Source organism: Edwardsiella tarda ATCC 15947 = NBRC 105688 (assembly GCF_003113495.2).
In the GTDB taxonomy this organism is placed as follows: domain Bacteria; phylum Pseudomonadota; class Gammaproteobacteria; order Enterobacterales; family Enterobacteriaceae; genus Edwardsiella; species Edwardsiella tarda.
Genome location: NZ_CP084506.1, coordinates 169,206 through 284,548, shown reverse-complemented (window position 1 = coordinate 284,548; position 115,343 = coordinate 169,206). Strand labels below are relative to the sequence as shown.

General features: G+C 57.9%; 96 protein-coding genes (1 of these 96 only partly in view). 44 read left to right on the top strand and 52 right to left on the bottom strand.

Annotated elements, in window-relative coordinates:
- Window positions 1-382, bottom strand: partial view of an aspartate aminotransferase family protein gene (locus DCL27_RS01340; protein ID WP_035600013.1) — the start only. It extends 842 nt beyond the left edge of the window; 382 of the gene's 1,224 nt are visible here — the first part of the coding sequence; it begins with the start codon at window positions 380-382; its stop codon lies beyond the left edge, outside the window.
- 177 nt (window positions 383-559) lie between these two features.
- On the opposite strand from DCL27_RS01340, the gene DCL27_RS01335 reads away from it, so the two are divergent.
- Window positions 560-1,135, top strand: coding sequence for an aminodeoxychorismate synthase component II (locus DCL27_RS01335; RefSeq protein WP_005297489.1), 576 nt, complete (start codon window positions 560-562; stop codon window positions 1,133-1,135).
- Window positions 1,136-1,196: 61 nt separating this feature from the next.
- Here the strand turns inward: DCL27_RS01335 and ppiA are convergent, their stop codons facing one another.
- Window positions 1,197-1,763, bottom strand: coding sequence for a peptidylprolyl isomerase A (ppiA, locus tag DCL27_RS01330; RefSeq protein ID WP_005290440.1), 567 nt, complete (start codon window positions 1,761-1,763; stop codon window positions 1,197-1,199).
- A 419-nt stretch (window positions 1,764-2,182) separates the two neighbouring features.
- Between ppiA and tsgA the strand changes: the two genes are divergently transcribed.
- On the top strand, window positions 2,183-3,367 hold the full coding sequence (tsgA, locus tag DCL27_RS01325) for an MFS transporter TsgA (protein WP_035600015.1): 1,185 nt from the start codon (window positions 2,183-2,185) through the stop codon (window positions 3,365-3,367).
- 72 nt (window positions 3,368-3,439) lie between these two features.
- On the opposite strand, the gene DCL27_RS01320 is transcribed toward tsgA, so the two are convergent.
- The gene (locus tag DCL27_RS01320; protein WP_035600018.1) at window positions 3,440-4,723 is read right to left on the bottom strand and encodes a cytosine deaminase; all 1,284 of its coding nucleotides are present in this window, start codon (window positions 4,721-4,723) and stop codon (window positions 3,440-3,442) included.
- Window positions 4,713-5,963: a cytosine permease gene (gene codB / locus DCL27_RS01315; protein ID WP_005297483.1), complete on the bottom strand. Its 1,251-nt coding sequence runs from the start codon at window positions 5,961-5,963 to the stop codon at window positions 4,713-4,715. Before codB ends, DCL27_RS01320 begins: the two co-directional genes overlap by 11 nt.
- A 274-nt stretch (window positions 5,964-6,237) precedes the next feature.
- Between codB and cysG the strand changes: the two genes are divergently transcribed.
- Window positions 6,238-7,635 carry a siroheme synthase CysG gene (cysG, locus tag DCL27_RS01310; protein WP_047059020.1) on the top strand — a complete coding sequence of 466 codons (1,398 nt, stop codon included), beginning with the start codon at window positions 6,238-6,240 and terminating at the stop codon, window positions 7,633-7,635.
- A gap of 52 nt (window positions 7,636-7,687) precedes the next feature.
- Here cysG and trpS read toward each other — a convergent pair whose 3' ends face one another.
- The 11 genes from trpS to DCL27_RS01255 all read right to left on the bottom strand — a co-directional run bounded on the left by trpS (window position 7,688) and on the right by DCL27_RS01255 (window position 17,393).
- The gene (gene trpS / locus DCL27_RS01305) at window positions 7,688-8,692 is read right to left on the bottom strand and encodes a tryptophan--tRNA ligase (RefSeq protein WP_005290454.1); all 1,005 of its coding nucleotides are present in this window, start codon (window positions 8,690-8,692) and stop codon (window positions 7,688-7,690) included.
- A gap of 24 nt (window positions 8,693-8,716) precedes the next feature.
- Entirely contained in the window at window positions 8,717-9,403 is a 687-nt protein-coding gene (locus DCL27_RS01300; RefSeq protein WP_005290457.1) for a phosphoglycolate phosphatase, read from the bottom strand.
- Entirely contained in the window at window positions 9,396-10,073 is a 678-nt protein-coding gene (gene rpe, locus DCL27_RS01295; RefSeq protein ID WP_005290459.1) for a ribulose-phosphate 3-epimerase, read from the bottom strand. Before rpe ends, DCL27_RS01300 begins: the two co-directional genes overlap by 8 nt.
- 39 nt (window positions 10,074-10,112) lie before the next feature.
- The gene (gene dam, locus DCL27_RS01290; protein WP_035596382.1) at window positions 10,113-10,931 is read right to left on the bottom strand and encodes an adenine-specific DNA-methyltransferase; all 819 of its coding nucleotides are present in this window, start codon (window positions 10,929-10,931) and stop codon (window positions 10,113-10,115) included.
- 91 nt (window positions 10,932-11,022) lie between these two features.
- Window positions 11,023-12,060 carry an SPOR domain-containing protein gene (locus DCL27_RS01285; RefSeq protein ID WP_035596379.1) on the bottom strand — a complete coding sequence of 346 codons (1,038 nt, stop codon included), beginning with the start codon at window positions 12,058-12,060 and terminating at the stop codon, window positions 11,023-11,025.
- Between the two features lie 60 nt (window positions 12,061-12,120).
- Window positions 12,121-13,206 (bottom strand): 3-dehydroquinate synthase, encoded by a 1,086-nt coding sequence (gene aroB, locus DCL27_RS01280; protein WP_005290465.1) that lies wholly within the window; start codon window positions 13,204-13,206, stop codon window positions 12,121-12,123.
- Between the two features lie 40 nt (window positions 13,207-13,246).
- Entirely contained in the window at window positions 13,247-13,765 is a 519-nt protein-coding gene (gene aroK / locus DCL27_RS01275; protein ID WP_005290467.1) for a shikimate kinase AroK, read from the bottom strand.
- Between the two features lie 324 nt (window positions 13,766-14,089).
- The gene (locus DCL27_RS01270) at window positions 14,090-15,292 is read right to left on the bottom strand and encodes a secretin N-terminal domain-containing protein (protein ID WP_005290471.1); all 1,203 of its coding nucleotides are present in this window, start codon (window positions 15,290-15,292) and stop codon (window positions 14,090-14,092) included.
- A gap of 307 nt (window positions 15,293-15,599) precedes the next feature.
- Window positions 15,600-16,070: a hypothetical protein gene (locus DCL27_RS01265; protein WP_035596376.1), complete on the bottom strand. Its 471-nt coding sequence runs from the start codon at window positions 16,068-16,070 to the stop codon at window positions 15,600-15,602.
- The gene (locus tag DCL27_RS01260; RefSeq protein WP_035596372.1) at window positions 16,063-16,578 is read right to left on the bottom strand and encodes a PilN domain-containing protein; all 516 of its coding nucleotides are present in this window, start codon (window positions 16,576-16,578) and stop codon (window positions 16,063-16,065) included. Before DCL27_RS01260 ends, DCL27_RS01265 begins: the two co-directional genes overlap by 8 nt.
- Window positions 16,566-17,393, bottom strand: a complete 828-nt coding sequence (locus DCL27_RS01255) for a type IV pilus biogenesis protein PilM (RefSeq protein ID WP_035596371.1) — start codon at window positions 17,391-17,393, stop codon at window positions 16,566-16,568. Before DCL27_RS01255 ends, DCL27_RS01260 begins: the two co-directional genes overlap by 13 nt.
- Window positions 17,394-17,511: 118 nt before the next feature.
- Between DCL27_RS01255 and mrcA the strand changes: the two genes are divergently transcribed.
- Window positions 17,512-20,076: a peptidoglycan glycosyltransferase/peptidoglycan DD-transpeptidase MrcA gene (gene mrcA, locus DCL27_RS01250; RefSeq protein WP_035596370.1), complete on the top strand. Its 2,565-nt coding sequence runs from the start codon at window positions 17,512-17,514 to the stop codon at window positions 20,074-20,076.
- 111 nt (window positions 20,077-20,187) lie between these two features.
- Here mrcA and nudE read toward each other — a convergent pair whose 3' ends face one another.
- Window positions 20,188-20,745: an ADP compounds hydrolase NudE gene (gene nudE / locus DCL27_RS01245; RefSeq protein ID WP_005297471.1), complete on the bottom strand. Its 558-nt coding sequence runs from the start codon at window positions 20,743-20,745 to the stop codon at window positions 20,188-20,190.
- A gap of 455 nt (window positions 20,746-21,200) precedes the next feature.
- On the opposite strand from nudE, the gene DCL27_RS01240 reads away from it, so the two are divergent.
- From DCL27_RS01240 to pckA, 9 genes are all read left to right on the top strand, one after another.
- Window positions 21,201-23,312 carry an IgaA/UmoB family intracellular growth attenuator gene (locus DCL27_RS01240; protein WP_005297469.1) on the top strand — a complete coding sequence of 704 codons (2,112 nt, stop codon included), beginning with the start codon at window positions 21,201-21,203 and terminating at the stop codon, window positions 23,310-23,312.
- Between the two features lie 76 nt (window positions 23,313-23,388).
- Window positions 23,389-24,090, top strand: a complete 702-nt coding sequence (gene yrfG, locus DCL27_RS01235; RefSeq protein WP_005290487.1) for a GMP/IMP nucleotidase — start codon at window positions 23,389-23,391, stop codon at window positions 24,088-24,090.
- A complete protein-coding gene (gene hslR / locus DCL27_RS01230; protein ID WP_035596366.1) occupies window positions 24,087-24,503 on the top strand; it encodes a ribosome-associated heat shock protein Hsp15 in 417 nt (138 codons plus the stop codon). The genes yrfG and hslR overlap by 4 nt, the downstream gene beginning before the upstream one ends.
- A 23-nt stretch (window positions 24,504-24,526) precedes the next feature.
- Window positions 24,527-25,408 carry an Hsp33 family molecular chaperone HslO gene (hslO, locus tag DCL27_RS01225; protein ID WP_035596364.1) on the top strand — a complete coding sequence of 294 codons (882 nt, stop codon included), beginning with the start codon at window positions 24,527-24,529 and terminating at the stop codon, window positions 25,406-25,408.
- A 231-nt stretch (window positions 25,409-25,639) separates the two neighbouring features.
- A complete protein-coding gene (locus DCL27_RS01220) occupies window positions 25,640-26,278 on the top strand; it encodes a 4Fe-4S dicluster domain-containing protein (RefSeq protein WP_005290494.1) in 639 nt (212 codons plus the stop codon).
- Between the two features lie 9 nt (window positions 26,279-26,287).
- The gene (gene phsC / locus DCL27_RS01215) at window positions 26,288-27,076 is read left to right on the top strand and encodes a thiosulfate reductase cytochrome B subunit (protein ID WP_005290496.1); all 789 of its coding nucleotides are present in this window, start codon (window positions 26,288-26,290) and stop codon (window positions 27,074-27,076) included.
- Window positions 27,077-27,164: 88 nt separating this feature from the next.
- Window positions 27,165-29,186: a multiheme c-type cytochrome gene (locus DCL27_RS01210; RefSeq protein ID WP_005290499.1), complete on the top strand. Its 2,022-nt coding sequence runs from the start codon at window positions 27,165-27,167 to the stop codon at window positions 29,184-29,186.
- Between the two features lie 89 nt (window positions 29,187-29,275).
- A complete protein-coding gene (locus DCL27_RS01205; RefSeq protein ID WP_005290501.1) occupies window positions 29,276-29,716 on the top strand; it encodes a rhodanese-like domain-containing protein in 441 nt (146 codons plus the stop codon).
- A 190-nt stretch (window positions 29,717-29,906) separates the two neighbouring features.
- The gene (pckA, locus tag DCL27_RS01200; RefSeq protein WP_005290504.1) at window positions 29,907-31,526 is read left to right on the top strand and encodes a phosphoenolpyruvate carboxykinase (ATP); all 1,620 of its coding nucleotides are present in this window, start codon (window positions 29,907-29,909) and stop codon (window positions 31,524-31,526) included.
- A 100-nt stretch (window positions 31,527-31,626) separates the two neighbouring features.
- Here the strand turns inward: pckA and envZ are convergent, their stop codons facing one another.
- The gene (gene envZ, locus DCL27_RS01195; RefSeq protein WP_005290507.1) at window positions 31,627-33,012 is read right to left on the bottom strand and encodes a two-component system sensor histidine kinase EnvZ; all 1,386 of its coding nucleotides are present in this window, start codon (window positions 33,010-33,012) and stop codon (window positions 31,627-31,629) included.
- Entirely contained in the window at window positions 33,009-33,728 is a 720-nt protein-coding gene (ompR, locus tag DCL27_RS01190; protein WP_005290509.1) for an osmolarity response regulator transcription factor OmpR, read from the bottom strand. The genes envZ and ompR overlap by 4 nt, the downstream gene beginning before the upstream one ends.
- Before the next feature lie 348 nt (window positions 33,729-34,076).
- On the opposite strand from ompR, the gene greB reads away from it, so the two are divergent.
- On the top strand, window positions 34,077-34,553 hold the full coding sequence (gene greB / locus DCL27_RS01185) for a transcription elongation factor GreB (RefSeq protein WP_005290512.1): 477 nt from the start codon (window positions 34,077-34,079) through the stop codon (window positions 34,551-34,553).
- A gap of 111 nt (window positions 34,554-34,664) precedes the next feature.
- Entirely contained in the window at window positions 34,665-36,992 is a 2,328-nt protein-coding gene (locus DCL27_RS01180) for a Tex family protein (protein ID WP_035600027.1), read from the top strand.
- A gap of 138 nt (window positions 36,993-37,130) precedes the next feature.
- Here DCL27_RS01180 and DCL27_RS01175 read toward each other — a convergent pair whose 3' ends face one another.
- On the bottom strand, window positions 37,131-37,319 hold the full coding sequence (locus DCL27_RS01175; RefSeq protein WP_035600029.1) for a hypothetical protein: 189 nt from the start codon (window positions 37,317-37,319) through the stop codon (window positions 37,131-37,133).
- A 291-nt stretch (window positions 37,320-37,610) separates the two neighbouring features.
- Here DCL27_RS01175 and feoA point away from each other — a divergent pair, with 291 nt between their 5' ends.
- The 3 genes from feoA to DCL27_RS01160 all read left to right on the top strand — a co-directional run bounded on the left by feoA (window position 37,611) and on the right by DCL27_RS01160 (window position 40,579).
- A complete protein-coding gene (gene feoA, locus DCL27_RS01170) occupies window positions 37,611-37,892 on the top strand; it encodes a ferrous iron transporter A (RefSeq protein ID WP_005295431.1) in 282 nt (93 codons plus the stop codon).
- Between the two features lie 104 nt (window positions 37,893-37,996).
- The gene (gene feoB / locus DCL27_RS01165; protein ID WP_005290519.1) at window positions 37,997-40,312 is read left to right on the top strand and encodes a Fe(2+) transporter permease subunit FeoB; all 2,316 of its coding nucleotides are present in this window, start codon (window positions 37,997-37,999) and stop codon (window positions 40,310-40,312) included.
- A gap of 21 nt (window positions 40,313-40,333) precedes the next feature.
- Entirely contained in the window at window positions 40,334-40,579 is a 246-nt protein-coding gene (locus DCL27_RS01160; RefSeq protein WP_005290522.1) for a FeoC-like transcriptional regulator, read from the top strand.
- 46 nt (window positions 40,580-40,625) lie between these two features.
- On the opposite strand, the gene bioH is transcribed toward DCL27_RS01160, so the two are convergent.
- On the bottom strand, window positions 40,626-41,405 hold the full coding sequence (gene bioH / locus DCL27_RS01155) for a pimeloyl-ACP methyl ester esterase BioH (RefSeq protein ID WP_035600031.1): 780 nt from the start codon (window positions 41,403-41,405) through the stop codon (window positions 40,626-40,628).
- Between the two features lie 43 nt (window positions 41,406-41,448).
- Between bioH and DCL27_RS01150 the strand changes: the two genes are divergently transcribed.
- Both DCL27_RS01150 and nfuA read left to right on the top strand, forming a co-directional pair.
- Window positions 41,449-42,129: a phosphoribosyltransferase family protein gene (locus DCL27_RS01150; RefSeq protein WP_005290530.1), complete on the top strand. Its 681-nt coding sequence runs from the start codon at window positions 41,449-41,451 to the stop codon at window positions 42,127-42,129.
- Between the two features lie 58 nt (window positions 42,130-42,187).
- On the top strand, window positions 42,188-42,763 hold the full coding sequence (nfuA, locus tag DCL27_RS01145) for a Fe-S biogenesis protein NfuA (protein ID WP_005290532.1): 576 nt from the start codon (window positions 42,188-42,190) through the stop codon (window positions 42,761-42,763).
- A 152-nt stretch (window positions 42,764-42,915) separates the two neighbouring features.
- Here the strand turns inward: nfuA and DCL27_RS01140 are convergent, their stop codons facing one another.
- The 4 genes from DCL27_RS01140 to DCL27_RS01125 all read right to left on the bottom strand — a co-directional run bounded on the left by DCL27_RS01140 (window position 42,916) and on the right by DCL27_RS01125 (window position 47,234).
- On the bottom strand, window positions 42,916-44,988 hold the full coding sequence (locus DCL27_RS01140) for a YccS/YhfK family putative transporter (RefSeq protein ID WP_005295440.1): 2,073 nt from the start codon (window positions 44,986-44,988) through the stop codon (window positions 42,916-42,918).
- Window positions 44,989-45,046: 58 nt separating this feature from the next.
- Window positions 45,047-45,679, bottom strand: a complete 633-nt coding sequence (gene crp, locus DCL27_RS01135) for a cAMP-activated global transcriptional regulator CRP (RefSeq protein WP_000242755.1) — start codon at window positions 45,677-45,679, stop codon at window positions 45,047-45,049.
- A 350-nt stretch (window positions 45,680-46,029) separates the two neighbouring features.
- Window positions 46,030-46,254, bottom strand: coding sequence for a YheU family protein (locus tag DCL27_RS01130; protein WP_005290539.1), 225 nt, complete (start codon window positions 46,252-46,254; stop codon window positions 46,030-46,032).
- Entirely contained in the window at window positions 46,251-47,234 is a 984-nt protein-coding gene (locus DCL27_RS01125) for a hydrolase (RefSeq protein ID WP_035600034.1), read from the bottom strand. The genes DCL27_RS01130 and DCL27_RS01125 overlap by 4 nt, the downstream gene beginning before the upstream one ends.
- A gap of 99 nt (window positions 47,235-47,333) precedes the next feature.
- On the opposite strand from DCL27_RS01125, the gene DCL27_RS01120 reads away from it, so the two are divergent.
- Window positions 47,334-47,948, top strand: coding sequence for a LysE family translocator (locus DCL27_RS01120; protein WP_035600035.1), 615 nt, complete (start codon window positions 47,334-47,336; stop codon window positions 47,946-47,948).
- A gap of 7 nt (window positions 47,949-47,955) precedes the next feature.
- Here DCL27_RS01120 and malT read toward each other — a convergent pair whose 3' ends face one another.
- Complete coding sequence (gene malT / locus DCL27_RS01115) at window positions 47,956-50,670, bottom strand: HTH-type transcriptional regulator MalT (RefSeq protein WP_005295455.1); 2,715 nt, start codon at window positions 50,668-50,670, stop codon at window positions 47,956-47,958.
- A gap of 465 nt (window positions 50,671-51,135) precedes the next feature.
- On the opposite strand from malT, the gene malP reads away from it, so the two are divergent.
- The 8 genes from malP (at window position 51,136) to glgP (ending at window position 67,247) form a co-directional block, all read left to right on the top strand.
- Complete coding sequence (gene malP / locus DCL27_RS01110; protein WP_005290549.1) at window positions 51,136-53,541, top strand: maltodextrin phosphorylase; 2,406 nt, start codon at window positions 51,136-51,138, stop codon at window positions 53,539-53,541.
- A gap of 9 nt (window positions 53,542-53,550) precedes the next feature.
- The gene (malQ, locus tag DCL27_RS01105) at window positions 53,551-55,644 is read left to right on the top strand and encodes a 4-alpha-glucanotransferase (protein WP_035600038.1); all 2,094 of its coding nucleotides are present in this window, start codon (window positions 53,551-53,553) and stop codon (window positions 55,642-55,644) included.
- Between the two features lie 474 nt (window positions 55,645-56,118).
- On the top strand, window positions 56,119-57,435 hold the full coding sequence (gene glgC / locus DCL27_RS01100) for a glucose-1-phosphate adenylyltransferase (RefSeq protein WP_005290554.1): 1,317 nt from the start codon (window positions 56,119-56,121) through the stop codon (window positions 57,433-57,435).
- 228 nt (window positions 57,436-57,663) lie between these two features.
- Window positions 57,664-59,874, top strand: coding sequence for a 1,4-alpha-glucan branching protein GlgB (gene glgB, locus DCL27_RS01095; RefSeq protein ID WP_035600041.1), 2,211 nt, complete (start codon window positions 57,664-57,666; stop codon window positions 59,872-59,874).
- Window positions 59,858-61,837 carry a glycogen debranching protein GlgX gene (glgX, locus tag DCL27_RS01090; RefSeq protein WP_035600044.1) on the top strand — a complete coding sequence of 660 codons (1,980 nt, stop codon included), beginning with the start codon at window positions 59,858-59,860 and terminating at the stop codon, window positions 61,835-61,837. The genes glgB and glgX overlap by 17 nt, the downstream gene beginning before the upstream one ends.
- 54 nt (window positions 61,838-61,891) lie before the next feature.
- Window positions 61,892-63,172, top strand: a complete 1,281-nt coding sequence (gene glgC / locus DCL27_RS01085) for a glucose-1-phosphate adenylyltransferase (protein WP_005290561.1) — start codon at window positions 61,892-61,894, stop codon at window positions 63,170-63,172.
- Window positions 63,173-63,212: 40 nt separating this feature from the next.
- Window positions 63,213-64,643: a glycogen synthase GlgA gene (glgA, locus tag DCL27_RS01080; RefSeq protein ID WP_035600046.1), complete on the top strand. Its 1,431-nt coding sequence runs from the start codon at window positions 63,213-63,215 to the stop codon at window positions 64,641-64,643.
- 156 nt (window positions 64,644-64,799) lie between these two features.
- Complete coding sequence (gene glgP, locus DCL27_RS01075) at window positions 64,800-67,247, top strand: glycogen phosphorylase (RefSeq protein WP_035600052.1); 2,448 nt, start codon at window positions 64,800-64,802, stop codon at window positions 67,245-67,247.
- A 53-nt stretch (window positions 67,248-67,300) separates the two neighbouring features.
- Here the strand turns inward: glgP and glpD are convergent, their stop codons facing one another.
- The 4 genes from glpD to glpE form a co-directional block, all read right to left on the bottom strand.
- Window positions 67,301-68,788 (bottom strand): glycerol-3-phosphate dehydrogenase, encoded by a 1,488-nt coding sequence (gene glpD, locus DCL27_RS01070; RefSeq protein ID WP_035600048.1) that lies wholly within the window; start codon window positions 68,786-68,788, stop codon window positions 67,301-67,303.
- Window positions 68,789-69,172: 384 nt separating this feature from the next.
- The gene (locus DCL27_RS01065) at window positions 69,173-69,931 is read right to left on the bottom strand and encodes a DeoR/GlpR family transcriptional regulator (RefSeq protein ID WP_005295472.1); all 759 of its coding nucleotides are present in this window, start codon (window positions 69,929-69,931) and stop codon (window positions 69,173-69,175) included.
- A gap of 62 nt (window positions 69,932-69,993) precedes the next feature.
- Window positions 69,994-70,824, bottom strand: a complete 831-nt coding sequence (glpG, locus tag DCL27_RS01060; RefSeq protein ID WP_005290577.1) for a rhomboid family intramembrane serine protease GlpG — start codon at window positions 70,822-70,824, stop codon at window positions 69,994-69,996.
- Window positions 70,825-70,863: 39 nt separating this feature from the next.
- A complete protein-coding gene (gene glpE, locus DCL27_RS01055; protein ID WP_005290579.1) occupies window positions 70,864-71,193 on the bottom strand; it encodes a thiosulfate sulfurtransferase GlpE in 330 nt (109 codons plus the stop codon).
- A gap of 272 nt (window positions 71,194-71,465) precedes the next feature.
- Here glpE and DCL27_RS01050 point away from each other — a divergent pair, with 272 nt between their 5' ends.
- Window positions 71,466-71,762 carry a hypothetical protein gene (locus DCL27_RS01050; protein WP_005290582.1) on the top strand — a complete coding sequence of 99 codons (297 nt, stop codon included), beginning with the start codon at window positions 71,466-71,468 and terminating at the stop codon, window positions 71,760-71,762.
- A 50-nt stretch (window positions 71,763-71,812) separates the two neighbouring features.
- Here the strand turns inward: DCL27_RS01050 and ugpQ are convergent, their stop codons facing one another.
- From ugpQ to ugpB, 5 genes are all read right to left on the bottom strand, one after another.
- Window positions 71,813-72,562, bottom strand: a complete 750-nt coding sequence (gene ugpQ, locus DCL27_RS01045) for a glycerophosphodiester phosphodiesterase (protein ID WP_005290584.1) — start codon at window positions 72,560-72,562, stop codon at window positions 71,813-71,815.
- Entirely contained in the window at window positions 72,559-73,653 is a 1,095-nt protein-coding gene (locus DCL27_RS01040; RefSeq protein WP_005295480.1) for a sn-glycerol-3-phosphate import ATP-binding protein UgpC, read from the bottom strand. Before DCL27_RS01040 ends, ugpQ begins: the two co-directional genes overlap by 4 nt.
- 24 nt (window positions 73,654-73,677) lie before the next feature.
- On the bottom strand, window positions 73,678-74,523 hold the full coding sequence (gene ugpE / locus DCL27_RS01035) for a sn-glycerol-3-phosphate ABC transporter permease UgpE (RefSeq protein ID WP_005290590.1): 846 nt from the start codon (window positions 74,521-74,523) through the stop codon (window positions 73,678-73,680).
- Window positions 74,523-75,407: a sn-glycerol-3-phosphate ABC transporter permease UgpA gene (gene ugpA / locus DCL27_RS01030; protein WP_035596531.1), complete on the bottom strand. Its 885-nt coding sequence runs from the start codon at window positions 75,405-75,407 to the stop codon at window positions 74,523-74,525. The genes ugpE and ugpA overlap by 1 nt, the downstream gene beginning before the upstream one ends.
- Before the next feature lie 67 nt (window positions 75,408-75,474).
- Complete coding sequence (gene ugpB / locus DCL27_RS01025) at window positions 75,475-76,794, bottom strand: sn-glycerol-3-phosphate ABC transporter substrate-binding protein UgpB (RefSeq protein ID WP_005290597.1); 1,320 nt, start codon at window positions 76,792-76,794, stop codon at window positions 75,475-75,477.
- A 273-nt stretch (window positions 76,795-77,067) separates the two neighbouring features.
- Here ugpB and panM point away from each other — a divergent pair, with 273 nt between their 5' ends.
- A complete protein-coding gene (gene panM / locus DCL27_RS01020) occupies window positions 77,068-77,460 on the top strand; it encodes an aspartate 1-decarboxylase autocleavage activator PanM (protein WP_005290603.1) in 393 nt (130 codons plus the stop codon).
- Here panM and DCL27_RS01015 read toward each other — a convergent pair.
- From DCL27_RS01015 to ftsY, 7 genes are all read right to left on the bottom strand, one after another.
- A complete protein-coding gene (locus DCL27_RS01015; protein ID WP_035596528.1) occupies window positions 77,457-78,593 on the bottom strand; it encodes a glycerate kinase in 1,137 nt (378 codons plus the stop codon). The two genes, panM and DCL27_RS01015, sit on opposite strands and share 4 nt — an antisense overlap.
- A gap of 15 nt (window positions 78,594-78,608) precedes the next feature.
- On the bottom strand, window positions 78,609-79,874 hold the full coding sequence (locus tag DCL27_RS01010; protein WP_035596525.1) for a GntP family permease: 1,266 nt from the start codon (window positions 79,872-79,874) through the stop codon (window positions 78,609-78,611).
- A gap of 150 nt (window positions 79,875-80,024) precedes the next feature.
- Window positions 80,025-81,149, bottom strand: coding sequence for a sugar diacid recognition domain-containing protein (locus DCL27_RS01005; protein ID WP_005290612.1), 1,125 nt, complete (start codon window positions 81,147-81,149; stop codon window positions 80,025-80,027).
- Between the two features lie 93 nt (window positions 81,150-81,242).
- Window positions 81,243-82,097, bottom strand: a complete 855-nt coding sequence (rpoH, locus tag DCL27_RS01000) for an RNA polymerase sigma factor RpoH (protein WP_005290615.1) — start codon at window positions 82,095-82,097, stop codon at window positions 81,243-81,245.
- A gap of 305 nt (window positions 82,098-82,402) precedes the next feature.
- On the bottom strand, window positions 82,403-83,365 hold the full coding sequence (ftsX, locus tag DCL27_RS00995) for a permease-like cell division protein FtsX (protein ID WP_005290617.1): 963 nt from the start codon (window positions 83,363-83,365) through the stop codon (window positions 82,403-82,405).
- Window positions 83,355-84,026 carry a cell division ATP-binding protein FtsE gene (gene ftsE, locus DCL27_RS00990; RefSeq protein ID WP_005290620.1) on the bottom strand — a complete coding sequence of 224 codons (672 nt, stop codon included), beginning with the start codon at window positions 84,024-84,026 and terminating at the stop codon, window positions 83,355-83,357. The genes ftsX and ftsE overlap by 11 nt, the downstream gene beginning before the upstream one ends.
- A gap of 5 nt (window positions 84,027-84,031) precedes the next feature.
- Window positions 84,032-85,678, bottom strand: coding sequence for a signal recognition particle-docking protein FtsY (gene ftsY, locus DCL27_RS00985; RefSeq protein WP_228594463.1), 1,647 nt, complete (start codon window positions 85,676-85,678; stop codon window positions 84,032-84,034).
- 345 nt (window positions 85,679-86,023) lie between these two features.
- Here ftsY and rsmD point away from each other — a divergent pair, with 345 nt between their 5' ends.
- Window positions 86,024-86,638, top strand: coding sequence for a 16S rRNA (guanine(966)-N(2))-methyltransferase (gene rsmD, locus DCL27_RS00980; protein ID WP_005290625.1), 615 nt, complete (start codon window positions 86,024-86,026; stop codon window positions 86,636-86,638).
- Window positions 86,628-86,900, top strand: coding sequence for a DUF1145 family protein (locus DCL27_RS00975; protein WP_024522676.1), 273 nt, complete (start codon window positions 86,628-86,630; stop codon window positions 86,898-86,900). The genes rsmD and DCL27_RS00975 overlap by 11 nt, the downstream gene beginning before the upstream one ends.
- 13 nt (window positions 86,901-86,913) lie before the next feature.
- On the opposite strand, the gene DCL27_RS00970 is transcribed toward DCL27_RS00975, so the two are convergent.
- Window positions 86,914-87,267 carry a DUF2500 family protein gene (locus DCL27_RS00970; protein ID WP_035596632.1) on the bottom strand — a complete coding sequence of 118 codons (354 nt, stop codon included), beginning with the start codon at window positions 87,265-87,267 and terminating at the stop codon, window positions 86,914-86,916.
- A complete protein-coding gene (locus tag DCL27_RS00965; protein ID WP_005290633.1) occupies window positions 87,264-87,584 on the bottom strand; it encodes a DUF1820 family protein in 321 nt (106 codons plus the stop codon). Before DCL27_RS00965 ends, DCL27_RS00970 begins: the two co-directional genes overlap by 4 nt.
- 265 nt (window positions 87,585-87,849) lie before the next feature.
- On the opposite strand from DCL27_RS00965, the gene DCL27_RS00960 reads away from it, so the two are divergent.
- Window positions 87,850-88,476 carry a lysoplasmalogenase gene (locus DCL27_RS00960; RefSeq protein WP_035596634.1) on the top strand — a complete coding sequence of 209 codons (627 nt, stop codon included), beginning with the start codon at window positions 87,850-87,852 and terminating at the stop codon, window positions 88,474-88,476.
- A gap of 37 nt (window positions 88,477-88,513) precedes the next feature.
- Here DCL27_RS00960 and yiiM read toward each other — a convergent pair whose 3' ends face one another.
- Both yiiM and fdhD read right to left on the bottom strand, forming a co-directional pair.
- Window positions 88,514-89,188 carry a 6-hydroxyaminopurine reductase gene (gene yiiM / locus DCL27_RS00955; protein WP_005290639.1) on the bottom strand — a complete coding sequence of 225 codons (675 nt, stop codon included), beginning with the start codon at window positions 89,186-89,188 and terminating at the stop codon, window positions 88,514-88,516.
- A 66-nt stretch (window positions 89,189-89,254) separates the two neighbouring features.
- Entirely contained in the window at window positions 89,255-90,079 is an 825-nt protein-coding gene (gene fdhD, locus DCL27_RS00950; protein ID WP_035596638.1) for a formate dehydrogenase accessory sulfurtransferase FdhD, read from the bottom strand.
- Between the two features lie 372 nt (window positions 90,080-90,451).
- On the opposite strand from fdhD, the gene fdnG reads away from it, so the two are divergent.
- From fdnG to fdhE, 4 genes are all read left to right on the top strand, one after another.
- The gene (fdnG, locus tag DCL27_RS00945) at window positions 90,452-93,502 is read left to right on the top strand and encodes a formate dehydrogenase-N subunit alpha (RefSeq protein WP_005295502.1); all 3,051 of its coding nucleotides are present in this window, start codon (window positions 90,452-90,454) and stop codon (window positions 93,500-93,502) included.
- 12 nt (window positions 93,503-93,514) lie between these two features.
- Window positions 93,515-94,471 carry a formate dehydrogenase subunit beta gene (gene fdxH / locus DCL27_RS00940; RefSeq protein WP_035596641.1) on the top strand — a complete coding sequence of 319 codons (957 nt, stop codon included), beginning with the start codon at window positions 93,515-93,517 and terminating at the stop codon, window positions 94,469-94,471.
- Window positions 94,458-95,108 (top strand): formate dehydrogenase-N subunit gamma, encoded by a 651-nt coding sequence (gene fdnI / locus DCL27_RS00935; protein ID WP_005290658.1) that lies wholly within the window; start codon window positions 94,458-94,460, stop codon window positions 95,106-95,108. The genes fdxH and fdnI overlap by 14 nt, the downstream gene beginning before the upstream one ends.
- Window positions 95,109-95,197: 89 nt before the next feature.
- Window positions 95,198-96,124, top strand: coding sequence for a formate dehydrogenase accessory protein FdhE (fdhE, locus tag DCL27_RS00930; protein ID WP_005290662.1), 927 nt, complete (start codon window positions 95,198-95,200; stop codon window positions 96,122-96,124).
- Window positions 96,125-96,202: 78 nt separating this feature from the next.
- Here the strand turns inward: fdhE and yigL are convergent, their stop codons facing one another.
- Together yigL and pldB are read right to left on the bottom strand one after the other, a co-directional pair.
- Window positions 96,203-97,009, bottom strand: a complete 807-nt coding sequence (gene yigL, locus DCL27_RS00925; protein ID WP_005290667.1) for a sugar/pyridoxal phosphate phosphatase YigL — start codon at window positions 97,007-97,009, stop codon at window positions 96,203-96,205.
- 16 nt (window positions 97,010-97,025) lie between these two features.
- Window positions 97,026-98,060: a lysophospholipase L2 gene (pldB, locus tag DCL27_RS00920; protein WP_035596644.1), complete on the bottom strand. Its 1,035-nt coding sequence runs from the start codon at window positions 98,058-98,060 to the stop codon at window positions 97,026-97,028.
- A 273-nt stretch (window positions 98,061-98,333) separates the two neighbouring features.
- On the opposite strand from pldB, the gene asd reads away from it, so the two are divergent.
- Window positions 98,334-99,437 carry an aspartate-semialdehyde dehydrogenase gene (gene asd / locus DCL27_RS00915; protein WP_005290677.1) on the top strand — a complete coding sequence of 368 codons (1,104 nt, stop codon included), beginning with the start codon at window positions 98,334-98,336 and terminating at the stop codon, window positions 99,435-99,437.
- Here the strand turns inward: asd and DCL27_RS00910 are convergent.
- Window positions 99,434-101,173 carry a sensor histidine kinase gene (locus tag DCL27_RS00910; RefSeq protein WP_228594462.1) on the bottom strand — a complete coding sequence of 580 codons (1,740 nt, stop codon included), beginning with the start codon at window positions 101,171-101,173 and terminating at the stop codon, window positions 99,434-99,436. The two genes, asd and DCL27_RS00910, sit on opposite strands and share 4 nt — an antisense overlap.
- 796 nt (window positions 101,174-101,969) lie before the next feature.
- Between DCL27_RS00910 and mgtA the strand changes: the two genes are divergently transcribed.
- Both mgtA and pitA read left to right on the top strand, forming a co-directional pair.
- The gene (mgtA, locus tag DCL27_RS00905; protein WP_035596650.1) at window positions 101,970-104,681 is read left to right on the top strand and encodes a magnesium-translocating P-type ATPase; all 2,712 of its coding nucleotides are present in this window, start codon (window positions 101,970-101,972) and stop codon (window positions 104,679-104,681) included.
- A 279-nt stretch (window positions 104,682-104,960) separates the two neighbouring features.
- Complete coding sequence (gene pitA / locus DCL27_RS00900) at window positions 104,961-106,457, top strand: inorganic phosphate transporter PitA (RefSeq protein ID WP_005290690.1); 1,497 nt, start codon at window positions 104,961-104,963, stop codon at window positions 106,455-106,457.
- A gap of 119 nt (window positions 106,458-106,576) precedes the next feature.
- Here pitA and DCL27_RS00895 read toward each other — a convergent pair whose 3' ends face one another.
- Window positions 106,577-107,926: a sodium-dependent transporter gene (locus DCL27_RS00895; protein ID WP_005290694.1), complete on the bottom strand. Its 1,350-nt coding sequence runs from the start codon at window positions 107,924-107,926 to the stop codon at window positions 106,577-106,579.
- A 235-nt stretch (window positions 107,927-108,161) separates the two neighbouring features.
- Entirely contained in the window at window positions 108,162-108,497 is a 336-nt protein-coding gene (uspB, locus tag DCL27_RS00890) for a universal stress protein UspB (RefSeq protein WP_005290697.1), read from the bottom strand.
- Between the two features lie 613 nt (window positions 108,498-109,110).
- On the opposite strand from uspB, the gene uspA reads away from it, so the two are divergent.
- From uspA to gdhA, 3 genes are all read left to right on the top strand, one after another.
- On the top strand, window positions 109,111-109,548 hold the full coding sequence (uspA, locus tag DCL27_RS00885; protein WP_005290708.1) for a universal stress protein UspA: 438 nt from the start codon (window positions 109,111-109,113) through the stop codon (window positions 109,546-109,548).
- 261 nt (window positions 109,549-109,809) lie between these two features.
- The gene (gene dtpB / locus DCL27_RS00880) at window positions 109,810-111,285 is read left to right on the top strand and encodes a dipeptide/tripeptide permease DtpB (protein WP_005290712.1); all 1,476 of its coding nucleotides are present in this window, start codon (window positions 109,810-109,812) and stop codon (window positions 111,283-111,285) included.
- A gap of 177 nt (window positions 111,286-111,462) precedes the next feature.
- Complete coding sequence (gene gdhA, locus DCL27_RS00875; RefSeq protein ID WP_005290714.1) at window positions 111,463-112,809, top strand: NADP-specific glutamate dehydrogenase; 1,347 nt, start codon at window positions 111,463-111,465, stop codon at window positions 112,807-112,809.
- Window positions 112,810-112,837: 28 nt separating this feature from the next.
- On the opposite strand, the gene DCL27_RS00870 is transcribed toward gdhA, so the two are convergent.
- Window positions 112,838-114,301 carry a sensor histidine kinase gene (locus DCL27_RS00870; RefSeq protein ID WP_035599748.1) on the bottom strand — a complete coding sequence of 488 codons (1,464 nt, stop codon included), beginning with the start codon at window positions 114,299-114,301 and terminating at the stop codon, window positions 112,838-112,840.
- Window positions 114,298-115,011 (bottom strand): response regulator transcription factor, encoded by a 714-nt coding sequence (locus DCL27_RS00865; protein ID WP_005290722.1) that lies wholly within the window; start codon window positions 115,009-115,011, stop codon window positions 114,298-114,300. The genes DCL27_RS00870 and DCL27_RS00865 overlap by 4 nt, the downstream gene beginning before the upstream one ends.
- Window positions 115,012-115,343: the final 332 nt, after the last annotated feature.

Genomic DNA, 115,343 nt, shown 5'->3' with positions numbered 1-115,343 from the left:
GACTGATGCGCGTCGCCGCGTGATGACGAGCCAGCTTCAGCGCCGCCTCATTGGCCTCTGCGCCGGAATTCGCGAAGAATACTCGCTCGGCAAAGGTCGCCGCGATCAGCTTCTGCGCCAGACGCAACGCAGGTTCGTTAGTGAATACATTGCTGGTATGCCATAAACGGCTGCCCTGCTCCTGGAGTGCGGCCATCAACGCCGGATGACAATGCCCCAAGGCCGTCACCGCGATCCCGCCAGCAAAGTCGATGTAATCGCGCCCCTGCTGATCCCAGACTCGGCTTCCCTCTCCACGCACCGGAATAAAGTCTGCCGGTGCATAAACCGGTAACATCGTCCGCTCAAAATCCGCCCTAACCACTCCGCTCTGCTGCGCCATTCTCCCGTCCCCCACCAATCCCATCCCAACAATTTGATTTTATATGCAAGATATACGCATAATAAATCATGCGGCGTCAATCAAATTCTCGGCGTATCACGCCGAACGGTATGCTGGGCTGAATTTCCCCTGCGTATGCTTTATCATCTCCCTTTCTCGTTAATCCCGTGCCACGCCATGCTACTGTTGATCGACAACTACGACTCGTTTACCTACAACCTGTATCAATACTTTTGCCAGCTCGATGCCGAGGTCTTGGTCAAACGTAACGATGAATTAACGCTGGCGCAGATTGACGCCTTGGCGCCATCGCATGTGGTGATCTCGCCCGGACCGGGTACCCCCGATGAGGCGGGGATCTCCTTGGCCGCCATTGGTCATCTCGCGGGACGGGTACCGGTATTGGGCGTCTGCCTGGGGCACCAGGCGCTGGGGCAGGTATTCGGGGCACGGGTGATACGCGCACGTCAGGTGATGCATGGTAAGACCAGCGTCATCCGCCATGACAATCAAGGCGTCTTCCAGGGCTTAAATAACCCGCTGACGGTAACGCGCTATCATTCGCTGATCATAGACTGGGAGAGCCTTCCCCCCTGCTTGGCGGTAACGGCCTGGAGCGAGCGCGATGGGCGGCGGGATGAGATCATGGGAATCCGCCATACCTCGCTGGCCCTGGAGGGCGTGCAATTCCATCCAGAAAGCATCCTCAGCGAGCAGGGGCACGCTTTGCTACAAAACTTCCTACGCCAGTAACGCCACGGGCGCCATTAGGCGCCCGTGCATCATGTGACTCACGACAGGTGTCGTGCATGGCTCACTTTATCACCGCCGCCGAGGTGATAACGATCGGTTTCACCGGAACATTCTGGTAAGGGCCGACGTTTTCGGTACGGACTTGGGAAATCTTGTCGACGATATCCATCCCTTTGATCACTTTACCGAATACGGCATAACCAAAGTCGCGCTGGCCGTGATCGAGGAAGGCATTATCGGCCACATTGATAAAGAACTGGCTGGTCGCGCTGTCCTTCTCGGCAGTGCGCGCCATCGCGATGGTACCGCGCAAGTTACGCAAGCCGTTATCCGCTTCATTCTTGATCGGTGCCTGAGTCGGCTTCTGCTGCATCGCCGCAGTAAATCCGCCCCCCTGGATCATAAAGCCAGGGATCACTCGGTGAAAGAGAGTACCGTTATAGAAACCGCTGTTGACGTAACCGAGGAAGTTGTCGACCGTCACCGGCGCCTTCTGATTATACAGCTCCAATTCGATGTTACCGGCGCTGGTTGTCAGCATGACGCGTGTATTCGCTGCCAGTGCGGCCGGGGCCATCACGGCCAGCGAGAATAGGGTAACCAGGGTAATGACGATTCTTTTGAACATGAAAACTTCCTTTATCTGACCGGCTTTGTCAAAAGCATAAAAACAACAGGATAGCGTAATGATTCTAAATAGCCCATGGGGCGATAGCCACCCATTTACTCACATTTACCTGGCGACTATCCTGGGCGACGCTACGCCGTCGCCCACCTCACCCTACCCGAATTCTCACCTAGGGCAAGTTGTACCTGTCTGAAATTCCGCCCATGCAGCACACACGCCGTGCTCTTTACCCTCGACACCCAATTACATCTCAATTTTTTAAGTAACAAACTTTTTCTTTGCATTGAAAAATCGATTCATATCACAAAAAACAGCTGTGGCTATGTTAGGATTCGCCCGCTTCGTGAAATCGACCCTTCTTGTCCGATCAACACACGAATAATTCACATTTCTCTTTTTATACTGAGATAGGCCTTGCTATGACCGACAGTAACCGCATTCGCCTAACATGGATCAGTTTCTTCTCCTATGCGCTTACCGGCGCATTGGTGATTGTCACCGGGATGGTGATGGGAAATATCGCAGAGTATTTCAATCTGCCGATCTCCAGCATGAGTAATACTTTTACATTCCTCAATACCGGGATTTTGGTTTCTATTTTCCTTAACGCTTGGCTGATGGAGATCATCCCCCTCAAGCGTCAGTTGATCTTCGGCTTCATTCTAATGATCCTCGCCATCGCAGGTCTGATGGTTGGCCATAACCTGGCAGTCTTCTCCGCCTGCATGTTTGTGCTCGGGGTCGTCAGCGGGATCACCATGTCCATCGGGACCTTCCTGATCACCCATATTTACACGGGCCGTCAGCGTGGTTCTCGTCTACTGTTTACCGACTCCTTCTTTAGTATGGCCGGGATGGTCTTCCCGATCATTGCCGCCACTCTCTTGGCGCAACACGTCGCCTGGTATTGGGTCTATGCCTGCATCGGTGTACTGTATCTGGCCATCTTTATCCTGACGCTATGCTCCGACTTCCCGCAGCTGGGCAAGCAGGCGGCCAATACCGAGACGCCGGTCAGTAAAGAGAAGTGGGGAATTGGCGTTCTGTTCCTCTCCATCGCCGCCCTGTGCTACATCCTCGGCCAGCTTGGTTTCATTCAGTGGGTGCCCGAATATGCCGCTAAACATTTCGGCATGAGCATCGAAGAGACCGGTAGCCTGGTCAGTAACTTCTGGACCGCCTATATGGTCGGCATGTGGTTCTTCAGCGTCGTGCTGCGTTTCTTCGATTTGCAACGCATCGTCACGGTACTAGCAGCACTCTCGACCTTCATGATGTACATGTTCGTCAGCAGCCAACAAGGCGCCCTATTGAGCATGTATATCCTGGGATTAGGCTTCGTCAGCAGCGCCATCTACACCACGCTGATCACCCTCGGCTCACAGCAGACTAAGGTCTCCTCTCCGAAGCTGGTGAACTTTATCCTGACTTGCGGCACCATCGGCACCATGCTGACCTTCGTGGTCACCGGCCCGATCGTTGCCCACAGCGGGGCACATGCCGCGCTGGCCACCGCGAATGGCCTCTACTTCGTGGTCTTTGTCATGTGTGTCCTGCTGGGTTTCGTCACCAAGCATCGCCAACACGGCCACGCGACCAAGTAACGCGATCCCTTTCGCAAGATAGCAACGGGGCCTGCATATGCAGGCCCCGTTTTTGTCTGATTACACCTTGGATTAACGGCGGAAGTCGACGCACTCGGCCTGCGCCAGGTAGATCTGGCTCTGCGCCGGACGCGTCTCGGCGATCAGCCGTCCATCACGCAGGGAGTAACGTACCGGAACCTGACGACGCACGGCGTCAAAGCCGCTCTCCGCCGGTAGCACCAATAAACTGGCACGGCAGCCCGGCTCCACACCATACCCTGCTAAATTGAGGGTACGCGCACTGTGCGAGCCGATCAGCGCCAGCCCCTCATCGATCTGGCCATAGCCCATTAACTGGCAGACATGCAACCCCATGTGCAACACCTGCAGCATGTTAGCGGTTCCCAGCGGATACCACGGATCGAAGACATCATCGTGACCGAAGCAGACATTGATCTTCGCCTGGAGCATCTCCTTCACCCGCGTGATCCCCCGCCGCTTGGGATAATCGTCGAAACGCCCCTGGAGATGAATATTGACCAGCGGATTAGCGACAAAGTTAATCTGCGACAGTTTAAACAGCCGAAACAGGCGCGAAGTATAGGCGCCATTATAGGAGTGCATCGCCGTGGTATGACTCGCGGTCACGCGCGCACCCATGCCGTCACGATGCGCCAACGCCGCCACGGTTTCGACGAAGCGAGACTGCTCATCGTCGATCTCGTCGCAGTGTACATCCACCAGACGATCGTAACGCTGTGCCAGGGCGAACGCCTTATGCAGCGACTCCACGCCATACTCACGCGTAAACTCGAAGTGTGGGATCGCACCGACCACATCGGCTCCGAGACGCAGCGCCTCCTCGAGCAACGCCTCACCATTCGGATAGGAGAGGATCCCCTCCTGTGGGAAGGCAACCAATTGCAGATCGACCCAGGGCGCCACCTCTTGCCGCACCTCCAGCATCGCCTTCAACGCCGTCAGCGTTGGGTCAGAGACATCGACATGGCTGCGCACATGCTGAATACCGTTAGCAATCTGCCACTTTAGCGTCTGCCAGGCGCGCTGTTTGACATCATCGTGCGTCAGCTGCGCCTTGCGCTCGGCCCAACGTTCGATACCTTCAAATAGCGTACCCGACTGATTCCAGGCCGGTTGACCCGCCGTCTGCGTGGTATCGAGGTGAATATGGGGCTCGACAAAGGGCGGTACCACCAACCCCTGCTCCGCATCCAGCTCTCCTGCCTGCGCCGGGCGTAATGCCGGCTGCGGCGTGACGGCGGCAATGCGCTCATCCTGTAACCGAATCTGCCACCACCCTTCACGCGCGGGGAGACGGGCGTTGATGACGGCCTGATACTGATCATTCTGCATGACTCACCTCCAATACACGCTGCTGACGACGTCCGAACAGGCGACTCAGCAGGCAATAACCCAACGCACCGCCTAAGACGGCATTCAATGGCACGATCCCGGGTAGCCCGTGACCGGCGGCGACGCCCAAGGCCACCGCAGCGATCGCGTTCCAGTTTACCGCCACCATCTCGGCTCGGGCAAAATCACGGTAGCGATGGCGATGCATCAGGTAGTCGGCGATGATCACCCCCCCGATCGGTGGGATGGCGGCCGACAGGAAGGTCAGCCAACCGACGAAATTGTTATACAACCACAGCGCACACAAGGTACCGATGAGGCCATTGGCCACCGAGAGCAGCTTGCTCGACAGTCCGGTAATGTTGGCGAACCCCAGACCAGAGGCATACAACGCGTTATCGTTGGTCGTCCAGATATTCAACCCCAGCACCACGATGGCCGGTAGCAACAGACCTTGCGCGATCATCACGTCGGAGATGTCCGCCATCCCCAAGGCTGCCGCGCCAGTAGCGCCGAAGACAAACATCAGCGAGTTCCCCAGGAAGAAGGCGACCATCGTCACCCACACCGCCACCTTGGCATTACGCCCAAAGCGTACGAAGTCCGCAGTCAGGGTACCGGCGCTGATAAAGGAGCCCACCACCAATGCCAACGCCAGGTTAAAGTCTAACGGTTGCGTCGGGGTCACCGCACGCAGCACATCCAGACCACCCATACCATTAATCGCCAGCCAGACCGAGTACCCCCCCAGCAGAGCGATGGCCGGCACCGCGATCACCGACAAGATGGTCAGTGCCGAGATGCCAAAGAATACGGTCACCGTCATCAACACCCCAGAGAGCGCGATCAACCATTCGGTATTCAGTCCGGTCGCCTTACTGACCGGAATGGCGAACATCGCCACCCCGACACCGAACCAACCGACCTGTGTACCGCCCAGCAGCAGCGAAGGCAACCAAGACCCCTTCACGCCGAAGGAGAAGCGCGCCAAGAGATGTGTGGTGAGGCCCGTTTTTGCGCCGATATAACCGAGAGTGGAAGTGTAGATACCGAGGAGGAGATTACCGAGGAGTACTGCGAGAAGAAAATCGTGATAGCCAAGTCCGGTGCCGAGAGTGCCGCCGGTCCACATGCTGGCGGAAAAGAAGGTCAGCCCCAGCATGACACAACTTAATGCCAGTGCGCCCTTACGCGCCGATGAGGGGACCGGCCCCTGACTGTAATTGTTATCCTGCGACACGCAATCCTCCTTAATCCCTGTGCAGTGGATAAAAAAATCTGGCGCATTCTAAAGAGTTGCCAGAAAAAAGCAAACGTTTTCTTTGCCGCCTTTTTATCCTGTCGTGCTTTCACCTCTCACCGATCGCGCAATGAGTGGCCGTTTCTTTAAACGACACCACTGCATATCCCCCACTTCTCTGGCAAGCTACTCGCATAGGCTGGCCGGCGGCGACGCGCACTCGTGCACGATCATGGCGCCAGCGCATTCTCCGCTCACCGCCCGAGGAGTTCCGATGGATTACTTTCCGATATTTTGCCAACTCGCGGCTAAGCCCTGCCTATTAGTCGGCGGTGGCGAGGTCGCCGAGCGTAAGGCCCGCCTCTTACTGGAGGCGGGTGCTGTCCTGACCGTCAATGCCGAACGCTTTACACCGCAATTCGAGGCCTGGCAGCAAGCGGGGCGCCTGACGCTGGTACCCGGCGACTTCGATCCCTCGCTGTTAACGGCACAATGGCTGGCGATCGCCGCCACCGACGACCCGCACGTCAATCAACAGGTACTCGCCCAGTGTGAGGCACGCCACCTCTTCTGTAACGTGGTGGATGCCCCCGCCCAGTCCGGTTTTATCATGCCATCGATCATCGATCGCTCCCCGCTGATGGTGGCGGTCTCCTCCGGCGGCAGCGCTCCGGTATTGGCCCGGCTGCTACGCGAAAAGCTTGAGGCACTATTGCCGCAGCACCTCGGTCAGCTGGCACGCCTGGCGGGTAGCCTCCGTCAACGCGTCAAATCACACTTCGCCACCCTCCCCCAGCGGCGCCGTTTCTGGGAAAAACTGTTCGCTCACGATCGTCTGGCGCAATCCCTGGCGAACGGTGACACGCCGCAGGTTACCCAGCAACTGGATGCCCTATTCAGTAGCAATCCGGCCGTTCAGGGTGAGGTCGTGTTGGTCGGTGCCGGGCCGGGTGATGCGGGTTTGTTGACCCTGAAGGGGTTACAGCAGATCCAGCAGGCCGATGTGGTGATCTACGATCGTTTAGTCTCGCCTGAGATCATGGCGTTGGTCCGGCGCGATGCCACACGTCTCTTCGTCGGCAAGCAAGCTGGCCACCACTGCGTCCCTCAAGAGGCGATCAATAGCCTACTGCTGGAACAGGCGCAACAAGGCAAACGCGTGGTTCGTCTGAAAGGGGGTGATCCCTTTATCTTCGGCCGCGGCGGCGAGGAGCTGGAGGCTTTAGCCGGTGCCGGTATCGCCTTCTCGGTGGTGCCTGGCATCACTGCCGCCTCGGGTTGCTCCGCCTACAGCGGCATACCGTTGACCCATCGCGACCATGCCCAGAGCGTCCGTCTGGTTACCGGCCATACCCGTCAAGAGGGAGCGCTGGACTGGTCTTGCCTGGCTGCCGCCGGACAAACGTTGGTGTTTTACATGGGATTAAGTCAAGCGGCGACCATCCAGCAACAGCTGCAACAGCATGGCATGCCGGCCGATACCCCGGTCGCCTTGGTCGAGAATGGCACCACGGTGCAACAACGCGTGATCAGCGGTACCTTGGCCCAGTTAGCGGCGCTGGCGACCCAAGCCGTCAGCCCCACGCTGATCATCGTCGGTGATGTCGTCTCACTGCGTCCACAGTTAAACTGGTTCCACAGCAGCGACGATGCCACGCCCGCCTCGCACTAGGGATAAAAAAAGGGGAGCCGCTGGCTCCCCTTCTGTGATTAACCTTGCCTGCTTATGGCTGAGCAACGAACCCGATAGCCTGATAGACCTGACTCAGGGTCTGCGCGGCGCGCGCGCGCGCCTTCGCGGCACCCTCACGCATCACTTCCTGTAAGTAGGCTTCATCGTTACGGAAGCGATGGTAACGCTCCTGCAACTCGGCGAGCATGCCAGAGACGGCCTCGGCTACCGCCCCCTTCAGATGGCCATACATTTTACCGTCAAACTCGGCCTCCAGCTCGGCAATACTCTTACCGGTCACTCCAGAGAGAATATCCAGCAGATTCGACACCCCAGCCTTATTGACCACGTCGTAACGTACGACTGGCGGCTCATCGGAGTCGGTCACCGCGCGCTTGATCTTCTTGGTTACCGCCTTGGGATCTTCCAGCAAGCCGATGACGTTGTTACGGTTGTCATCCGACTTAGACATCTTTTTGGTCGGCTCCAACAGCGACATGACACGAGCGCCGGACTTGGGAATAAACGGCTCAGGGATCTTGAAGATGTCGCCATACAGCGCATTAAAACGCGCCGCCACATCACGGCTCAGCTCCAGATGCTGCTTCTGATCTTCCCCAACCGGTACCTGGTTGGTCTGATACAGCAGGATATCCGCCGCCATCAGCACCGGATAATCGAACAGGCCAGCATTAATATTCTCTGCATAGCGCGCCGACTTATCCTTAAACTGCGTCATACGGCTCAACTCGCCGAAATAGGTATAGCAGTTGAGTACCCAGCCCAGTTGGGCGTGCTCCGGCACATGGGACTGCACGAAGATGGTGCTCTTCTGCGGATCGATACCACAGGCCAGGTAGAGCGCCAGCGTATCCAGCGTCGCGCTGCGCAACTTATCCGCATCCTGACGCACGGTAATGGCATGCTGATCGACGATGCAATAAATGCAGTCATACTCATCCTGCATCTGCACCCATTGACGCAGTGCGCCCATATAGTTACCGATGGTGAGTTCACCAGACGGCTGTGCGCCGCTGAAGACGATGGGCTTACTCATGGTCACATTCCTGTCCTTATCAATTCAGTTCAGCGGTGCTAGCCCCACCAGAGGCAGCAGTCCAGAAAAATCATCCAGTACGCGGCAAGGCTCACTGGTGGCGATAGATTCACCATAGTTATAACCGTAGGTCAAACCAACGGTAGGACAACCGGCCGCCTGACCGGCCTGGATATCGTTGCGTGAGTCGCCGACGAACAGCATCTCGCTCGCTTTAACCCCCCACTGAGCCAAGACCAAATAGAGCGGGGCGGGGTGAGGCTTACGCTTAATGACGTCGTCGCCACCGATCACCTGACTGAAGAAACGATCGATCCCCAGACGCTCCAACATCGGACGCACGAAGGGCGAAGGCTTATTGGTGATCACCGCCAGAGGGAATCCCTTGGCCGCCAACACGCCCAACGTTTCACGGACACCGGGAAATAACTGGCATCCCTGATGCGCACTCTCGGCGTAATGCGCGTCGAATGCGGCTCGCGCGCGCTGGCATAACGCGGCGTCTTGCGGCGCACCGGCCCAGCTCAGGGCGCGCTGCATCAACACATCGGCCCCGTTACCCAACCACAACTTCACACGCTCGACGCCCGGAGCGGGATAACCCAACTCCACCAGCGCCGCATCGGTGGCCGCCGCTAACCCCGGGGCGCTATCCACCAACGTACCATCTAAATCAAAGGCCAATGCCTGAATCGCAACACCCTTATTCATGACAGGCCTGCGCGATTTCTTGACGCATGGCTGCGATCACCTGGGCATAATCCGGCTGACTGAAGATCGCCGAACCGGCGACAAACATGTCGGCCCCCGCCGCCGCGATGGCGCCGATGTTATCGACCTTCACACCACCGTCGACCTCGAGGCGGATATCCAGGCCACTGGCATCGATACGCTCACGAACCTGACGCAGCTTATCCAGCGTCGCGGGAATGAAAGACTGACCGCCGAAACCCGGGTTGACCGACATCAGCAGGATGGTATCCAGGCGATCCATCACATAATCCAGGCAGCTCAACGGTGTCGCCGGATTGAGCACCAGGCCAGCCTTACAGCCGCAGCTACGGATCAATTGCAAGGTCCGGTCGATATGTTCGGAGGCTTCCGGATGGAAGGTAATAATGCTAGCTCCCGCCTCGGCAAAATCGGGAATGATGCGATCAACCGGCTTCACCATCAGATGGACATCGATCGGGGCGCTGATGCCGTAATCACGCAGCGCCTTACAAACCATCGGGCCGATGGTCAGATTCGGGACATAGTGATTATCCATGACATCGAAGTGCACCACATCGGCACCGGCAGCCAACACCTTCGCAGTGTCTTCACCCAGCCGGGCAAAGTCTGCGGACAAAATCGACGGGGCGATTAAATATGGGTTCATCCGTTTCTCCTGGGCTCAGGGACAGGCGGACGACAACGCTTAACGCTTGCCGTACAGCGCCAACAATTCATTCACTTTGCTGCGACCGTCACTCTTACGGCTGATCGTGCGCCGGACCGTTACCACATGCAACTCAGCAGCCTGCGCATACCACTCACGCGTCAACGGTGTCTCATGGTTGGAGATCAAGACCGGTATCTGGCGCGCGGCCAACTCAGTAGCCAACTCGGCCAGACGCATCTGTTCAGCGATGCCGAAACTATTGGCATGGTAGGCGGTAAAATTAGCGGTGGCCGACAGGGGAGCATACGGCGGATCGCAATACACTACCGCTCCCGTCTGTGCCCGCAGCATCGTCTGCTGGTAATGTTCGCAGATGAAGATGGCGCGCTCGGCCTTACGGGCAAAGAACTCCAGCTCCTCCTGCGGGAAATAGGGTTTCTTATAGCGACCGAAGGGGACGTTAAACTCCCCTTTGGCGTTATAACGACACAGGCCGTTGTAGCAGTGCCGATTCAAATACAGAAAGTACAATGCCCGCTGATAGCGGTCATCACTCGCGTTAAAGGCCGTACGAATGCGATAATACTCTTCCGCCACATTCAGCTCGGGGCAGAACAACTGACGGGCATCACCGATGAAACGATCCGTCTCATCCTTCACAATGTTGTACAGACCGACCAGATCGGCGTTGATATCCGCCAATAGGTACTCATCATAATCCGTGTTTAAGAACACGGAACCGGCGCCAACGAAAGGCTCTACCAACCTTTCGCCCGCCGGCAGATGCCGACGGATCTCTTCAATCAAAGGATATTTTCCGCCGGCCCATTTCAAAAATGCGCGCTTCTTCTTCATGCCGTCGCCAGTCTGTTATATCTACTCGTTCAATTCGCCGGGGCGTACCTTTTCTCGGACAGCACATCGCGCGCGTTTCATTGATGGCCGCTTACTTTGCGTCCTTTTGCACCTGGCTCAACGGGCGAGCCCAAGGTTTCATCGCCTGTACCTCGGCCGGCAGGGAGGCAACCGCCCGCCGTGCCTCTGCTGGCGTCGCATAGCTACCGCTGACCAACACATACCAAGGCTTACCATTACGGGAGGTCTCATAGACCCAGTAGTGGCTCAGATTTTGGCGACGAGCGAACGCATTCAGTGTATTCGGCTGAGAGGCGCCGCTCAGTTGCAGGGTGTAATGGCTAGCTGGCGCGCTCTTCAGCGAACTACCGGCGCTACTGCCCGCAGCCGTCGGTAAATGGGCGGCTTGCTTACCGTTACTGCCGACCACCGGCAGATGTGCCGTCTGCTTCGGCGCGCTCGCCTCTGGCGTCCGTAGCGGTCGTTTTTCATTATGGCGGGACGGTGCCTTCTCCTCGCGGCGCGGAGTCGTCTTGCTCGGCAACGGACGCAAGCCATTCTCTACCGCCTTGGGTTGACGCGCTGCGCCGCTGGCCAGGGTTGCCGGCCCCGTCGGCAAGGTATCGACCTGCGCTAACGAATCCAATGCCCCCTGCTGCTGCGTTAGGGCATCAGAGATGGAGTTACCGGCCAAATCGATGCGCTGCTGCCCATTCGCGGGCATCGCCGGCGCGGACTGTGTCGGTGTCGAGGAGACGGGTGGCATGGAGATCGGCTGTGGCTGACCCAGCTGTGCCGAGTTGCTCACGCCACTGCCATCCTGCATGTCGGTCAGATTACTACCGGAGGCCGCGGCATTGGTCGGGGAAGAGGTGTTGGCAAGGTTAATCTCCCTGGCACCGCTCGTCGCACCCGCTGGTGCAACGCTTCCTTTGGAAGGAGACTTCAACGCTGAACCGATAGCGACGATCACCACCAATAAGACTAAGACCCCAGCACCAATCATCAAATGTTGGCGCGATACCGCCAGACGCGGCGACGCCGGACGGCGATTACGCGCGCGCGGCGGACGACGATCGCTGGCGTCCGGTTTTAACTCATCGTCTGCTTTAAACTCTTCTTGATCCATCTCACCCTCCACTTAGGGGCAAAGCCGGCGAACAAACGCCGGAGACTCGCAAATCGCTATTCAGGCCTGGCAGTCCGCTATCGCAGCCAATACCGCGTCATGACTGACCCCAGCATACACCCCAGCCTGGCCAATCGCCGTCGGCAGTACCAAGCGTAAGTGCCCGCCCAATACCTTTTTATCGCGTAACATATGCGGTAGATAGGCCTCCGGCGCCATATCGGCGGGGCCTTGAGTCGGTAAGCCAGCACGCCGTAGTAACGCCGCGATGCGCTCAACCTGTGCGGCAGGCAGGTAACCCAGACGGCAAGCAAGATGTGCCGCCATCATCGTCCCGGCCGCAACCGCTTCACCATGTAGCCAGTTACCATAGCCCATACCGGCTTCGATGGCATGACCAAAGGTATGACCCAAATTCAATAGCGCCCGATTACCCTGCTCGTGCTCATCCTCTGCCACGACCTGGGCTTTCAGCTCACAGCAACGACGGATGCAGTAGGTGATCGCGGCGGGCTCTAAACGCCGCAACGCCTCCATCTGACTCTCAAGCCAGATAAAGAAGTCACCATCCATAATCACGCCGTACTTAATCACCTCTGCCAGACCGGCAGAAAGCTCGCGGGGTGGCAAGGTTTGCAGACAGTCGATATCAATCACCACGCTGGCCGGCTGATAAAACGCACCGATCATGTTCTTACCCAGCGGGTGGTTGACGGCCGTCTTACCGCCGACGGAGGAGTCAACCTGCGCCAACAACGTCGTCGGCACCTGGATGAAACGCACTCCGCGTTGGTAACAGGCGGCAGCAAACCCCGTGAGGTCACCGATCACACCGCCCCCCAACGCCACCAGCGTCGTGTCACGCCCGTGATTACTGGTCAGTAAGGCGCTGAATACCTGATCCAACACCGCCAGCGATTTATACTGCTCGCCATCCGGCAGGATCACGCATTCGACGCGGACGCCTGCTCGTGCCAACGTCCGCTGAACCGACTCCAGATACAACTCTGCGAGGGTCTCATTGGTAACCAACATGGCCTGCTCACCGGAACAGAGCGGCCAGAAGGCGGCTTCCTGAGCAAACAACCCGCTGGCGATGCTGATCGGGTAGCTACGCTCCCCGAGCGTGACGGTGATCCTTTCCACAACCTGTCCCCCGTTACCGCACTAACCTTTAGCCAACCGTTTAGTTATTTTCCAACAGGTGGATAATCTGGTTGGCGACCACTTTAGCGCTCTGTTCATCCGTACGGATGGTGACATCGGCAATCTCTTCATACAGCGGATTGCGTTCTTGCGCCAGTTGTTCCAGCACTTCGCGCGGCGTATCGACCTGCAACAGCGGGCGTTTCTTATCGCGCTGCGTACGCGCCAACTGCTTTTCGATGGTGGTTTCTAAGTAAACGACCACGCCTCGGGCAGACAAGCGGTTACGGGTCTCGCGAGATTTGACCGAGCCACCTCCGGTCGCCAGCACGATGCCTTGTTTTTCCGTCAGTTCATTGATGACTTTCTCTTCACGATCGCGAAAGCCCTCTTCGCCTTCAACATCAAAGACCCAGCTTACATCGGCGCCGGTACGACGTTCGATCTCCTGATCGGAGTCGAAAAATTCCATGTTCAGCTGCTGCGCTAACTGACGGCCAATAGTACTTTTGCCGGCACCCATAGGCCCAACCAGAAAGATATTGCGTTTCTCTGCCATGTTTTCGGTACTACTAAGACAATACGTTAATGATAACCCGCCCCGCCAATCAAATTAGCGACGGGACCTAAACTGAAACCTCATGAAGATAGTGCGAGATCAGATGAAAAATTATCTCAACACTCAAGGCCGTTTGGCAACCGAATAAATTTCCGTGCGCTCCGGCATGCGCACCCGGTTGGAGGCGATGAGAGACGTGGGACGGAACAAGGCGCAAACCGCTAACCTTGTATGCCAAATCCCAGCCAGCGTCAAACGCGGAAACCATTCATGTGATAAAAATTTTTTTCCAAGTGCTTAAAAATGGCGTCGGATCGCCCCTTATCAGGGCGCTGGCAGCAGTGTCGGTGTGATAAAAATGACCAGTTCGCGCCGCTCGCTACGTTGGCTATCGCGGCGCAATAGATGACCCAAGAGAGGAATGCTGGCGAGCCAGGGAAAGCCCTCGTACCCATCCTGGCGCTGATATTGAAAGATACCGCCCAATACGGCCGTATCGCCGTTAGGCAGCGTAACCTGAGTCGAAATCTCCTGTTTGTCGATAGCCAATGCTTCGCTATCGCCTTGCCGCACCAGGCGCCCTGGCATGTTCTGCGTAATCTGCAAAGCCAACTCGATGCGCTCATCGGCGAGCACGCGTGGCGTCACCGACATACCCAACACGGCTTCCTTAAACTCCATGGTGCTGACGCCGCGCTCGCCGTTGGAGACGGCGTAGGGGAGTTCGCTGCCCTGCTTGATGCTCGCCATCTGGCCGTGGGCGGCCATCAACTGCGGACTGGCGATGATCGCCACCTTATCTTGCCGCTCCAAGGCCGCCAACGTCATCGCCAATGCCTGACCACCGATATGCGCCACCTGGATACCGGCACTAAAATAGGCCTCATCCTCCCGACGTCTAACCTCGTGTTCACCCTCGCTGGCCGTACCGTTACGCCAACGAATGCCTAATTCGCGCAGCCCCTCCTGACTCATCGAGACGATATGTGCCGCCAGCTGTATCTGGGGTAGCGGGACGTCTAACTGGGTAACCCACTCCGCCACGCTAGCCAGACGCGTCGTCTCCGTACGTAATAACAACGCGTTAGTGCGCACATCCGCCACCACACTGCCTCCGACACCCAACAGATCGCGCCGCTGGCGCAGGCTCTTCTCCACCGTTAACGCATCGGCGTGATGCAACACCAGCCGTTGGCTACGCAGGTGCGCCGCTGGACGGGCGGCGGGCGGTGCCCGACGCTGCGCTCGCTCCCGGCTCTGTACCAACAGAATGCCATCGCGCGTCACTACGCTGAGATCGTACATTTCGGCCAGGGCATCCAGTAGCTGCGGCCAAGGTGTCTGCACAATATGCACCGTCGCCGCGATGTTCAGTTCATCGCTCAGGATCAAATTCAGACCGGCAAACTCCGCCACCGCTTGAAGCACCGTGCGCAGCGGGGCGTGATCGAACCAAACCGTCAAGGGGGTCTCTCGCGCTCGAGCCGAACAGGCCAGCAGCAATAGGACGAGGAGTCGCCATCTCATCGTACGCCGCCGAAAGAGGACGCCGCGTGCGATGGGCAAGGGAAGAGAGGGCGTGCTAACCGAGGAAAATCGAACCGCTGTCCCGTGCTGGCGGCAGCATCGGTACGCGGAGAGGAACCAGTGGCGGACGGGTGCCAATGCCCCTGCGCATCGCGCTGCCACAACGTGAAACAACGCGCATCGGCGACCAAGCCAGCCGCGCTCGCCGTCACTCTCGCGCTCGGCATGCGGCGAGGTGCCGCAAACGGATCGCGCGCGGCAATGGCCAGGCAGGGCAACAGCCCGATAATCAAGCCCCACGCCCACCTCATTCCCGTGCCTCAACCCACTGAACCCGCACGCCTTGAGGCTGTGGCGTTACCGTCAGCGTAGTAACAGCCAGGCCGCAAGCCGCGAGGCGATCCAATAACGAAAGCAAGTCGGTAAACCCCATCTCCCCGGTGATCTGGCGGCGGCCATCCGCTTGTGTTTGCCACGATAAGGCGACCTGCGCGAGCGAAGCACACTGCGTCTGGCGTCCCTGGGATGAAGCAGCAAGTGCCTCAGCTAGCCCGTATTGCGCCTCGACAGCCAGAGCGTGAACTCGCAACACGGCCAGCCGCTCTGCCCCCTGTACCAGGTGACGACGCAAGGTATACCGTTCCCATGCCAGCCCTACGCCCGCCACCAGCAGCCATATCGATGACAGCAGCCCGATACATAGCAACACCCGCCCCCACAACTGCCGCGCCGGTAAGGTATAGAATGCGCGGCATAATGCGAGCCAGAGATCACTCATGGCACTCCTCCGCCGCGCAAAGACGTAGCGTAAAACGCCAGTCCCCTTCGTCGTTATGGCTTAATGCTAGCCATTGCCACTGTGCCATCTGCCGGACAAACGCCGCCACGGCCTCCCGTCCCACCCCCTTCCCCATTAATAACCAATAGGGCGCGTCATAGTTCAAGCCGGTCAACCAAACATTCGCCGGGATCACGGCGGCAACCTTGCGCAGCTGTGGCACCAGCAGCGCTAAAGGCGAGACGGATTGTGTGGCCGACGTCGACCACTTGGGGAGTGCCGCCAACGCTAGCGTATGCTGCCGGACCCGCTCCTCAAGCCATGCGGCTTGCCGCGCCTGCTGTGCCAGATGCGCGAGTAACGGCGCGCGTAATCCCCCCCGCAGTTGTCCGTAGCCCCAGCCTAACCCTACCTGACACAGCAACCACACGGACAACATCGCGACTAAGGTACGCTGACGATGTCGCCGTAAACACTCACGCCAGGGCAAGAGATTTATATCGTCCATTGCGGTGTCTCCGCCATCAACGCGAGCCCCAGCGCGACACAACACTGCGCCGGTTCACGCGGTAACGGCGCCGAGCGATGGCGTAATAACGAAAAGGGATCCCAGCCGGTCTGGCCACATCCGTGACCACACAGTAAGGGCGGGGGAGATTCCTCGCCCGACGGCGCCGCCGCCTCCCAAGCGGCGCTAGCTGCCGCCAGCCCCGCCTCACACGGAATGCAGCCATACTGCAACGGCTGACCCCAGGGTGCGATCCAGCAAAAGCGCTGGCCATCGCCGTGGATCAACGGCACCGTTGGCGCCTCACCGACCAGACGCGCCAAGGTACGCAAGGCACAAGGCAACAAGGTTAAACGCCGTAACACGAGTCCCGCCTGAGCAAAGAGCGCACTCCAGGCGTCGCGCTGCGTGCGACGGATAGCACAGACCTGCCATGACCCCGTCGAATCGGCTACGCGCGTAAAATCACACGCCAATTCGCTCGCTGGCAACATCAACCGACGCTCACTCTGAGCCCGCAACCACGTTTGTTGCTGTAGGGGGGTTAACGCCGGGGGAGTCCCCGGCAGCGTATGGCAGATAGCCTGCTCGACGGGAAACGCCGTTCGCACCGACAGACGGCGCGGCAGGCGCGCACGCAATGCCGATAAGGCCTGCGGGAGATCGGCGGGGAATCGCGTAGGCGTAGCCTCCCCCCGCAGCGGAAAGTGCCACCAACCGCGTAATTGGTCGCCATCGCGCCGCCGAACCAGCGCGACGGCAATGAGCTGATGCGGTTGAATGTCGATGCCCAGTAACCAACGGCCACATTCCATGTTGCCTCCCGCTTATCATCAACTTACTAAAAGAACGTATCCAGCATCTCTGCTAGCCTTTATACTACTGCCCGTTTGTTTATAAACTGCCCAACTGACATGTAATGGGAAATTTCAGGTGAAGTTCGTAAAGTATTTAATCATTTTCGTGCTCTGTTGCATCCTGTTGGGGGTCGCTACGGTATTTGGCCTGTACAAATACGTCGAACCCCAGCTCCCGGATGTGGCGACGTTAAAAGACGTACGCCTACAGACACCGATGCAGGTCTATAGCGCCGACGGCTACCTCATCGCTCAATATGGCGAAAAACGCCGTATTCCGCTGCCGCTCACCCAGATCCCACCGTTGATGGTCAAGGGTTTTATCGCCACCGAAGATAGTCGTTTCTTCGAGCACCATGGCGTCGATCCCATCGGTATCTTTCGTGCAGCCTCCGTCGCCTTATTCACTGGGCACGCCTCACAAGGGGCGAGTACCATCACTCAGCAGCTGGCCAGAAACTTCTTCCTCAGCCCTGAGCGGACGCTGATGCGTAAGATCAAGGAGGCCTTCCTCGCCATCCGCATCGAGCAATTGCTGACTAAGGACGAGATCCTAGAGCTGTATCTCAACAAGATTTACTTGGGGTATCGCGCCTATGGCGTCGGTGCGGCGGCACAAGTCTACTTCGGCAAGTCGGTCGACCAACTCACCCTGAGCGAAATGGCGATGATCGCCGGCCTGCCCAAGGCGCCGTCGACCTTTAACCCGCTCTACTCCCATGAGCGCGCGGTCGCCCGGCGTAATGTAGTACTCGGTCGCATGCTGGACGAACACTACATCACACAGGCCCAGTACGATCAGGCGCGCAGTGAGCCCTTAGTCTCCCGTTATCATGGGCCAGAGATCGACTTCTCCGCCCCTTACCTCGCCGAGATGGTTCGCCAGCAGATGGTGGATAAGTATGGCGAGAATGCCTATACCGACGGGTTTAAGGTCTACACCACCATTACCAAACACCTACAGGTCGCCGCTCAGACGGCATTGCGCGATAACGTGCTCAACTACGATATGCGCCATGGTTACCGTGGTCCGTCCAATGTGCTGTGGAAAGTCGGCCAACCCGCCTGGAGTACACAACGCATCAGCGATACGCTACGTAGCCTGCCGACCTATGGCCCACTTCAGCCCGCCGTCGTGATGTCGGCTAACGCCGACAGCGCGAACGTCATGTTGGCCAACGGCAATACCGTCGTATTACCGCTAGCAACCGTGCGCTGGGCTCGCCCCTACCGCACCGATCGCCTCCAGGGTGCCACGCCGCGCAAGGTGAGCGATGTCCTCCAGGGTGGGCAACAGATCTGGGTACGCCAAGACAGTGACCAGCAGTGGTGGCTGTCGCAAGTACCGGATGTCAACTCCGCCCTGGTCTCCATCAATCCACAAGATGGCGCCATCAAGGCCTTGGTTGGCGGCTTTGACTTCGATCAGAGCAAGTTCAACCGCGTGACGCAATCCGTCCGCCAGGTCGGCTCGAACATCAAGCCATTCCTGTATACGGCGGCGATGGATAAGGGGCTGACGCTGGCGACCATCCTCAACGATCTACCGATCTCTCGCTGGGATGCCGGTGCCGGTACCGATTGGCGGCCGAAAAACTCTCCGCCCACTTACGCGGGCCCGATTCGCTTGCGCCAAGGTTTAGGTGAGTCGAAAAACGTCGTGATGGTGCGCGCCATGCGAGCGATGGGCGTGGATTACGCCGCCGACTACCTGCTACGCTTCGGCTTCCCGGCCCAGAACATCGTCAAGACGGAGTCACTGGCATTAGGTTCCGCCAACTTTACGCCGTTGCAACTGGTACGTGGCTACGCCGTCTTCGCCAATGGCGGCTATCTGGTCGATCCTTACTTCATCACCCGCATCGTCGATGGTAACGATCAGATCATCTACGAGGCGCATCCTAAGGTGGTGTGCGACAGCTGCAACCTGCCGGTAATCTATGGCTCGACCCCCAAATCAGCTGTGCTGAGCGATGACAACGTGGAAAATGTCGCCGTCTCCACGACGCCAAACGTCAACGGCGATGTGCCGATGCCGGAACTCGAGCAGGTTACCCCCGGTCAGGTCAGCCAAGATAGCGATCAGCGCTATGCACCGCATGTCATCAGCACCCCGCTGGCCTTCCTGATGCACGATGCCCTGAGCAGCAATATCTGGGGCGAACCTGGCTGGATGGGGACTGGCTGGCGTGCAATGCGCGATCTGAAACGTCACGACATCGGCGGCAAGACCGGAACCACCAACAGCTCGAAGGATGCGTGGTTCTCCGGCTATGGACCGGGCATCGTCACCAGCGTCTGGATCGGCTTCGACGATCACCGGCGTGATCTGGGTCGTACCACCCTCTCCGGTGCTATCAAGGATCAGATCTCCGGCGGTGAAGGTGGGGCAAAGAGTGCCCAGCCAGCCTGGGATGCCTTCATGAAGTCGGCGCTGACCGGGATCCCTGAGCAACCATTGATCCCGCCGCCGGGTATCGTCAGCGTGGTGATCGACCGCGCGACCGGGAAGTTAGCAACCGGCAGCGGCAACAGCCGTAGCGAGTACTTTATCGAGGGAACTCAGCCGACCGACTACGCGACGCCGGATGCAGGCACGGTCATCATCAATAACGAAGGGCAGAGTCAGGAGCTATTCTGACTCCGCCCAGAAAACACAAAGGAGCCTCACGGCTCCTTTTTTATGTTATGTGCCAGATGGGCTCACACCGGGGGACATTCTCACCGCGCTCCCCATCATGCTCAGTGCCGGCTAGGCCGCACCACGCTGCAAATACTCGCGCAACAGGAACAGTGCGCTGACATTACGCGCCTCATGGAAGTCAGGCTGCTGTAACAGCTCCATCATCCGCGCCAAAGGCCAGCGAATCACCGGCATCTCTTCTGGCTCATCCCCTTGTAACCGTTTCGCGAATAACTCCTCGGCCACCACCACATTCATCTGGCTAGAAAAGTAGGAAGGAGCCATGGTGAGTTTATGCAACAAGGTAAACTGCTGCGCCCCGAAGCCCGCTTCCTCCATCAGCTCGCGGTTTGCCGCCTGGAAGACTCGCTCACCCGGATCGATCAACCCCTTAGGGAAGCCCAACTCGTACTCTTCAATGCCCACCGCATATTCGCGGATCAGCAACAGATCCTCGCCTAATATCGGCAGGATCATCACCGCCTCACGCCCCGAGGGACGCATACGCTCATAGACACGACGTTCGCCATTACTAAACTCTAGATCGACGGACTCCACATTAAACAAGCGTGAGTGCGCCACCGTCTCAACACCCAGGATCCTGGGTTTCTTTGTGGAACTATCCATACTTAACCCGCTGTCCTCAAGGTCCGCGATGGCTACGGCCAACGGCATGCCATGCGCGATAAATCGCTGATAATCACCAAAGGTACCTAACGGCATTGTGCGCAGATGCTCATATTTCCGCAACATTTGTCGCCATTATTTTACTTCCTCTTCCCACCTCATATTATTGGCGCCGAGAACGCGACTTATGGCGATAATCCCGTGACAGGATAGGAAAAATCGGACAATACCGATATGATCGATGAGCGGGTATGCTAGGCTGAGTCACCGGGAAGGAAACGGCTTAAGATCAGTCAAACTCATTCCACGACATAGCGTTATATTGGTAATCATCACCGTCACAACCGGTGTTCCAGCGCGGGAGAGGTAGGTGGGCGCTGCGAACAATCGTCGTCACAGGATTCGACGAAACGTGTGCAGGTTGGCTGTACGGTGATCATCGTGAGGGCGTCGGTATGAACGCATCCATCACAACACTCCTGTATCTTCTCCCTACAGCGGTTATTATCGGCTATATCTATTGGTACACAATCAAGAGAGCGTCGCGGTTGTCTGCATCCTTTCCCTTTGTCAAAACCAAGCAGCGTAAACTGCAGCCGGCAGAGCAGCAAGCAATCTCGGCCTACCTACATGGGCTGGATGCCGCCGCCCAGCACGCCGACCCGGGCCTCGCACGGCTACATCAACGCCTGATGCCGCAGGGGGATCGGGTGTACGCCGTCACTCACGCCATCACGCGTTACGCTTTGGCCGGCGACACACCTAGCCAGCATCGTTACTTTCTGGATAACCAGGAAGTCCACCTGCCAGCCTTCTGGGAACAGTACATCGCCGAAGAGAACAGTCTCGAACTGATCAAAACCGCCAGCTTGCCATTGGTCGTCGCCATCAACGGCCATACCCTGGCGGAAAGCCTAGATAACCCACGTCTACCGCAACCGGCGCAAGCGGCCGCCTCAATCCGCCGCAGTGAGGGCGAACAGGTCGATCTATATGGTGTCCGCCAGGAGACCCTGGCGGAACATCGCTTGCAGCAACGCGGCGGCGGCTATATCGCGTTGCCAGTGGCCATAGGCCTGCTCTTGGCGGCCGTCGCGCTCGTCGTTCCATCGACGCTCATGCCGTGGCTACTCGCGCTGGCCGCGCTCTTGCTCGTCTGGGGGATCGGCTGCCTATACCGCAAGCCCAGCAACAAGCAACTTAAAGAGATACACTTATTACGCGGCATTCCCAAACGTTGGGGGCTATTCGGCGAATCTTGCACTGAGCAATTGAACAACGTCTCCATCGGTACGCTAGACCTCATCTACCCGGCACATTGGCAACCTTACATCCACAAGGATCTTGGCCAGCTGACCGAGATTGAAATCTATTTGAATCGTCATGTCGTCCGCCAAGGCCGTTTTCTTTCGCTCAACGATGAAGCCACCCAATTCCCGTTACAACCCTGGGGGCGCAACGCGCTGTTCAGCGTTGCCGCGCTGCTCGGCCTGCTGTTACTGTTGACGAGTCAATCGTTGAGCGTCCCGCTAAAGATCAGCAGCGCTTGGCTACACGGCCCACAAACGCTCTCCGCCGACAGCGTGCAACAGTTGGCGGCCATGCCCTTACAAGTCGGCGATGTGCTGGACCTCAAAGGCTCGGGCATGTGCCATGTGCCAGCGCTCTATCAAGAGGGAGAACGTTATCCTTTCCTCCCCTTCGATTGCAGCACCATCTATTGGGGAACCGCAACCCCGATGGCGGAGCCTAACTCCGATATCATCGATAATGCGGCGTCGCTACAAGCCACCGTTAACCGCCAGCTCGCCGCGCAAGAGGGTGACAACGCGGTCAGCCCGGCGCTGGCCAGTGCGATCCAAAAGTCTGGGATGATCCTACTGAATGACTTCGCCGCAATCGTACTCAAAACCGATGCATTATGCGGCCAAAAGAACGAATGCGTTCGACTGAAGAACTCGCTGGTGAACCTCAGTAACAGTAAGTCGTGGAGTGCGCTGCTCAAGAAGGCACGCAGCGGCGGCCTAGAGGGCATCAACGTCCTGATGCGTCCGGCGAGCGCTCACCAGCTTGCGACAATCGTCAACAACGCCGTCTCCTCTTTCTACAACCGTGAGACCCGTAAGGCGGCGCAGTTACTCGCCGTAACACCGCCTGGCGGCTTCCTGATCAGCAGCGATGAAAAACGTCAGTGGGTTACCCACCCACAGCCGACCCTCTCACTGTATGAGTATGGTCCGCAAGATCAGTGGCGCGAGCTGGAAAACCTGTCGCGCATGTTACTGAATACGCCCTTCCGCGCACACGGCGTGATCACCGATATCCGCAGTGATGCCAATGGTACGCGCCATATCACCCTGCACAGCCAACCCGAGGGTTTAAGCCTCTGGCGTTATCTGCTCATGCCGCCGCTGCTCTTAACGCTAGGTATCGTCCTGGCGGTCAACGTTACCCTTTTCGTGCGTCGCTGGCGCAGTGCCCGGGCGCGTATTCCGGCGATCCAACGCTACTACGAACAGTGCATCAATCATAAGATTATGCCGTTCGATCCGCCCTCACACCCTTAACTGTGGCATGACAAGGGGGCGCTAGGAAAATATACTGGGCGCTGATCCCCCGCCTCTGCGTTTTCCGGAGTACGCCATGACCCCCACCCTCGACTGGAGTGATATCGATACCGTCTTGCTAGACATGGACGGTACCCTGATCGATCTCGCCTTCGATAACTATTTTTGGCTGACGCTGGTGCCACAAACCTTGAGCGCCACACGCGGCATCTCTGCACAGGCGGCTCAGGCATTAATCCAGCGAGAATATCAGGCCGTAGCGCATACTCTGGAATGGTATTGCTTCGACTACTGGAGCACCCGACTCGGCCTGGATATCCAACGCATGACGCTGGAACAACGCGAGCGCGTGCGTATCCGCCCGGATACTCTGCCCTTCCTGTCGGCGTTACGCGCCAGCGGGCGGCGTACCATCCTGCTGACCAACGCGCATCCACATGGATTGGCGATGAAGATGGCGCAGACCGGATTGGCGAGCCACCTTGATTTGCTCTATTCCACCCACATATTTGGCTATCCCAAAGAGGATCAACGTCTGTGGCAGGCGGTACAACAGCGCTGCGCATTCGATCCGAACAGGACGCTGTTTGTTGACGATGCCGAGCCGATACTCGATGCTGCACGCCAATTCGGCATCCGTTACTGTCTGGGCGTCAGTAATCCCGACTCCGGTAAAGCGGAAAAACACTTTACCCGCCATACGGCGCTGAATGATTACCGTAACCTGCTGCCCGCCATCGCTGCCGACAGAGGTGGACAAGAAAGGAGGGTTGGATGAAAGAGAGTCGCAAAACCACACCAGATGATGCTGGCGTCCGCCTGGATAAATGGCTATGGGCGGCGCGTTTTTACAAGACTCGGGCCGTCGCTCGCGAGATGATCGACGGCGGGAAAGTGCACTATAACGGCGTACGCGGCAAACCTAGCCGCAACGTTGAGGTGGGGGCGGAGATCCGCCTACGCCAGGGCAACGATGATCGCACCATCATCGTCCTGGCCCTCAGTACACAACGCGGTGGTGCTGAACAGGCTCAGCGACTCTATCAAGAGACCGCGCAGAGCATCGCCAAACGAGAGGCCCTGGCCCAAGCGCGGAAGCTGAATGCCCTCAGCATGCCGCACCCCGATCGTCGCCCCGATAAGAAAGAGCGGCGCAACCTGCTTAAATTTAAACACGGCCAGTCGGAATGACCGGCGCCTGAAGAGAGATGACTATGTCCCATCACGACCAATTACATCGCTACCTGTTTGAAAATCTGGCCGTACGCGGCGAGCTGGTCAACGCTGGCGAGACCTATGCCCATATCCTCGAAAATCACGACTATCCGGCCCCGGTACAGGCGCTGCTGGGTGAGCTACTCGTGGCGACCAGCCTCCTGACGGCCACGCTGAAATTTGCGGGTAATATCACCGTCCAACTGCAAGGCGATGGCCCGCTGAAGCTCGCCGTCATTAATGGTAACCATAACCAGGAGATGCGTGGCGTAGCCCGTCTACAAGGGGAGATCGCCGCGGATAGCAGCCTGAAACAGATGCTGGGCAACGGCGTCATGGTGATCACCATTACCCCGCAGGAGGGGGAGCGCTATCAAGGCGTCGTCGCCCTAGAGGGTGAAACGCTGGCCGCCTGCCTGGAAGCCTACTTTATGCAGTCCGAGCAACTGCCGACTCGGCTGTTTCTCTTCACGGGTGAGGCTGAGGGCAAACCGGCTGCCGCCGGTATGCTATTACAGATCCTACCGACACAACCCAATAACACCGATGATCTCAACCATCTGGCACTCCTGACGGCCACCGTGACACCGCAAGAGTTGTTCACCCTACCGGCCAACGAGGTGCTATACCGCCTGTACAACCAGGAGCAAGTTACGTTATTCGACCCGCAACCGATCATCTTCCGTTGCAGTTGCTCCCGTGAGCGAAGCGCCAGCGCATTACTGAGTCTTCCTCCGCAGCAGTTGGATCAATTGCTGGAAGAGCGCGGCAGTATCGATATGCATTGTGACTATTGTGGCAGCCACTATATCTTTGATCGAATCGACATCGATGCCTTACGCGCCGGTGTCGCGGACGATGGTGACGGGCAGATCCACTAATCCCTATTTTCCGGGAGGCGCTGCCTCCCATTTTTATCCATTAATAAATTTGTATTTATTTAAATAATAATTCACCACTATTTAAGCCTACCCATTTTTAGGGAGTTATCATTTTTTGATCCCTCTCTCTTTTCCATCCGGCACGCAGAAATAGAATCCTCATCGTCCGTCAGAAAATATTCAGCGCAATAGAATAAAAACAAGCACGAAATATATTTCATGGGATAATCTATGAAGCATTATTCACGCCGCAATATTATCATTGGAGCCGGATTTATCGTACTGGCGCCGGGGATATTATTATCCGCGCCGACCCGGAGGGGAAAACAGTACGCATTGATCCACGACCAATCTAAATGTGTCGGCTGCAAGGAGTGTGTCAACGCCTGTAATCAAATCAACCAGGTTGCTCCCGGCTGTGCTCGCTTGGCGATCATTCCATTACCCAGTACCACGTCCCAATCCGAGGACAAACCACGCTATTTTCGCCATAGCTGCCAGCACTGCGATCCCGCGCCTTGCCTCGACGTTTGTCCCAGCGGGGCAACCTACCGCGACCAGCATGGACTGATTCAGATCGACGCCCAGCGTTGCCTCGGCTGTGGTTACTGCATCAGTGCCTGCCCTTACCAGGCTCGCTATCTGCACCCAACCCGCCATATTGCCGACAAGTGTGACTTCTGTAGCGCCACACGCTTAAGCCATGGGCAAGTCCCCATCTGTGTGCGTATCTGCCCCTATCATGCACTCAGCTTTGGCGAGTTGGACACGCCGTCATTCGAGCTCAAACTGGCTCTGGCGCCCTATTACCAGTATCACCTGGCTGGCACACGTCACAGCCGGATCTACCGTATTCTCGCCGATGACTAGGAGCCAAGCATGAACGCCGCACAACTGCACGCCTATCTGGCCCAGCAGCTCCCCGCCCACCCGGCGGATTTCTGGCCAATCTGGCTGATCGCCCTAACGGTCGCATGGTTAGGGCTCTGCGCCCTGTTGCTACTGCACGCCCTACTACGGCGGCGCTATCCCGCCCCCGCCGCGCACGGCACACAAGAGCGCCTCTATCTCTATCCTCTCTATCTGCGCCTGTGGCATGGGGTGAATGCGCTACTCTTTCTCTTCTTACTTATCAGCGGCCTGCTCACCCACTTTGCACTGCTGCCTGTGGCCGCCACCCATTGGTTGGTTCAGGCGCATCCCTACGCTGGCTATCTGCTGTTAATACTATGGTGCGGATTTCTCGCCCTGAACCTCTTCGGCCCCAATGGCCGACATTATCGTGTCGCCTGGTCGGGATTAGCGGCACGCTGCATGCGTCAGGCTCGCTTTTATCTCATCGGGATCTTCCACGCCGAGCCTCATCCCTTCGTAGCGACGCGGACACAAAAGTTTAATCCATTGCAGCAACTGGGTTATTGCTCGGTCATGTTCGGTATGGTACCGCTATTATTTCTTAGCGGCCTCTGTCTGACCAATCCTCAGTGGCTTCCACTCGGCGCCGCCTACTGGATACTCCAAGGGCATTTATTACTATCATTATTTAGCTTGATGTTTATTAGTGCACATATTTATTTATGCACCCTCGGTGAGACGTGGGGGGAAACCTTTATGGCCATGCTCGATGGTTATCATCGCCACCGCGTCCATACCGTAGAAAACGAATAAATAACAACAAAGATATAAATATTAAAAATAGGCCAGTGTCATAACACCCTAACACTACGCCGCTATTTACTGGGTCAAGGAGTTGACGATGAAAATACCTACCCGCTTAACCAGTTTTGCCTTATGGCTGTTCGCAATGCCACTCATGGCCGCATCGGGGCTGGTGTCTCAGTCCCCACCCAATGAATCTGCGCCAGCGGCAACGAGCCAATCTAGCACCTCGGCAACGAAGATCGACGTTAACCGCAACGACGGTATTCCCGATACACCGCGTACGCTGATGGGGTATGTCGAACAGGAGAAAGACCTCTTCAGCTATCTACGCGAACATCATCCATTATTTAAGTACGAAGCCGCCGGACGCTTGGTCGGTAAATACACCATCAGCAATCGTGAGGAGGAGTTTGTCGAGTTTGGCGGCGGTGATAAGTATGCCGAAAAACATGGCCGCCCGACGGCGGTAACCTATCGCTTAGGCGTCGAATCCATTCTCGATTTTCCGAACAAATATGTCGGCCCACAGAAGTGTGCGGAATGCCACCCGGCGCAATACCAGGCCTGGGAGCGTTCCCGTCACGCTAAAGTCGTGCGCTTCCCTGATGAGATGGAGGAGATACCGGGCAAGGATCTGAATCGTGGACTGTATGGCAGCAAAGCCTCTGTGCTACCGCAAGGGGTTACACCGGATGCCATCTATGCCATCATCGGCACACCCCGGACCAAATATGGCTTCATCGATGCCTGGATGGTTCGTGGTACTTACCATATTGAGGGTGGGTTGCTTAAAGACGGCACCGGTACCATGGTGGCCGGCGGCAACCAATTCTCTCGTGGCTGGGCGCAGTTTATCACGCCAGACGTGGCGAAGAAGATCGCCAGCTTTGTTCCCGGCTTTCCTACCAAACTGGAGGACTTTGGCGCACAAGGCTCTAGCGTCTGGGGCATGACCTCTTACGGTGCCGCTAACCGGACCAATATGATGTTCCAACCGGCCAGCGCCTACTGCGAGGTATGCCATACCATGAAGTTCGACTTCAAGAGCTCCCAGGAGTTTCTGGCCGCACTCGGTAAGCCTGAAGAACTCCGTAAGCATACCATCGCCAAAGGAATCACCTGCGAAGAGTGTCACGGCGCGGGAGCCCATCTGTACGGTGCGCGAGGGGCTGGGATGCCCTCCAACTGCGAGCGTTGCCACCAACGCTTCACCTATAACTCCGCTAATGACGCGGCCGATCCGCAGCGGCCATTCAACTCTTACTTCAAGTCATCTTGCCCCGCCTGTGGTACCGAAGGCTCACAGATGTACTACACCGCACACTACCAAGATGGCATGCGCTGTAATACCTGCCACGATCCGCACGCGGTGACGGCTAACGATTGGAAAGAGGGGACGACCAAGAGCACCATCAAGATGCAGTGTCAGCACTGCCACGCCGCTCAGGCGAGCTTCTTTGCCCAGGGAGATACTCATGGGCAAAACCAGTGTACCGCCTGCCACATGCCGAACATGGGTAGCTGTGAAAACTTCGCCACCATCCAGTTTCCCGATCATGCCGGATTCGACAACGTACGCCGCGCGCATATCTGGAAGATCCGGGTTGACGAGAAGGCTAAGACTCTCAATCCCCCTGAAGGACAACCTCGGACCTCTAACATCAAGGGATGGAGTATCGCCCGTCAGGATGGTAAGCCCTACCTGGATCTGATGTGGTCTTGCGGGCGCACCGCCTTTAGTGACGGCGACGTAATCGAAGGGGGTGGCTGCCATAGCCCGGTACAAACCGTACTCTCCGAGCGCCTGCAATTTAAGGATCAAGAAAGCATCTATGCCAAGGTAATGGAGTGGCAAACGCCGGTCAAAGATGGCTATACCCGCATCCACAGCGGATTGGAGCGTATCGAGAAACGTCTGAACAAGGCCACTAGCCTGTCACAAAGCGACAAGGTACAAGTCCGCTTGCTCAGCAACCATGCCCGCCAACAGGCGGAGCTGATCGAGCGGGACGGTTCATGGGGCCTGCATGCGCCGCATTATGCTAAGGCTCGCATGGAGGAAGGCCAACTGTACATCGATCAAGCTGAAGCGATCCTAAACGGTAAAGCGCACTAAGCGCGGCTTCATACGGTGGGTGTCTCTGATACCCACCGTTATTCCCCCCACCAGCTTCCCCACTCGCTTACACTCACAAGGAGTTCATTATGTTGCGTTACCCGCTATTCGGCCTGTGTCTGACGCTCAGCCTATTCTCACCTACCGCCATCTTTGCCGCCCCCATACACACGCAACAAGAGCAGGAGCCAACACCCATCAGTATGCGAGCAGCCGAATCGTTACTCGGCCAGCCGAATGTCTACTTTCTGGACGTGAACACGCCCGAGATCTGGCATCAGGGCCGCATTCCCGGCGCGATCTACATTAACCAAGAGAACTGGCAGAGCCTACTGCCTCACGACCGGCAAGCAACCTTGATCTTCTACTGCGCAAATCAACTCTGCCTCGCCAGCCATGATGCCGCCAAGATGACCATGGCGCTCGGCTACCCTCATGTCTTTCATATGGCCGATGGCATCTTCGGCTGGATCACCTCGGGTCGCCCCACCGAGAAGGACGAGCCCCTCGCATCAACAACGACCCCCTAGTCATGCCGGTGGCCTGCAGGGAAGCCGTAGTACAACAATAATTGATCCTGACAGGTATTATCAAAATAGAAGAATTTGCCACAAAATGGATTCCGCTGAATTTTTGTTTTTTTGATGATTATCTCGGTTAACAAAAAAGTAACGACTTACAGTAGGCGCAGATAAAAAATAACCTACAAGGAGTAGTGTAATGCATGCCACTGGCTTAACTGCAGCTGATCTCGCCTCCTATGGCATTTCTGATGTTACTGAAATTGTTTATAATCCCGATTACGACCTCTTGTTCAAGGAAGAAACCGCTCCTGGCCTGCAAGGCTATGAACGCGGCACGGTTACCACATTAGGCGCCGTCGCCGTCGATACCGGCATCTTTACTGGACGCTCCCCCAAAGATAAATATCTGGTACGCGATGACACCACGCGCGATACCGTTTGGTGGTCCGATCAAGGCAAGGGAAAGAATGATAACCATCCCTTATCTCCTGAAATATGGCAGCATCTCAAAGGGTTGGTCACTCGCCAGCTCTCGAATAAGCGTCTATTCGTAGTCGATGCCTACTGCGGCGCTAACCCGGATAGTCGCCTAAAGGTGCGCTTCATTACCGAAGTCGCCTGGCAAGCCCATTTCGTCAAAAATATGTTTATCCGCCCTACGGAGGATGAACTGGCCGGTTTCGAACCCGACTTCATCGTGATGAATGGCGCCAAATGTACCAACCCGCAATGGCAAGAGCAGGGACTGAACTCTGAAAACTTCGTCGCCTTTAACTTAACCGAACGCATTCAGCTAATCGGTGGAACCTGGTATGGCGGCGAGATGAAGAAAGGCATGTTCTCCATCATGAACTACCTGCTGCCGTTAAAAGGTATCGCCTCGATGCACTGCTCGGCCAACGTTGGCGAAAAAGGCGATGTCGCCGTCTTCTTCGGCCTCTCCGGCACCGGAAAAACCACCCTCTCCACCGATCCGAAACGCCGCCTGATCGGCGACGATGAACACGGTTGGGATGACGATGGTGTGTTTAACTTCGAGGGCGGCTGCTACGCCAAGACCATCAAACTCTCCGCCGAAGCGGAGCCGGATATCTATCACGCCATCACTCGTGACGCCCTGCTGGAAAACGTCACCGTGCGTGCCGATGGCAGCGTCGATTTCGACGACGGTAGCAAGACGGAGAACACCCGCGTCTCCTACCCCATCTATCATATTAAGAATATCGTAAAACCCGTCTCGAAAGCGGGTCATGCCAAGAAGGTGATCTTCCTGACCGCCGACGCCTTCGGCGTATTACCGCCCGTCTCCCGTCTGACGGCCGACCAGACCCAGTACCACTTCCTGTCTGGCTTTACCGCCAAACTGGCGGGGACCGAGCGGGGTGTCACCGAGCCGACGCCAACCTTCTCCGCCTGCTTCGGCGCCGCGTTCCTTACCCTACATCCGACCCAATACGCCGAAGTCCTCGTGAAACGCATGCAAGCCGCCGGTGCCCAGGCTTACCTGGTGAATACCGGTTGGAATGGGAGTGGCAAACGGATTTCGATCAAGGATACTCGCGCGATTATCGACGCCATTCTCAACGGCGATATCGATAAGGAGGAAACCTTCACACTGCCTATCTTTAATCTGGCGGTGCCGACGGCGCTCCCCGGCGTCAACCCGGCCATCCTCGATCCGCGCGATACTTACGCCAGCCCGGAGATGTGGCAAGAGAAGGCCGACGATCTGGCCCAACGCTTTATCACTAACTTCGATAAGTACACCGACACGCCTGCCGGTGCCGCACTGGTCCATGCTGGCCCACAACGTTAATCCCGTGATGGCCACCCGTCGTGGCCATCGAGGCTAGACATCAATCATAAATAAAAGAGGATGCCCATGGGCATCCTCTTTTTTTATCCTCACTCACGCGTTAGCTACGCTCTTTACGCCGCCCCCCGCTTCGGGGTTTGGCGCCATGATCGTCCAGCGCGACTTGCGACACCAGATGGAGATAGGCGCGGATCTTTAGTCCGCCACGCTCGCTGCGACCGATATCCAAGCTACCATGGTGAGCATCAATGATACGTTGGATGATCGCCAGCCCGAGACCGGTACCACTGGTGGTGCGGGCGCTCTCGCCGCGCACGAAAGGCTGGAACAGATGTGCCAGCTGCTCATCATCGATCCCCGGTCCATCATCCTCCACCTGGAGCCAGGCGCGGCCACCATCACGTCCACTGCTGACCCGGATCCAACCGTTGCCGTAGCGCGCCGCGTTGACCACCATGTTAACGACCGCGCGCTTGATAGAGAGCGGATGCGCATCGATCAGCAGCTCACCCTCGGCCAAGGCCGTGTCGATCTCCCGTTCATAGCCGCTCTCTGCCGCCACCACCTCAGTCAGGATGCCATTCAGATCGCACGACTCCGTCTGCATTTCCTGCCCGGTTCGCAAGTAATCGATGAACTGCTCGATGATCGCGTTACACTCTTCCGTATCCTTGTTGATCGACTCCGCCAGATAGGCGTCCTCGGGACTCATCATTTCCGTCGCGAGGCGGATACGCGTCAGCGGAGTGCGTAGATCATGGCTAACCCCCGCCATCAATAAGGTACGGTCATCCGCCAACTGCTTGACTCCAGCCGCCATCTGGTTAAACGCTCGTGTCACCGAGCGCACCTCCGAGGCGCCATATTCCCGTAACGGTGGAGGGATCTGCCCTTTCCCCACCTGTAATGCGGCATGCTCCAACTCCACCAAGGGGCGGTTTTGAATACGGATGAACAACCAGGCGCCCCCGATCGCCAGCAGCATGATCGCCAAGGTGTAGCGGAATAATGGAGAGAAGTCGCCTTGATGGATCTCGGTCAACGGCACACGCACCCAAATATCGGGCGATAGCCAGGTCTTCAGCCACACCACCGGCGTGTTCTTGCTGATTTCAACCCGGACATCCGTCGGCCCGCCCAACTGCTGCGCCATCTGTTGGCTTAAAAACTGATAATGCTGCGCCCAGCGAAGCCCGTTCTCTTCCGCCGCCGAATTGGTATACAGCGAAATGCCCAGCTCGCGGTAAATCTCGCGGCGAAACGCTGGCGGAACCTCCAACTGGGTACCATCTTCCAGTTGGAGCTTATCCGTCATCAGCATCCGCACCTCATAGGCCAACACCTTATTAAACTGCTGCAAACTCGGCAAAATCGCGAAGTTCAGTACGACCAAATAGGTGGTCACCAGGCTGACAAACAGCAAGGTGACAATCAGCAACAGGGTGCGGGCAAACGAGCTGCGCGGCGAGAAACGCAATCGTCTCATGCTTTACTGCCATCCGGAACAAAGACATAGCCCAGGCCCCATACGGTCTGGATATAGCGCGGATGCGCCGGATCTTCCTCAACCATGCGACGCAGACGCGAGATCTGCACGTCGATGGAGCGCTCCATTGCGCTGTATTCACGCCCTCGAGCCAGATTCATCAACTTATCGCGAGAGAGCGGCTCACGCGGATGGCTAACCAACGCCTTGAGTACCGCGAACTCCCCGCTGGTCAACGGCATCGGCTCGTCATCGCGGAACATCTCACGAGTCCCCAGATTGAGCTTAAACTTACCAAAATTGATCACCGCATCTTCTTGCGACGGCGCCCCCGGCAACTCGTTGGCCTGACGACGCAATACCGCACGGATACGCGCCAACAGTTCACGCGGGTTAAACGGCTTGGGAATGTAATCATCGGCGCCAATCTCTAGCCCAACGATGCGATCCACCTCTTCCCCCTTCGCCGTCACCATAATGATCGGCATCGGGTTGCTCTGGCTACGCAAGCGGCGGCAAATCGACAAGCCATCCTCACCCGGCAGCATCAGATCCAATACCATCAAATGAAAAGATTCCCGCGTGAGCAAACGGTCCATCTGCTCGGCGTTGGCGACGCTACGTACCTGAAACCCCTGCTCAGTCAGGTAGCGTTCCAGCAATGCCCGTAGGCGCATATCGTCATCAACAACCAGAATTTTGTAATTTTCTTGCATGGTGTACTCCCAAAGGCAGAAAGCCCGGCGCTTGTCTGTATATCTGTATGTGTAATCAGGTTATCGCCCGCCAGAATAGCGCGCGCCCGCGTCGCGATCTATTGTCAGAAAACTCGCTTTATTCAAACAGCAGATAATGGTTTATATTCTAGCCTAAATTGTTACAAAGGTTATTTATCTTATGGTTACGCTAGGTTGGCGACATCATCACGCCAATTATTCGCCCGAGGTGGCAAAATGCGTTAGGCTGTCTCGCCGCGTTCTCCACCGTAGCGCGCCGGGCAAGGCGATGCAATGCGGCATCGAACAACATACTGGACCGGCGTCCTCCATTTCAGGTTATAACAGATGAAAACCCCGCTGATTACCCGAGAAGGTTACGACAAACTCAAACAGGAGCTGGATTACCTGTGGCGCGAAGAGCGCCCGGAGGTCACCAAGAAAGTGACCTGGGCCGCCAGCCTCGGCGATCGCAGTGAGAACGCCGACTATCAATACAACAAGAAACGTCTACGCGAAATCGATCGCCGGGTACGCTACCTACGCAAATGCATGTCGATGCTGAAAATCGTCGACTATTCGCCCCAACAGGATGGCAAGGTCTTCTTCGGCGCCTGGGTCGAGGTTGAGAACGATGATGGGGTGATCAAGCGTTTCCGCATCGTGGGCTATGATGAAATCTTCGGCCGCAACGACTACATCTCTATCGACTCGCCGATGGCGCGAGCACTATTAAAGAAAGAGGTCGGCGACGCGGCGACCGTTATCACACCATCCGGTGAAGCGCTGTGGTACATCAACGCCATCGACTATACCCAGCCCTAGCGCTCTCCCGCCGCGCTAAGCATCCTCGCCAGCGCGGTACTGGTATTTTCGTGTCCGACTCCGTATAACGGGAGCCTGGCTTTTATCCATCAAGACGATCTATCTAACGCTATGAATGACGCATTAAGCCGCATTATCGCAACTGAACTGCAGGCGCGCACCGAGCAGGTTGACGCCGCCATTCGCCTCCTGGACGAAGGCAACACCGTACCGTTTATCGCGCGCTACCGTAAAGAGGCCACCGGTGGGCTAGACGATACCCAACTGCGTCAACTCGAAAGCCGCCTGATCTATCTGCGTGAATTGGAAGAGCGCCGCGCGACCATCCTCAAGTCCATCGACGAACAGGGCAAGTTAACCCACGCGCTAGAGGCCTCGATCCTGGCTACCCTGAGCAAGACTGAGCTGGAAGACCTCTATCTCCCCTATAAACCCAAGCGCCGTACCCGCGGGCAGATCGCCATCGAAGCTGGGTTGACGCCGCTGGCCGAGACACTGTGGCAACAGCCGCAACATGACCCTCAAGTACTGGCCATGCAATACATCGATGCCGATAAGGGCGTGGCCGACGCCAAGGCCGCCTTGGATGGTGCCCGCTACATCCTAATGGAGCGTTTCGCCGAAGATGCCGCGCTACTGGCCAAGGTTCGCGACTATCTATGGAAAAACGCGCATCTGGTCTCTCGCGTCAACGAAGGCAAGGCCGAAGAGGGCGCGAAGTTTCGTGACTATTTTGACCATCACGAACCGATCGCCGCCGTCCCCTCACACCGTGCGCTGGCGATGTTCCGTGGCCGCAATGAGGGTATCCTGCAACTCTCCCTCAATCCCGATCCACAGTTCGATGAGCCGCCGCGCGAAAGCTACGGCGAGCAACTGATCGCCGATCATCTCGGGTTGCACCTGGGGCAAGCACCGGCGGACGCCTGGCGTAAGGCGGTGGTCAGCTGGACCTGGCGAGTCAAGGTGTTGCTGCACCTGGAAACCGAATTAATGGGTGCCCTGCGCGAACGCGCGGAGGAGGAGGCGATCAACGTCTTCGCGCGTAACCTGCACGATCTATTGATGGCGGCGCCGGCCGGACTGCGCGCCACCATGGGCTTGGATCCTGGCCTACGTACCGGGGTAAAAGTGGCCGTGGTCGATGCCACAGGTAAGCTGGTCGCCACCGACACCATTTATCCACACACCGGGCAAAGCGCCAAGGCGGCGGCCAGTGTGGCTCAACTGTGCCAGAAGTATGGCGTCGAGTTAGTGGCCATCGGTAACGGCACCGCCTCACGCGAGACGGAGCGCTTCTACGCCGATGTCCAGCGCCACTACCCTCAGGTAACGGCGCAAAAGGTGATCGTCAGTGAAGCCGGTGCCTCGGTCTATTCAGCCTCGGAACTGGCCGCGCAAGAGTTCCCCGATCTGGATGTCTCACTGCGAGGAGCGGTCTCCATCGCCCGTCGTCTGCAAGACCCGTTAGCAGAGCTGGTCAAAATCGATCCCAAATCCATCGGGGTTGGCCAGTATCAACATGACGTCAGTCAAAGCCTGCTGGCGCGCAAGCTGGATGCCGTCGTCGAAGACTGCGTTAACGCCGTGGGGGTCGATCTGAATACCGCCTCGGTCGCCTTGCTAACCCGCGTGGCTGGCCTATCGCGCCTGATGGCACAAAACATCGTCGCTTGGCGTGATGCCAATGGCCGCTTTACCAATCGCGCGCAACTGCTCGAGGTCAGTCGCCTCGGGCCCAAAGCCTTCGAGCAGTGTGCCGGCTTCCTGCGCATCACGCACGGGGATAACCCGTTGGATGCCTCAACGGTGCACCCAGAAGCCTACCCGGTAGTGGAACGCATCTTGGCGAAAACCGAACAGAGCCTAGCGGTATTGATGGGTAACCCAGACGCGCTACGCGGCCTGAGCCCCAAGGCGTTTACCGATGAACGCTTCGGCGTCCCGACCGTCAGCGACATCCTACGCGAGTTGGAGAAACCGGGGCGCGACCCACGCCCGGAGTTCAAGACCGCCACCTTCGCTGAGGGGGTCGAGACCCTAAACGATCTGAACGTCGGTATGATCTTGGAGGGTTGTGTGACTAACGTTACCAACTTCGGTGCCTTCGTTGATATCGGTGTCCATCAGGATGGCTTGGTCCATATCTCCTCCCTCGCTCACAAGTTTGTCGACGACCCGCACAAGGTGGTCAAGGCCGGTGATATCGTCAAGGTCAAGGTCCTGGAGGTCGACCTAGAGCGTAAACGCATCGCCTTAACCATGCGCCTAGACGAGCAACCGGGCGAGAGTGGCGCACGGCGGCCGATGAGCGAACGCAACAGCGAGCATACCTGCCCGACGCGCCCCGCGCCAGGGCGTAACCAACGCAGCGCCAATAACGGCAACAGTGCCATGGGCGATGCATTAGCGGCCGCCCTGGGCAAACTGAAGCGTTAAGTCCACTGTCCACGCCCTCTCTCTAGGGGGCGTGATTCTCATCACAAAATACAAATCTAAATGAGACTTCATAGCAATCTCAGGCGCAAATCCATTGTAAAACACCGCGAAACGTGAACAGGATGTTATCCTCAAATACTAAAAAGCGGCTGCCACATCCGCAATGATAGCATCATGATCGATGCCCCTCACCACTATACCGGCCACCCGCACCTGCTCATAATATTGATAACAAACAATAAAAAATAATAGCCCTGCAACGCTCTTCCCTATTTTTTCGATGACTTCACTGACAGCAGCAAATGACCATACAAAAAATAGGTACATATCATTAACCTTTTTAACGAATGATTCTCATTTGCCGTATTACTAAAATAGTGCTAAAACACAGCCATGGTACAGGTTATGACCACGTTACCATGCCAATGTCATCGACACGTGTCGCATGACGTTTAGCGCCAAATGCGGATGCAAATAATTATCAATTTAATTATACTACGCATTATTCAGCATCTACACATCAGTTTGCTGAATGTCGTGAGAGTGCCGTAGCGTATCATTACTGCCTCCGCATGCAGGCCCAACGCAATGACTGTCGTAACAAGTAAGAAGGTTTATATGCACCAGCTTCTTCCGGGTCATCAATACAAAATTCTCGGCTTCTCGCCGTCCATTAGCCCAGCCTATCGCCAAAAATTACTCTCGCTGGGTTTCCTGCCAGGAGCACCTTTTACGGTGGTACGCATCGCTCCGCTGGGTGACCCGATCGAAGTGAAGGCGCGCCGGGTTAGTCTGGTCTTGCGTAAAAAAGATCTGGCGTTGCTCAACATCGAGCCGCAGGGGCAAGCGCAGCATGCCGCGCACGCCGCCGCACCGGCTGCTGCCGTCGGCGCACAATAATACATCCACGCCCCTTTACCACACTGGGCAGTAACATACTTACGGGATAGCGCGGGTTATCCATACCCGTGCCTGTGTCTGTCTTGGCCAAAAAACAGTAAATTATGAAACAATTGACCATCGGGTTAATCGGTAACCCCAACTCAGGGAAAACTACGCTATTCAACCAGTTGACCGGCGCACGTCAGCGTGTCGGTAACTGGGCTGGCGTCACCGTCGAACGCAAAGAGGGGCAATTCAACACCCCAGATCATCAGGTTAAGCTGGTCGACCTGCCTGGGACCTACTCGTTGACCACCATCTCCGAACAGACATCGCTGGATGAGCAAATCGCCTGCCACTACATTCTTAGCGGCGATGCGGATCTGATTATCAACGTGGTCGATGCTTCCAACTTAGAGCGTAACCTCTACCTGACGCTACAACTGTTGGAGCTCGGTATCCCCTGCATCATCGCGCTCAATATGTTGGACATCGCCCGCAGCCAACAGATCGCGATCGATATTGATGCGCTCTCGAAACGACTCGGCTGCCCGGTGATCCCGATGGTCTCGACCCGTAGCGAGGGCGTATGTGCCCTGAAGCGTGCCATCGACATGCCGCCAGTCTGTGCAGTCGAGGCATTAGTCGACTATCCACAATTACTGCTCAACCAAGTCGATCGTCTGTCGCAGGTCATGCCCGACTCGCTGACCATGCAGCAACGCCGCTGGATCGCCTTGCAGCTGCTAGAGGGTGACATCTATAGCTCGTCACGCGCCAGTAATGCCCTCGCATTGTTGCCCGAGGTGCGCGAAACCCTACAACGCACCCTAAAAGACGATCCGGCCCTGATCATTGCCAACGCTCGTTATCAAAGCATTACCGATATCTGTGATGCGGTCAGCAACAGCCAACAGGCACAGCCGAATCGCCTAACGGAGAAACTCGATCGGGTGATCCTCAACCGCTGGTTAGGGATCCCGATCTTTCTCTTTGTGATGTACCTGATGTTCCTGCTGGCCATCAACATCGGGGGGGCGTTGCAACCGCTGTTCGACATCGGCTCCGCGACCCTATTTATTCAGGGCATTCAGTGGATTGGCGCTACATTAAACTTCCCCGATTGGCTCACTATCTTCCTGGCCCAGGGGATCGGTGGCGGTATCAACACCGTCCTACCGTTAGTCCCCCAGATCGGCATGATGTATCTCTTCCTCTCCTTCCTGGAAGACTCCGGCTACATGGCTCGTGCCGCCTTCGTCGTCGACCGCATGATGCAGGCGTTAGGGTTACCGGGTAAATCTTTCGTCCCGTTGATCGTCGGCTTCGGCTGTAACGTACCGTCGGTGATGGGGGCTCGAACCCTGGATGCGCCGCGTGAGCGACTGATCACCGTCCTGATGGCTCCCTTCATGTCTTGCGGTGCTCGTCTGGCTATCTTTGCCGTCTTCTCCGCCGCTTTCTTCGGCCAGAATGGCGCCTTCGTGGTGTTCTCGCTCTACCTGCTGGGTATCGTCATGGCGATCCTGACCGGGTTAATGCTGAAACACACCTTGATGCGCGGCGATGCCTCCCCCTTCGTGATGGAGATGCCGGTCTACCATGTGCCGCATCTGAAGAGTCTACTGCTACAGACCTGGCAACGCCTGAAGGCGTTTGTGGTCCGTGCCGGACGCGTCATCATCATCGTCAGCATCGTTATCGGCGCGCTGAATAGCTTCTCCTTTAGCGGTAAGCCGGTCAGCGATCTCAACGATTCGGCTCTGGCGGCAACCAGTAAGGTGTTAACACCACTGCTGCAACCGATCGGCGTCAAAGAGGATAACTGGCAAGCCACCGTCGGCCTGATCACCGGGGCGATGGCGAAAGAGGTAGTCGTGGGTACGCTGAATACCCTGTATACCGCCGAGCATATCAATGAAGAGGATTTCGACCCGCAGAGCTACAGTCTGGTTGGCGGCCTGAAAGAGGCACTGGATGAGACCTGGCAGGGGCTGAAGGATACCCTCAGCATCAGCGTACTCTCCAACCCGATCGAGGCCAGTAAAGGCGACGGCGAGATGGGCAGCAGCTCCATGGGCGTGATGAGTAGCAAGTTTGGCAGCATCAGCGCCGCCTATGCCTACCTGATCTTCGTCTTACTGTATGTTCCTTGCGTCTCGGTCATGGGGGCTATCGCCCGTGAAAGTAGCCGTGGCTGGATGATGTTCTCCATCGGTTGGGGGCTGAACGTGGCCTACTCACTGGCGACCCTGTACTACCAGGTGGTGAACTTCGATGCACATCCCGATTACAGCCTGATCGCCATCTGTGCCGTCGTCCTGTTCAACCTGGCTGTGCTGGTCATCCTGCGTCGCTCTCGCGATCGGGTCACCGTGCGTTTGAGTAACGTGGCTAGCGCCAGCTGCTGCTGTAACAACCGTGGCAACTGCCACTAATCGATGTAACGGAGCATTATCATGACCACGTTACTGCAAGTCCGAGATACCGTTACGTTGCATGGACGCATCGAACTACAACGTCTATGCCGTGAGGTCGGTGGTACACCGGCCATGGTTCGCGCCATGCTAGAACGCCTGGAGCAGATGGGCTGTGTAGAAAAGGTCGACGATATCGATAGCGGCTGCCTCAATGGCAGCTGCAAAGGCTGCCCCGAAGCACAGAAGAAGTGCGAAACGATCATTTACCAGGTTCGGGCGCACTAAGCGCCCGCAACTGACTAACTCAACAGCCGCCGATGCGGCTGTTTTTTTATTCCTGCGGCAACGCACCCGCAAAGTCGCATAACGCCGCACAGAATGGTTCGGGATGCGAGATAAAGGGCGCATGTGCCGCCGCAGGCAAGATCTGGGACTCCCCCGGTAACGTCAGCGCATCCACTAACGGCGCAACACGACGTGGCACAAGACCATCCAGCGCGCCATAGAGGCGTAACCAGGGCGTCGTCACCTCCCTCAACCGAGGACGCAAATCGGTATCGCGTAATATCGATAGCCCGGCATTCAACACCGCGGCCGAAGGCATCGGCTGCGCCAGCACCACCGACTTCAGGGTGCGTGCATCCTGGCGTGCGCTCTCGGTCCCCAGCGTCTGCAATGCCAGAAAGCGTTCTACCGTCCGTGAGAAGTCCGCGTTCAGTTGCTGTTGAAAACTCTGTAGCACCGGGCCATGAATACCCGGCCACTGCGCCTGCGCGGTAAAACAGGGCGAGGAGGCGACGGTAACCAAACCACTCAGGCATCGTGGCTGGCTCAACGCCGCCAGCATAGCCACTAACCCCCCCAGCGACCACCCCAGCCAAATCGCGCGTTGTGGTGCTTGGGCCAAGACCTGCTGCGTCATGGCCTCCAGCGAGAAGCAGGGACTAGCCTCGCTACGAGCGTAGCCCGGCAGATCGACCACATGCAGGCGAAAGTGAGTGGAGAGCCGAGGCAGAATGCAACGCCACACTTCGCCATTCAGTCCCCAGCCGTGCAACAGCACAAGATCCTGTTTTCCCGTCCCGCAACGATGCCAATACAGCGCGCTCATCGGTTATGGTCTCCTTTCACATTGGCCCTATCAGGAAACGCACATGGTATCACTTCATGGACGCTGTGCGATCTGTCGCCTGCCACTCCGAGCCCCTGTCGGTATCTGTACGCCGTGTCGCCGAGCACTCCCGCTTCCTCCACCCTGCTGCCCACGCTGTGGCCTTCCCAGTGCCGATGCCACACGCCCCTGTGGCCGCTGTCTACAACGTCCGCCCCCCTGGCAACGGCTGATCTTCACCGGTGACTATCAACCACCGCTGGCCACCCTGATCCAACGCTTCAAATACCGGGGAGAGTGGCCGCTGGCCTTCCCCTTGGCACGCCTGATGCTATTGAGTTACCTCCAGGCTCGGCGCCATATCCCCTCAATGCGTCCCGATCTGCTACTGGCGGTACCTTTGCACCGACGACGTCACTGGCGGCGCGGCTACAATCAGTCCGCCGAACTGGCTCGCCCGTTGGCGCATTGGCTGCAGGCGGACTACCGGCCACATTGGTTACGGCGCGTTCGCTCCACACCGCCACAGCAGGGATTGAGCGCCGCCGAGCGGCGGCGCAATCTACGCGGGGCTTTCACCTGCCATCCCGCTCTGACAGGGCGGCGGGTATTGTTGGTCGATGACGTGGTCACCACCGGCAGTACCTTGAGTGAGATCAGCCAACGACTAATCGCACAAGGTGTGATGTCGGTAGAGGTTATCTGTCTGTGTCGCACCTTGTGAGCATTTTACGATCGGCGTATTATAACCGACCGGAGAAGTCAACTATTGAGCAGATGCCATGATCCGTATTACCGAAGCAGCGCAAGAGCACTTTGCCAAATTGCTGGCAAATCAGGAACCGGGTACTCAGATCCGGGTTTTTGTCATTAATCCCGGCACGCCCAACGCCGAATGCGGCGTCTCTTATTGCCCGCCGGACGCCGTTGAGGCCAATGATCGTAAACTGGATTTTGAACAGCTGAGCGCCTATGTCGACGAAATCAGCGCGCCGTTTTTGGAAGACGCCGAGATCGATTTCGTTACCGATCAGCTTGGCTCACAACTGACCCTGAAAGCGCCCAACGCCAAGATGCGTAAAGTGGCCGATGATGCGCCGCTGATTGAACGCGTGGAGTATATCCTGCAATCGCAGATCAACCCGCAGCTGGCCGGTCACGGCGGTCGTGTCTCGCTGATGGAGATCACCGATGAAGGTTACGCCATCCTGCAGTTCGGCGGCGGTTGTAATGGCTGCTCAATGGTGGATTACACCCTGAAAGAGGGGATCGAAAAAGAGTTGCTGCAACGCTTCCCGGAACTGAAAGGGGTGCGCGATCTGACTGAGCACCAGCGCGGCGACCACTCTTACTATTGATCGCTCGCGAGACGGCGGGGAAATTCACCCGACGTAAGACTCCCCCGGCCGCGCCTCGCGCGGCCGTTTTGTTAGCAGAGTACGCCCACAAGCGCCTTTTCACCTGCCAACCACTCCCGTCATCAAGCGACCACCACCGCGTCACCCACCTCTCAGTCACGTAACCGACGACTGAGCCACAAGCCGTGATGCGGGCGCTGACGCCAAGCGATAGACGAAATGGTATGCATGGTGCGCAAATGCGATAGGATGCGCCGCAGATGGACCTCCATCGGCGTCATCGGCATGCCTTGTTGTGGCTCCGGGATCGGAATCGCCTGGTTATCGTTGCTACTCGGCCCATCGTGTTCCAGACGCTGCTGACAGAGCTGCAAGGCAATCTCGCCACACTGCAAGTAGTCCTGGGCCAAACGTGGCGTCAGCATATAGTGCTCTCGCGCCAGGATCGTCATGGCATTGAGGTGCTCGACGATAAACTGGCTGTGGGTGATCCACAGACGCATATCGGCCAAATAGCGTGAGTCGAAGCCCGGCTCCTGCATCGCTTGGCTAAGAGAGGAGTAGAGCGTGTTCTGTGCCTGGTTGCTACGCATACGCGCATACGCCTGCTCGCTGACCCCCACGTCGGCAGAGAGGAGCAAACGCAGCTCATCCTGATACGCCTCCAACGCCTGATGGGCATTCTTTCGCAACAAACCACTCTGCCACTGTGGCCACAGCCAGATCGTGCTGGCGAAGGCGAGGATACAGCCCAATAGGGTATCTACCAGGCGCGGCACCAGGAAGTTCGAACCATTCAGCGCCAACAATTGCAGAGTAAATACCGCGCTGACCGTAAAGCCGATGACGGCCAGGCCGTAGTTCTTGCGTAACACCAGATAAGCCCCCAGCGTCACCAACAACATCACCAACAACATCACCGCCTCGCTCAACGTTAGTTGCAACAGGCCAGCGGCGATAATCAGACCGGCAAAGGTCCCCATCGCACGGTGCTGGATCCGCACCCGCGTCGCGTTATACCCATTCTGGATCACCAGCATCGTGGTCAACATAATCCAGTAAGATTTAGGCAATGCCAGTAAGATCCCCAAGCCGCTACCGGCGGCGAGGGTCAGCCCGAGGCGCAAGGCATTACGCAGCGCGCCAGACTTCGGTGAACAATAGGCGCGCAACGCCGGCCAAAACGGCAGGCGTTGCTGCGTCGCCATCAGTTGGCGTTGATAGAGGGGACGCTGGCGCTCTAATAAACGTGCCATGCGGCTAAAGTGGTGCAAACAGAATTGCCCCACCGGGTTGTCGGGATAGCGACTGGCCAGCTTCTCCAACGCGGAGACCTCAGGCTGCATGGAGAAGTGTTGCGGATAACGGTGATAGAGAATGTCATCCGCCACCACCCGCAGGCGCCCAGCGACGACCTGGGCATTGCGCCGAATGATCGCCTCGGCCTGGCTCTGCGCCACCAGCGTCTGCACCTCCTCCGGCTGAGAGAGACTGACGGTGATATGCTCTTGCAGATCGAGCGCCACCTGAAAATAGCGAACCAGGCGCTTGTACTCGGGGTTATGAACCAAAGAGAGCATGTGCATCTGCTGGTAGATCACCGTGATCAGATCCATCACCTTCTGCTGACGATTCAACAACGGCGGCAAGGCCGTCTGTGGATCACTATGCTGCGTCAGCAAGCTGTACTTGGCCTCGATATAATCCCCCAACTCCAAATAGAGTTGGTTCAGCGTCTCGCGAATCGGCTGCCCCTTCCACAGGATAAACCAGAACCAAGTAAACGCACCGTACCAGACGGTCCCCACCAGATACAGCAGCGGTGCCTGCCAGATAGGTACCATGCCGACCATACTCAGAGTAAAGATGGCGGCGACCAACGTGGCGGGCAGCAAGCGGGCATGCAATGGGCTGATCTCTCCATTGACGCCCAGCAATAACGCCAGAAAAAGCATCGCCAACGGCACAGGCACCTGCCATAACAAGGCAAGCTGCAAGAGAAAACTACCGAGCGCGAATAGCGAACCACCCACGGCCAGGCGTTTAAAGAAGCGTTTATGTGGTGTATCCAGGCCCGCGATGTTACAGCAGACGGGAACCAGCGAGAACAGTAGCCCCTGTTGCAGTTGGCCAATCAATAACCCGAACAACACCGGCAGACACAAGACCAGCGTCTGACGCAGTGCATAATTCACTTCCGGGTGGTAGATAAACCGCCGCCACATGAGCACCATCCTGGGGATGGAGAGAGTCCCGCGCCACGAGGGCGGCGCGGGCGAAAAATCACCGCGTCCCGTAGACGACGATGGTTTTACCGTGGGCCGAGATCAGGTTCTGATCTTCCAGCATCTTCAAGATACGACCGACCGTTTCACGCGAACAACCGACGATCTGACCGATCTCCTGACGCGTAATCTTAATCTGCATACCGTCCGGGTGCGTCATCGCATCCGGTTGCTTCGCCAGATTCAACAGCGTCTGGGCAATGCGGCCGGTAACGTCCAAGAAAGCCAGGTTACCGACCTTCTCTGACGTCACTTGCAGGCGACGCGCCATCTGCGCGGACAATCGCATCAAGATATCCGGGTTTACCTGAATCAACTGACGGAATTTCTTATAAGAAATTTCAGCCACTTCACAGGCAGTTTTCGCCCGAACCCAGGCACTGCGCTCCTGTCCTTCCTCAAACAAGCCCAACTCACCGATGAAATCGCCCTGGTTCAGGTAAGAGAGGATCATCTCCTTGCCCTCTTCATCCTTGATCAGTACCGCGACAGATCCCTTCACGATGTAATAAAGCGTCTCCGCCTTTTCACCTTGGTGAATCAAAGTACTTTTTGATGGATATTTATGAATATGGCAATGGGACAGGAACCATTCAAGGGTTGGGTCTGTTTGTGGTTTGCCGAGAACCATTCGCTATTATCCTCTGTTGTTATCGCATCCCCGTGCGCCAAACGCGCCCCGCCAGGCGGCGGAGCCGGGAAACTGCCTAGTAACCTGTTATAGCACTGCACTTGTCGAATATAGTTTTATTAGCCTAAGGGAGTTGCTACCCGACCTTATTGATCTATACCCGCTTCATTCCATTAAAGGTGCATGTCGGCTTAGTTTGTAGCATAGCTTGACCCAACTGTCTCGCACTGTCTCGTTTCAGCATGGAATAGCTCACTGTTCGCCGCGTTTTTTTTCCCAACGGAATTATTTTTGCACCTTATTTGCACAGTAGCCTGCGCTAAATCACCAAGAAAAGCGAGCGATTAGCGTTAATCGTCCCCGTTAAACTGGCTACGCGCCATAATATTGACACTTTCATGAAGTTCAGACCAAACAACCACGGCCTCGCCGCTTATCAGCTGTTGGCGCACATCCTCAACCTTCTGTGCCAGACTCTTCTCCTGTTCGCCATAATCGGTTCCCTCACGTAACACGAAGGCTTCGATTAAATTATCCAATGTTGTCGGGGCGATATCTCGCCAAGGAATGATCACGTCATTGACTCCAAATAACAGGCTAACCATTCGGGAATACGCTGCTCTAACCACAGGGACGGGCGCCGTAGCGTGCCGTTGATAAAGCCGACGTGTCCACCGAACTCGGTGAGCTGATAGTCGATATTAGACGGTAGCCGTGCCCTGTCCGGGATCACCGCCGCCGTCATGAAAGGATCGTCACGCGCTTGCAAGATCAACAACGGCTGGCGAATCGCAGCCAGACGCGGCAACGCGCTACAACGCCGATAATAATCATCCGTGCCGGCGAAACCATGCAGCGGCGCCGTAATCTGCTCGTCAAACTCACGCAACCGACGCAACCGCCGGATCTGCTGCGGATCGAGCGCTCGTAACTGGGGATAACAGCGCTGTTTACGCAACGCGCTGCGCTTGAGCTCATGTAACAGGTAACGTTGATAAAAACGCCCCGCCCCACTCTCCAAGTGCGCCGCACAGGCCGCCAACTGTAACGGCGCCGAGACCAGCACCGCCGCCGTCAACGGCGCTTGCGATCCCTCCTCCGCCAAATAGCAGGCCAACATATTCCCCCCGAGAGAGACGCCGACCGCCGCCGTCGGTACCTCACCCAGCGTTCGGCGTAACCATGCGAGGAAGAAACGCGCATCGCCGGTCTTGCCCGAATGATAAAAACGTGGCAGCAAGTTAGGCTCACCACTACAGCCGCGAAAATGCATCACCACCGCTAACCATCCCGCCGCACGACACGCCTGCAGCAGACCATGAGCATAGGGACTATAAAAACCACCCTCTAATCCGTGAAAGAGCACCACCCGCGGCTTATGGCGTGCGGCAAGCGGCGCCTCGCTCCAGGCCAGATCGATAAAGTCGCCGTCCGGTAAGGTGAGCCGTTGCCAGGTCGGCGTCAATGCCACGCGGCGACGTAACAGACGCGGCAATAGTGTCTGAAGATGCGGGTTGCGCAGCAGAGGCGCGGGTGAAAATGGCGTGACGCTCATGGTAGCTGAAGAAAATTCATCGAAGGACGCGTTGTATCATCAATAGCACACTGTTAGGGTCAAAACATCTCTTTCCCTACGATGCGGAGCCTAATCGGCATGGACAGCACCCTGTTCCTCTCTCTAGTCGGATTCCTCTGGGTGGCGGCGATCACGCCGGGCCCCAACAACATGCTGCTGACCACCTCCGGTGCCAACCTCGGTTGGCGATCCTCCTGGCCATTAATGTTGGGCATCATCCTGGGCATGCAGACTCTGCTGTTGCTGGTCGCCTTCGGCATCGGCGGCCTGCTGTTACTCTACCCGACGCTGCATACCCTACTCAAAGGGCTCGGCAGCCTCTATCTGCTGTATATCGCCTGGAAGGTGGCCACCTCACGCTATACTCGCCTGACGCCCACCGCGTCGGAGGCGACACTCGCTCCGCGAGCCATCCGTTGGCATCAGGGGTGGTTACTGCAATTCCTTAACCCCAAAGCCTGGCTGATGACGCTGGGCGCCGTAACCAGCTTTACCCTACCCGGCAGCGACTATCCGACGACGGTAGCGCTCATCAGCCTGGCGATGGTGCTGATCAATCTCATCGCCGGTATCCTATGGCTCGGCTTCGGCACACTGATTGGCCGCTTACTGCAAAGCCGGCATGCTTGGTTCGCCTTCAATCTCGCGATGGGCGCCCTCACCGCCGCCTGTGTCCTGCTGATCTGGCGCTAATAGCGGCTCACACCCCGTACCCCATCAGGCGCATGATGTCCTGCGCCTGACGTACCGCCTCTTGGCGGTGCGTTACCCCCAGCTTCTGATACAGATTCCGAATATGGGTCTTGATGGTGGTGGCGGCGACCGCTAACTCGTCGGCGATCTGCTCGTTACTGTACCCGGAATAGATCAGCCCCAATACCTGCCATTCACGCTGGGTCAAGGGGCTGGTGCGGATCAGCTCCGGCACCTGAGGGTGATTCAACAACCGCTCGACGAATTTCTCGTCGAAATGCGCGAATTTATGCCGATGATGCTGGTTAATGTCGCGCAGGATACGTTGCGCGCGATGTACCTCCAACTCCGGCAGGGTATTGAGCTGTAACAGTTGGCGCAACTGTTGAGCCATCACCTCACCCTCGATGACAAAGTGGCTGACAAAGCCGGTGCGGTTGGCCAGGCTCAGCGCCTCCATCAGTACCCGCAACGCCTCGCTCTTCCGATCCATATGCCAATACAACAAGTTACTCAGCAACAGGTTACGGTTCAGATCGCTCACCAATCGCAGACGACGCGCCGCACCGTTCAACGCCTCCAGAACCGCTTGCGCCTCCTCATACTGCCCCAGCATGATCTGTACGCGGGCGATATTGCGCCACTGCCCCTGGAGGAAGTGATTATCCGGCGCCGCCGGACGCACCGCCTGTAATAGCCAGTTACCCGCAGCCTGACGATCACCGGTGATCTGCCAGTAGATCACCCGCGCCTTATCGGCATTCACCAACCAGTCGCTATGGTAGTTACCCGACTGCAACAACGCCTCACAACGGCGTAGATGCTGCCCAGCATTATCCAAATCGCCCCGCGCCAGCGAGCACTTAGCCAGGAGCGCCAGGCACTGTAACTGCTGCTGCGGCTCAAAATTTGCCAACACCGCCAACCCCTCACGCGCCGCGCGCTCGGCGTCATCCAGCCGCATCCATGACCACAGTACTTGGGCGCGGATACGCAATAGGAACTCGTGCATCGGGAGCTGTTGCAGGTGCTGTTCCTCGACCAGTTCAAACGCCTTATCCTGGGTCTCGTAGGCCGCCTGCAAGAAGCCTTGGGCAATCAGGATCTCACTCTGCTGCAACAGGGCCCAGAGCGCATAATGATAGGCTTGATGACGACGGGCCACCTGCTCGGTCTGCTGCATCATCGGTAAGGCCCGCGCCAGCATGCCCTTACAATGCAATACCTCACCCAAGACAGAGCTACTGACGATACGACTGTAGTAGCTACCGATCGGTAGATGACGCAACGCCTCCGTCGCCAAGCGCTCGGCATCATCCGGCCGACCATCGTTGATCGCCACTTGAGCACGCAAGGCATTAAACTCGGCATGCAGCGCCGCATCCAGCGTAATCTGGCGCAGCGCCATCTCCTGCTCGGCGCGCGCCAGCAGGGTATTCACCTCACTATAACGATGCTGACTCTGTGCTAACCAGGCTTGCAACAACGCCAAACTAGGATGTTGGATCAAGGCGTCATAAGGCAGTGTATTCAGGCAGGACTCGAGCAACGCCAGCTCACATTGGTGGAATAAACTCCAAGCATGCTGCAACAGAATATCGCACAACAGCGCCATGTCGCCGGCCGCCTGAGCGTGATGAATCGCCTCGGCCGGGAATCCTTGGCTCAACCACCCTTGCGCCGCACGGCGATGTAGCTGAGGCAGCGCCGTCGCCATCTCGCGCTGGCAACGATTACGCAAGAAATGGGCGAACAGCGGATGAAAACAGAACCACTCGCCCTCACCATCCATGCGGTGGATAAACAACCCTTGCCGCTCTAGCTCTTCCAGGCGTTGCTGCCCCTCCTCCTCGCCCGTCAAGGCACAGATCAGGGCATCGTTCATCGAACGTAGCACCGAGCAGCACAGCAGGAAGCGACGGGTATCGTCATCGACCCGATCCAAAACCTCATCGGCCAGATAGTCGGCCAGATGCGTCGCATTGATGCGAGCCAGACGACGGGCTGATGCCTGCGCCTGCGCCGAAGATTGACGCGCCGATAGGGCGATCAACTGTAACGCCGTCGGCCAGCCTTCGACCTCATCGCACAACGCATACATCTCGTCATCGGCCAGGGGCGTATTGAGGCGCTGATGGAAAAACTGGCCAGCCTCCAGGTGGTTAAACGCCAGCTGACGCGTGTTAATTTCCAACAGCTGCTCCCGCACCCGTAGGTTCGCGATGCCTAACGGCGGCAGGGTGCGTGACATCAGACACAATGTTAGGTTATCGGGCTGATGGCGAAGGAAAAAGCGCATTGCCTCATGCACTTGTGGATGAGAGATGAGATGGTAGTCGTCGATCACCAAGTAAAGCGGTGTCGGCCAATCGGCCAACTCGATAAACAGCTGGGCGAATAACGCGGACAACGTGGCGTATTGATGCTTCTGACTCATCGCCTCGCTTTTGGCGCACTGACCGCCGGTCGCCTGCTGTATTGCGGCGATCAAATAGTGGGCGAAACGCTCCGGCTGATTATCGCTCTCATCCAGCGAATACCACCCCAGATGCGCCTTCTCCTGCGCCCACTGCGCCATCAGTGTCGTCTTACCATAACCCGCCGGGCCGTTCACTAATACCAAGCGGTAATTACGCGCCGCGTCTAAGCGAGTGAGTAATTGTTCCCGTACTACCGTAGTTTGTAGCCGTGCTGGACGGCTCAATTTTGACGGAATCAGCATGATCGCCAGCCCCTATTCTGATACCACCTCTACACCAGTTCGGCCCGTGCCGAACAAGGTAGCGCAGGTGCCATCCTGCCCCAGAAATCGCTACTACGCGCCTATTTATTTTACGCTTCGTAATTAATGACTGCTCTTTAAGGTCTGACAATGTGCGCACTATTGCAACCGAGGTTCGGTACCCGATCGCAGGAAGTTGCTACTGATCACATTTTTCGGCGAGTCCATGCAATTAGCGCCTCAATCGCCACTAATACATCCCATTTGTACGTCATAAATACGCGCTCGTTGCGACGAGGGGTGCCATCCTCGGCGTAGCAGGCGTGGCACGGATCACAGTTCAGACTACGCCCTAAGACTCCTCCCCTGAGCAGGTCACGACGGGAGGATGTTTTCACCCCATGGGATCGTCAGGATGTGAATCATGCCTAATACTTCAATTTTGACGCATTGAGAGAGACGCCTATGTCGTATACCCCGTTCGATCAAGCCGCCTTCCACGCGGCACTGACCCGCCACTGGCAAGGATTGGGCCTGGAAAATATACAGCAGATGAACGCTCGTCAGTGGTGGCAGGCGGTCAGTCACGCCTGTGCCGAGCAACTCGCCGCGACGACTCAGCCCGCCCCTGTCGTGACGGAGGAGCAACGCCATGTGAACTACCTGTCCATGGAGTTTCTCATTGGCCGTCTCACCGGTAACAACCTGCTCAACCTGGAGTGGCACGATGCCGTAGCGCAGGCTCTGGGGCAATACGACATACAGCTCAGCGACCTGCTAGAACAAGAGGTCGATCCGGCGCTGGGTAACGGTGGATTGGGTCGTCTGGCGGCATGCTTCCTCGATGCCATGGCCTGCGTCAAGCAACCCGCTATCGGTTATGGGCTGTGCTACCAATATGGTCTGTTCCGCCAATCCTTCAGCGACAGCCACCAACAGGAAAGTCCGGATGCGTGGGGACGCGATGAGTACCCCTGGATGCGTCAAAACCGGGCGTTGGATGTCCAGGTCAACGTAGGCGGCAAACTTCTGCGTGAAAACGGGACAGTGCGCTGGCAACCGGCCCTGACCTTACGCGGTGTGGCACGTGATCTTCCCGTTATCGGCTATCGCAATGGTATTAGTCAACCGTTACGCCTCTGGGTCGCCTGCCATGATCATCCTTTCGATCTCGATAGTTTCGATCGCGGGCAGTTCCTGCGTGCCGAGCGTCAAGGCATCGACGCCGCCAAGTTGACGAAGGTTCTCTACCCGAACGATAACCACCAAGCCGGCAAGCGCCTACGCCTGATGCAGCAATACTTCCATTGCGCCTGTTCGCTGGCCGATATCCTCCGCCGCCATCACTTGGCCGGACGGAAACTCGACGCGTTACCTCAACATGAGGTCATTCAGCTCAACGATACCCACCCCACCATCGCCATTCCCGAGTTGATGCGTATTCTCCTCGATGAGCATGGCATGACCTGGGAGCGCGCCTGGGATATCACCCGCCAAACCTTCGCCTACACCAACCATACCCTGATGCCAGAGGCGCTGGAGTGCTGGAGCGAAAGCCTGGTGCGTAGCCTGCTGCCACGTCATCACGACATCATTCGCCAGATCAATCAGCGCTTCCAGCAGGTCGTCGAACAACGCTGGCCGGGTGATAAGGCGCTCTGGCAACGCATCGCCATCATCCATGACAAGCAGGTCCGCATGGCTAACCTGTGCGTCGTCGCAGGGTTTGCCGTCAACGGGGTCGCCCAGTTGCACTCTGACCTGGTTAAGAGCGATCTGTTCCCCGAGTACTATCAGCTGTGGCCAGAGAAGTTCCACAATGTCACCAACGGGATCACGCCACGGCGTTGGCTGAAGCAGTGCAACCCCGCGCTCGCCGGGCTGATCGATCGCACCTTGCAACGCGAATGGGCTAACGATTTAGATGCGCTACGTGGGCTGGAGCCTTATGCCACACAGGCCGGGTTCCGTGAGGAATATCGCCAGATCAAACAACAGAACAAAGCGGCCTTGGCACGCTATGTGAAACAGACTCAAGGCTTGATCCTGAATACCGACGCCATCTTCGACGTCCAGATCAAACGTCTGCATGAATACAAACGCCAGCATCTCAACCTGCTGCATATCCTGGCGCTGTACCATGAGCTGCGCGCCAATCCCAACGCCGATCGCGTACCGCGTCTCTTCCTGTTCGGCGCCAAGGCTGCTCCAGGCTACTACCTGGCGAAAAACATCATCTACGCGATCAATCGTGTGGCCGAGGTGATCAACCATGATCCCCGCGTCAAGGATCGCCTCCAGGTCGCCTTCCTGCCAGATTATCGCGTCTCTCTCGCGGAGATGATGATCCCGGCCGCCGATGTCTCCGAGCAAATCTCCACCGCCGGCAAAGAGGCCTCGGGTACCGGCAACATGAAGCTGGCCCTCAATGGCGCACTGACCGTCGGTACGCTAGATGGTGCTAACGTCGAGATCGCCGAGCAGGTCGGAACCGACAACATCTTCATCTTCGGCCAGACGGTGGCAGAGGTAAAAGCCACCCTCGCCGCCGGCTACCAGCCACAAAAAATCTATCGCCAGGATAAGCGGCTGAAGGCCATCATCGACGAGCTCGGCTCCGGTCACTATAGCCAGGGCGATCGTCACGCCTTCGACATGATGCTGCACAGCTTGCTACAAGGCGGCGATCCCTATCTAGTGCTGGCCGACTTCGCCGACTACTGTCAGGCACAAGCCAAGGTGGATACCCTCTATCGCGATAGCGAGGCATGGACGGAGAAGACCATCCTTAATACCGCGCGAGTCGGCATGTTTAGCGCCGATCGGGCTATCCGCGACTATCAGCAACGCATCTGGCAACGCCAGCGTTAAGGAGTCGCCATGCAACGCGCACCGACGCAAACCACTCTGGAACAGCGGGCATCCAAGGCCGGGATTGCCAGCAGCTACATCAACGCCCATGGTCGTAGCCAGGCCATCAGCGCACAGACCAAGCAGCGCCTACTCGATGCGATGCCTGCGCCGGTGCCTCACTCGGGGCCATTGCCCAGCGTACTGGTCGCCGGTCAAGGTGGTAACACCACCATCACCCTGCAACAGAGCGGAGACTACCAGTGGTCGCTGTTCCTGGAAAACGAGATGCAGCCCGCCCATCAAGGGCGGCTGAAACGCCGCAAACAGCTGGTACTGCCGCCTCAACTGCCGTTGGGCTATCATCGCCTGCAACTGAGTGAGGGTGAGCGACAGTGGCATTGCCCACTGATCATCACGCCGACTCGCTGTCATGAGCCCGATGCCTTGTTGACCGGACGTAAGCTCTGGGGCGCCTGCGTCCAACTCTATACCCTGCGCTCGGCGAGCAACTGGGGGATCGGTGACTTCGGCGATCTCGCTCAGATGGTCGGTCAGATCGCCCAGCGTGGCGGTGCCTTTATCGGCTTAAATCCGATCCATGCGCTGTACCCGGCTAATCCCGACAGTATTAGTCCCTATAGCCCCTCTTCGCGTCGTTGGCTGAATATCATCTATATCGATGTTAATCGTGTCGCGGAGTTTCAGCATAGCGAGGCCGCTCAACGCTGGTGGCAGGATGAGGGAACCCGCCAACGTCTGGCGGCGGTACGAGCGAGCGACTGGGTCGATTATCCCGCCGTCTACGCCCTGAAACTGGAGGGGCTACGCCTCGCCTTCCAAGCCTTCAACGCACAGGGTAACGATGCGCGCACTCAGGCCTTTCAACGCTTCGTGCAGCGAGGAGGAACCAGCCTACAACACCAGGCAGCCTTCGATGCCCTGCATCATCACCTCCAGAGCCAAGATGCGCAGATGTGGGGCTGGCCGGTATGGCCACCCGCCTTACGACGGGCCGACAGTCCAGAGGTTGCCCAATTCTGTCGCCAACACCAGCAAGAGGTTACCTTTTTCCTCTGGTTACAGTGGCTGGCCGATAGCCAATTGGCTGACTGTTATCAGCAGGCGAACCAGCACGCTATGCCTATCGGGCTATATCGCGATCTGGCGGTCGGTGTGGCACAAGGTGGCGCCGAAACCTGGAGCGAGCCGGAGCTCTACTGCCTACAGGCCTCCGTCGGCGCTCCACCCGATATCCTCGGCCCGTTAGGGCAGAATTGGGGATTGCCGCCCATGGATCCCCATACCCTGCACGCCCTGGGCTATCAACCCTTCATCGAGATGTTACGTGCCAACATGCGCCACTGTGGTGCGTTGCGCATCGACCATGTCATGTCGCTGCTACGCCTGTGGTGGATCCCCCAAGGCGAGTCGGCCTCGGAGGGCGCCTATGTGCAGTATCCGCTCGACGATCTCCTGGCGATCCTGGCCTTGGAGAGCCAGCGCAACCGTTGCATGGTGATCGGTGAAGATCTGGGAACCGTACCGGTCGAGATTATCGCCAAGCTGCGCGAGTACGGTGTCTACTCCTACAAGGTGTTGTATTTCGAGCGCGATAGCGATCATATCTTCCGCGCCCCGCAGAGCTATAACGTGCAGGCGATGGCGACCGTGACCACCCACGATCTCCCGACGCTGCATGGCTACTGGCAGGCCGACGATCTACGCCTCGGTGAGCGCCTCGGCCTCTATCCCGATCGCGAGGTTCTCGCCGAGCTCTATCAGGACCGGGCGGCGGCCAAGCAAGGTTTGCTCGACGGTCTGCACCACTATGGCTGCCTGCCTCGTCGTACCGGGCGCCATGCCGAACGCATGACGATGACCCCCTGTCTTAGCCGTGGGGTCCAGCGTTACGTGGCCGATAGTGCCAGCGCCCTCCTGGGTCTCCAACCCGAGGATTGGCTCAACATGACCTCGCCGGTCAACGTGCCTGGCACCTGCGACGAATATCCCAACTGGCGGCGCAAACTTAGCGCGACTATTGAGGAGATATTTAATAATGAACAAATTAATCGCTTGATAAAGGATTTGGATAAGCGGCGACGGCGCGTTTCCGCCGGATGAAAAAAAAATAATGGCCGCTGGCATGGCGGCCATTATTTTCTGGCGGTTTTTGTTTTTTCTGCTAAGAAAAAACTTTCTTCCTTATAAATCAATCCCAAATGAATTAATACCAATATATATCCACTTTCATTTTCCCGCATTATTTGTCGTATGTTACCCGTATAATCATAATATTCATCATCATATTACACCCCCTACACGTGACCGCCTCCGCAATCTCACATTGAATTTGAAAAAGAGTCAGATTACATTATTCGACACCGTGTGGTTGCCATGAATAAATAACGTATCACCCTGGTATTAAATAAGTATTTAATTGGTTTCAATCATATCAATAATATCTATTGTTATTACTGTTCAGCATTATGATACCGAATAGTTAAACCTTTGCTGCGGGTGCTCGGCATCATCCGCGCCTTTCCTTGCCTGCGCTGGGCAAGAGGGCATAGGGATTTGTCAAATAAGGACGTGACCATGACTCATAGCGTGACAGATATTGCACTTATCGGCCAGTTAACCCAACGGACAGTGGCGCTGGTATTAGCCGGCGGACGAGGAACTCGGCTTAATGGGTTAACCGATGGACGAGCCAAACCCGCCGTCTATTTTGGTAGCCGTTTCCGCATCATCGATTTTACCCTCTCCAACTGTATTAATTCCGGTCTGCGCCGTGTCGGTGTCATCACCCAGTATAAGGCTCACTCGTTGCTGCGCCATATTCAACATGGTTGGTCATTCCTGCACTCCGAACGCAATGAGTTTATCGACCTACTCCCGGCCCGCCAGCAGTTAGAAGAAGGTCACTGGTACCGAGGCACGGCCGACGCGGTATACCAGAATAAATCCATCATGCAGCAGCACTATCGTCCTGAATATGTCGTTATCTTAGCGGGCGATCATATTTATAAGATGAACTACGCCCAAATGCTATTGGATCACGTAAAGTCTGGCGCACAGTGCACCGTCGGCTGCATCGAAGTTCCCCGTGAGCAGGCGCATGCCTTCGGGGTTATGGCCGTCGATGAGCAATTCCAAATCACCCGTTTTGAAGAGAAACCCGCGCATCCCCCCGCCATGCCTGGCGACCCGACACGCTCACTGGCCTCGATGGGGATCTATATTTTTAATGCCGATTACCTCTACCAAGCGCTCGATGAGGCGCAAACCGATCCGCAGACGAGCTTCGATTTCGGTAAAGATATCATCCCGGCGGCAGTGCGCGCCGGCGTCGCCTATGCCCACCCCTTCGGCCGCTCCTGCATGGGATTTACGGCCGACGGTGAGGCCTACTGGCGCGACGTCGGTACCCTGGACGCCTACTGGGAAGCCAATATCGATCTGATCAGCACCCCACCGCGTCTGGATCCCTTCGATCCCAACTGGCCAATCATCAGTAAGCATGCCCAACTGGCCCCCGCCCGTTTCAAACAGTCGGCACGCCACATCGGGAATAAGGTTGAAAATGCCCTGATCGGCGGTGGCTGTATCATCGATAGCGCCCATATTCAGGACTCGATCCTTTCCGCCCGTGTCGAGGTGTCGCCAGAGTCCTCTATCGAGGCCAGCGTCCTCATGCCCGAAGTGTATGTCGGGCGGGGATGTCGCCTACGGCGTTGTGTCATCGATCGCGGCTGCCGTCTCCCCGACGGCCTGACGATTGGTGAAGATGCACAGCAAGATGCACGCTATTTTCACCGTAGTCCGCAAGGTATCGTCCTGGTGACCCAAGAGGCGTTAGCGCGTTTGCCAGCACGCCATCTGGCGCCGCCCATCCTGGCCGTACCCGCCTAACGCAAAAAGTGCGCCGTGCCGCCGCCGGCGCATAAAGCTGACTATGCTTAAAGATGGTCGCTGCAACGACGATGTACCGATGCAGCGTAGAGTGAAAATGATGTTCTCGCTACCGGGGGGCGACGCCAGCCGGTAGCACTCAGACTGATGGCCGGCATGAGGATGGTGTTATCGTCTTCCCCCTTACGGAATCGAGCATCCCATGCTGTCAATTAAAGGAAGAATGCCATGTCCGTACTTCCCAGCAAGCACACGATCCAACAACTATTAACGGGCCACTGTGCCGACCCCTTCGCCCTGCTCGGGATGCATTCGACGGCCAAAGGGCTGGCGGTGCGGGCGCTGATGCCCGATGCCCAGGCGGTGCAGGTCGTCGATCGTAAGAACGGGCGCACCGTCGCCACTCTGGAACCGATCCATGAGGGTGGCTTTTTCTGCGGCCTGCTGCCTCGACGTAAGAATCCGTTTCCCTACTTGCTACGGGTCACCTGGGGTGACCAGCAACATCTGTTGGAAGATCCCTACCGTTTCGGCCCCTTGCTGGGAGAGATCGATAACTGGCTACTGAAAGAGGGGACGCATCTGCGCCCCTATGAGCGCCTGGGTGCCCATCTGACCCAATTGGCCGATATTCGCGGCGTCAGCTTCGCCGTCTGGGCACCGAATGCCCGACGCGTCTCGGTCGTGGGTAACTTCAACAACTGGGATGGCCGTCGCCATCCGATGCGCTTACGCCAAGAGAGCGGGATCTGGGAGCTGTTCATCCCGGCACTCGAGGCCGGCGAGCTGTATAAATTCGAGTTGATCGACGCCAACGGCGATCGTGTACTCAAGGCCGACCCCTACGCCTTCGAGGCGCAGATGCGTCCGGATACCGCCTCCTTGGTCGCAGCACTACCGGAGAAGAACGCACTCAGCGCCCAGCGCAGCGCCGCCAATGGCTTCAGCGCCCCCATCTCCATCTACGAAGTGCATCTCGGCTCCTGGCGACGCCACAGCGACAACAACTACTGGCTCAGCTACCGGGAGATGGCCGAACAGCTGATCCCCTATATCAAGGAGATGGGCTTTACCCATATTGAGCTGCTGCCGATCAACGAACACCCCTTCGATGGCTCTTGGGGCTACCAGCCACTCGGGCTGTACGCGCCGACCCGACGTTATGGTACGCCACAAGAGTTCCGTGCCTTTATCGATGCCGCCCATGCCGCCGGGATCAACGTCCTGCTCGACTGGGTTCCCGGTCACTTCCCCAGCGACGACTGGGGACTGGCGACGTTCGACGGCACGGCGCTGTATGAATACGCCGATCCCCGCGAAGGATTCCATCAGGATTGGAATACCCTGATTTACAACTATGGCCGCCACGAAGTACGTAACTTCCTGGCCGGAAACGCGTTATTCTGGCAAGAGCGTTACGGTATCGATGGGTTGCGTGTCGATGCGGTGGCGTCGATGGTCTACCGTGACTACAGCCGCGCCGCGGGCGAATGGGTGCCGAACTGTCACGGCGGCAATCAAAATCTTGAGGCCATCGAATTCCTACGCTACACCAACCGCACCCTCGGCGAGCAACGTCCCGGCGCCGTCAGCATCGCAGAGGAGTCGACCGACTTCGCTGGCGTCACGTTACCGCCGGATGCCAATGGGCTGGGCTTCCACTTCAAGTGGAACATGGGGTGGATGCACGACACCCTCAACTACATGAAGCATGATCCAATACATCGTAAGTACCACCACGATCTGATGACCTTCGGCCTGCTGTACGCGTGGAGTGAGAACTTCGTGCTGGCGCTCTCACACGACGAGGTGGTCCACGGCAAAGGGTCGCTGTTGGACAAGATGCCCGGTGACGCGTGGCAGAAGTTCGCCAACCTACGCGCCTACTACGGCTTCATGTGGGCCCACCCCGGTAAGAAACTGTTGTTCATGGGCGGGGAGTTCGCCCAGGGACGCGAATGGAACCACGAAACTAGCCTGGACTGGCACCTGCTGGAAGGTGAGGATAACTGGCACCACGGCGTGCAGCGCCTGGTCCGCGATCTGAACCAGTGCTACCGCAATTGTGGCGCGCTACATCGCTGGGATTGCGATGCGCGTGGCTTCCGCTGGCGGGTGGTCGACGATAAGCAAAACTCGGTCTTCGCCTTCGTCCGACGGGATGATCTGGGCAATGAGATCCTCGTGGTCAGCAACTTCACCCCGGTGCCACGCCATCACTACCGCATCGGTGTCGATCTTCCGGGACGCTACTGCGAGATACTGAATACCGACTCCAGCCACTACCACGGCAGCAACAGCGGTAACCAAGGCGGTGTGGTGAGCGAAGCGATCGGCAGCCACGGGTGTGAATACTCCCTGCAACTGACCTTACCGCCGCTATCGACACTCTACCTGTGCCTGGATAACGGGAGCGAGGACGATGCTCAGGCCGGGTAACGCTTACCCCCTGGGTGCCCATGTGACGCCGCAGGGGATCAACTTCGCCATCGCCTCGGCGCATGCCCAGCGCATCGAACTGTGTCTGTTCGATCGTGACGGACGCCAACAGTCCTATGAGCTACCAGCCCGTAGCGGTGACGTGTGGCACGGTCTCCTGCCCGGCGGACACGCCGGCGTGGAATATGCCTACCGTGTCTACGGCCCCTGGCAGCCGGCGAGCGGCTTGCGTTTTAACCCGGCCAAGATGGTGTTAGATCCCTACGCCCGGGCACTCACCCACGCGTTACCGCTCGACGAGCGTTTGTGCGGTGGCCTGCATGAACCGGACTGGCACGATAACCGCGATCTGCTGCCCCGCTGCATCGTCAGCGATGAAAGCTATGCCTGGCAGGAGGACGTCTCGCCGAACACGCCCTGGAATCGTACGGTGATCTATGAGGCGCACGTGCGTGGCTTAACGCGTCTGCACCCGGCCATCCCGCCGGAGCTGCGCGGTAGCTACGCGGCGCTGGCGCACCCGGTGATGCTAGAGCATTATGCCCGGCTGGGGATCACCGCCCTGGAGTTGCAGCCTATCCAGATGCATGCCGACGAACCCCGCCTGCAACGGCTAGGGCTGAGCAACTACTGGGGCTACAATGTGTTGGCCCCCTTTGCCCTCGAGCCTCGCTACCATTCTGGACGGCGCGGCAGCACGCCACTGAGTGAGTTCTGCGCGACAATCGCCGCCCTGCACCGTGCGGGCATCGAGGTAATCCTCGACGTGGTATTCAACCATACCGCCGAGCTGGACGAATCCGGGCCGATGGTTTCGCTGCGCGGCATCGACAACCGCAGCTACTACTGGCGGGACGCCCAAGGACAGTTGGCGAACTGGAGCGGCTGTGGCAATACCCTATGCCTAACCGAGCGCCACAGCGTGCAGTGGGTGATGGATTGCCTGCGCTACTGGGTCGAGACCTGCCATGTCGATGGCTTCCGTTTCGATCTGGGAACGACGCTGGGGCGTACCCCGGCGTTCAGCCGCCAGTCACCGCTGTTTATCGCCATCGCTCAAGATCCCTGCCTCGCCAAGGTGAAGTTTATCGCCGAGCCCTGGGATATCGGCCCTGATGGCTACCAACTTGGCCAGTTTCCCCAATATTTTGCCGAATGGAACGACCGCTTCCGCGACGATATGCGGCGCTTCTGGCTCCAAGGTAGCTGTACCAACGGCGACTTCGCTACCCGTTTCGCCGCCTCCAGCGATCTGTTCCGTCACCCTGGCCGCCGCCCCTCCGCCAGCATCAACCTGATCAGCTGCCACGACGGCTTTACCCTGCGCGATCTGCTGAGCTACAACCAGCGTCACAACCAAGCCAACGGCGAGGACAACCGCGACGGTCACAGCCAGAACTACAGTAATAACCATGGGGTGGAAGGTATCGACGCGGAGGATGAAGTCCAGGCACGACGCCAAGCCAGCGCCCGCGCGCTACTCACCACGCTACTGCTCTCCCAGGGGACACCGATGCTACTGGCGGGAGACGAGATCGGTCACTCGCAGCAGGGCAACAACAATGCCTACTGCCAGGATAACCCCACCACCTGGATCGACTGGACGCAGGCCGACGAGAGAATGCTGCACTTCACTGCCCAGCTGATCCATCTACGGCAACGCATCACGGCCCTGACCGACGACCGTTGGTGGAACGACAACGATGGCAGCGTACGCTGGCTAAACGCCGACGCTCAGCCGATGACAGCACAACAATGGCAGGCATTGCCGCCTGGTGCGTTACAGATCCTACTGGCGGAACAGTGGCTGTTGGTGATCAACGGTGGCGCGGATGCCCAAACGATAACGCTGCCCCCCGGCGACTGGCATATTCCGCCCCCTTTTGCCGAATTACGGGAAGACATGCATGGCGGCCGTCAATCCCTTGCCGCCCGCAGCTGTTGTCTATTTATGCGTATCTAGCGCGATAGCACGGCGCCACTTGCGGCGCCGTCGGCCTTTTACAAGGAGTCAGAAATGGTGAAATCAGACACTCAAAATAAACTGATGTTGGCCCGCCAGCTGCCGCAACAGTCCGTGGCGCTGATCCTGGCCGGAGGGCGAGGATCGCGCCTGAAAGATCTCACCAAGACTCGCGCCAAACCGGCGGTGCATTTCGGCGGCAAATTCCGCATCATCGACTTCGCCCTGTCCAACTGCATCAACTCAGGTATTCGGCGTATCGGGGTGATCACCCAGTATCACTCCCATACCCTGGTGCAGCATATTCAGCGCGGCTGGTCGATCCTTAACGAGTCGATGAATGAATTTGTCGATCTGCTGCCGGCCCAGCAACGTGACGCCTCGGAAACCTGGTATCGCGGCACCGCCGATGCCGTCTACCAGAACCTGGATATCATCCGCCGCTACCACGCCGACTATGTGGTGATCCTGGCCGGTGATCACATCTATAAGATGGACTACTCGCGCATGCTGCTCGACCACGTCGAGAGCGGCGCCGGCTGTACCGTGGCCTGCATTCCCGTGCCTCGCGCCGAGGCCAACGCCTTCGGGGTGATGGAGGTCAACGATGACCACCGTATCCTCAAATTTCTGGAGAAGCCGGCCAATCCACCCGCGATGCCTGGCGACGAGGAGATGTCGCTGGCCAGCATGGGTATCTACGTCTTTAACGCCGACTATCTGTTCCAACTGCTAGAAGAAGATATCCATACCCCGGGATCCTGTCATGACTTCGGCCAAGATTTGATCCCCAAGGCGACCGCGCAGGGCCGCGCCTGGGCACATCCCTTTACGCTCTCCTGCGTCACCAGCGGCAATGCCGACACCCCGCCCTACTGGCGCGATGTCGGTACCCTGGATGCTTACTGGCGTGCCAATCTCGACTTGGCCTCCGTCACCCCGGAGCTGGACATGTACGATAACCACTGGCCGATCCGCACCTATATGGAGTCGCTGCCCCCGGCCAAGTTTGTGCAAGACCGCTCCGGTAGCCACGGCATGACCATGAACTCGCTGGTCTCCGGCGGCTGCATCATCTCCGGCTCGGTGGTGGTGCATTCGGTCCTGTTCCCACGCGTACGCATCAACTCATTCTGCACCATCGACTCTTCCGTGCTGCTGCCCGATGTCTACATCGGCCGCTCCTGCCGACTACGTCGTTGCATCATCGATCGGGCCTGTCACCTGCCAGAAGGCATGGTGATCGGCGAAAACGCCGAAGAAGACAGCCGCCGCTTTTATCGTTCGGAAAGCGGCATTGTATTAGTAACGCGCGAAATGCTCGCGCGTCTGTGATCACCCTGCGGCCATGTGGGTCGCAGAGCGAGGAGTAACCATGTACGTCTTACACGTGTGTTCTGAACTTTTTCCGCTGCTGAAAACGGGCGGATTAGCGGATGTGGTCGGCGCGATGCCTGCCGCCCAAATCGCCCAGGGCGCCAACGTGCGCGTATTAGTCCCCGGATTCCCGGCCATCTTGGCGGGTATTCCCAACAGCGATAAAGTCGCCGAGCTGGAAACCTTTGCCGGGCGCGTCTCTCTGCGTTATGGCATCTATCACGGTGTCGGTGTCTATATCATCGATGCGCCCCATCTCTACCAACGTCCCGGCAGCCCCTATCACGACCAGTGGATGAACGCCTATGGCGATAACCATCTGCGTTTCGCCCTACTCGGTTGGATCGCGGCGGAGCTAGCCTGCGACTGCGATCCGTTCTGGCGTCCGCAGGTGGTACATGCCCATGACTGGCATGCCGGTCTGGCCTGCGCCTATCTGGCGGCGCGCGGTAACCCGGCTCGCTCGGTGTTTACCGTACACAACCTGGCCTATCAGGGATTGTTCGATGCCCGCCACTTGGATGAATTAGCCCTACCGCGCCACTTCTTCCAGATCTATGGACTGGAGTTCCACGGTCAGATCTCCTTTATGAAGGCGGGGCTGTACTACGCCGACCATGTCACCACCGTCAGCCCGACCTATGCCGAGGAGATCACCCATCCCGAGTTCGCCTATGGCATGGAGGGGTTACTGCAATGGCGCGCCAACGCGGGTACGCTAAGCGGTATCCTCAATGGTGTGGATGACCGCATCTGGAATCCCGCCAGCGACGCCCTGATCGCCAGGACTTACCGGCGTGAGACGCTGCGCGACAAGGCGGAGAACAAGCTCCACCTGCAAACCGCCATGGGACTCGAGGTCGACGCCAGCAAGCCATTATTCGCCGTCGTCAGCCGACTCACCAGCCAGAAGGGGCTCGATCTGCTGCTGGCAGCCTTACCGACGCTGCTCGCAGGTGGTGCCCAGTTGGCCTTGCTCGGCGCCGGCGATAACCAGCTGCAGGAGGCCTTCCTGGCCGCCGCCGCTGAACATCCCGGTCAGGTCGGCGTTCAGATCGGCTACCACGAGGCATTCTCCCATCGCATCATGGCCGGCGCCGACGTGATCGTGGTACCGAGCCGCTTCGAGCCCTGCGGCCTCACCCAACTGTACGGCCTCAAATACGGTTCGTTACCGCTGGTCCGTCACACCGGGGGGCTGGCCGATACGGTCAATGACTGCTCGCTGGAGAACCTCTCCGACGGTAGCGCCACCGGTTTCGTCTTCCACGACTGTAACGCCGCCGATCTGGCCAGCGCCCTCCGCCGGGCGTTAGTCCTGTGGAGCCGCCCGACCCTATGGCGCTACGTTCAGCGCCAAGCCATGGCGCAATCGTTCGGCTGGGATCGCGCCGCCGAGCGTTATCTGGCGTTATACCGTAGCTTGTAAGCGAAGAGGCGCCTGCGCCTCCACTGATGTAGGCCGGCGAGTCTGCCGGCCCGAGGGTGGCCTCACCCCCTACCCGCAAACGGATCTGCGAGGGGATGGCCGCCGTAATACCATGACCGGGCCGATGCCCGGCACCGAGGATCGGGAGCTGTCATGATAAACTCACCCTTTAACTATACGTCCCCTGTGGTTAGCGTCGAAGCGCTCAAGCACTCCATCGCCTATAAGCTGATGTTTACCGTCGGCAAGGATCCCGCCGCCGCCAACCAACACGACTGGTTGAACGCCACGCTGTTCGCCGTACGCGATCGCATCGTCGAGTGCTGGCTGCGTTCGGTTCGCGCCCAATACTCGCAGGATCTGCGCCAAGTCTACTACCTGTCGATGGAGTTCTTACTCGGACGCACCCTCTCCAACGCCCTGATGGCCATCGGTGTGTATGATGAGACCAAGAAGGCACTCGATGAGATGGGCATCGATCTGGATGAGCTATTGAATGAAGAGTTGGATCCCGGACTGGGCAACGGCGGGCTGGGACGCCTGGCGGCCTGCTTCCTCGACTCGATGGCCTCGCTAGGGCTACCGGCCAACGGTTATGGCATCCGCTACGAATATGGCATGTTCAAACAAAACATCGTCAACGGCCAACAGGCCGAGTCGCCGGATAACTGGCTCGAGTATGGCAACGCCTGGGAGTTTGTGCGCCACAACACCCGCTATCGAGTACGCTTCGGCGGGCGCATTCAGCAGGAGGGCAACCGCACCCGCTGGCTGGAAACGGAGGAGGTCTTAGCCTTAGCCTACGATCAGATCATTCCCGGCTTCGACATCTGTGCGACCAATACCCTCCGCCTGTGGTCAGCGCGCGCCAGTAACGAGATTAACCTCGGCAAATTCAACCAGGGGGACTACTTCGCCGCCGTCGAAGATAAGAACCACTCGGAAAACGTGTCACGCGTGCTCTACCCGGATGACTCCACCTACTGTGGTCGCGAGTTACGTCTACGTCAGGAGTACTTCCTGGTCTCGGCTACGGTCCAGGATATCATCAACCGCCATCTGCTGACCCATCACCGCCTAGACAACCTGGCGGACAAGGTTGCCATTCACCTCAACGATACCCATCCCGTCTTATCGATCCCCGAGCTGATGCGTCTGTTGATCGACGAACATCACTATAGCTGGGAACAGGCGTGGCAGGCGGTGATGCAGATCTTCTCCTACACCAACCATACGCTGATGAGTGAAGCTTTGGAAACCTGGCCGGTGGATATGCTGGGGCGCATCCTACCGCGCCATCTCCAGATCATTTTCGAAATCAACGATCATTTTCTCAAGAAGGTCCAGGCGAGTTATCCCGATGACGATGCCCTGCTACGCCGCGTGTCGATCATCGACGAAAGCAACGGTCGCCAGGTACGTATGGCTTGGCTGGCGGTGGTCGCCAGCCATAAGGTCAACGGCGTCTCTAAGCTGCACTCGGAGCTAATGGTGACCTCGCTGTTCGCCGACTTCGCCCGCCTGTTCCCCGACCGTTTCTGTAACAAGACTAACGGTATCACCCCGCGCCGTTGGCTGGCGCAGGCCAACCAACCCTTGTCGAAGGTGTTGGACAACACTATTGGCCGGCGCTGGCGCACCGATCTGGGGATGCTCAGCGAACTGCTACCGCACGCCGACTACCCAACCTTTATCCGCGAAATCCAGCAGGCTAAACAGCATAATAAGCGCCAGCTGGCGCTGTATGTCGCACTACATCTGAATACGGTGATCAATCCCAAGGCACTGTTCGATGTACAGGTCAAACGCATCCATGAGTACAAGCGCCAGTTGCTCAACGTGCTGCATATCATCACGCTGTACAACCGCATCCTCCAGGAACCGGATGCCGAGCGCGTGCCTCGGGTGAAAATCTTCGCCGGCAAGGCCGCCTCGGCCTACTATAACGCCAAGCTAATCATCCGCCTGATCAACGATGTCGCCAAGGTGATCAACGCCGACGAACGGCTCGATGGCCAACTCAAGGTGGTCTTCATCCCCAATTACAGCGTCAGTCTGGCGCAACTGATCATCCCGGCCGCCGACCTGTCGGAACAGATCTCCACCGCCGGAACCGAGGCATCCGGTACCAGCAACATGAAGTTTGCCCTCAATGGTGCCTTGACCATCGGCACCCTGGATGGCGCCAACGTCGAGATCCGCGAACGCGTCGGAGAGGAGAACATGTTTATCTTCGGCAACACCACCGAGCAGGTGGAGGCGCTGCGGCGTAACGGTTATAACCCGCGCGACTATTATGAACGCGATCCCGAGCTAAACCAGGCGCTCACTCAGATCGCCTCGGGGCTATTCAGCCCGGAGGAGCCACGCCGCTACGCCAGTCTGTTCGACTCCCTGATTAACTTTGGCGATTATTACCAGCTGCTGGCCGACTATCGTAGCTATGTCGACACCCAGGATCGGGTCGATGAAGAGTACGCCCATCCCGACGAGTGGACGCGTAAGACATTGCAAAACATCGCCAATATGGGGTACTTCTCCTCCGATCGTACCATCCAAGAGTATGCCGATGAGATCTGGCACATCAAGCCGGTGAAACTCTAAACGCCCATGAGCGCGCCCCCGGAGGCGCGCTCATGCTGGGTAGTGCCGTACGATTAGGCGTTGCGCTGCGCCGCCAACCACTCGGCGACGCGCTGGCGCTGAGCATCGTCCAGCCACATCCCCAGTTTCGTCCGACGCCACAAGGCGTCCTCCGCCGTCACCACCCACTCCTGCTCCATCAGATAACGCAACTCTGCCTGATACAATCCATGGCCGAAGTGCTCACCCAACGCCTCCAGCGACGTCGCCGTACCGATCACCCGCTCACTACGGGCACCGTAGGTATGTGCGTAGCGGCGCGCTAATGCCGGCGGCAACCAACTATGACGGCGCTGTAACGCCGCGGCATAGCTATCGCGATCGCACCCCATCTCCCCTCCCGGCAACACCGCGCCCTTGGTCCAGGCGTCGCCACAATGGGCATAGTAGGGACGTAGCTTTTCTAGCGCATGCTCGGCCAACTTACGGTAAGTCGTCAACTTGCCGCCAAACACCGACAGCAGCGGCGCCAGCCCCTCCTGATCGTGAATATCTAACGTGTAGTCACGCGTGATTGCCTGAGGTGAATCGGATTCGTCGTCGCATAGCGGGCGCACGCCGGAATAGTGCCAGACAATGTCCTGGCGACTCAGGGGCCGCGAGAAGTGACTGTTGTACACGTGCAACAGATAATCGATCTCCTGCTCCTCGATACCTACCGCGCGTGGATCACCGTGGTACTCCACATCGGTGGTGCCAATAATCGAGAACGCATCCAACCAAGGAATGACGAATACGATACGCTGATCCTCATTCTGCAAGATATACGCCTGAGGCTGATCGTGCACCCGCGGCACCACGATATGGCTCCCCTTAATCAGGCGGATGCCGTAGGGCGACTTGAGCTGTAGGCCGTCGTCGAAGAACTGCTTAACCCAGGGGCCAGTAGCGTTCACCAGGCCGCGAGCGCGCCAGGTCAAGGACTCCCCACTCACCGTATCACGCGCCTCGACCACCCATAATCCCTCCTCACGCCAGGCACGCGTCACCTCGGTGCGCGTGCGCACCTCGCCCCCCTTCTCCACCACCGCCATGGCATTCAGCACCACCAGGCGCGCATCATCAACCCAACAATCTGAATATTCGAAACCGCGCGTCAGATTGGGCTGTAGTACCGAGTCAGCACCGAAACGCAGGCTTCGACTTCCCGGCAAAGTAGTGCGTTTACCCAGATGGTCATAGAGGAACAGGCCGGCACGGATCATCCAGGCCGGACGTAAATGAGGCTGGTGAGGCAGGCGGAAACGTAACGGAAAGGCGATATGTGGAGCCATCTTTAGCAGCACCTCGCGCTCGGCCAGTGCCTCGCTGACCAGCCGAAACTCATAGTGCTCCAAATAGCGTAACCCACCATGAATCAGTTTCGAACTGGCCGAGGAGGTGGCGCAGGCCAGATCGCGCGCCTCCAGCATCAGGACAGACAACCCGCGTCCAGCGGCATCGGCCGCGATCCCCGCGCCATTGATCCCACCACCGATTACGATCACGTCTTTGATTTCCACCTTGCCCCCTCGCATACATCGACAACAATGTTCGTTTTCGAGCATTATGATATGCGATAAGCAACAAATGCACCATTCATTAACCAAATAAAAACACAAATGCGTGCTGCGGATAACACAAAATTGATATTACCATTACCTTCTTTGTGGGCATGTGCCATGGATTCATTCAGGAGGGAGATAAACCATACGGATGGGGATTAGATCGCCGAGATAGCAAGAGAGAGGGCGAGAGGCGGTTGAGTAGAGGAAACCACTGAGCGACACAGCGCACTCTTTGCCGGCATGCGCCGCCGGAAAATGAACACGAAAGAGGCTGCGGCCCCCCCGATGGCGCTAAGGTGTTACCCCTCCGCGACGCGCGAGCGCCGGGAGGGAGGCCGATCAGCAGATCTCCAACTGTACGCTGTGCTGTTCGATCACTTTTTGCAGCCCCAGCGGGGGCAGTTGATCGGTAAACAGATAATCAAGCTGTTCCATATTACCGAGGTTCACCATCGCATTACGGCCAAACTTGGAGTGATCCGTCACCAGCATCACGCAACGTGAGTTCTCGATGATCGCTCGCTTCGTTCGAACCTCGTGGTAGTCGAACTCCAGCAGTGACCCATCCATATCGATGCCGCTGATCCCCAAGATGCCGTAATCCAACCGAAACTGCGAGATAAAGTCGAGCGTTGCCTCGCCGACGATCCCACCATCACGGGTCCGAACCTCACCACCGGCTAAAATCAGACGGAAATCCTCCTTCGCCATCAACAGACTGGCGACATTTAGGTTATTGGTCACCACCCGCAGATTGTGGTGATTCAATAAGGCATAGGCTACCGCTTCGGGCGTGGTACCAATATCGATGAATAGCGTGGCCCCATCGGGGATCATGCTGGCCACCCGGCGAGCGATACGCGCCTTCTCTTCCGACCACATCCCCTTACGGTCATGATAGGCCGCGTTGACCGAGCTAGACGGTAAGGCGGCGCCGCCATGGTGACGATGGATCTTATTCTGTTCGGCCAGATCGTTCAGGTCTCGCCGGATGGTCTGCGGACTCACGTCGAAGTGTTCGACCAACTCCTCGGTACTCACGTAGCCGCGCTGACGGACCAGGTCGATAATCGCTTCATGGCGTTGTGTTTGTTTCACGTAAACTCCCCTGCGTTTACCGGCTCCCCCGGCAGCATAAAAACGGAACAGTGGGCGCGGCCTCACTGTCGGCGAAAATGGCGCATATCCCAGAAGGCCATCAACAAGCCGATGACCAACCCCCCGATATGGGCGGCATTCGCGATAGAGAGACCAAACCAGTTGAAGTAGCCAGCCAGCAGCCACAGCAGCGAGAAGACCATCAGGCCGCGCGGCATCGACACGCCAAACTGAGGGGCCCGCTCACCACACCACCAGACATAGCCCATCAGGGCATACACCACCCCGGATAGACCGCCAAAGTAGATCCCACTGAATAGTGACTGCGCCCAGCCGCTCATCAACGCGGAGACCAACATGATCTGCGCCAGTTTACTCGCCCCTAAGCGCTTCTCGACCTGCCCGCCCAGATACCACCACCACATCAGGTTAAAGATGATATGTAACGGGGAAAAATGCAGCAATGCCGGGGTAAAGTAACGCCATAGTTGATAATGCTGCGCCGCATCCGCCGGCCAGGCCAGATAGGTCATCACCGCACCATCGCCCAACGCCAGCTGACACAGATACACCAAGATACATAGCAGCGTCACACCGATAGTTAATGGCCCACTCTGGCCAGCAAAGCTGCGCAGATACGCGAAGCGCGTGTAACGCAGCCCGCTATGGGTCGAGCCGCTCTGCCAGCTTGCGGCCTGATAACGTGGGTGCTGCGGTTCATGCAGGAAACGTTGCAGTTCATGCTCGACCTGCGCCAAATGGCTATCATCCGCCAGCCACAAGGCGATCCCATGGTCTCCAGCCTCCGCCTCCAGACGCACGCCCTGTGTCGCCATATAGTCAATAAATGCCTGTGCCAAGCGTGGGTTAGGCAATGTGATCACACGAACCATGAATACCTGCTTATTTCAATCGGCGCCGACGGTGCCACCTCAGTCGCCGCTACGCGCCACCTCTCCGGGATAGGCCCGCAGCCAGGCCTCAAAGCCGCCGTCGACACTGTAAACTTCATCAAAGCCTTGGTGCAGCAAATATTGCGCCGCGCCCCGGCTACTATTACCGTGATAGCACATCACCATCAGCGGCATGACGCCATCGTGCTGCCGCATCAGTTGTGCCAACGAGGCATCGGTGAGATGAAACGCCCCGGGCACATGCCCGGCGGCATAGCTCTGTGCATCGCGGATATCCAGCAACATCGCCTGCCCCTGCGCCAACATCTGTTGTACCTGCGCCACGGAGATCACACCAAACTGCTCCATACTTCGCCTCTATCGACTCGTCAAAGGGCCATATTGTAACCGCTTTGTTAAATGTAGAATACGAGATTCGTGTGGCGTGCCCCGTGCGGTACGGCGATCAGAGATTGCGGTTTTTACATTAAAAAGCAAGAACAAAAAGCGCGATGGCGCTAACGCGCGGGTAAAATCCCCACGTTTATCCCACTTTGCGCTACATCGCGTGTCAACGTCTTGACTATACTAACGCGGTGACACGGCCACGACGGCGGTGTCGCTGAGATGGAGGCACTACCATGCGCGATGTCATCCTCTTCCTGGGCCTACTGTGCGGCGGCATCCTACCGGTCTATGCCGATAGCACGGTGATGCAGCAACAGCAGCAGATGATCCAACAACAGCAGCAACAGTTTCAGCAGCAGCGTAATACGTTTAACCAACAAAGCCTACGCAACACGCAAACGCAGATACTGCGCGACAGTCAGGCACAACGCATCCAGCAACTTAATCAAGATATGCAGCGCAACGATCCGCTGTGGCAAAGCCAACAGGGGCTGACGCCAACCACGCCCAGCCCCACGCGTCTGCCTTAGCGTAATATCACCTCGCCGGAGCGACGCCGAATGCGTCGCCCCGAATCTCCTTAGCGCTGAGCGAAGTCCGGCCCGATCAGGTCGATACGATCGGTGCAGAGGCTATCGACGCCCCAATCCAACAGCTCGCGTGCCCGTTGCGGCTGATTCACCGTATACACCAGGATATGCAGCCCGGCCTGCCGGATCGCCGCCACCCGCTCGGCGTTTAGGGCATGATGATCGATATGGAGAGCCACGCAACCGAGGTCTCGCGTCAACGCCAGCCAATCGTCATCCCACGCCTCCAGCAACAAGCCGCGCGGTAGCTGTGGGGTGACGTGCTGCGCCTCGGCCAGCGCGATAGGCGAGAAGGAGGAGAGCAGCGGTGGCACCGCGGCATCGCGCCACAACGCGGCGGCGGCCAGCGCCACCTCTCGCCCGGTCTCCCTCTCACAACCGCGCGTAGGTTTGATCTCAATGTTCGCTAGCATGCCATACTGACGACAACGCGCCGCCACCTGGCTCAGTAGCGGTAGCGGCTCGCCGGCGAAGCGATGGCCAAAACCGACGCCGGCATCCACCCCAGCCAGACGCGCCCAAGGCAGCTCACCCGCGACACCCCAACCGTTGGTGGTGCGCTCCAGGGTATCGTCGTGCAATAGAAAGACTTGCCCATCGGCACTCAATTTGGCATCGAACTCGATCATGGTGTGGCCATAGCGGGCCCCCATGTCGATCGCCGCCAAAGTATTTTCCGGCGCCAACTTACCGCCGCCGCGATGGGCGACGATGGCGGGATACGGCCAAGGATTCATCATGATGGCTCCTGATCGGGCGAGGTGATGCGCCGCCCGCTGCGCGGATCAAAGAAATGCAGGTTAGCCTGTGGCAGTCCCAGCCGCAATACGCTGCCGACGGCCGGTAAGGACTGATAGGGTAAACGTACCGTCACGCTCTGCGTTCCCCAACGCCCATGCGCCAAGTTATCGGCCCCCAACAACTCCAGCGTCTCGACCGTTAAGGCATTACCCGGTTGTTCATCGTCGACACGGCACAGATGCTCTGGACGGATCCCGAGAGTCAACGCCTGCCCCGCCAGCTCGGGTAGCGGACGCTGCAAGTGAATCTGCTGCGTCGGCGTCAACTGGAAGGTCTGCCCATCGGGCGCTAACTGCCCATCGAACAGGTTCATCGCCGGCGCCCCCATGAAGCCAGCGACAAAGCGGCTAGCCGGACGGTGATAGATCTCGGTCGGTGTGCCGATCTGCTCGGCGACACCCTGATTGAGCACGATGACCCGTTGTGCCAGCGTCATCGCCTCCACCTGATCATGTGTCACATACAGGCTGGTGGTCTTTAGCCGGCGATGTAACTGTTGCAGTTCCAGGCGCATCTGTACCCGCAGCTTAGCGTCCAGATTCGAGAGTGGCTCGTCGAATAAGAATACCGCCGGTTCGCGGACAATCGCGCGCCCCATCGCCACGCGCTGGCGCTGTCCACCCGACAACTCACCGGGTCGACGTTGTAACAACGCCTCCAGCTCGAGGATCTGGGCGACCTCCTCCACTCGCTGACGGATCTGTTGCTTACCCAGCCCACGGATCTTCAAGCCATAACCCATGTTCTCCGCCACCGTCATGTGGGGATACAACGCATAGTTCTGGAACACCATCGCCACGCCGCGATCCTTCGGCTCTTTGTGCGTTACCCGCTCATCGCCGATGTAAATATCGCCGCCGCTGGTCTGCTCCAAGCCCGCCACCATGCGCAACAGCGTCGACTTACCGCAACCGGACGGGCCAACCATGACGATAAACTCGCCATCCTGCACATCCAGATCGATTCCCTTGATGATCGCCTGCCGGCCATCATAGCTTTTACTCACATTCTGTAGTGTTAAACGCGCCATCGAGTCGTCCGTTGCCTCATTCAATTACTTATCGCTATCGACCAAGCCGCGCACAAACCAGCGCTGCATGGTAAACACCACCAATAACGGTGGGATCAGCGTCAACAGCAGGGCCGCCATCACCCGCTGCCACTCGGTAGCCCCCTCGCCGTTGGCGATAGCGCTCTTAATACCGACCATCGCCGTCGCCATCTCCGGTTCGCTGGCGATCAATAACGGCCATAGGTACTGGTTCCAACCGTAGATAAAGGTGATCACAAACAACGCGGCCAGATTGGTGCGCGAGAGGGGGAATAACACATCGCGGAAAAAACGCATCGGTCCCGCGCCATCCATCCGCGCCGCCTCGACTAACTGAGGCGGTAACGTCATAAAAAACTGGCGAAACAGAAAGGTGGCGGTGGCCGATGCCATCAACGGCAGCGTAAGCCCGGTATAGCTATCCATCAGCTGCAACCCGGCCATCACCTCCACCGTCGGAAAGATACGCACTTCCACCGGCAGCATCAGGGTAATAAATATCAACCAAAAAAACAGGTTACGCAGTGGAAAACGAAAATAAACGATGGCGAAGGCCGACAACATCGACACACTGATCTTGCCGACCGTGATCACCAACGCCATCACCAGGCTGTTCAACAACTGGCGGCCGAATGGGATGCCACCATTACCGATCCCTTGCTGCCAGACGTGGCGGAGGTTATTCCACAGCTCATCGCCAGGCCACAGCGGCATCGGTGTCTGAAACACCTGAGCCCGATCCAGGGTCGCCGTCACCAAGGCCACATACAAGGGAAACAGGATAGTTAAGGCGCCGGCGATCAGCATCACATGACTGAACCATTCCAGCCCTCTACGATTCTCTATCATCAGTAACGTACCTTACGCTCTACATAACGGAACTGGATCAGCGTCAGACCGATGACCATCACCATCAGGACGACCGATTGCGCCGCCGAACTGGAGAGATCCAGGCCGGCGAATCCTTCGCGATAGATCTTGTAGATCAGTGTCGTGGTCGATTGACCCGGCCCTCCACCGGTCGCAGCATCGATGACTGGAAAGGTGTCGAAGAAGGCGTAGACCAAATTGACCACCAGCAGAAAGAAGCTCACCGGGGCAATCAACGGCAGGACAATGTGCCAGAAACGGCGCAATGGCCCGGCGCCGTCGATGGCCGCCGCCTCGATCAGCGATCGCGGAACAGACTGTAATGCGGCTAGAAAAAATAAGAAGTTATAGCTTACCTGCTTCCAAACGGAGGCCAGCACCACCAGAAACATCGCCTGACCGCTGTAGCGAGCGTGGTTCCACTCATACCCCACACTGGCCAAGGCATGGGTGATCAACCCCATGCCCGGGCTAAACAGGAACATCCACAGCACCGCCGCGATAGTCGGTGCCACCGCATAAGGCAGAATAAACAGCGTCTGATAGAGGCGGCGCCCATACAGCACATGGTTGACCAGGGCGGCGAAGAACAACGAAATCACCAAGCCGCTAGCGGTCACCAAGGCGCTGAACCATAGGGTGGTACGTACCGATGCCAGGTAATACGGGTCATCGAGTAGTGTCACGAAGTTCTCCAGGCCGACAAAGTGGCTGGAGAGGCCGAAAGGATCGACCTGTTGCAACGAGTACCATAAGGCTTCGGCCGCGGGCCAGAGAAAAAACACCAGGGTGATCGCCAGCTGGGGAGCGACTAACGCATAGGGCAACCAGCTACGACCATAAACGGGGATTGGGGTATTCATATCACCTCAACATACCAGAGATCGTGGCGCCGCCGACGCCGCGCCACGACTGCCGCAGGGCAAGAAATTATTGACTGTTCTTCTCGAAGCGTGCCAACAATTGGTTACCGCGCATCACCGCGTTATCCAGCGCCTGCTGGGCATTCTGCTTACCGGTCCACACCCCCTCTAGCTCCTCATCCACCACGGTACGGATCTGCGGCATGTTGCCCAGACGGACCCCCTTGGTGAAGGGGAGCGGATCCTTGTGTAGCATCTGGCGCGTCGCTGTGTCGGCGCCGACGTTAGCTTGGTAGAACCCCTGCTGACCCGTCAGCGTATAGGCGGCACTGGTCACCGGCAGATAACCGGTCTTCTGATGCCATTCGGCCGCATTCTCAGGGCTGGCCAAGAAGTTGAGGAACTCGGCGACGCCGCGATAGACCTGCGGTGACTTACCATTCATGACCCATAGGCTGGCGCCACCGATGATCGCATTCTGCGGTGCGCCAGCAATGCGCTCATCGTACGGCATAAAGGCGACGCCATAATCAAACTTGGCATACTCACGGATATTGGCGAGCGAACCTGAGGAGGCGGTGATCATCGCGCAATCGCCGTTATAGAACTTCGCGGTCGGCTCATCCTTACGCCCGAAATAACTGAACTCGCCGCGCTGCATCATGTCCGCTAGGCGCTGAATATGCGCCACCTGCTGCGGTTGGTTAAAGGTCAAGCGAGCCGATGGACCGCCGAAGCCATTATTTTCGCTGGCAAAGGGCAAGCCATTCCAGGCGCTAAAGTTTTCCAACTGCACCCACCCCTGCCAACCACTGGCGTAACTGCATGACATGCCACTTTGACGTAACGCCGCGGCATACTCGGCCAGCTGTTGCCAGGTCTGCGGCGGCTTCTGCGGATCGAGTCCCGCCTTTTTGAAGGCATCCTTGTTGTAGTACAGCACCGGCGTCGAGCTGTTAAAGGGTTGCGACAACAAGCGGCCATTCGCGCCATCGGCATAGTAGCCGGCGACCGTCGGCACGAACTGCGTCTGATCAAAGGCGATCCCCGCCTCTTGGAATACCTGATACACCGGCTTGATCGCCTGACGCGCTTGCATCATGGTGGCGGTACCGACTTCATAGACCTGCAGAATGGCGGGCGCCTTGCCGCTACGGAAGGCCGCAATACCGGCCGCCATGCTCTGCTCATAGTCTCCCTTGTAGACCGGCATCACCTTATAGTCGCTCTGCGACTGATTGAAGCGCGTCGCCAGGCTAGTCACCTCTTTACCCAACTCGGCATCCATCGAGTGCCAGAAGGGGATTTCGATCGCCGCCCATCCTGGGGCGCTCAACGTCAGGGTGATGGCCAGCGAGGCCAGCGTCTGTGTTACCTTGTTAACCATTTCCGCTCTCCGTGGTAAAACACTCACTACATCGGCTTCAGTGAGTGATAAACGACATGTTATTGGCGTTAGCTACCATGCCATGCGCGTATGACAGAGAAATAACCAGCGGATGACGACCTGATGACGGCAAGGTGACGGGAGGATGACAGCCGAAGCACGTCGTGGCACGCCACAGAAACGCGGCCAAGGCGCGTCAGGTACGGCGCGCGCGACGAGAATACCGTACAATGACGGCTCGATCCCCTCGATAGCTACCTGACGGAAAGACCCATGAAACTGACTATTGAACGTCTGGAAACGCTCAGCGCCGATGATCTGCGCGATCTACAAAAAATCTGGCCGCAGCAGACACCGGCATGCTGGCAACAGTGGCTGGATAATGGCGGCGCCCTATTCGCTGCCCGCTTTAATGAACGCCTATTGGCGGCCGTCAAGGTGACGCTGGACAACGGCATCGCCACCCTGCGCGATCTGATGGTTCGCGAGGTCACACGCCGTCGCGGCGTCGGGCTCTATCTGATCGAAGACACCCTGCGGCAACTGCCCGCGATCCACGCTTGGCAATTGCCGCTCAGCGACATCCCTGCCACCCAGCAGGCGACGATGGATCACTTTATGGTCGCCTGCGGCTTTAGCCGACGCGCACAGGGCTGGAGCCGTTAGGCGCGCGCCGCGCGCCATACCGCCGCCACATTACGCGCCGTCACGCGCAGGTTGTCGTGCGCCTGCGCCAACGCCTCCTGCAAGGTGGAGATGCGGCATAGCACCGAGAAAACCGCATCCAGACCATGGGGATGGACGACGCCATAATCCGGCGTCATACCGCCCGCCAGCGCGATGGTTGGCACACCCGCCGCCTTGGCCACCCGCGCCACGCCGATTGGCGTCTTGCCATGGATCGTCTGGCTGTCGATACGCCCTTCACCGGTGATCACCAGGCTGGCACCCTGCACCGCCTGCGCCAGATCCAGCGCCTCCGTCACGATCTCAATGCCTGGACGCAAGCGTGCCTGCAACAGGCCGCACAGGGCCGCGCCCATGCCCCCCGCCGCGCCACTCCCCGGGACATTCAACACTGCCCGGCCCCCCACCTGCTCCAGCAACGTACCGTAGTGATGCAACGCCGCGTCCAATTGCGCCACCATCGCCGGCGTCGCCCCCTTCTGGGGGCCGAATACCGCCGAAGCCCCCTGCGGTCCACAGAGCGGATTGTCGACATCGCAGGCCACCAGGATATCGGTCTGCGCCAGGCGAGCGTCCAGTCCCGCCAGATCGATGTGCGCCAATGCGGACAAGGCACCGCCACCGTAAGACAATGGCTGCCCCGCGGCGTCATACAGCCCAGCCCCCAGGGCCTGCATCATCCCAGCCCCGCCATCGTTGGTGGCGCTGCCGCCGATCCCCAGGATCAGACGGCGCGCGCCACGATCGAGCGCCGCCAGGATCAGCTCGCCGGTCCCGTAGCTGGTGGTCTGCGTCGGATCGCGTCGCTCGGCCGGCACCAGATGCAGGCCGGAGGCCGCCGCCATCTCAATCACCGCCGTCTCGTTATCGCCTAACCAGCCAAAGAAGGCCTCGACCGGTTGCCCCAACGGCCCGGTAACGGTTTGGGCGATACGTTGACCTCCGGTCGCCGCCACCATGGCATCGACCGTCCCTTCCCCGCCATCGGCCATCGGCAGTAACTGATAGTCGGCATCGGGGTACACCTCACGAAAACCCTGTTCAATCGCCTGGGCCACCTGCATGGCGCTCAGACTCTCTTTAAACGAATCGGGGGCGATCACGATCTTCATACTCTATTCTCTCCGTTAACCTGCCAGGTGGAAGACACCGAACATCAGGGTAGAAATCAATGCGATCATCAGGCCGACCGCCGTCTCATAAGGGATTAGCTTCAGGCGCTCATGCACCTGCATATTGACGCTGCCGCCCGTCGCATGGAAGAAACTACCATGCGGCATATGGTCGAACACGGTGGCGCCGGCATGAACCATCGCCGCCCCCGCCAAGGCGGTAATGCCCATCTCTAACAGGGTCGAACTGAACACTGCAGATGCCACGGCGGTACCGGCGGTGGTGGAGGCCGTCGCCATCGACATCAATGCACCCGAAACCGGTGCCAACAGGTAAGAGGGCAGCCTAGAGGCGCCAAGCCCCGAGATCAATACCTCCTTTAACCCCGAGTTGGCGATGATGCCAGCCAGAGTGCCGGTTCCCAGCAGCATGATTGCCACCGGTGCCATGCGTGACAGGCCGGAAACCATATAGCGGTTGGTGTTGCGCCACTGCCCCATCGCCACCAAGCCGACCAAACCGCCCAACGGCAACGCCACCAGCGGATCGATGGCGATACCCGCCACCGGACGTAGCGCCAGCAATACGATAGCCACTAAGGGGGCGCTCAGCGCCGCCATGAAGGAGGGCTGGCTGCCGTGCTCGGCGACCACCAACTCATGCGCCTGTACCTTACTGCCACGCGCGCGTAGGCGGCGCGCCAACAGGTAGGCCAGCACGAGACCAAACAGCCCGGGCACGATACCGGCCATCATCAGCGAGGTCAGCGGCACATTGAAGGCCTCCGCCGCCGCGATGGTATTCGGGTTAGGCGACATCACGTTGCCCGCCTTACCCCCACCGACCATCGCCAGCAGGATCGCCATCTTGGAGATATCCGCGCGATGGGCGATCGCCAAGGCGATCGGGGAAACGGTGATCACCGCCACGTCGACGAACACGCCGACGGCGGTCAGCATCAGCGTCGCCACCGCCAATGCCAGCAGGGCACGGCCCTCTCCGACGCGGCGCACGATAGTCTCTGCGATGGTACTGGCGGCGCCCGATTCAATCAGGACCCCAGCCAGAATACCGGCACCGAGGATGCGCAGGACCGCGCTGGTGATCCCCTGCGCGCCGCCGATCATCAGCGCAATGGTCTGTACTAAGTCGGCCCCGCCGACCAAGCCACCGGCCAATGCGCCGGCTATCATGCCGTATGCGGGGGGAACTTTACGTAAAATCAATATGATGGCAACGACAAGCGCGACTAGCGCGCCCGTGGCGGAAACTGTTGTCATGGTGCGTCTCCTCTTGTTGTTGTTATCGCTGTGTCCGCTCGAGGCGGTGAAGGGTACCCGGCCATTATGAAAAATATGCGCGGAAAAGCTTGAGGGTAATCGACAGAAAATGGGCCGTGCTACGGCCCTATTTTTGTAGGTTTGTACAAATTAGCCGTGGAGCTGCATACCAAGATAAAGCTGAATAACATCGTCTAATTTATTGATATTTAATCCAGTTATATCGGATATACGCTGTAGGCGATAACGGAGGGTATTGACGTGGATATGCAGCTGTTTTGAGGTTTGAGACAGTTCACAATTCTGAGCAAAGAATGCCTGCAGGGTACGGCACAACACCCCACGGCTATCCTGGCGTTGCAGTATTCGCCAGGTGCGTCCCAGTTCATCAGCCTGCCAACTGCCAGCCAATTGCTCCAGTAGCGCCGGCAACACATGATCGTGATAATACAGCAGGGCGCCATGCAGCGCATGGCGACGAGCCAACGCCTGCAGCGCCACGGCGCTCCGGTAAGAGCGAGAGATGGCATCGCTGCCGTAGAAGTGCCCACCGACATAGACGCGCAAGGCGAAACGTGCCGCGATGCCGCGCGTTAACTGGCGTACCGTCCGGCGCAACGCAGGATCCGCCCCCGATGCCTCTGCGTCGCAGGGGAGTAATACCACCAGTTGGCCGAACCCCTGCACTCCGATCAACGCCTCACGATTTAAGGCCGTCAATGCCTCGAGTAGCGCGCGTAGCGTCTCATGCTGGGCATCTTGCAAGGTAAACAACAGCGCGATGCGAGGCTGGGTAACATCGACGCCCAGATAGGCGGCGGTCGCCGCCAGCTGCCCCTCGTCACGCTCATCGGCGATCAGCTGTTGTACCAGTGTTTCCCGATAACGCTTCTCCCACTGATTCTGCTCCAGCAGCGCCGCTTGCTCCACGATCAGTTCGGCCGCCATACGCACCAGCTCGCCATAGGCTCGCACCTCACTCGGTGCCCCAGAGATCCCGACGACACCGATGACGCGCCGCTGAAAGGCAATCGGTAGATTGATACCCGGGCGCACGCCTCGCAACTGACTCGCCGCCGCCTCATCGATCTCAATCAATCGGTTTTCTGCCAGCGCTAATACCGCGCCCTCATGGCGTTGATGCACCCGCGCCGCATCGCCAGAGGCGATGATCATCCCGTGGGCATCCATCACATTGACCGAATGGCCGATGATCTTCATCGCCCGGTGTACGATCTGCCGAGCCACGGCCTCGCTGAGGTCGCTGCCGTTCATCCTTCCTCCTCGGATCCATTGCGCCAATACCGAATCGCAGGCAATAAAAAAGGCGATGCCAATGCATCGCCCTCTATTCTGCCGTGTGCCGACTTAGGCTTCTATCGCCGCACGCAGTTTCTTCATGGCATTTTTTTCTAACTGACGCACACGCTCGGCGGAAACTCCGTAACGATCGGCCAGCTCTTGCAGCGTCGCCTTATTCTCACTGTCCAGCCAACGGGCGCGGATGATGTGCTGGCTACGCTCGTCTAACCCTTCCAGGGCGACGCTCAGCTTATCGGCGGCGTGACTTTCCCAGTTGTCGTCCTCGATCTCATTGGCGAAGTCAGAAGACTTGTCTTGCAAGAACAACACCGGAGCGGCGGGCGCGCCTTCCTGCTCATCGTCATTCGGCAGGTCGAACGCCATATCTTGCGCCGCCATGCGCGACTCCATCTCCAACACGTCTTTCTCGCTGACGCCCAGCTCGCGGGCAACCAGTTCAACCTCATCCTGGTTGAACCACCCCAGACGCTGCTTAGTCTTGCGCAGGTTAAAGAATAGCTTACGCTGTGCCTTGGTAGTCGCCACCTTCACGATGCGCCAGTTACGCAGCACATACTCGTGGATCTCGGCCTTGATCCAATGCACGGCAAAGGAGACCAGACGAACCCCCATCTCGGGGTTAAAACGCCGCACGGCCTTCATCAGACCGATGTTACCTTCCTGAATCAGATCCGCCTGTGGCAAGCCATAGCCGGCGTAGTTACGGGCGACATGAACCACAAAGCGCAGATGCGACAGGATCAGCTGCTTAGCCGCATCCAAGTCACCCTGGTAATGCAGCCGTTCACCCAGCGCCCGCTCTTCCTCTGCCGTCAGCATCGGATAGGCATTGGCAGCCCGCACATAGGCCTCCAGACTGCCCTGGGGAACCAAGGTTAAAGTTTGCATTTCTTTGCTCATCAAACCCTCTCAATACGCTAACAGTCCGTGCATTGACCGCTTACGGTCTGGCAAAGAGCCAAACAACGAAAGCTAGCACGTTTCTGCATAATTTGACCGTGAGTCACCCCACAAGTTCACTATTATAGTGAACAATATTGCACAAATCTGCAACTCAGGCTAAACCAAGCCTACACGATTGTGGTGTGCGAAGGGAGAATAAAACCATACCAGGCGGGAACCAAGGTTGGGTCAGGCCATCAGGCTCTCCCCCCGTCTCGGACTCAACGGGGAGAGAGTATAGCATAAGGTAATATGACGTCGTGTTACTGCGGCGTAAAACGGCGTAAATGCTGTACCGTTGCCAGCCAGGCCGCCAACCAACCGATCATCGTTGCGACCAACAGCAGCAGCAAGCACTCATCCCAGCTCAAACCATGCAGCGTAAAGCTGGTACCGAAGACCGAGGCCACACGGGAGACCGCGCCCCCCAGCTGCCAGACCATCGTCTGAGACAGGATCAGCGATAACAAGGCGCCACAGAATCCCAGTAAGGCTCCGCCATTGAGGAAGGGACGTAAAATAAAACCGTCGGTCGCCCCGATCAACTTCATCACATTGATTGTATCACGGCGACTGAAGATGCTCAGGCGTACGCTGTTACCGATCACCAGGAACACCGCCACCACCATCAATACGCCGATCATCCCGGCCACCTGGCCGACCAACCCCGTCAGCGCGGCCAAGCGGGCGAACCAGCTATCGTCCATACGCACCTCATCCACGCCTTGCACCGCCGCCACGCGATCGCGTAGAGAGTTCAGGGTCGCGCTACTCTCAAAGTTGAGTTTAGGCGTGATGATTGCCACCGCCGGCAGCGGGTTCTCCTCCAACATATCCAAGGCACCACCGAAACCGGACCAGTTCCGGAACTCGCCTAATGCCTCTTCACGCGACAGGTAATTGACCTTCGCCACACCATCCTGCTGCTTGAGGGTGGCGATCACCTGGCTGGCCGCATCGTCATCTAGCGCCTTATCCAGATATACCGTCAACTGCGGTGTCGGATACCACTGGGTCGCGGCCTCGCTGACATTCTTATAAACCAGATAGCACACACTCGGCAGCGTCAAGGAGATGGCGATAACCATCACCGTCAGCAGGGTCGCTAACGGCTGGCGTAGCATATCCGCCAGGGTGTTCAACCAAGCATAGCGCCACTGCTCGCGCCAACCGCCGCGCAGCGCCTTGCTCTTGTCCGGGCGACGGGTATGGGATTTATTGCTCATGCTGGACACCTCCCGCCATGCGTCCCTGACTGAGGGTCAAGATGCGATAACGACGCCGGGCGATCAGCCCCATATCGTGCGTCGCCATCAGCACCGTCACCCCGACACGGTTAAACTCTTCGAACAGGCGCAAAATACCTTCGGATAAGGCCTCATCCAGATTACCGGTCGGCTCATCCGCCAGTAGCACCGCCGGCTTATTGACCACCGCCCGAGCGATGCCGACCCGTTGCTGCTCACCGCCGGAAAGTTGGATAGGGAAGTTCTTCGCCTTATCCAATAAACCGACTTTATCCAGCGCCGCCGACACGCGGCGACGGATATCCTCGCTGCTGGCGCCGGAGATGATCAACGGCATCGCCACGTTATCGTACACCGTGCGATCCAACAGCAGATGGTGATCCTGGAAGATCATCCCGATCTGGCGCCGTAGAAACGGCACCTCGCGGTTTTTCAACCGGCTGATATCGTGACCGCTAAACCAGATGTGCCCGGCACTCGGGCGCTCAATACCGCAAATCAGCTTCAGCAGGGTACTCTTCCCCGCCCCGGAGTGGCCGGTCAAGAACGCCATCTCCCCTTGCTTCAGGTGAAAATCCACCCCCTGCAAGGCCTGACGACCGCCCAGATACGCTTTACTGACCTGTTCGAAGCGAATCATCCGTTTTAATCCTCTCGGGCAAAAAGTGCCTCAATAAAATCATCCGCCTTAAAGGGACGCAAATCTTCGATGCCTTCCCCGACGCCGATGTAGCGAATCGGGATACCGAACTGATCGGCGACGGCGAAGATCACCCCGCCCTTGGCGGTACCATCCAGCTTAGTGAGGGTGATACCCGTCAGACCGACGGCCTCATGGAACAGACGCGCCTGGCTGATCGCATTCTGCCCGGTGCTGGCATCAATCGTCAGCATCACCTCGTGAGGCGCTTGCTCATCCAGCTTCTTCATCACCCGCACGATCTTCTTCAACTCTTCCATCAGGTGAGACTTATTCTGCAGGCGTCCCGCCGTATCGGCGATCAACACATCCACCTTGCGCGCCTTGGCCGCCTGGATGGCATCGAAGATCACCGAGGCCGAATCGGCGCCGGTATGCTGGGCGATCACAGGAATATGATTGCGCTCACCCCAGACCTGCAACTGTTCGACGGCCGCGGCACGGAAGGTATCCCCAGCCGCCAGCATCACCGACTTTCCCTGAGCCTGGAACTGACGAGCCAGCTTGCCGATGGTGGTAGTCTTACCCACACCGTTAACACCGACCATTAAGATGACGAACGGCTGATGCCCGCTAATATCCAACGGCGCATCCACCTTATGCAGGATCTCACCCATCTCCTGTTTTAACTTGCCGTACAGCGCCTCGGCATCTTTCAGCTCTTTACGACTGGCATGCGTGGTTAGCGTATCGATGATTTTACGCGTGGTATCCACACCGACATCGGCGACCAGCAGCTGCTCTTCCAATTCATCGAACAGATCATCATCGATCTTCTTACCGCGGAACAGGCCAAAAAAACCGGAGCCGAGGTTTTGACGCGTCTTGACCAAGCTGCGCTTCAAACGGGCGAAGAAGCCCTCCTTGGTTGGTTTTTCCTGCTCACGGGCACTGACCGGCGCGGGCGAAGCCGCCTCCTCGGTGACGATATCTTGCAGGTCCACGGTCTCCTGCGAACGCGCCACCTCGGCCAGTTCGCTGATAGCGCTCTCTGGGTGATGAGCCTCTTCGCTGGCCAACGCCTCGTCTTGCTCGGCAGGTGTCTCCTCTAACGCGACGGTGGCTAAGGCCGCGGCATCGACCACGAGAGCCTCCTGCGCCGCTTGCTCTGCCTGCTCTGCCTGCTCTGCCTGCTCTGCCTGCTCTGCCTGCTCTGCCTGCTCTGCCTGCTCTGCCTGCTCTGCCTGCTCTGCCTGCTCTGCCTGCTCTGCCTGCTCTGCCTGCTCTGCCTGCTCTGCCTGCTCTGCCTGCTCTGCCTGCTCTGCCTGCTCTGCCTGCTCTGCCTGCTCTGCCTGCTCTGCCTGCTCTGCCTGCTCTGCCTGCTCTGCCTGCTCTGCCTGCTCTGCCTGCTCTGCCTGCTCTGCCTGCTCTGCCTGCTCTGCAGCGAGCATCGACGCGGTAGGCGCCGTGTCAAGCGGTAAGGTTTCGCTGGGGGTCAACGCTGACTGTGCGCTGCTCTCCGACTCACGTCGCTCGGCCTCCGGCTCAACGACTGGCGTTGGCGTGGCCTGCTCTTCCGACTGCGCCTCTGGCTCCTGTTGACGGCCAAATCCCAGCCAAGAGAAAAATCCACGTTTCTTATCTTTTGCCATCTTACGACTCTACTCCCGCCTCAAATCTTGGCTATAAGCGGACTCCCACCATGGGCTGGCGCGGACAACGCCGCGCGGCGAGAGACACAAATTCAATTTACAAAATACCAACCGATGAGTTTATCACTTAACCGCTGTACACAACATGGATGTCACCGGGTTTCGGGTGGCATTTCAATCAATAAAGGATTAGGCTGTGTCGCGCAATCATCTGTATTGCCGGAGCCGGAGCAGAGCGCTCCCGCAATCATCCGCCAGATTGTCCCGTCCCCAGCGGCGCGCAAACTGGCCACAGGGTGACGTATTCCCCTGTCTCCGATTTCCTCAACAACATTAACAGAATAGATGGCAAAAAAACCTCACGCACAACCCAGCGGACAGATCCGCATCATCGCCGGGCAGTGGCGCGGCCGCAAGCTGCCAGTGCCCGATAGCCCAGGATTACGCCCGACCACCGACCGGGTACGCGAAACCCTGTTCAACTGGTTGGCACCGATCCTGCCCGATAGTCGTTGCCTGGACGTCTTCGCCGGAAGCGGTGCCCTGGGATTCGAGGCCATCTCTCGCTATGCCGCGCACGCCACGCTGCTAGAGGCCGATCGTCACGTCGCAGCCGGTCTGCGTAAAAACGCGGCTCTGCTTAACTGTTCACAGATCAGCGTCGTTCATACCGATGCGTTACGCTTCTTAGCTCAGCCAGGTGAACCCTATCAGGTGGTATTTCTCGATCCGCCCTTCCGCAAAGGGCTCTTGAACGACACCCTGTTCCTGTTGGAAAGTCAGGGGTGGCTGGCCGACGACGCCTGGATCTATGTCGAATGCGAAGCCGAAGGGCCTGCACTGGTATTGCCAGCGAGTTGGAGCTTACAACGCGAGAAACACGCCGGTCAGGTCGCCTACCGCCTGTATCATCGCCAAAACGATGCCGCGCACCAGGAGATAATAGATGATGTGGATTAATCTGGGTCGCTTGCTGATGCTGGGCGTATGGGGGTTTATGTTGGCGAACCTGTTGCATGCCTTCCCGCGCCCACTGAATATTTTCGTCAACGTCGCGATGGTTTTCACCGTGTTAATGCACGGCCTACAGGTCACCCTGCTGAAGAGCACCCTGCCAGCCGATAACCGTAAGCTGGGATTCTGGCAGGAGCTGCGCATCTTCCTGTTCGGCGTATTCGAGCTACTCGCCTGGCAGAAGAGGCAGCCCCGCAACAAGCCCTAATCACGGACGCCGCTCAGGCGGCGTCGGGGGTAAAGCTGATAAAACGGCTACCCTGCACCCGCAGAATACCCTGCATGCCTGGGACTAACTCGGCGCACGCCTGCTCGGGTAGGGTAAAACGCAGCGCGCTACCGTCCACAGCACTGAATTGCACGCGATAACGCTGCGTTTCGGCAACGATCTCTTCCCGTTGACGCGAACGCAATGGCGAAGGCAAGGCCTGCTTCTCCGTCAGCGTCGCTCGCAAACTATGCGCTATCGCCGCCGCATCGGCCGCGCTCTGGCGGCGCTGCTGAACAAAACGCTGAGCCGCCAGCAGGGCAATCACCACCACCACGATGATGAAGAACAACGGCGGCCGACTCATCCGGGTTTCTTCCCACTAAACAGAGGGAAGGCCGCCACGTTGTCTCCCAGATCAGAGATGCTCGCGCTTCCTCGCTCGGTGACTGCATCGATGCGGATCACCGCCTGGATCGGAATATAGCTACGCGTGACACCGGCGAATTCATTCTTCAGTCTCTCCTCGCTCGGGTCCACCAATAAGGTGGCCTGGCTACCGAAGATAAAATCGGCGATCTCGATGAAACCGAACAGATTACTCTGTACGATCTCCCGCACATACAGCTGATAGTTTTTGCCGTTATTCATAAACTGGATGCGGTATAGCGGCTGACTGGACATGGTGCTAGGTCGACTCTCCCGTAAATGTTTCCTCTCACGTGCGCTGCTCACCGGTGCGGGTACGTCCTGCTTGGGTGCCGGAGACGTACCCCCGACGCGGTCAGCCAATGCACATCACTGTTTGCGGACACAGCCTAACATAGCCGACCGCGCCTGGACACCGGGCACGGGAAGCCATTGTCGCCCGACGCGCCTTCCCCTACACTCAAACGATGGATATCCCTGGCGCGCGGCGCTGATCCCCCACCCAATGTTAGGAGGACGCATGAGTTGGGCATTTCTGGCGGTTCTTTTTTCCGGCTGGCTATATGTCGATGCCAGTTACCGAGGCCCGAGCTGGCAACGCTGGCTATTTAAGCCGTTAACGCTGTTGTTACTGCTGTTGCTGGGCTGGAATGCCCCGCAGCTCGGCCCGAGCGGTTACTTTATCTTGTGCGGCTTGCTGGCGACATTGATCGCCGATGCCTTGCTGCTACTGCCGCGCGAGCGGATGCTCTATGCCATCGGCGCCCTATTCCTCAGCCAGTTGCTGTATACCATCGGCTTCGCCAGCGGTATGACCATGGCCCTGTACTGGCCCCCGCTGCTGATCCTGCTGGCTATCGGTGTGGTGCTCCTGGCCATCATCTGGGGGAGATTGGATACGCTGCGTTGGCCGGTCGTGACCTATGTGGCGATGATGTTGGTGATGGTCTGGATGGCGGGGGCGCAATACTTCGCTCGCGGCGACGATCAGGGCTTCTCCCTGTTGCTCGGCGCCTGGCTGCTGCTGTTAGCCAATAGCATCTGGCTGATCGATCGCTTCCGCGTCCAATTCCGCGCCGCCGGCGCCATCATCGCCTTCGGCTACTTCGTCGGTCTTTTCCTGATCGTCCGCTCGCTGTATCTGTGATCATGCTGCCGGCCCGTCGCGCACGGGCCGGTCGCGATTATTCCCGACCGTACAAACGCCGATTCATCGACTCGATGCGCCCCTGTAAGAGGCGATTTTGTAACGTCTTAGTCCAACTGGCCGCTAATCCGGCGCAAGCCAACAAACGACGATATTCCGCCTGATCAAACGGCATATGCAGGACGATGGCGATACACTCCGCCACGCTGATCTCACTATTACGCGTCACCAGCTCCAATGGATGACGCTCACCGACACGCCCCTCCGACAGCACCCGGTATAGCCAACCGCAACGACCGCTCTGCTGCATCTGGTAGGCGAAATCTTCGGTAGCCAATAGCTGATTCAGCTTATAGCAGGGTGAGCGGGGCTGAGTCACCTGGATCAACGCCTCTCCCCAACGGTAAATATCGCCGATAAAGACCGACGACTCATCCAACCCCAGGGTAGAAAGATTCTCACCGAATAACGCCGCCTCGAAGCGCTCCGCCTGCTGCGGATAGCATTGACGCCAGTAGGCATAGTGCTCACGCGGATAGTGACACAATGCCCGATCGGCACCGCCATGCACGCGTAGCTCCGCCTGTTCATCGCCAGCCAACCCCAAACGCTGCAATACCAGCGCATCCGCCATCTGACGTTTGGCGATAGCACTGTTCTTTCCGCCGACAAATGGGGCACAGCGGCCAATATAGACTTCGGGATAGTGCATGACACCAACTCCTGTGTAACGAGAAACCAGATAGATTGTTTAGCCGGTCGCGATCACGAGCACGCCTCAGGCACCATACAGCCGTTGTGGATGCGTAAAGATGGTCCCCTTACCGGGGCGGCAAAAACCAACCAGCGTCAGGTTGCAGCGCTCCGCCACCTCGATGGCTAACGTGGTCGCGGCGGAGACGGCAAATAGGATTTCGACGCCACACATCGCCGCCTTCTGTACCATCTCATAACTGGCGCGGCTCGAAACCAGTAATGCCCCCGCCTGCCAGGTCGGTTGATGGGCACGCCGCCCCAGCAGTTTATCCAGCGCCACGTGGCGCCCGACATCCTCACAGCCACCTAATAGGGTACCCTGTTCATCCAGCCAGGCGGCGGCATGGGTGCAACCGGTCAGGTTGCCGATCGTCTGCACATCGCGTAACTGTGCCAAAGCCCGATCCAATACGGCCAGATCGAAGCGTTGCTGGAAGGGTAACGGCGCCAGAGGACGCAACGCATCGCCGATCTGTTCAACGCCACAGACCCCACAGCCGGTACGCCCGGCCAATGAACGCCGACGCGCCTTCAATGCCATGAAGCAACGGCTCGACAGTTCGATCTGCACCTCGAGTCCCTGGCAGGCCGTCTGCACCTCAATACCATAGATATCCTGCGGCGTACGAATGATCCCCTCAGAGAGGGAAAAACCGAGAGCAAACGCCTCCAGATCCTTCGGCGAGGCCATCATCACCACATGGGAAATCCCGTTATACACCAAGGCGACGGGGACTTCATTCGCTACCCAGTCGGGGTGTGCCTGCGTCAGGTCGGTACGCGACCAGACCTGATGCGTCGTGGCGCCACACACGTTATGTGACGCCGGATCTACGCGCTTATTCACGATTCACATCCACCAATTTGATCAAAACGGGGAAACGCCACCATCGATCGCCAGATAATAAATCAAGCGCGATCAATTTTAACCACATTAATTACCATGCTTAGCATGTAACGAGACAATGGCTCCAATAATTTGAATTACATAGCAAAAATAGAAAAAACATGAAAATAACAGGCTATTTCGCTAGCAAAACATACTCTTATTTAAAACCTATTCGTAACATTTCAATATACTTCCATGGTAAAGTACACATAGGGAAATCATACCCAAAAAAGCGATACGCAATAACAAACAATGAAAAGGAAACGCACCGGCGGCATCGGGCACGTCGGCGCCTTTCGATAAACAATGTGGTTATTTGAGGAGCAATCCATGCAAGTCAGCAGAAGACAATTCTTCAGGATCTGCGCTGGCGGTATGGCAGGAACAACGGCTGCGGTGTTGGGGTTCGCCCCATCACTGGCTTTAGCGCAGACCCGGCAGTACAAACTACTGCGCGCTAAAGAGACCCGTAACACCTGTACATACTGTTCCGTTGGTTGTGGGCTGTTGATGTACAGCCTAGGTGATGGCGCCAAAAACGCCAAAGAGAACATCTTCCATATCGAGGGGGATCCGGATCATCCTGTTAACCGTGGCGCGCTGTGCCCGAAGGGCGCCGGCCTTATCGACTTCATTCACAGCGAATCCCGTCTTCAGTACCCGGAATATCGCGCCCCGGGCTCCAACGCCTGGCAGCGCATCAGTTGGGATGAAGCCTTCACCCGCATCGCTCGCCTGATCAAGCAAGACCGCGACGCCAACTTTATCGCCACCAACGAGCAGGGCGTCACCGTCAACCGCTGGCTGAGTACCGGGATGCTGTGCGCCTCGGCCTCCAGCAACGAAACCGGCTACCTGACGCAGAAATTCAGCCGTTCACTGGGGATGCTGGCAGTCGATAACCAAGCGCGTGTCTGACACGGACCAACGGTAGCAAGTCTTGCTCCAACATTTGGTCGCGGTGCCATGACCAACCACTGGGTCGACATCAAGAACGCCAATCTGATCGTGGTGATGGGCGGTAATGCCGCCGAAGCGCACCCGGTCGGCTTCCGCTGGGCGATGGAAGCCAAGATCCATAACAACGCCAAGTTGATCGTCATCGATCCGCGCTTTACCCGTACCGCCTCCGTGGCCGATTTCTATACGCCGATCCGCTCGGGTACCGATATCGTCTTCCTGTCCGGGGTCCTGCGCTATCTGATCGATAACAACAAGATCAATGCCGAGTATGTGAAGAACTACACCAACGCCAGTCTGTTAGTGCGTGAGGACTTCAGCTTCGAGGAGGGTCTGTTCAGCGGCTACGACGCCGAGAAGCGCCGTTACGACAAGAGTAGCTGGAACTACCAGTTTGACGAACAGGGCTTCGCCAAGCGTGACGATACCCTGCAGGATCCCCGTTGCGTATGGAACCTGTTGCGTCAACATGTCGCGCGTTACACGCCGGAAGTGGTCGAGAACCTCTGTGGCACCCCGCGCGCCGACTTCCTCCAGGTATGTGAATATATCGCCGAGACCAGCGCGCCGGATAAGACCACCTCCTTCCTGTATGCCTTGGGCTGGACCCAACATACGGTCGGCGCACAAAACATCCGCACCATGGCGATGATCCAGCTGCTGCTGGGCAACATGGGGATGGCAGGCGGTGGCGTCAACGCCCTGCGCGGTCACTCTAACATTCAAGGGTTGACCGACCTGGGGCTTCTCTCCACCAGCCTGCCGGGTTACCTCAGCCTGCCGTCGGAGAAACAACCGGATCTCGCCAGCTACCTGGCGGCCACCACGCCGAAGCCAACCCTGCCCGGTCAGGTCAACTACTGGGGCAATACGCCCAAGTTCTTCGTCAGCCTGATGAAGGCCTTCTATGGCGATAAGGCACAGGCACAGAATAACTGGGGCTTCGACTGGTTGCCGAAGTGGGACAAGGGCTATGACGTCCTACAGTATTTCGAGATGATGTCGCAAGGTAAGGTCAACGGCTATATCTGCCAAGGCTTTAACCCGGTCGCTTCCTTCCCGAATAAAAACAAGGTAATCGACTGTCTCTCCAAGCTGAAATTCTTGGTAACTATCGATCCGCTGAACACCGAGACCGCCAGCTTCTGGCAGAATCACGGTGAGCTGAATGCGGTCGATCCGTCCACCATTCAGACCGAGGTGTTCCGCCTGCCATCGACCTGCTTCGCCGAGGAGGAGGGTTCTATCGTCAACTCGGGCCGCTGGTTACAGTGGCACTGGAAAGGCGCCGATGCCCCGGGGATCGCCCTCAATGACGGTGCGATCCTCTCCGGCATCTTCCTGCGTCTGCGCGAGATGTATGCGAAAGAGGGGGGCGCGCTGCCGGAGGCGGTGCTGAACATGTCTTGGGACTACCTGACGCCGGACAACCCACATCCGGAAGAGGTCGCGCGCGAGAATAACGGACGCGCCCTGGCCGATCTGGTCGATCCGACCAGTGGTGCGGTGATCGTCAAGAAGGGGCAACAGCTCAGCTCGTTCGCCCAGTTGCGTGACGATGGCAGTACCGCCAGCGGCTGCTGGATCTTCGCCGGTAGCTGGACCGAAGCGGGTAACCAGATGGCGCGTCGTGACAACAGCGATCCCTCCGGTCTGGGTAACACCCTGGGCTGGGCCTGGGCGTGGCCGCTTAACCGTCGCATCCTGTACAACCGCGCCTCGGCCGATCCGGCAGGGAAACCCTGGGATCCCAAGCGTGAACTGCTGCACTGGGATGGCGCCAAGTGGGTCGGTATCGATATCGCCGACTACAGCAATGCACCGCCCAACAGCGGCGTCGGGCCATTCATCATGCAGCCGGAGGGGATGGGGCGTCTGTTCGCCATCGATAAGATGGCCGAGGGGCCGTTCCCAGAACACTATGAGCCGTTCGAAACGCCGCTGGGAACCAACCCGCTGCACCCGAACGTGGTCTCCAACCCGGCGGCACGTGTCTTCAAGGACGATCTGGCGCAGATGGGCAAGGCGGAACAGTTCCCCTATGTCGGTACGACCTATCGCCTGACCGAGCACTTCCACTACTGGACTAAACACGCGCTGCTGAACGCGATCATCCAACCGGAACAGTTCGTGGAGATCGGTGAGCGCCTGGCCAACAGCAAGGGTATCGCCCATGGCGATACGGTTAAGGTCAGCTCTAACCGTGGCTATATCAAGGCGAAGGCGGTGGTAACCAAACGCCTACGCACCCTGAAGGTCAACGGCAAGGAGGTCGATACCATCGGCATCCCGATCCACTGGGGTTACCTGGGCGTAGCGCGTCCCGGTTTCTTGGCCAACACACTGACGCCATTCGTCGGTGACGCCAATACGCAGACGCCGGAGTACAAGGCGTTCCTGGTTAACGTGGAAAAGGTGTAACGGAGGCTAACCTTGTCAATGCAATCTCAAGACATTATCAGGCGTTCGGCCACCAACTCCCTGACGCCGCCGCCTAATGGGCGTAATCACCAGGAAGAGGTCGCCAAGCTGATCGACGTCACCACCTGTGTCGGCTGTAAAGCCTGCCAGGTGGGCTGTTCGGAATGGAACGATATCCGTGATGAAGTCGGTCACTGCGTCGGGGTGTATGACAACCCCGCCGATTTGACGGCCAAGTCCTGGACGGTGATGCGCTTCTCCGAAGTGGAGGAGAACGGCAAACTGGAGTGGCTGATCCGCAAAGATGGCTGCATGCACTGCGCCGATCCCGGCTGCCTGAAAGCCTGTCCCTCGGCGGGGGCGATCATCCAGTACGCCAACGGCATCGTCGACTTCCAATCGGAGCACTGCATCGGCTGCGGCTACTGCATCGCCGGTTGTCCGTTCAACGTGCCGCGGATGAATCCGGAAGATAAGCGGGTATATAAATGTACCCTGTGCGTCGACCGCGTCGCCGTCGGTCAGGAACCGGCTTGCGTCAAGACCTGCCCGACGGGCGCCATTCACTTTGGCACCAAAGAGGCGATGAAAACCCTGGCCGCCGAGCGCGTTAGCGAACTACAGGGCCGTGGTTTCGCCAATGCCGGTCTGTACGATCCGCCCGGGGTTGGCGGCACCCATGTGATGTATGTGTTGCATCATGCCGATCGGCCAGAGTTGTATCACAACCTGCCGAAGGATCCGCAGATCGCGACGCCAATCACCCTGTGGAAGGATGTGCTCAAGCCGGTCGCCTTTGCCGGATTTATCGCGACCTTTATCGGCCTGATCTACCACTACATCGCCGTCGGCCCCAACACGGAAGAGGAGGACGATGACGATCAGGGGCACTCAGACGTCGGCACGACGACGCCGCACGACGCCGATCAGCCGCACGCCAAGAAGGAGGATAGCCATGAGCAAAAATAACCTCATCCTGCGCACCCGATTTATCGATCGGGCCTGCCACTGGACGGTGGTGATCTCCTTCTTCCTGGTTGCGCTGTCCGGGATCGCGTTGTTCTTTCCGACGCTCCAGTGGTTAACAGAGACCTTTGGCACACCGCAGATGGGGCGTATCCTGCACCCCTTCTTCGGCGTATTGATCTTTGTTACCCTGCTGGTGATGTTTTTCCGTTTCGTGAAATATAACCTGTTCAGCCGCCAAGACATTCCCTGGTTTAAGGGAATCGTCGAGGTACTGAAAGGTAACGAACACCTCGTGGCACGTGTCGGTAAGTACAACCCGGGACAGAAGGCGATGTTCTGGAGCATCATGAGCTTGATTCTGGTGCTATTGGTCACCGGTATCATCATCTGGCGCCCCTACTTCGCGGACCTTTTCCCGATCCCCCTGGTGCGTTATGCCCTATTGCTGCACGCCATCGCCGCCATCGTGCTGATCCAAGCCATCCTGGTTCATATCTACATGGCGTTCTGGGTGAAAGGCTCGATCAAGGGCATGATCGAAGGTAAGGTCAGTCGCCGCTGGGCCAGAAAGCATCATCCACGCTGGCTGCAAGAGGTGGAAGAACAGGAGGCGCGTACCAAGAAAGCGCCTCGCTAAGGCGGTGCCTCAACGCCGCATACGTACCTGCCGTCCCACCTGGGGCGGCAGGCACAATAACTTCTCTCTTATCGATTAGATGAAACGCTATGAGCATCCGTATTCTTCCGCAAGAGCAGCTCGGTAACGAACACCGTACCAGCGCCTTGGGTCCGATTCCTCCTCTGCTGCTGCCTCACCTCCAGCATCTCTACAGCCGACGCGCGGCACGTCTGCGCACCCTGGCCGAAGAGAATCCGCTCGGTGACTACCTGCGCTTCGCCGCCGAATTGGCCGATGCCCAGCAACAGGCACTCTTCGACCACCCGCTAACGCTCGATCTCGCGCCGGTCATCGCCAACGCGGCCTCCTGTGGTACGCCGCCGCTCGACATCAAGACCTTTGCCCGTACCCCGCACTGGCAACGCCTGCTGTTAGCCATCATCGCCGAACTCCGCCCCAACGCGGCCGCACATATCTTGCCGGTTCTCGAAGGGTTGGAGAAGTGTGCCGCCGGCGAGCGCGAAGCCCTGGCCAGCGCCCTGCTAGCGGGTGACTATGCCACTGTCGGCAGCGATCGCGCCCTGTTCCTGTGGGCGGCGCTCTCCCTCTACTGGGCGCAGATGGCGAGCCAGCTACCGGGGCGAGCGCAAGCCGACTACGGCGAGCAACGCCACTTCTGCCCGGTGTGCGGTAGCATGCCGGTGAGTAGCGTGGTCCATATCGGCGGCAGCAACGGTCTGCGCTACCTGCACTGTGGTTTGTGCGAAAGCGAATGGCATATGGTGCGCGTGAAGTGCAGTAACTGCGAGGAGAGCCGCGATCTGAGCTATTGGTCGCTGGAGAGCGAGCAGGCGGCGGTGAAAGCCGAGAGCTGCGGCGACTGCGGCAGCTACCTGAAGATCCTGTATCAGGAGAAGGAAGCCGAACTCGACGCCGTCGCCGACGATCTCGCCACCCTATTGCTGGATGCCAAGATGGAGGAAGCGGGCTTCGCGCGCAGCAGCCTCAACCCGTTCCTGTTCCCGGCAGAGTAACGGGGACGCCGTCCCGCCAAACGGTGGGACGCCCCGGAGCTCGGGCGTGACCAGCGTGTCACGCCCCTCCTGAGAGCATCAGGCCTGATGTAAGTACATCTGACGCAGATAGTGCGGCACCGCATCATCGGCGTTACTGCCGATCACCTCGCACTGCGCAAGGAGATCTTTCAGGCGCTGATGGGCATCGGCCATGATGCACCCCTTGCCAGCCATCTCGAGCATCTCCAGGTCATTCATACCATCGCCAAAGGCGATGCAATCGCGCAGCGTATAACCCAGGCGACGCGCCACATACTCCAACGCATGTCCCTTCGATACCCCACCGGCCATCACCTCCAAACAAGTGGGCAGCGAGAAGCTGACATTGACCCGATCGCCCCAGCGCGCGTTGATCGCCGCCTCGAGTGGCAACAGCCGCTCATGGTCGGCGCAGGTGTAATAGACCTTGCAGATGCCATCCGTCGGCAGCATCGCCGGCTCGAAGACGTGGTAATGGAACACCGACTCCTGGAAGAACTCACGCTGCGAGGGATCTTCACGATTCATAAACCAGTCGTCGTTACGGTAGACATTGGTAAGGATCGCCGGATCATCGTGCACGATCGTGAAGAGATCGTGGGCAATATCCGGATCGACGTTATGGCTGAAGATCAGCTCGCCGAGCGGGTCATGCACCCGAGCGCCGTTCGAGGTGATCATGAAGGCTTTAATCCCTAAGCTATCACGTACCTGTGCGATATCGATGTGATGGCGGCCAGTGGCGAACACGAAGTTCACCCCCTGTTGGGTCAACAGACGCAGGGTATCGCGGGCGAACGGGGTCAGGGTATGGGCGGGAGACAGCAGGGTACCGTCCATGTCCGAAGCTACAATCTGATACATAGAATAAACTCTAACCTCAAGAGGAGTTGGCGGCAGTAGGTGCCGATGATTCGGTAAATTGCGCGAAAAACCGCATGATGGCAGTTAACGCGGCGGCACGCTGGCTGTCCCGTTCAAACAGGATCTCATGGCGTGCACCTGTAATGACCAACGGCGCTCCGCCCCAAGGGGCGTTGCCGGCGGCGGTGAGTGCCTGACAAAAACGCAGATGTGAAGCATTGTCCACCACCCGATCCTCGGCGGCCTGGAGCAGAAGCAACGGAACCGTAATCTGTGAGGCGTTGGCAATGGCCAACTCGGCGGCGGCGAGGCTCTCGGCGACCCAATGATAGGTCGGCCCGCCCACCTGGAGCTGGGGATAATCAGAATAGTAGCGTAAAAAACGACGGTAGCGCACGCGACTGTGCGTCAACTCATTGACCATAAACGGCAACGGGCGCCAGTAGCCAGTGCCTAACGCGTAACGGGTGCGTCGTATCTCACGGCGGCCAGCCCAGGCCAAGATGGGGCGTGCCAGCCAACGCGGCAACGGCAAGCGAATACCGGTCATTGGGGCGCAGAGGGCGGCGGCGGTCAGCCCACGCGGACGACGCGCCAGAAACAGCGCACTGATCGCCCCCCCCATCGAATGGGCCAACAGGAAGCGCTGGCGATAAGGATGAGCCAGTAGCTCTCGTTGCCACAACTGTTGAAGATCGTCCACGTAGTCGGTGAAACGCTCGACGTGACCACGATGACGATCGGCCAAGAGGCGTCCAGAGGTGCCCTGCCCGCGATGGTCGATGATCACCACATCGTAGCCACTGAGAAACAGATCGTAGGCCAGCTCCGGATACTTCATATAGCTCTCTATCCGGCCCGGCACCACCAGGATGGCGCGAGTATGCTGCGCCGCGCGCAACACCACATAGCGGATCGGCACGCCATCGACGCCGATAAACTCCGCCTCCTGACGCCGTTGCCAAAAATCCAGCAATGGGCCGGTGGAAAAGGCGGCAAAGCCACGCTCACGCGTCAGCCAGCCGTGACTTATGGAGGAGATCGAGGTCATTGTCATCTATCGCACAAGAGGAAGGGCCAGCCACTACGCCATGCCATCGGAGAGCTATTGTGGCATAAAAAATGGACCGCGGGGAGCATCGGCCTATGCCGTACATTGCGGCACCCTCATTAGCTACGGCCAACGATCCGCCGCGCGACATCGAATAAATTCACTTGCGCATCGCGGTACATTTTGTAAGTTTGAGCATTATCACACCGTTGCGCGTCACGTCGGCACGCGACGGCCGCCCTAACCCACTCACCTTCCAAGGCAGGACTGCATATGAAAAACGTTGGTTTTATCGGCTGGCGCGGCATGGTTGGCTCGGTGCTTATGCAACGCATGAGCGAAGAGCGCGACTTCGACGCCATCCGCCCGCTCTTTTTCTCCACTTCGCAGCATGGCCAACCCGCACCGACTATCGCTGGCCATCGCGGCACATTGCAGGATGCCAGCGATATCGATGCCCTCAAGGCGATGGATATCATTATTACCTGCCAGGGCGGTGACTATACCAACGCGATCTATCCGCAACTGCGCGCCGCCGGTTGGCAAGGGTATTGGATCGATGCCGCCTCGGCACTGCGCATGCAACAGGACGCCATCATCATCCTCGATCCGGTTAACCGGGCGGTGATCGATCGTGGGCTAGAGCGCGGCGTGAAGACCTTCGTGGGCGGTAACTGTACCGTCAGCCTGATGCTGATGTCCCTCGGCGGCCTGTTCGCCGCCGATCTGGTGGAGTGGGTCTCCGTCGCCACCTATCAGGCGGCCTCCGGCGGCGGTGCCCGCCATATGCGTGAACTGTTAACTCAGATGGGGATGCTGCATGGCCGTGTCGCACCGGCTCTGGAAGATCCGGCGAGCGCTATCCTGGACATCGAGCGTCACGTCACCGAGATGATGCGTAGCGGCACCTTGCCGACGGATAACTTCGGCGTACCGCTCGCCGGCAGCCTGATCCCGTGGATCGACAAGGCGCTGGATAACGGCCAGAGCCGTGAAGAGTGGAAAGGCCAGGCGGAGACCAACAAGATCCTGGCCACATCGCAAGCGATCCCCATCGATGGCCTGTGTGTACGCGTCGGCGCCCTGCGTTGTCATAGCCAAGCCTTCACCATCAAATTGAAACAGGACATCGCCCTGCCCGAGGTGGAGCAACTACTGGCCCGCCACAACGAGTGGGTCAAAGTGGTTCCCAACGACCGCGAACTCACCATGCGGGAGCTAACCCCTGCCGCCGTCACTGGCACCCTCGCCACCCCCGTCGGCCGCCTGCGCAAGTTGAACATGGGACCGCAATATCTCTCCGCCTTTACCGTCGGCGACCAACTGCTGTGGGGGGCCGCCGAGCCACTGCGCCGTATGCTGCGCCTGCTACTCTAGTCCCGCGGATCTTCGGCCAGCGTGCGCGGCAGCGCCGCTGGCTTATCCGATGCCGTGACCCAGGGGACGCACACCACCACCTGCGTCGAGCGCTCGGGCTCGCAGCGGACCTGCACGCCGAACTGCTCACCGTAACGCGCCTTGATACGCCGATCGACCAGATTCATTCCTAAGCCATCACCGCCCGGCTGCGGGTGGTACAGGCCAGCGTTATCCTCCACACTGATGCAGACCCGCTCCTCCTCACGCCAGCAGTGTAGCCGAACCCGCCCCACGCCGAACAGCTGAGCGGTGCCATGCTTAATGGCATTCTCGACGATCGGTTGCAGGGAGAACGCCGGCAGCCGGGTCGCCAGCAGTGCCTCATCGACACTCACCGCCACCGTCAGATTCTCGGCGAAACGCGCCTTCTCGATCGCCAGATAGGCATCCACATGCTCCAACTCATCCGCCAACGTCACCTCATCACCATTGCGCTTCAAATTCTTACGAAAGAAGGTCGACAGCGACAGCACCAGGCGGCGCGCATGATCCGGGTCGCGACGGATCACCGCCGATAAGGTATTTAAGGCATTGAACAGGAAATGGGGATTTACTTGGGCATGCAGCAGTTTAATCTGGGATTGGGCCAGCAGTTGCTTCTGCTGTTCATACTTGCCCGCCAAGATCTGCGCCGACAGCAGATAGCCGATCCCCTCGCCGAGGGTGCGATTGATGCTGGAAAACAGGTTATTCTTCGCCTCGTATAGCTTAATGGTGCCCATCACGCGATTATCCTCACCGCGTAATGGGATCACCAGTGACGACCCTAGCTTACAGTGCGGTGTGATCGAACACTGATAAGGCACCTCATTACCATCGGCATACACCACCTGATTGTGTTCGATGGCGCGTAGGGTATGGTGCGAGGTGATCGGCGAGCCCACCAGATGATGATCATCCCCGATGCCGATAAAAGCCAGCAGATGCTGGCGATCGGTCAGCGCCACCGCCCCGACGCCTAACTCCTCATACAGGATGCGCGCCACCTTCATGCTATTCTGACGATCGAAACCCCGGCGCAATATTCCGTCGGCCCGCGCGGCGATCTGCAACGCCTTGGCGGAGAAGGCGGAAGAGTACTTGTCGACGATCGCCCGTCGATCCAACAGGATGCGCATAAACATCGCCGCGCCGATGCTGTTGGTGATCATCATCGGTAAGGCGATATGCTCTACCAACTCCTCGGCCTCCCAGAAGGGACGCGCGATCAGGAGGATGATCCCCATCTGGAGTAACTCTGCCAGTAAGGCTATCGCCCCGACTACCCACGGAGTAAACAGCAGATCAAGGCGATGATGACGCAGCATTTGCCGATGCAAGAGGCCGCCCACCAATCCCTCCACCACCGTCGAGATCATGCAGGCGAGCGCCGTCATCCCCCCCATCGAATAGCGATGTAGCCCGCCGGTCAGTCCCACGAGAAAGCCGACGCTCGGCCCACCCAGCACCCCACCGAGCACCGCACCGATCGCCCGCGTGTTGGCGATCGAGTCATCGATATGCAGGCCGAAGTAGGTGCCCATGATGCAAAACATCGAGAAAGTGAGGTAGCACACCAGCTTATGCGGCAGACGGATCGTCACCTGCATCAATGGAATGAATAGCGGGGTTTTACTGAGCAGATAGGCGATCACCAAATAGACGCACATCTGCTGCAACAGCGAAAGGATTAGATCCACCTGGCTGACGGCCATAGAGATACTCTTTCCGACCACAGAGAGTGCCATTGTAGCCGCCAGTGCAGGCGCATCGCTGCGCGCTGGTAGACAAAACGACGACCCGAGGCCGTAAAAAAAAAGCCAGCACCCGAGCTGGCTAAAAATATGGAAGCAATGTGAGCAATGTCGTGCCTTCCTGGCGAGGCCTGAGCCACACGTGGAAAACGCATTAATGATAATCATTATCAATTGGTTTTGTAAAGTACTTTTGTAAAAAAGTACGAGGCACAGAAATATTATTATCTATTGATATAAAAGGGATTTAATTTTTCGAGTCGTCAGGATGGAACATAAGCATACCTTTGTTAACGATTGGTTTAAGTGTGTACGGTTTACACACTCCCGGCACAGAACTATAGTTAGCGCACTTTTTATCGCGGGAGATAGCGTCAATTGGACAGTCAGAGTCATCAGGAAAACACGCACTTATCCTTGGCAAGCTGACCATCTTCCCGATGTGCTGCTTGCCGAACCCAGGCGGGCAGCAACACTTCATCTCGAACTGCTGCATACCCTAATGTAATCATCTGCCTTGTGTGTACCGACACGCCGGGTGAAATGCGGACAGTTATCATGTTGTTCTATACCCAAGCCCTATTTCCTCCAGGCGCATAAGCGCCGATGCGGGGAGGCGTAATGCCACCCTCGCACTGAGACGCCGTGCATGACGCAGGCTTTGTCACGCCTGGCGTTTCCCTCTTCTGCTTCAGCTATCCACACCTTTCGCCGGGCGGCAAAGGTGCGCTTAAAAATCAGCCCAGAGTACAGCTCTATGACTCAAATGATCGACCAAAACAGCGCGATCCAGAAAGGACGCCGGGAAAAAACGAAGAAAAACTACGCCATCGCCGATGAGGCTCGCGTCAGCCTCGATGCCACGCTGGCCACGCTCTCCGCCAGTACCCAGGGATTAGAGGCGGCGGATGCCGTGGAGCGGTTACAACTGCATGGCCCCAACCAGGTCGCCCATGAGAAGGCGCCACCGGCGCTGGTTCAGTTCGTCATGGCCTTCAACAATCCCTTTATCTACGTATTGATGGCCCTGGCCGTGATCAGCTTCGTCACCGATTACTGGTTACCGCTGCGCCACGGCGAACCGACCGACCTGACCGGTGTGATCATCATCATCGTGATGGTCTCCCTCAGCGGCCTGCTGCGTTTCTGGCAAGAGTTCCGCACCAACAAGGCTGCCGAGGCGCTCAAGTCGATGGTACGCACCACCGCCACCGTGTTACGACGCGCCCACCCGTTCGCCCAGGGCGAATGCCATGAGATCCCGATGCAGCAACTGGTGCCGGGCGATATCATCCTGCTCTCCGCCGGCGATATGATCCCGGCCGACGTCAAACTGATCGAGTCACGCGATCTGTTTATCAGTCAGGCCGTACTAACCGGTGAAGCCTTACCGATCGAGAAATACGACGTCACCGCCAATGTGCGGGAGAAGTCCAGCGAGGCCTGTACCGGTGAGGGCAGCCTATTAGAGCTGGCGAATATCTGCCTGATGGGTACCAACGTCTCCAGCGGCACCGCCAAGGCGGTGGTGGTCGCCACTGGGAACCGCACCTATTTCGGCTCCTTGGCTAAATCCATCGTCGGCACCCGCTCCCAGACCGCCTTCGATCGCGGCGTCAACAGTGTCAGCTGGCTACTGATCCGCTTTATGCTGGTGATGGTACCCATCGTGCTGTTGATCAATGGCTTCACGAAGGGGGACTGGACCGACGCCGCCCTGTTCGCCCTGGCCGTCGCCGTTGGCCTGACCCCGGAGATGCTGCCGATGATCGTCAGCTCTAACCTGGCGAAGGGAGCCATCACCATGTCGCGCCGCAAGGTGGTGGTTAAACGGCTCAACGCCATCCAGAACTTTGGCGCCATGGATGTGCTGTGTACCGACAAGACCGGGACGCTGACGCAAGATCGCATCATCCTGGAACACTATCTGGATACCCAGGGCCAAGCGAATCCGCGTGTCTTGCAACTGGCCTGGCTGAATAGCTACCACCAGAGTGGCATGAAGAACCTGATGGATAAGGCGGTGATCCGCTGTGGACAGGGTAATCCGGCCATCGATGCGATGTCGGGCTACAGCAAGATCGACGAGCTGCCGTTCGACTTCAGCCGGCGCCGCCTCTCCATCGTGGTCAGCGACGAGCAGCGCAACCATACCCTGATTTGCAAAGGGGCCGTCGAGGAGATGATCGCCATCGCCAGCCATATCGAAGAGCGGGGCCAGATCCTGCCGCTGGATGAGGCACGCCGCCACGCGCTGCAAACCCTGGCCGAGGCGTATAACCGTCAAGGCTTCCGTGTCCTGATGCTCGGTACGCGCGATCTCGGTCACGATGGCTGCGCCTTCCCACTCAGCATCGCCGACGAGCGGGATCTGATCCTGTGCGGCCTGTTAACCTTCCTCGATCCGCCGAAAGAGTCCGCCGCCGCCGCGATCGACGCTCTGCGCGAAAATGGTGTTATGGTTAAGGTCTTGACCGGCGATAACCCGACCGTGACCGGCAAGATCTGCCAAGAGGTGGGATTGGAGCCGGGTGAGGTTCTGCTCGGCAGCGATATCGAGCGACTGGATGATCAACAGTTGGCACATGAGGCCGAACGACGCACCGTCTTTGCCAAGCTGAGTCCGTTGCAGAAGTCTCGTGTGCTCAAGGCATTACAGAATAATGGCCACACCGTCGGCTTCCTCGGTGATGGCATCAACGATGCGCCGGCGCTGCGCGATGCCGATGTCGGTATCTCCGTCGATACCGGTACCGATATCGCCAAAGAGTCGGCGGATATCATCCTGCTAGAGAAGGATCTGATGGTATTGGAACAGGGGGTGATCACCGGACGTGAGACCTTCGGTAACATCATCAAATACCTGAACATGACCGCCAGCTCTAACTTCGGCAACGTGTTCTCTGTCCTGGTGGCCAGCGCCTTTATTCCGTTCCTGCCGATGCTGGCCATCCAGCTCTTGCTGCAAAATCTGCTGTATGATCTGTCACAGATGAGCCTACCCTGGGATCGCATGGACAAGGAGTTTCTGCGCAAACCGCGCAAGTGGGATGCCAAAAACATCGGCCGCTTTATGCTGTGGATCGGCCCGACCTCCTCCCTGTTCGACATCGCCACCTATGCCCTGATGTGGTACGTCTTCTCCGCCAACAGCATCGCCCATGAGTCGCTGTTCCAGTCCGGCTGGTTCATCGAGGGGTTACTGTCGCAGACCCTGGTGGTGCATATGCTGCGCACCCAGAAGATCCCCTTCATCCAGAGTTGTGCCGCACTGCCAGTGATGCTGACCACCGGTGTCATCATGGCGTTAGGGATCTACATCCCCTTCTCGCCCCTGGGGCACTTTATCGGCCTGCAACCGCTGCCGTTGAGCTACTTCCCGTGGTTGGTCGCCATCCTGTTGAGCTATTGCGTTCTGACGCAGCTGATGAAGCGTTTCTATATTCACCGCTTCGGTCAGTGGTTCTAATCCTACCGATGCGCCGCTTCGCGGCGCATCGGCCACATTGGTGCGAAAAGCGGCGTAACTCGCCGAATAAACAAAGAAATACCATTACAATGCCAATCATGATATAAAAAATTTTTACTGTCATAATGCTTATAACTTTATGAAATACTAAGAGTAGTCTTAAGTTCATACCTCCTTTTGTCATCGGCAAATCAAAAAAACGTCATATTTTCCTTTTCCCCGGCCAGTCTTCTCGCCGATAATGCGCCGCGTTCATGTCCACAAACTGGCGTAACGCATATGCTACATCTCTTTGCAGGGCTAGATTTCCATACTGGCCTAATGTTAGTCCTCGCACTGCTGTTTGTGCTGTTCTACGAAGCCATCAATGGCTTCCATGATACGGCCAACGCGGTCGCCACCGTCATTTACACCCGTGCACTGCGCTCGCAGATCGCCGTGGTAATGTCCGGTATTTTTAACTTCCTCGGCGTCATGTTGGGCGGTCTGAGCGTGGCCTATGCCATCGTTCACCTGCTGCCGACCGATCTGTTGCTGAACGTCGGCTCTTCCCATGGTTTGGCGATGATGTTCTCCCTGCTGTTGGCGGCGATCATCTGGAACCTGGGCACCTGGTACTTCGGCCTACCGGCCTCCAGCTCGCACACCCTGATCGGTGCCATCATCGGTATCGCGCTCACGAACGCGCTGATGACGCACACCTCGGTGGTCGATGCCCTCAATATCCCTAAGATGATTGAGATCTTCCTGTCATTGATCATCTCGCCGATCGTCGGCCTGCTGCTGGCGGGTCTCATGGTATGGTGTTTGCGTCGTTACTGGAGCGGCACCAAGAAGCGTCGCCGCATCCATATGACGCCGGCCGAGCGCGAGAAGATCGACGGCAAACGCAAGCCACCGTTCTGGACGCGTATCGCCCTGATCGTCTCTGCCATTGGTGTCAGCTTCTCCCACGGCGCCAACGACGGCCAGAAAGGGATCGGTCTGCTGATGCTGGTGTTGATCGGCGTCGCCCCGGCGGGCTTCGTGATGAACATGGATGCCACCGGATATGACATCGCCCGTACACGCGATGCCATCACCCATCTGGATCAGTATTATCGCCAACATCAGGCTGACCTGAGCCATGTCATCAACACCGAGCCGGAGATCCCGGCGAGTGAAGAGGGACAGGGCAGCAAGATCTTCCATTGCAACCCGGCACGGGCGCAAGTCGCCATCGCCAGTGCGCAAGGTATGCTGGCCGATCTGCAAAACTATGATCAACTGACCGTCGATCAACGCAGCCATATGCGTCGCCTACTGATGTGCGTGGCCGATACGGCCGGTAAGGTCGCCAAACTGCCGGAAACCAGCGATAGCAACAAACGCTTCCTGGGCGACCTGCGTAAAGATCTGCTGGCGACCGTCGAATATGCTCCGATGTGGATCATCGTCGCCGTCGCACTGGCCCTGTCGCTGGGCACCATGGTCGGCTGGCGTCGCGTTGCGACGACCATCGGTGAGAAGATCGGTAAGAAGGGGATGACCTATGCACAAGGGGTGTCGGCTCAGATGACCGCCGCCATCTCCATCGGTGTCGCCAGCTATACCGGGATGCCGGTTTCCACCACTCACGTGCTCTCCTCGGCCGTGACCGGCACCATGCTGGTCGATGGCGGCGGCGTGCAGGGTAAGACGGTGAAAAACATCCTGCTGGCCTGGGTATTAACCCTGCCGATGGCGATCGTCATTTCCAGTCTGTTGTACTGGCTGGCGTTAACCTTCGTCGTCTAAACGCCCGCTAATGAAGACTAAGCCCGTCATTGACGGGCTTTTTTTTACCTCAGGCGCATCGGCGCGCACCTGGTACGACGCGATACCTACAACGACAGGATCACGCCCAGCGCCCCCTCTTACCACACGCCATGTAACAAGATCACCCCGATGCATAACGGAGCCGCATAGCGCCAGGTAAAACGCAACGCCCGGCGCCACAGCGGCGACAGAGTCGACGGCAACAACCCTTCCAGTCGAGATGACCAACCGAACAGCAGGCAGATGACGATGGCGAACAGCGGCATCATCAGGTTAGAGGTCAGAAAATCCAACCAGTCGAACAGCGAGCGCCCCGCCCAGGTGTAATCCGCCAGTGGGCCAAACGACAGTGTAACCGGGATGCCTGCCAGCATGATGCTGGCGCTGACCAACAGAGTGGCATTACGGCGCGACCATCCCCAGCGGCCACAGGCGAAGGCCACGATATGCTCCAGTAAGGAGATAGAGGAAGAGAGTGCCGCCAGCAACAGCAAGATAAAAAATGCCGACGCCCACAGTGAGGCAAAAGGCAGATGACTAAAGAAGACCGGCATGGTCATAAAGGTCAGCCCCGGTCCTGCGCTCGGATCCAGACCGGCGGCACTCAGCGCCGGAAAGATCATCAAACCGGCCAGCACACAGACCAGACAAGAGAGCGCCACCACCCACAGGCTGGATCGCGCCACGCCATCACTACTCGGCAAGTAGGCACCATACGTGGTATGGATCCCCAGGCCGACGGACAGGGAAAAGAAGGCTAAGCCCAACGCATCCAAGACGCTTTTTCCGCTCAGATGGCTAAAGTCGGGCCACAGAAACAGGCGTAAGCCGGCGGTGGCCCCCGGCAAGGTCAACGCGATGACGATCAACGCTACCATGATCAACAGCAACAGCGGCATCATCACCTTCACCGCCTTCTCCACCCCGCGCTGTACCCCGCCCAATACCACATAGGCGGTCAGTGCGGCGAACAACAGGTGGGTCACGACTGGCCAATAGGGATGACTAATATAGTGACTGAACAGCGCCTGAAATCCCTGTGCATGGTCGCTCTGCAAGCGCCCGGCCCCCGCCATCAACGCATAGCCGACTGTCCAGCCGCCGACCACACTATAAAAACTGTAGATGCACCAACTGGTCACGATACCGAGCAAGCCGACCCACCCCCAATGACGCCCGCACAACTGGCGGAATGCCTGCACCACGCTCTGACGGCTATGGCTGCCCAGCAGGGTCTCGGCCATAAAGACCGCCAATCCCAGGGTAAAGCTAAACAGAAGGAACAACAGCAGGAAGGCACCGCCGCCATTGGTCGCCGTCACATAGGGGAATTTCCAGATGGCACCGATCCCGATCGCCGATCCGGCGGCGGCCAGGATGTGGCCCACTCGCGACGACCACTGGGGAACGCGGCTCACCGCCGGTGAGCTGTCTAACACTTGACTCATAACATCACTCCGCTGGATGGGGAATCGCCGGAGTACGTCTTGAGGTTTACCTACAACAAGGCCGCCATCCGGCGGCCCTGAGAAAATAGATGGTGTAAGCAGGCCGCCCTAGGTGCTAAGGAGAAGAAGTAGGTTTAGCAGGCGACGCTGTACTGACATAGTCATTGATATCCGTAATGGAAGATTCCCTTTTACCCTATAACAATCCGCTCGGTTAGGCAACGCGCGTATTTCGTCAGTGCCAGATGGCTAACCCAATCAAGGCGAGGGTAACCAATCCGCACAGGGCGCTGGTCAAGATAAATTGGCGGCGTAACCGCTCACAACGGCGAATGAACTCATCGTCATGGTGATCGTTGTAACGACGCTCATAGATATAGCGCACCAGGCGTAACTGCTTACTCGGTTGACCATGACTGGTAAAGAAACCACTGCCATCGACATATTGATAGAGCAAGGGATCGCAACCGCGCAAGACTATCAATAGGGAGCGCAGAGAGGAGTAATAACGTAGCATGTTGACTACGCACACAATAAACAACGCCCAGAATAGTGCGACGGTATTAATCATGATTTCCCCCTCCTGGCATCCTCACGGCATAACGCTGCCGAGGACGCGATACTGAACTCGACAATGTCGGCGTAGCGTGCCGCCGACCCATGGTGTTGTCATCAAGAGACGGTATTCCCTGCCCGAGGGAGTACAATTATTAGTGTAGGAAATCTGGCGGCGACGCGTGCGAAGATCACAAAAATTATTTCTTTCAGCCCTGGCGAGCGCGGATCCACTACGCTATAGGTTAAAGATTTCATTATATATTCGGCGAAGTCGCCGTCAAAATGCCGTCCGAGGCGGCATTATCTTGGGGGTAAATCAACTTTTGCACGCAATCGGGAAACAGTGCTTGATTTACCCTGCGGTGATCCTTATAAAAAATGAGTTAATCATATTACTAGGCTATGTCCCGCAAGGGTGTATGTGCATCGAAGGCGCCATTGCGGGACACAGCCTAACACTTTCCGGTCACGGTCTTCTCTGGGTGAGCAACGCGACCACGACCCTGTGAGCCGTATGACATATCTCACGATCCGGACAGTGCTATTATACAGGTATCGCCAGCACGCCCGCCGTGGCAGACGAAACCTGTGATACCCGTTAACCGGCTTTAGGAAGGAGCGCTCTTATGGCTTATAAACACATTCTGGTTGCTGTAGACCTTTCCCCGGAAAGTAACATACTGGTCGAAAAAGCCGTGTCCATGGCACGCCCCTACGACGCGAAGGTTTCGTTGATCCACGTAGACGTCAACTACTCCGATCTTTATACCGGTCTAATCGACGTCAACTTGGGGGATATGCAGAAGCGTATTTCCGATGAGACGCATCACGCCTTAACCGAGTTATCTCAACATGCCGGTTATCCGATCACCGAGACCCTGAGCGGCAGCGGTGACCTCGGTCAGGTCTTGGTCGACGCCATCAAGAAGTATGATATGGACCTGGTGCTGTGTGGCCATCATCAAGATTTCTGGAGTAAGCTGATGTCCTCCGCACGTCAGCTGATCAATACCGTGCATATCGACATGTTGATCGTGCCGCTAAAAGACGAAGAAGACGATTAATTTGCACTAATATCCCCGGTTCTTCCCCCCGCCACGGCGCTCACGCCGTGGCGTTTTTGTTTCTTTCCCGCCAACTTTTAGCAAAAGAGTGAACAAGCGCTCAATTAACCGACAATCAAAATAATAATCTAGTAATCACGGTTAAATACCACATTTAATACAGTAGATTTGTTTATAAAATAGAATTCTATTTCATCAAGATGTACCTATGCATCACGCAATCACTTTTACCAACATAACAATAATCTGAGGCCAACCACAATGAACACCACCACGCCGGGCTTGCTCCAGCAGCCAAAGCCATTTTTCATGATATTTTTCATAGAATTATGGGAACGTTTCGGTTATTACGGCGTACAAGGAATTCTGGCCGTCTTCTTCGTAAAACAGCTAGGATTCTCCCAAGAACAAGCCTTTATCACCTTCGGTGCCTTCGCTGCCTTGGTCTACGGCCTGATCTCTATCGGCGGTTACGTCGGTGACCATCTGCTCGGGACGAAACGCACCATGGTGCTTGGCGCTATCGTGCTGGCCCTGGGCTACTTTATGACCGGGATGTCGCTGCTCAAACCGCAGATGATCTTCGTCGCCCTCGGCACCATCGCCGTCGGCAACGGACTATTTAAGGCCAATCCCGCCAGCCTGCTCTCCAAATGCTATCCGCCGAAAGATCCGCGCCTCGATGGGGCGTTCACGCTGTTCTACATGTCGATCAACATCGGCTCGTTGATTTCGCTCTCCCTGGCACCGATCATCGCCGAACGCTTCGGCTACGCCGTGACCTATAATCTGTGCGGCGCAGGGTTGATCGTCGCCTTGTTGGTCTACTTTGCCTGCCGCGGCATGGTGCGTAGCCTCGGCTCCGAGCCAGACCATCTGCCTCTGAACTACGGCAAGCTGTTGCTCGTTCTGGCCGGCTCTGTGGTCATGATTGCTATCTGCGCCTGGCTGATGCATAACGTCGGCGTAGCGAACATCGTGTTGATCGCCGTCTCCGTGGTCGTGATCTACTTTTTCTTCCGCGAGGCCTTCAAGCAAGATACCCAGGGACGTAACCGTATGTTCGTCGCCTTTATCCTGATGCTCGAAGCCGTACTGTTCTACATCCTCTACGCACAAATGCCGACCTCGCTCAACTTCTTCGCCATCAACAACGTGCGTCATGAGATCCTCGGCTTCGCGATTAACCCGGTCAGCTTCCAGGCCCTCAACCCCTTCTGGGTGGTGGTCGCCAGCCCCGTATTGGCCTCGATCTATACTCACCTCGGTAGTCGTGGACGCGATCTGAGTATGCCGACCAAGTTTACCCTGGGGATGCTGCTGTGCTCGCTGGGCTTCCTGACCGCCGCCGCTGCGGGTCTATGGTTCGCCGACGCCCAAGGATTGACCTCACCGTGGTTTGTGGTCTTGGTTTACCTGTTTCAGAGCCTGGGTGAGTTGATGATCAGCGCCCTGGGTCTGGCAATGGTCGCCGCCCTCGTTCCCCAGTACCTGATGGGCTTCATCCTCGGTATGTGGTTCCTGACTCAAGCCGCCGCCTTCCTGCTCGGCGGCTATGTCGCCACCTTTACCGCCGTACCAGACGGTATCACCGATCCGTTACAGACACTGCCCATCTACACCAGCGTATTCGGTAAGATCGGCATCGCGACGCTGATCATCGCGCTGGTAATGGCGGCCCTGGTTCCTTGGCTCAAACGCATGATGAATACGCAAAGCGACGGCCAAAACGCCTGATTATCCTCTGTATAACAAGGCCCTGCTAGCACAGGGCTTTGTTCTTCTCCCCTCGCCAGCAAACTCCTTGCATCGCTAATCTATGGCGATGCTATAGTGCCAATCAGCCTATTTTTTAAGCACAAACGCTGCTATCCGGCTACCCACGTGCCCTCCGCCCCTCACCAGGAGTTTCCTATGACATCGATCGATTCCGTCGAGCACTTTATGCAGCACGTCCTATTGCGCGACCCACACCAGCCAGAGTTTGCCCAGGCCGTACGCGAAGTCATGACCACCCTATGGCCCTTTCTACAACAGCATCCCCACTATCGCCAGGCCGCCCTGCTGGAACGCCTGATCGAGCCTGAAAGGGTGATCCAGTTTCGTGTCAGTTGGGTCGACGATCGCAACCAGGTGCAAGTGAACCGAGCCTGGCGCGTACAGTTCAACTCCGCCATCGGCCCCTACAAAGGGGGAATGCGTTTCCATCCCTCTGTCAACTTGTCGATCCTGAAGTTCCTCGGCTTCGAGCAGACGCTGAAAAACGCCCTCACCACCCTACCGATGGGGGGCGGCAAGGGGGGCAGCGACTTTAACCCCAAAGGGAAAAGCGATGGCGAAATCATGCGTTTCTGCCAGGCACTGATCGGCGAACTATACCGTCATCTCGGCCCCGATACGGATGTCCCCGCCGGTGATATCGGCGTCGGAAGCCGCGAAGTCGGCTATATGGCGGGGATGATGAAGAAGCTCGCCAACCATACCGCCTGTGTGTTTACCGGTAAGGGGCTGGCCTTCGGCGGCAGCCTGATGCGCCCACAGGCGACGGGCTATGGTCTGGTTTACTTTACCGACGCCATGCTACAACGCCATGGCTTGGGGATGGAGGGGATGCGTGTCGCCGTCTCGGGTTCGGGTAACGTGGCTCAGTACGCCATAGAGAAGGCGATGGCGCTAGGCGCTAGCGTTATCACCGCCTCCGACTCCAACGGTAGCGTGGTGGATGAGGCGGGGTTTACGGCGGAGAAGCTGGCCCAACTCTGCGCCATCAAGGCCTCGCCGGACGGGCGCATCGCCGACTATGCGCGTACCCTCGGCCTAACCTACCTCGAAGGGCAGCAGCCCTGGCATGTACCGGTCGACATTGCCCTGCCATGCGCCACCCAGAATGAACTGGACAGCGAAGCCGCCCGGATGCTGATCGCCAATGGGGTACGTGCCGTGGCCGAAGGCGCCAACATGCCGACCACCATCGAAGCGACGGATCTCTTCTTGCAGGCCGGCGTGTTGTTCGCCCCCGGCAAGGCAGCCAATGCCGGCGGCGTTGCCACCTCGGGGTTGGAGATGGCGCAGAATGCCGCACGCCTGTCATGGAAGGCCGATGAAGTCGACCAGCGACTGCATCAGATCATGCTGGACATTCACCAGGCCTGCGTCGACTACAGCGGTGAGCCGACGGGCCCGACCCACTACGTTCGTGGTGCCAACATCGCCGGTTTCGTCAAGGTTGCCGACGCAATGTTAGCCCAAGGGGTTCTGTAATCCGTTTCTCGCGCCCTACGGGGCGCGCCTACAGTGGCAAAGAGAGGCGGAAACAGGCTCCCGGCTGTCCCGTCACCAAGGCGATATCGCCATCATGTAGCGCCAGCATCCGTTTCACGATCAAGAGTCCCAAGCCACCACTCTCGTGGCGTCGTTCTGCGGATGATAACGGCCGCTGGAATAGGGCCTCTCGCAATGCATCGGGCACGCCGGGGCCACTGTCGCATAACTCCACCCACAAGCGTCCCTGCGCCTGCCATAGACGGACCACGATGCGCCCCTCTGGCGGCGTATGGCGCAAGGCGTTATCCAGCAGGTTGGTCAATACCCGCTCCATCATATGGATATCCGCCGTGATCGGAGGCAATCCCGCCACCACATCGGTACTCAGCGTCAAGCCACGCGTCTCGGCGGCCAACTCAAACTTTTGGAACACATCCTGCACCAACTCGGCGAAGGAGAAAGGCTCGCACTGTGGCTTAACCGCACCGTACTCTAGCCGCGCCAGCTCGAACAGCTGCTGAGCCAGGCGCCCCACCTTCTGACTCTGCGTTAAGGCGGTAGCCAGATAGCGCCGCCGATCCGCCTCGCCGAGACTCTCCTGCTTCAGGCTCAGGGTCTCCAGATAGCCGTGTAGCGAGGTCAGCGGTGTGCGCAAGTCGTGTGACACGGTGGTGATAAACTCACGCCGCTGACGATCCTGATCGGCCAGACGCCGCCACTGCTCGGTGATGCGCCGCGCCATACGGCCAAACGCCCGCTGCAGACGCGCCACCTCATCCTCGCCCTGCACCCGCTGCAACGCCGCCAACGTCTCCGGACTCAAGGTCTCCAACCCTTCACGCTCCAGACGATCCACTTGGTGCGTCAAGGCATGTACCGGTCGCGTCACCCAACGGTACGCCAGCAGCCAAGCCAGCAATCCACACCCCAGGATCAGGGCGATCGACCACCCCGCCATGCGCCAGGCCGAGCCGAGGCGGGCATCATCGCTCAAGCGGTTATACTCCTCCCCCAGCAACACCACATACAGATAGCCGCGGGTATGGCCATTCAGGGTCAACGGCGTGACGCTAAACACCTTCTTAGCATCACGACTACGTGGATCATCGCCATATAGTGGTAAGGCCTGACCGGCCAAGAAGGCTTCGATCGGCGCCAGGCCGACACGATGACGCACGATGCGTCCCGCGGGAGCCGCATCGCCGATGATCTGCCCCTGGCTATCCAGCAGATAGACCTCCACGCTAGGATTCACCGCCATCAGCTGGTCGAATAGTCGTTTCACCGAGGCTCGATTCAGGCCATCGGCCTGCAACAGCGGATTATGCTGGGCGATATGGCTGGCCAGATCGGCGGAAAGACGCTGGATCACCTGATGGCTATAGGCGGCGTTACTACGCAGCTGTAACCAGCCCGTCAAGGTACTACAGACCAGCAGCAGCAGGGCAAACACCAGGGCAAGACGCTGCGAGAGACTGAGGTATCTCATGCGGGAACTCCACCATCACCGAACTTATAGCCTGCGCCCCATACCGTCAGGATCCAGACCGGCTCGGCGGGATCGTCTTCGATCTTGGTGCGCAGCCGATTGATATGGGTATTGACGGTATGTTCGTAGCCATCATGTTGATAACCCCAGACTTTATCCAGCAATTGGAGACGTGAAAATACCTGCCCCGGATGGCGAGCGAAGAAATAGAGTAGATCAAACTCGCGCGGCGTCAGCTCGATCGCCCGCTCCGCCACCCAAGCCTGACGCGCGATCGGGTCGAGGGTCAGGGCGCCGTGAGTCAAGCGCCCCGCCTCTAGCATCAGATTACGTCCCATCGCCTCTTGGCGCCGAAACAGCGCCTTGACCCGAGCAACCAGTTCGACCATGGAGAAGGGTTTCGCCAGGTAGTCGTCCGCTCCCAACTCTAGCCCCAAGACGCGATGCGGTTCGCTGGAGCGAGCGCTGATGATGATAATCGGGGTATAACGTGTCATCGCGCGGACCCGGCGGCAAATGTCTAAGCCATCCACCCCCGGCAGCATCAGATCCAGGATCAATGCGTCCCAACCGCCCTGTTCGATCAACGCCATGCCTCGATCCCCCTCGGCGGCATGAGTGACATGGTAGCCCGCATCGCTCAGATGCAGCGTTAGTAGTTCGGCGATCAGTGTGTCATCCTCGACCACCAGGATCCGTTTTTCCGTCATCGTCTCTCCTCCACGCGCCTAGATTTATTCAGTCTACCCGGCCTCTACCCTCCGAGTTATCACATTTTGTTTATAAAGTCGGCAAACTGACATTAACTTTCAGTCGGACTACCACAATGCGCTCAATTACCGCATTGACATCGCCGGCGAGGAGTGAACGACCTCGATCAGCAGTGAAATAATTTTCATAGAATTAAATTGCCTTATCGTTTCATCTCACAAATATAAACATTGGTCATTATCCCCCACGAAAATGCATACTTTTCCCATACCAATGCCTAAGGAAATGATAATGAAATGTTAATAGCCGTGTGAGTTTCAAGGAAAAAATA

Coding starts and splice junctions, on each gene's coding strand:
- DCL27_RS01335 (WP_005297489.1), top strand. CDS start 560: ATGCTACTGTTGATCGACAACTACGACTCGTTTACCTACAACCTGTAT.
- ppiA (WP_005290440.1), bottom strand. CDS start 1,763: ATGTTCAAAAGAATCGTCATTACCCTGGTTACCCTATTCTCGCTGGCC.
- tsgA (WP_035600015.1), top strand. CDS start 2,183: ATGACCGACAGTAACCGCATTCGCCTAACATGGATCAGTTTCTTCTCC.
- DCL27_RS01320 (WP_035600018.1), bottom strand. CDS start 4,723: ATGCAGAATGATCAGTATCAGGCCGTCATCAACGCCCGTCTCCCCGCG.
- cysG (WP_047059020.1), top strand. CDS start 6,238: ATGGATTACTTTCCGATATTTTGCCAACTCGCGGCTAAGCCCTGCCTA.
- trpS (WP_005290454.1), bottom strand. CDS start 8,692: ATGAGTAAGCCCATCGTCTTCAGCGGCGCACAGCCGTCTGGTGAACTC.
- DCL27_RS01300 (WP_005290457.1), bottom strand. CDS start 9,403: ATGAATAAGGGTGTTGCGATTCAGGCATTGGCCTTTGATTTAGATGGT.
- rpe (WP_005290459.1), bottom strand. CDS start 10,073: ATGAACCCATATTTAATCGCCCCGTCGATTTTGTCCGCAGACTTTGCC.
- dam (WP_035596382.1), bottom strand. CDS start 10,931: ATGAAGAAGAAGCGCGCATTTTTGAAATGGGCCGGCGGAAAATATCCT.
- DCL27_RS01285 (WP_035596379.1), bottom strand. CDS start 12,060: ATGGATCAAGAAGAGTTTAAAGCAGACGATGAGTTAAAACCGGACGCC.
- aroK (WP_005290467.1), bottom strand. CDS start 13,765: ATGGCAGAGAAACGCAATATCTTTCTGGTTGGGCCTATGGGTGCCGGC.
- DCL27_RS01270 (WP_005290471.1), bottom strand. CDS start 15,292: ATGAGATGGCGACTCCTCGTCCTATTGCTGCTGGCCTGTTCGGCTCGA.
- DCL27_RS01265 (WP_035596376.1), bottom strand. CDS start 16,070: ATGAGTGATCTCTGGCTCGCATTATGCCGCGCATTCTATACCTTACCG.
- DCL27_RS01260 (WP_035596372.1), bottom strand. CDS start 16,578: ATGGACGATATAAATCTCTTGCCCTGGCGTGAGTGTTTACGGCGACAT.
- DCL27_RS01255 (WP_035596371.1), bottom strand. CDS start 17,393: ATGGAATGTGGCCGTTGGTTACTGGGCATCGACATTCAACCGCATCAG.
- nudE (WP_005297471.1), bottom strand. CDS start 20,745: ATGGATAGTTCCACAAAGAAACCCAGGATCCTGGGTGTTGAGACGGTG.
- DCL27_RS01240 (WP_005297469.1), top strand. CDS start 21,201: ATGAACGCATCCATCACAACACTCCTGTATCTTCTCCCTACAGCGGTT.
- yrfG (WP_005290487.1), top strand. CDS start 23,389: ATGACCCCCACCCTCGACTGGAGTGATATCGATACCGTCTTGCTAGAC.
- hslR (WP_035596366.1), top strand. CDS start 24,087: ATGAAAGAGAGTCGCAAAACCACACCAGATGATGCTGGCGTCCGCCTG.
- hslO (WP_035596364.1), top strand. CDS start 24,527: ATGTCCCATCACGACCAATTACATCGCTACCTGTTTGAAAATCTGGCC.
- DCL27_RS01220 (WP_005290494.1), top strand. CDS start 25,640: ATGAAGCATTATTCACGCCGCAATATTATCATTGGAGCCGGATTTATC.
- phsC (WP_005290496.1), top strand. CDS start 26,288: ATGAACGCCGCACAACTGCACGCCTATCTGGCCCAGCAGCTCCCCGCC.
- DCL27_RS01210 (WP_005290499.1), top strand. CDS start 27,165: ATGAAAATACCTACCCGCTTAACCAGTTTTGCCTTATGGCTGTTCGCA.
- DCL27_RS01205 (WP_005290501.1), top strand. CDS start 29,276: ATGTTGCGTTACCCGCTATTCGGCCTGTGTCTGACGCTCAGCCTATTC.
- pckA (WP_005290504.1), top strand. CDS start 29,907: ATGCATGCCACTGGCTTAACTGCAGCTGATCTCGCCTCCTATGGCATT.
- envZ (WP_005290507.1), bottom strand. CDS start 33,012: ATGAGACGATTGCGTTTCTCGCCGCGCAGCTCGTTTGCCCGCACCCTG.
- ompR (WP_005290509.1), bottom strand. CDS start 33,728: ATGCAAGAAAATTACAAAATTCTGGTTGTTGATGACGATATGCGCCTA.
- greB (WP_005290512.1), top strand. CDS start 34,077: ATGAAAACCCCGCTGATTACCCGAGAAGGTTACGACAAACTCAAACAG.
- DCL27_RS01180 (WP_035600027.1), top strand. CDS start 34,665: ATGAATGACGCATTAAGCCGCATTATCGCAACTGAACTGCAGGCGCGC.
- DCL27_RS01175 (WP_035600029.1), bottom strand. CDS start 37,319: ATGTACCTATTTTTTGTATGGTCATTTGCTGCTGTCAGTGAAGTCATC.
- feoA (WP_005295431.1), top strand. CDS start 37,611: ATGCACCAGCTTCTTCCGGGTCATCAATACAAAATTCTCGGCTTCTCG.
- feoB (WP_005290519.1), top strand. CDS start 37,997: ATGAAACAATTGACCATCGGGTTAATCGGTAACCCCAACTCAGGGAAA.
- DCL27_RS01160 (WP_005290522.1), top strand. CDS start 40,334: ATGACCACGTTACTGCAAGTCCGAGATACCGTTACGTTGCATGGACGC.
- bioH (WP_035600031.1), bottom strand. CDS start 41,405: ATGAGCGCGCTGTATTGGCATCGTTGCGGGACGGGAAAACAGGATCTT.
- DCL27_RS01150 (WP_005290530.1), top strand. CDS start 41,449: ATGGTATCACTTCATGGACGCTGTGCGATCTGTCGCCTGCCACTCCGA.
- nfuA (WP_005290532.1), top strand. CDS start 42,188: ATGATCCGTATTACCGAAGCAGCGCAAGAGCACTTTGCCAAATTGCTG.
- DCL27_RS01140 (WP_005295440.1), bottom strand. CDS start 44,988: ATGTGGCGGCGGTTTATCTACCACCCGGAAGTGAATTATGCACTGCGT.
- crp (WP_000242755.1), bottom strand. CDS start 45,679: ATGGTTCTCGGCAAACCACAAACAGACCCAACCCTTGAATGGTTCCTG.
- DCL27_RS01125 (WP_035600034.1), bottom strand. CDS start 47,234: ATGAGCGTCACGCCATTTTCACCCGCGCCTCTGCTGCGCAACCCGCAT.
- DCL27_RS01120 (WP_035600035.1), top strand. CDS start 47,334: ATGGACAGCACCCTGTTCCTCTCTCTAGTCGGATTCCTCTGGGTGGCG.
- malT (WP_005295455.1), bottom strand. CDS start 50,670: ATGCTGATTCCGTCAAAATTGAGCCGTCCAGCACGGCTACAAACTACG.
- malP (WP_005290549.1), top strand. CDS start 51,136: ATGTCGTATACCCCGTTCGATCAAGCCGCCTTCCACGCGGCACTGACC.
- malQ (WP_035600038.1), top strand. CDS start 53,551: ATGCAACGCGCACCGACGCAAACCACTCTGGAACAGCGGGCATCCAAG.
- glgC (WP_005290554.1), top strand. CDS start 56,119: ATGACTCATAGCGTGACAGATATTGCACTTATCGGCCAGTTAACCCAA.
- glgB (WP_035600041.1), top strand. CDS start 57,664: ATGTCCGTACTTCCCAGCAAGCACACGATCCAACAACTATTAACGGGC.
- glgX (WP_035600044.1), top strand. CDS start 59,858: ATGCTCAGGCCGGGTAACGCTTACCCCCTGGGTGCCCATGTGACGCCG.
- glgC (WP_005290561.1), top strand. CDS start 61,892: ATGGTGAAATCAGACACTCAAAATAAACTGATGTTGGCCCGCCAGCTG.
- glgA (WP_035600046.1), top strand. CDS start 63,213: ATGTACGTCTTACACGTGTGTTCTGAACTTTTTCCGCTGCTGAAAACG.
- glpG (WP_005290577.1), bottom strand. CDS start 70,824: ATGGTTCGTGTGATCACATTGCCTAACCCACGCTTGGCACAGGCATTT.
- glpE (WP_005290579.1), bottom strand. CDS start 71,193: ATGGAGCAGTTTGGTGTGATCTCCGTGGCGCAGGTACAACAGATGTTG.
- DCL27_RS01050 (WP_005290582.1), top strand. CDS start 71,466: ATGCGCGATGTCATCCTCTTCCTGGGCCTACTGTGCGGCGGCATCCTA.
- ugpQ (WP_005290584.1), bottom strand. CDS start 72,562: ATGATGAATCCTTGGCCGTATCCCGCCATCGTCGCCCATCGCGGCGGC.
- DCL27_RS01040 (WP_005295480.1), bottom strand. CDS start 73,653: ATGGCGCGTTTAACACTACAGAATGTGAGTAAAAGCTATGATGGCCGG.
- ugpE (WP_005290590.1), bottom strand. CDS start 74,523: ATGATAGAGAATCGTAGAGGGCTGGAATGGTTCAGTCATGTGATGCTG.
- ugpA (WP_035596531.1), bottom strand. CDS start 75,407: ATGAATACCCCAATCCCCGTTTATGGTCGTAGCTGGTTGCCCTATGCG.
- ugpB (WP_005290597.1), bottom strand. CDS start 76,794: ATGGTTAACAAGGTAACACAGACGCTGGCCTCGCTGGCCATCACCCTG.
- panM (WP_005290603.1), top strand. CDS start 77,068: ATGAAACTGACTATTGAACGTCTGGAAACGCTCAGCGCCGATGATCTG.
- DCL27_RS01015 (WP_035596528.1), bottom strand. CDS start 78,593: ATGAAGATCGTGATCGCCCCCGATTCGTTTAAAGAGAGTCTGAGCGCC.
- DCL27_RS01010 (WP_035596525.1), bottom strand. CDS start 79,874: ATGACAACAGTTTCCGCCACGGGCGCGCTAGTCGCGCTTGTCGTTGCC.
- DCL27_RS01005 (WP_005290612.1), bottom strand. CDS start 81,149: ATGAACGGCAGCGACCTCAGCGAGGCCGTGGCTCGGCAGATCGTACAC.
- rpoH (WP_005290615.1), bottom strand. CDS start 82,097: ATGAGCAAAGAAATGCAAACTTTAACCTTGGTTCCCCAGGGCAGTCTG.
- ftsX (WP_005290617.1), bottom strand. CDS start 83,365: ATGAGCAATAAATCCCATACCCGTCGCCCGGACAAGAGCAAGGCGCTG.
- ftsE (WP_005290620.1), bottom strand. CDS start 84,026: ATGATTCGCTTCGAACAGGTCAGTAAAGCGTATCTGGGCGGTCGTCAG.
- ftsY (WP_228594463.1), bottom strand. CDS start 85,678: ATGGCAAAAGATAAGAAACGTGGATTTTTCTCTTGGCTGGGATTTGGC.
- rsmD (WP_005290625.1), top strand. CDS start 86,024: ATGGCAAAAAAACCTCACGCACAACCCAGCGGACAGATCCGCATCATC.
- DCL27_RS00975 (WP_024522676.1), top strand. CDS start 86,628: ATGTGGATTAATCTGGGTCGCTTGCTGATGCTGGGCGTATGGGGGTTT.
- DCL27_RS00970 (WP_035596632.1), bottom strand. CDS start 87,267: ATGAGTCGGCCGCCGTTGTTCTTCATCATCGTGGTGGTGGTGATTGCC.
- DCL27_RS00965 (WP_005290633.1), bottom strand. CDS start 87,584: ATGTCCAGTCAGCCGCTATACCGCATCCAGTTTATGAATAACGGCAAA.
- DCL27_RS00960 (WP_035596634.1), top strand. CDS start 87,850: ATGAGTTGGGCATTTCTGGCGGTTCTTTTTTCCGGCTGGCTATATGTC.
- yiiM (WP_005290639.1), bottom strand. CDS start 89,188: ATGCACTATCCCGAAGTCTATATTGGCCGCTGTGCCCCATTTGTCGGC.
- fdnI (WP_005290658.1), top strand. CDS start 94,458: ATGAGCAAAAATAACCTCATCCTGCGCACCCGATTTATCGATCGGGCC.
- fdhE (WP_005290662.1), top strand. CDS start 95,198: ATGAGCATCCGTATTCTTCCGCAAGAGCAGCTCGGTAACGAACACCGT.
- yigL (WP_005290667.1), bottom strand. CDS start 97,009: ATGTATCAGATTGTAGCTTCGGACATGGACGGTACCCTGCTGTCTCCC.
- pldB (WP_035596644.1), bottom strand. CDS start 98,060: ATGACCTCGATCTCCTCCATAAGTCACGGCTGGCTGACGCGTGAGCGT.
- asd (WP_005290677.1), top strand. CDS start 98,334: ATGAAAAACGTTGGTTTTATCGGCTGGCGCGGCATGGTTGGCTCGGTG.
- DCL27_RS00910 (WP_228594462.1), bottom strand. CDS start 101,173: ATGGCCGTCAGCCAGGTGGATCTAATCCTTTCGCTGTTGCAGCAGATG.
- mgtA (WP_035596650.1), top strand. CDS start 101,970: ATGACTCAAATGATCGACCAAAACAGCGCGATCCAGAAAGGACGCCGG.
- pitA (WP_005290690.1), top strand. CDS start 104,961: ATGCTACATCTCTTTGCAGGGCTAGATTTCCATACTGGCCTAATGTTA.
- DCL27_RS00895 (WP_005290694.1), bottom strand. CDS start 107,926: ATGAGTCAAGTGTTAGACAGCTCACCGGCGGTGAGCCGCGTTCCCCAG.
- uspB (WP_005290697.1), bottom strand. CDS start 108,497: ATGATTAATACCGTCGCACTATTCTGGGCGTTGTTTATTGTGTGCGTA.
- uspA (WP_005290708.1), top strand. CDS start 109,111: ATGGCTTATAAACACATTCTGGTTGCTGTAGACCTTTCCCCGGAAAGT.
- dtpB (WP_005290712.1), top strand. CDS start 109,810: ATGAACACCACCACGCCGGGCTTGCTCCAGCAGCCAAAGCCATTTTTC.
- gdhA (WP_005290714.1), top strand. CDS start 111,463: ATGACATCGATCGATTCCGTCGAGCACTTTATGCAGCACGTCCTATTG.
- DCL27_RS00870 (WP_035599748.1), bottom strand. CDS start 114,301: ATGAGATACCTCAGTCTCTCGCAGCGTCTTGCCCTGGTGTTTGCCCTG.
- DCL27_RS00865 (WP_005290722.1), bottom strand. CDS start 115,011: ATGACGGAAAAACGGATCCTGGTGGTCGAGGATGACACACTGATCGCC.